The following is a 115,343-nucleotide window of genomic DNA, read 5'->3' as shown; positions in this document are numbered from 1 at the left end:
TCCTCGCTGCGCGAAGGCGGGAAAAAAGTCTTCTCCGGCGTGCCGCCAATTAAAGAGTTGCTCAAACGTACCGAAGAACACATTAAAGGCATGGTTGTGCCGGGTACGCTGTTTGAAGAACTGGGCTTTAACTATATCGGTCCGGTGGACGGTCACGACGTGCTGGGGCTTATTACCACACTGAAGAACATGCGCGATCTGAAAGGCCCGCAGTTCCTGCACATCATGACCAAAAAAGGTCGTGGTTACGAGCCGGCAGAAAAAGATCCAATCACCTTCCACGCGGTACCAAAATTCGATCCATCCAGCGGATGCCTGCCGAAAAGCAGCGGCGGCCTGCCGAGCTATTCAAAAATCTTCGGTGACTGGCTGTGCGAAACCGCAGCGAAAGACAATAAGCTGATGGCAATCACCCCGGCGATGCGCGAAGGTTCCGGTATGGTGGAGTTTTCACGTAAGTTCCCGGACCGCTACTTCGATGTGGCGATCGCCGAACAGCACGCGGTGACGTTTGCTGCCGGTCTGGCGATTGGCGGCTATAAGCCGGTCGTGGCTATTTACTCGACCTTCCTGCAGCGCGCCTACGATCAGGTGCTGCATGATGTCGCCATCCAGAAACTGCCAGTTCTGTTCGCCGTTGACCGGGCAGGAATTGTTGGCGCAGATGGACAAACCCATCAAGGGGCGTTCGATCTTTCCTTCCTGCGCTGCATCCCGGAAATGGTCATTATGACCCCGAGTGATGAAAACGAATGCCGCCAGATGCTGTTCACCGGCTATCACTACAACGACGGTCCAACGGTCGTGCGTTATCCGCGAGGTAACGCGGTGGGCGTAGAGTTGACCCCGCTGGAACAACTGCCTATCGGGAAAGGTATAGTGAGACGTCACGGGGAGAAAGTGGCAATTCTCAACTTCGGTACCCTGATGCCGGAAGCCGCTCAGGTCGCAGAGTCGATGAACGCCACGCTGGTCGATATGCGTTTTGTGAAACCACTGGATGAAACGTTGATCCTTGAAATGGCTGCCCAACACGAGGTGCTGGTTACCATTGAAGAGAACGCCATTATGGGTGGTGCTGGCAGCGGTGTAAACGAAGTGCTGATGGCCCATCGTAAGCCCGTCCCGGTGCTGAACATTGGCCTACCAGACTTCTTCATCCCGCAGGGAACTCAGGATGAAGCTCGCGCCGATCTGGGTCTGAATGCCGTCGGAATTGAGGCCAAAATCAAGGCCTGGCTGGCATAATCCCCTCCCCGCTCCTGCTATGCTTAATTCATCACGAGCTAAGCAGGAGTGGATTGATGAAATACAACATCTTAGGAAAAACCGACCTACGGGTCTCCCGCCTTTGCCTGGGCTGCATGACGTTTGGCGAGCCTAATCGCGGCAATCACGCCTGGACGCTACCTGAAGAAAGCAGCCGCCCGATAATCAAACACGCCCTTGAGGGCGGCATTAACTTTTTCGATACCGCCAACAGCTACTCCGCTGGCAGTAGCGAAGAGATTGTCGGTCGCGCGCTGCGTGATTTCGCCCGCCGCGAAGATGTCGTGGTCGCTACCAAGGTTTTTCACCAGGTTGATGATTTAGCAGAAGGATTATCCCGCGCACAAATCCTGCGTTCAATCGACGACAGCCTCAGACGTCTGGGTATGGACTATGTCGACATCCTGCAAATTCACCGCTGGGATTACAACACACCTATTGAAGAAACCCTTGAGGCTCTAAACGACGTCGTGAAAGCCGGTAAAGCGCGCTATATCGGCGCCTCCTCCATGCACGCTTCGCAATTTGCTCAGGCGCTGGCCTTACAGAAGCAACACGGCTGGGCGCAGTTCGTTAGCATGCAGGATCACTACAATCTGATCTACCGCGAAGAAGAACGCGAAATGCTGCCACTGTGCTACGAGGAAGGCGTGGCAGTGATCCCCTGGAGTCCACTGGCACGTGGACGCCTGACGCGCCCATGGGGAGAAACGACAGCACGTCTGGTTTCCGATGAAGTCGGTAAAAATTTGTACAACGAGAGCGATGAAAACGACGCGCAAATTGCCGCACGGCTGACCGGCGTCAGTGAGGAACTGGGCGTAACGCGCGCGCAGGTTGCGCTGGCCTGGCTGCTGAGCAAACCGGGTGTGGCAGCGCCGATTATCGGTACATCGCGCGAGGAACAGCTGGATGAGTTGCTCAATGCGGTGGATTTAACGCTGAAGCCGGAGCAGATTGCCGAGCTGGAAACACCGTACAAACAGCATCCGGTGGTGGGATTTAAATAAGTATTGGCGATGGCTAATTGTAGGCCGGATAATCATAGCGCATCCGGCCTACAACAGCCCCCAAAAGGGTTAAATGATACCTACCGGCCAGTGATGACCGATAAAATACAAAATTCCGGCAGAGAGTATTCCGGCCACAATATCGTCGATCATGATCCCCGTCCCGCCATGCACGTTGCGATCGAACCAACGAATCGGCCACGGCTTCCACATATCCAGAATACGGAAAATCACAAATCCGGCGGCAACCCACTGCCAGTCATTGGTCGGCAGCGCCATCAGGGTAATCCACATCCCGACAAACTCGTCCCAGACAATGCTACCGTGATCGTGCACACCCATATCTTTCGCCGTTTGATGGCACAGATAAACGCCGATACAGATAGATAACATCACCACCAGTGAATACAGCTGCCACGGTAGAAAGGTCATTAAATACCAAAAAGGGATAGCCGCCAGCGATCCCATCGTGCCAGGAACAATTGGGCTCAACCCGCTGCCAAAACCGGTGGCTAGCAGGTGCCACGGATTGCGCATACTCAGGCGGCTTTTGGCGACATCTTTTTTAAGGCGCGGCAAAATGGTCATATCCTTTCCAGTCAAACGTGACGGATTTTCCATCGCGCGTAAAGTGAATGCCTTCCACGTCTGCGCTCATCTGCCCAATGCAGGTAAACGCTGCGCCGAGATTTCCCAGCGCCACATCCAGCGCACCACGGTTAATTTCCGGTACGGTAAAGCATAACTCATAATCTTCACCGCCCGAGAGCGCCCAGCGTAGGGCCTGTTCCGGCTCAACGTGCCGGGCGAATGCCGTGGAGTAAGGCAGCGCATCGACGTTAACCCGCGCGCCACAGCCGCTGGCATTAACGATATGCCCCAGATCGGAAATCAGGCCATCGGAGATATCGATAGCCGCACTGGCCAGATCGCGCAGGGCTTGTCCCTGTAAAATACGCGGCGTGGGACGCAGATGGCGTTTAAGCAGATAGTCTGCGTCTTTTGCATCTCCAACCTGCAACCGATTCTGTAAAATCGCCAGCCCCGCCGCGCTGTCTCCCGGCGTACCGGTAACATAAATCCAGTCCCCCGGCTTCGCACCAGAGCGTTTTAAGGCCCGCCCAATGGGGACGTAGCCATGGATACCCAACGTCATCGACAGTGGCCCACGCGTGGTGTCACCGCCAATCAGCTGCATATCATAGTAATTAAGGAGTTCAAACAGGCCATCGCTGAAGGCTTCAAGCCAGGCTTCATTAACGTCAGGTAACGTGAGTGCCAGCGTCAACCACGCAGGATCGGCCCCCATCGCCGCCAGATCGCTCAAATTCACCGCCAGTGCTTTCCAGGCGAGATCGGCGGGATCAATGTCGGGGAGGAAGTGATTGCCTGCCACCAGCGTATCGGTACTGATCGCCAGCGTCTGTTTTTCAGGGATATTCAGGAGTGCGCAGTCGTCACCAATACCGGTTTCGACATCAAGACGAGACGTTCTTACGCGGTCAAAATAACGGGCAATCAGGGAAAACTCGCCGCATGCCATACGTTATGCCTCAGCAGAAAAAAAAGAAAAAGCCGGGGACAGCGGAAACAGGTTCCACCATCCAGCCGGCCTCGGGATTACTTTTTGTTGGGGCGAATCACAGGTGCTGCTTTATCCAGTACGCCGTTCACGAATTTATGGCTATCTTCAGCGCCGAAGGTTTTCGCCAGTTCAATCGCTTCGTTGATGGCCACTTTGTACGGCACATCACTACGTTTAGACAGTTCAAACAGCGCAATACGCAGTACGGCTTTTTCTACCTGACCCAGCTCTTCTAACAGACGAGACAGGTAAGGCTTCATTAATCCATCCAGGTACGCGCTGTTAGTCGCCACCCCGGACAGCAGTTCGCGGAAATACAGAACGTCGACATCTTTAACGTCCTGTTCCGCCAGGAACTGGTATTCAACATCAGCGATGTCGTTCTGGGACAACTGCCAGGAGTAGAGCGCCTGGACGGCACACTCACGGGCGCGGCGACGAGCAGCAGGTTTCACGGATTTCCCCTTACAAAAATCAGGCCTTAATGGCTTTCAATACATTAATCATTTCAAGCGCAGTCAGTGCAGCTTCTGCGCCTTTGTTACCGGCTTTAGTGCCAGCACGTTCGATGGCTTGTTCAATACTTTCGGTGGTCAGAACACCGAAGGCTACCGGAATGCCACTGTCCTGAGCGACATGCGCCAGGCCATTGCTTGCACCGCCAGCCACATATTCGAAGTGCGCGGTACCGCCACGGATCACCGTACCGAGCGCAATCACCGCGTCGTATTTACCGGTTTTTGCCAGTGCGTCAGCGGCCAGCGGCAGCTCATATGCACCTGGAACCCAAACAACGGTAATGTTTTCATCTTTAACCTGGCCAATACGTTTCAGGGCGTCGATAGCACCTTCCAGCAGGCTGTCATTGATAAAGTTGTTGAAACGCGCAATGGTGATGGCGACGCGAGCGTCCGGGGTAGCAACGTTAGCTTCAATAATGTTCATATTCTTCCTTCGGGTTCGATTTATGGCCCCGTAAGGGGGGCGGATTTTATCATAATATTCTGTGCGCTGCTTCCTCTAAATCAGAAAGCCTCACGCAGTCGTTAAATGCAGGCAAACGTCCAGGCCCACCTGGCGTATCTCATTGAATTTGAAATGGGGTGCGTCAGCCAGTTTCTCAAGGCCTGGAAGCACACATAATCCTCGCGCATCGCTGCCTAACAGTTTAGGCGCAACATACACGATTAGCTCATCGACCAAACCGGCCTGTAATAATGCCCCCGCGAGCGTTGGGCCTGCTTCAACCCAAATGCTGTTAATTTGCTGTTTGCCCAGTTGCATCATCAGCACCACCAGATCCAGATGCCCGTTATGTTCCGGCACCTTCAGGCTACGAACTGTCTCCGGCCAGCTACGAGGGTCGTCTTCAGTCCGGACAATCCAGGTTTCTCCAGGCTGTTGCACAATACGGTGCTCCGGCGTGACCTGATTCTGGCTATCCAGAACAATGCGGATTGGTTGGCGCAGCTCTTCCTGCGGGTAACTCGCCTGAGTTGACTCCCCAAGCTCCGACCAACGCACGGTAAGCTGAGGGTCGTCTGCCAGCACCGTAGCACTGCTGGTTAAAATGGCATGGCTTTGCGCGCGCAAACGTTGCACATCGCGGCGCGCCTGCGGTGAGGTAATCCACTGGCTTTCACCGCTGGCCATCGCCGTACGGCCATCAAGCGACGCGCCAAGCTTAAGCTGCAGATACGGGAATCCCGTACGCATGCGCTTGAGAAAGCCTTTATTCAGTTGCTCAACTTCGCTCATCATCAGCCCGTGGCTGACGTCGATGCCCGCCTGCTGCAAACGGTAGAGCCCACGTCCTGCGACCTGCGGATTGGGATCCTGCATCGCCGCAACCACACGCGATACACCCGCCGCAATCAGCGCATCGCAACACGGCGGCGTGCGACCATGATGACTACAGGGTTCAAGCGTCACATAGGCCGTTGCCCCTTGCGCTTTTTCTCCAGCCATCCGCAGAGCATGAACTTCGGCATGCGGTTCGCCCGCACGGTGGTGATATCCTTCACCGACGATCTCCCCATCCTTCACAATCACGCAGCCCACGTTGGGGTTGGGGTGAGTGGTAAAACGTCCGCGCGCAGCAAGCTTCAGCGCACGCGCCATGTACAATTCATCCTGCATGGCTTAGTCCTGTAGGCGAGCAATCTCTTCGCCAAATTCTTTGATGTCTTCGAAACTCCGGTAGACAGAGGCAAAGCGGATGTAGGCGACTTTATCGAGCTTTTTCAACTGCTCCATCACCAGGTTGCCAATCATCTTGCTCGGCACCTCACGCTCACCAGTCGCACGCAGCTGTGATTTGATATGGTTTAACGCCATTTCGACGTCATCCGCGCTAACAGGCCGTTTCTCAAGCGCTCTGAGCATGCCGCTACGCAGCTTTTCTTCATTAAAGGGTTCACGCACGTCGTTGCTTTTCACAACGCGCGGCATGACAAGTTCAGCCACTTCAAAAGTGGTGAAACGTTCGTTACAGACCAGACACTGCCGACGGCGGCGTACCGAGGAGCCCTCGCCTACAAGACGAGAGTCAATTACCTTAGTGTCTACGGCGAAACAGAATGGGCAATGCATACGGCGTCCTGTACCTCAGTGGTTAACAGAATCTATTTTACCCTGAACTGCCGTGACAACAAAGGCACTGCGCTTTTGAGACAAAGGATCGATGCCTTCGTGCTCAGTCCACACTACCATTATGCTATCGCGACAATGAAGGAAGTAATCACAATGACAAGACGTTACCTAAGAATTCTCCTGGTGGGAAGTCTCTTTAGTCTTAGTGCCTGCGCACAGCAAAGCGAAGTACGCCAGATGCATCAAAGCGTTAGCACATTGAATAAAGAAATGACGCAGCTTAATCAGGAAACAGTAAAAATTACGCAACAAAATATGTTGAATGCAAAATCAACCAGCGGCGTCTATCTGCTACCGGGTTCCAAAACCCCGGCACGACTAGAGAGCCAGATTGGCACTTTACGCATGTCGCTGGTAAACATTGCGCCTAACGCTGATGGAACGCGCCTGACGCTACGGATTCAGGGTGAATCCAACACGCCTTTACCCGCCTTTAGCGCCACCGTCGAGTACGGGCAAATTCAGGGCACCACGGACAATTATCAGGAAGTGAACGTTCACAACCAGTTGGTCAACGCTCCGGCGAGTATTCTTGCTCCCAGCGACGTAGACATTCCGTTGCAGATAAATGGCCTCACTCCAGAGAGGTTAGGATTTGTTCGCATCCACGACATCCAGCCTGTTAGCCAATAAACTTTTTTGCGGAACGTTTTGTGCGTTCCGCAACATCACTCCGCTCCATTTTGTTACTCCCCTGACATAACCGATATTTCTGGTAAAACTTGGCAACATTCATGAGAGCCAGTACAATTCGCCGCCTAAAGTACGCAAACGTGAACGCAATCGATTACGCAAATGATAGAACTGTGAAACAAGACATATTTTTGTGAACAATGATTTTTATAATAGGCTCCGAAGAATTACGAAATATTTAGAAACGCAAATTGCGCATTTTTCACTCCCGAAAGGGATTTCAAACAGTGGCATACATATGAAAAAAACATTACTTGCAGCCGGTGCAGTGCTGGCGCTCTCCTCGTCTTTTACTGCCAACGCAGCAGAAAATGACAAACCGCAATATCTGTCCGACTGGTGGCACCAGAGCGTTAACGTGGTGGGTAGCTATCACACCCGTTTCTCTCCGAAACTGAACAACGACGTGTATCTGGAATACGAAGCATTTGCCAAAAAAGACTGGTTTGATTTCTATGGCTACATCGATATTCCGAAAACCTTCGACTGGGGTAACGGCAACGATAAAGGTATCTGGTCTGACGGTTCCCCGTTGTTTATGGAAATCGAACCGCGTTTCTCCATCGATAAACTGACCGGTGCTGACCTGAGCTTTGGTCCGTTCAAAGAATGGTATTTCGCCAACAACTACATCTACGACATGGGTGATAACAAAGCCAGCCGCCAGAGCACCTGGTATATGGGTCTGGGTACCGATATCGATACCGGTCTGCCGATGGGTTTGTCCCTGAACGTCTATGCTAAATACCAGTGGCAGAACTATGGCGCATCCAACGAAAACGAGTGGGATGGCTACCGTTTCAAAGTGAAATACTTTGTGCCGATCACCCAGGTTTGGGGCGGCCAGCTGACCTACATCGGCTTCACCAACTTCGACTGGGGCTCAGATTTGGGTGATGACCCGAACCGCACCAGCAACTCTATCGCTTCCAGCCACGTCCTGGCGCTGAACTACGATCACTGGCACTACTCTGTCGTAGCGCGTTACTTCCATAACGGCGGTCAGTGGAAAGGTGGGGATACTCTGAACTGGGGCGAAGGCGACTTCAGCGCGAAATCTACCGGTTGGGGTGGTTACCTGGTCGTAGGTTACAACTTCTAATCCAGACAATTTATCGCAAACAAGCCAGCTTAACCGCTGGCTTTTTTATGGCTGGTCTTCACAGCGTACTTTACGTAAAAAGTCACTTAGCGAACGATCCGCAGATTCGCGAAAGTGCCTGTCGAGTGGCGTGATCTTCAGACATCGATCAACGCGAAAACAACGATAATCATCACGCTTCTCGCACCAGCCAACCAGCAGCCAGTGCTCGCCCCAGAAAAATAATCCCAGCGGCTGAACGTCGCGCCACGAGAGGTTCCCGGACTCATCGCGATAATGCAGCGCCAGCGCCTGCTGAGCTGAAACCGCGCGATGTATGAGATCGAACGCACTGCGTGAATGCGGCTGATTACCAAAATCTGGCGCGAAAATCCGCGTTTGCTCGGCTCTGCGCCGACTCTCTGGCGGCAATATCGCCAACACTTTTTCCTGTGCTGATTCCAGCGCCTGTGAGAGTGAATCCCCACCCCATGTTTTCAACAACCGAATCGCTACCATCAACGCTTCTGATTCGTGCTGGGTTAACATCAACGGCGGCAAATCAAACCCCGCCATTAAGCGGTATCCACTGCCCACTTCGCCTTCAATGGGCACGCCGGATAAAGAGAGATCGCGGATATCGCGATAAATCGTCCGTTCAGAAACTTCAAGACGTTCTGCCAGCAGCGCCGCCGTTGTCACTCGCCTGCCACGCAGGATTTGTACAATCTGAAACAAGCGGTCGGCGCGTCTGCTCATTTTAATCCTCAGTGCTGAAAATATTACGCGGGTTGATGTAAACCAACACGATTGCCTTCGCTGTCAGTAAATAGCGCAATCGTACCAATGTCCTGCCCCAGTTCGAGTGGGCCAAACACACACTGACCGCCAGCAGTGGCGACGCGTTCAAGCGTTGCCGCCAAATCGTCCGTATGCAGATAAATAATAGCGCCCTGCGCTGAAGGAGTAATACCGTCAAATTTAGCCAGCGCCCCGCCGGGAGCGGGATCCTGATGCGGAAATACGGCCAGCTCAGCGCAGTCCATATTTTCCCGACGCAAAGAAACCTGCATCACTGGTTCATAAAAAGCGATGGCGCGATCCATTTGTGCTACAGGGATTTCAAACCAATTAATTACGTTGCTCATACTTCCTCCTGCCTATATGGGTAATCTCAGAAGGACTATAAGACAGGGTTACTGACAGCATACTGTCAGTAGTGTGGCGACAGGAAAAGATAATTGCCTGTCGCTAATTCACAGGCAAAAAAAAATCCCGACCTTACGATCGGGATTCCAGTATCTTCACTCTTAATGGTTAAGGAAGAATCGACGGTTGATCCGCCCCTTCTTTCTCGACCTTCTGCTGCAGCATGTGCTCACGCTTCATACCCAGCTTCAGCGCCAGCGCCGATGCCACGTAGATAGAAGATGCGGTACCGATGGAAACACCGATCAGCATCGTCAGCGAGAAGCCTTCCAGTACCGGACCACCGAACAGGAACAGCATCAGAATAACCATCAACGTTGTACCGGACGTAATCAACGTACGGTGCAGCGTTTGGGTCAGTGACACGTTAAAGATTTCGTAAGGCGTACCGCGACGAATTTTGCGGAAGTTTTCACGAATACGGTCAGATACAACGATACTATCGTTCAGCGAGTAACCGATTACCGACATCAGTGATGCGACGATAGTCAGGTCAATCTCGATATGGAACAACGACAGGATCCCAAGTGTGATAATCACGTCGTGCGCCAGAGCGATAACCACCCCCGCCGCCAGTCGCCACTCAAAGCGGAAACCGACGTACACCAGGATGGAGATCAGCGCCGCCATCAGCGCCATCGCACCGGTTTGCGCCAGATCAGCCCCCACGCTCGGACCCACGAATTCAATTCGCTTCACCGCGGCGTTTTGGTTGGTGGATTCGTTAATCACACTCAACACTTTGCTGCCCAGCACCTGACCGCCGTCTGCACCTTCAGTTGGCGGCATACGTACCATAATGTCGTGGCTGCTGCCGAAGTTCTGCAGAAGCGGATCAACGAAGCCCGCTTTCTCCAGTGCATCGCGCATCACGTCCATATCGGCCGGTTTTTCCAGCGTGATTTCAATAACCGTACCACCGGTGAAATCGAGACCCCAGTTAAACCCGCGTACGCCCATCACCACGATGGCCGCAATCAGCAGGAAACCTGAAATGCCGAAAGCCCAGTAGTCCCAGCGCATAAAGTCCCAGACTTTACGGCCGTGGTTTAATTGTTCAACAGTATATTCCTGTGCCACTTCGCACTCCTCAGATTGACAGCTTTTTGACGCGCTTGCCGCCATACAACAGGTTTACGATGGCACGTGTACCGACAATCGCGGTAAACATCGACGTCGCCACACCAATACCGGTAGTAATCGCGAACCCTTTAATTGCCCCGGTGCCAACTGCGTACAGGATGATGACCTTGATCAGCGTCGTAATGTTCGCATCAAAGATGGAGCTAAATGCGCCCGCATAACCTTCGTTGATGGCCTGCTGCACCGAACGCCCGTTACTCAACTCTTCTTTGATACGTTCGTTGATCAGTACGTTCGCATCGACCGCGACGGCAAGGGTTAAGACAATCCCCGCAATCCCCGGCATACTTAGCGTAGCGCCCGGCAGCAACGACATAATACCGACAATCAATACCAGGTTAGCAATCAGCGCACTGGTCGCAATCAGACCGAACTTCTTATAGAAGAAGATCATGAACAAGATAGACACCACCAGACCGGCCAGACACGCTTCCAGACCCTGTTTAATGTTCTGCATACCCAGGGTTGGGCCGATGGTACGTTCTTCCACAATCTGAATCGGCGCAATCAACGCACCGGCACGTAACAGCAGAGAAAGCTGACGCGCTTCGTTCGGGTTGTTGATACCGGTGATACGGAAGCTGTTACCCAGGCGAGACTGGATATTGGCAATGTTAATCACCTCTTCCTGTTTCACCAGTACTGCACGACCGTTAGCATCTTTCTTACCGCTGTCTTTGTACTCCACGAACAGGGTCGCCATCGGCTTACCGATGTTGTCTTTGGTGAAGTTGGACATGATGTTACCACCCGCGCTATCCAGCGAGATGTTAACCTGCGGCTGATTATATTCGTCCTGGCTGGAAGTGGAATCGGTGATATGGTCACCGGTCAGGATCACGCGCTTGTACAGCACAACAGGCTGACCTTCACGAGACTGTTTCACTTCCGAATCACCCGGAACACGACCCGATGCTGCAGCGGACTGGTCAACGTTGGTGTTTACCAGACGGAACTCCAGCGTCGCGGTTGCGCCCAGAATTTCTTTCGCACGCGCGGTATCCTGAATACCCGGCAGTTCGACCACGATGCGGTCAGCACCTTGACGTTGTACCACCGGCTCAGCAACACCCAGTTGGTTAACACGATTACGCAGAATGTTGATGTTCTGCTGTACCGCGTACTCACGGGCTTCGCTCAGGCGCGCATCGGTCATTACAGCACGCAGTGCATTGCTGCCCTGGCTGGAAATAACCAGATCCTGGTGACGTTTGCTCAAGTAAGAGATAGCTTCATCACGGGCGCTGCTATCACGGAAAGTGATGCTCAGACCGTAGTTATCTTCTTTGCGAACGGTAGTATAAGGAATGCCTTTTTCACGCAGATCGCTGCGCAGGCTATCAATATTTTGTTCCTGCAACTTACTCAGCGCGGTATCCATATCCACTTCCATCAGGAAGTGAACACCGCCACGCAGGTCAAGGCCGAGTTTCATCGGTTCTGCATGAATGGCAGCCAGCCAGCGCGGGGTTGCCGGAGCAAGGTTAAGCGCCACGACGTACTGATCGCCCAGTACGCCCATTAATACTTCACGTGCGCGCAGTTGGGTATCAGTGGAGTCGAAGCGCGCGAGAATAGCACCCTCTTCCAGAGCCACAGACTTAGGTGTGATTTTATCTTCTTGTAACGTTTTCTGGACCTGGATCAGCGTTTGCTCACTGGCGGCGGCACCGCGCACGCCAGTGATTTGAACAGCCGGATCCTCACCATACAGGTTGGGAAGCGCATAGAGCAGACCGACGACAATCACGACGATCAGCATGACATACTTCCACAAAGGATAACGGTTTAACACGGCAGTTCCCTTTGGGAAAACAATAAATTACAGCGCCTTCATGGTGCCTTTCGGCAGAACGGCAGCTACGAAATCACGTTTAATAACCACTTCGGTGGTGTCGTTCAGCGCGATAGCGATGTAGCCAGATTCTGCTACTTTGGTCACGCGACCCACCAGACCACCGTTAGTCAGCACTTCATCGCCTTTAGCAATGGAGTTCATCAGATTTTTGTGTTCTTTGGTACGCTTTTGCTGCGGGCGCAGGATCATGAAGTAGAAAATCAGACCAAACACCACCAGCATCAGAATCAGAGACATCGGGCTGCCCTGCGCCGGAGCACCTGTTGCCGCTACCGCATCAGAAATAAAAAAGCTCATTCAAATTCCCTCATTATTAAAATTAATCAACGTTCACAGGTGGAACTGGTCTACCCTGACGTTGGTAAAAATCGGTCACGAAGCTCTCTAATTTACCCTCTTCAATAGCCTTGCGTAAACCCGCCATCAAACGCTGGTAGTAGCGAAGGTTATGAATCGTGTTGAGACGCGCGCCCAATATTTCGTTGCAACGGTCGAGATGATGCAAGTAAGCGCGCGAATAATTGCGACAGGTGTAGCAATCACACTCAGCATCGAGCGGACTGGTGTCGCTTTTATGTTTCGCGTTACGAATTTTTACCACGCCGTCAGTCACAAACAAATGACCATTACGGGCATTTCGCGTTGGCATCACACAGTCAAACATATCGATACCGCGACGCACGCCTTCAACCAGATCTTCTGGTTTACCGACGCCCATCAGGTAACGCGGTTTATCTGCCGGAATCTGCGGGCAAACATGTTCCAGAATGCGGTGCATATCTTCCTTCGGCTCACCGACAGCCAAACCGCCGACAGCGTAGCCATCAAAGCCGATATCTACCAGACCTTTGACGGAGATATCACGTAAATCTTCGTAAACACTGCCCTGAATGATGCCAAAAAGCGCATTTTTGTTGCCGAGGCTATCAAAACGGTCACGGCTGCGCTTCGCCCAACGCAGAGACATCTCCATCGAGCGTTTAGCATAGTCCCAGTCGGCCGGATACGGTGTACATTCGTCGAAGATCATCACGATATCGGAACCGAGATCGTATTGAATCTCCATCGACTTCTCGGGATCGAGGAAAATCGGATCGCCGTTGATCGGGTTACGGAAATGCACGCCTTGTTCGGTTATCTTCCGGATATCGCCCAGGCTGAACACCTGGAAGCCGCCGGAATCGGTGAGGATCGGCCCTTTCCACTGCATAAAATCGTGCAGATCGCCGTGCAGTTTCATGATTTCCTGCCCCGGGCGCAGCCACAGGTGGAAAGTGTTGCCGAGGATGATCTGTGCGCCGGTCGCTTCAACTTCTTCCGGCGTCATGCCTTTTACTGTGCCGTAAGTACCGACCGGCATAAAAGCAGGCGTTTCTACTACGCCACGATCAAAAACCAGGCGGCCGCGGCGAGCGCGACCGTCTGTGGTATCCAGTTCAAATTTCATCTTCACTCCTGCGTCAGAAAAACAGTCCGACGTTTTAAACACTCATGCCGGAAACTTATTCCCCGACACGCTCAGAAATAGCCTGCGGATTGTACGTGATAAACATCGCATCCCCGTAACTAAAAAAGCGATATTCCGCTTTTACCGCTTCATGATAGGCGTGCATGGTGTTTTTATAACCAGCAAATGCGGAAACCAGCATAATCAATGTCGATTCCGGCAGGTGGAAGTTGGTGACCAGAGCATCAATCACATGATATTTATAGCCTGGATAAATAAAGATTTGTGTATCGCCGAAGAACGGCTCGATTAGATCGTTTTTGGCCGCCTGCGCCGCACTTTCCAGTGAACGTACGGAGGTGGTGCCCACCGCAATCACGCGGTTACCGCGCGCTTTCGCCGCCAGCACCGCATCCACCACATCCTGCGGCACTTCCGCATATTCGGAGTGCATAATGTGGTCTTCAATAGTGTCTACGCGCACCGGCTGGAAAGTGCCCGCTCCAACGTGCAGGGTGACGAACGCCATTTCAATGCCTTTATCGCGCAGTTTAGCCAGCAGCGGATCGTCAAAATGCAGACCCGCGGTCGGCGCAGCGACGGCACCCGGTTTTTCGCTGTACACGGTCTGGTACAGCTCGCGGTCGGCGTCTTCATCCGGACGGTCGATATACGGCGGCAACGGCATATGGCCAATCGCGTTGAGGATATCCAGCACGCTGCGTTCGTCGTTAAACTCAACTTCAAACAGCGCGTCATGGCGCGCCACCATCGTTGCTTTAATGCTTTCGTCATCGCCCAGCAGCAGCTCGGCGCCCGGTTTCGGCGCTTTCGAGGCACGAATATGCGCCAGAATACGTTTGTCATCCAGCATACGCTCGACCAGCACTTCAATTTTACCGCCGCTGGCTTTACGACCAAACAGACGCGCAGGAATGACGCGGGTGTTGTTAAAGACCAGCAAATCGCCAGGGTTGAGCTTATCGAGCAAATCGGTGAAAGTACCGTGCGTCAGCGCGCCCGTCGGCCCGTCCAAAGACAGCAAGCGACAGCTACTGCGCTCAGCTTGCGGATAGTGGGCAATCAGGGATTCGGGTAGTTCAAAGGTGAAATCGGTAACGCGCATGACACTGACTCAGACTAAAATAAGAGGCGGGTAGTCTAGTGCCGGGGCGTTCTCCCTGCAACCTTTACCCCTCTGGATAAACATTTAACTATGAATTTTCTTGCACATTTGCATCTGGCTCACCTTGCCGACAGTTCGCTTTCCGGCAATCTGCTGGCCGATTTTGTCCGGGGTAATCCGGAAACGCACTACTCGCCTGATGTGGTAGAAGGCATCTTCATGCATCGTCGTATCGACGTGATGACAGATAACCTGCCGCAGGTGCGTGAAGCCAAAGAATGGTTTCGTAGCGAAACGCGCCGCGTCGCGCCGATTACGCTGGATGTCATGTGGGATCATTTTCTGTCGCGCCACTGGTCGGAGATCTCCCCTGAGTTCCCGCTGACGGACTTTGTGCGCTATGCCCGTACCCAGGTAACCACTATTTTGCCGGAATCGCCGCCACGCTTTATCAATCTGAATAACTATATATGGTCAGAGAAATGGCTTGAGCGCTACCGGGACATGGATTTTATCCAGAACGTCCTGAACGGCATGGCCAGCCGCCGTCCACGGCTCGATGCCCTACGCGACTCATGGTATGACCTCAATACGCATTACGATGCGTTAGAAGAGCGATTCTGGCAGTTTTATCCGCAAATGATGGACCAGGCGCGGCGTAAAACCCTTTGATTGCAACCCGCATTCCCCGCCGGATAAGCCGTAGCCGTCATCCGGCAAAAGATTGATAGACAAAACCTGTCTCATTGATTGCCAGCGCCTCTTTGTCTTATTCACGAACACTCTCTATACTGGCCCGCGTTGCGTTCCAAAAACCCCTTAACATTGCAGGAGAATTATATGGTACTGGTAACTCGTCAGGCTCCGGATTTCACAGCAGCTGCGGTACTGGGTAGCGGTGAGATCGTTGAAAACTTCAACTTCAAACAGCATACCAACGGTAAAACTACCGTTCTGTTCTTCTGGCCGATGGACTTCACCTTCGTTTGCCCGTCTGAACTGATCGCATTCGACAAACGTTACGAAGAATTCCAGAAGCGCGGCGTTGAAGTTGTTGGCGTTTCCTTCGACTCTGAATTTGTCCACAACGCATGGCGTAACACCCCTGTCGACAAAGGCGGCATCGGTGCAGTGAAATACGCAATGGTTGCTGACATCAAACGCGAAATCCAGAAAGCCTACGGCATCGAGCACCCGGAAGCTGGCGTTGCTCTGCGCGGTTCTTTCCTGATCGACGCTAACGGCGTTGTTCGCCACCAGGTGGTTAACGATCTGCCGCTGGGCCGCAACATCGACGAAATGCTGCGCATGGTTGACGCGCTGCAGTTCCACGAAGAGCACGGCGACGTATGCCCGGCACAGTGGGAAAAAGGTAAAGAAGGTATGAACGCATCTCCGGACGGCGTAGCAAAATACCTGACCGAGAACGTTTCCAGCCTGTAATTGGCATGAATCGACAAAAGGCCCGCTAGTGCGGGCCTTTTTTATTGTTCGTAGGTCAGGTAGGCAATTGCGTCACTCTCTGTAAGTATCACCCGCGACAATACACTTATCCAAACCACAATTAAAACGCGAAGCAGGAACAGCCAAGCGCGCCCCAGAAAGCCCGGTCATCTGACACCGGAATGCCTGATTGACGCGCAATATCATGCTGATGACCGTGTACGCCACAGCTACCACAGCACTGATGCATCTGCACCATTGCGCCAATTTTTGCCGCAGCAGGCGGCGCTGAGCGATAGTGCCCCGGCACCTTCACCACCGGCGACCAGTCCGGCACAACCGGGATGGCTGGTGGTGCCAGCGGGGTGAAATGCCCTGCCGCATACACGACTTTGCCATCGACAATGGTCATCACTGACTCAATGCCTTTGATCTCTTCTTCCGCCACGTTGAAGTAATCTTTAGACAGCACCACCAGGTCGGCCAGTTGATCTTTCTCGATTCGCCCTTTCTTACCCTGCTCGCTGGAGAACCAGGCGCTGCCAGCGGTCCACAGTTCCAGCGCCACGTCACGCGGCAAGCGGTTGTTATCATCGTACATCGCCATACCGCCAACAGTGCGGCCCGAAACCAGCCAGTAGAGCGCTGTCCACGGATTGTAGCTGGCCACACGGGTGGCGTCAGTCCCCAGCCCTACCGGAACTTCAGCCGCCAGCATTTTCGCCACCGGCGGCGTGTGTTTGACCGCATCTTTGCCATAACGCTCGACAAAATATTCGCCCTGGAACGCCATTCGGTGCTGAACAGCAATCCCGCCGCCCAGCGCTTTAACGCGCTCGATATTCCGTTCAGTAATGGTTTCGGCATGATCGAAGAACCAGTGCAGGCCATTGAACGGGATATCACGATTCACCTTCTCAAACACGTCCAACATGCGGCTGATAGATTCATCGTAGGTGGCGTGCAGGCGGAACGGCCAGCGGTGCTCCACCAGGTGTCGCACCACGCGCTCCAGCTCATCTTCCATACCCTCCGGCAAGTCCGGGCGCGGCTGGAGAAAATCTTCAAAATCCGCTGCCGAAAAAACCAGCATTTCCCCGGCCCCATTGGCGCGGTAGAAGTCGGTCCCCTGCCCCGGTTTGAGCATATCGGTCCAACGTTCAAAGTCTTCCAGTTCCTGTTTTGGACGCTGGGTAAACAGGTTATAGGCAATACGCACCGTCATCTGCTTGTTGGCGTGTAACTGCTCAATGATCTCGTAATCTTCCGGATAGTTCTGGAAGCCGCCGCCCGCATCGATGGCGCTGGTCAGCCCCAGGCGGTTCAGTTCACGCATAAACTGGCGGGTCGAGTTAACCTGCATTTCCAGCGGCAGTTTTGGTCCTTTTGCCAGCGTCGAATAAAGGATCATGGCGTTTGGTTTAGCGATCAACATCCCGGTCGGGTTGCCGTTGCTATCACGCACAATCTCACCGCCCGCCGGATCCGGTGTCGCTTTGGTGTAGCCGACGGCTTTCAGCGCAGCGCGGTTCAGCAAAGCCCGGTCGTAGAGATGCAGAACAAAAACCGGGGTATCCGGAGCAGCTTCATTCAGTTCTTCCAGGGTTGGCATGCGACGTTCGGCAAACTGGAATTCGCTCCAGCCGCCCACCACGCGTACCCATTGCGGCGACGGCGTTCTGTCCGCCTGGTCTTTGAGCATACGTAGGGCGTCCGCCAGCGACGGCACGCCTTCCCAACGTAATTCCAGGTTGTAATTCAGTCCACCACGAATAAGGTGCAAGTGAGAATCGTTCAGACCCGGGATCACCGTATGTCCTTGCAGATCGACAACCTGCGTCCCTTCGGCAGCAAAGCTCATTACCCGCTCGTGGCTACCGGTCGCCAGGATCTTTCCGTTGGCAATCGCCACCGCCTCGACCTGCGGGCGTTGCCTATCGAGAGTATGAATTTTTCCGTGAGTCAGAATCAGTGTGGCAGTTTGAGACATAACAATCTCCTGAGATACCGGTCAGGCTTTTTTCAGCCATCCGGCAAACAGACGGGTTACGATGGGCATCCAGAACCAGACCACCAGCGCAACCACACAGGCATCATTGATGAGATGCAGGATTAACGAGCCCTTCATTGCAGGCAGCACAATGCCGGTCAACCACGGCACCAGATTGGTGCTAGGAAATATCACCAGCAGGGTTATCAGAAACTGTTTCCAGCGTTTGGGCTGGCGTACATGGGGCGCTGGCGGCGTAAACCAGAATGCCGCTTCGGTACGAATTTCGGTTTTATCACCTTCCGCCAGCAGTGGGACGATCTCTTCTACCAGCACACGGCGCGTATCGGACTGGGTCCAGTTATACAGATGCTCAAGCGTGTCGAAGCGAATAATGATATTCCACAGGTTGTCGCCATCCGCAGGGCGAATCACGTTCGCCCCGAGATGACCGGGAAACTCGGCCGCCACCGGCATAATTTTCCCCAGCCATTGCTCATACCGCTGCGCCTGCTCAGGCAGCAGGGTGTGGGTAATCACCAACGTCACATGTTTGTTCTGCGCCATGAAGGGTTCCTTGTTGAGAGGAAACAGGCCGCTTAGGCCAGGAAAGCAATACACAAAACCATTCATGGTGCATCGAGGTTGTGGTTCCCCGGGAGCTTACATAAGTAAGTGACCGGGGTACGCAAGCGAAGCCAACAAAGATGCAGCATGAAGGATGGCGTGTATTTAGGCTTTACGTTCTGGCGCGCCATGCACCATGGTATAGGCATAATCCACGCCCATACCGTAGGCACCGCTGTGCTCACGTACCAGATCCATGACGGCGTCGTAGGTTTCTTTGCGAGACCAGTCGCGCTGGTACTCGAGAAGAACCTGTTGCCAGGTTACAGGTACGGCACCTGCCTGTACCATGCGGTCGATAGAACGCTCATGGGCATCCACGGACGTGCCGCCGGAAGTGTCGGTCACCACATATACTTCGTAACCCGCTTCCAGCGCCATCAGTGCCGGGAAAGTCAGGCATACTTCGGTCCACAGCGCGGAGATAATCAGTTTTTTACGCCCAGTCGCTTCCACGGCCTTCACAAACGCCGCATCTTCCCAGGAGTTCATCGAGGTGCGTTCAATGGGTTTTACATCAGGATGAACCGCTAACAATTCTGGCCAGATATATCCGCTAAAACTTTTCGTTTCAACAGAAGTATAAATCACCGGAACATTGAATATTTTCCCGGCTTTCGCTAATGCCACGGTATTATTTTTTAAAGTCTGGCGATCGATATTCGCTACACCAAATGACATTTGCGGCTGATGATCAATAAAAATAAGCGTAGAGTTTTGAGGGTCAATCAGTTCCCGAATAGACATATCACACCTTCTTAATCAATAAGTTAAAAGGCAACGGTCTGTATCTGCCGTCAGCAGCAGGATCCTGAATCAGAAAGCTTGTTGAGTATAGCGGGAAATTTCTAACGAGTTATTAAAGAAAACTTACCATCCTGTGAAACTATTAATTCTGTGTTGAGATATATCCTAAACAACATCAAAAAAATGCGCATGATTCATCTAATTTATTCACTGGCATTGTTTTTCTTCATTCGGTACAACAGAAGGGTTTAATTTTCAGGATCTTTTCTGCTTATGCGCATTAATCTGGATGTTTTGCTTATTCTCGACGCACTCGACAAACAGGGTTCATTTGCCGCGGCGGCCGAATCGCTGTTTAAAACGCCTGCAGCACTCAGCTATATGATTCAAAAGCTGGAAAGCGACCTGAATATCGAGTTGCTTGACCGTTCCGGACACCGGGCTAAATTTACGGACACCGGACAGATGATGCTGGAAAAGGGACGTTTATTGCTAAGTGCGGCAAAAGATCTCGAAAAACAGGCGGTACAGCTGAGTTCAGGCTGGGAAAAAGAGCTGGCGATTGCGCTGGACGACTCCTTTCCTTTCGCCTCGCTGTTACCCATTATCGATGAATTTAACGCGCTGAATAAGCAAACCCGCCTCAGTTTTACCCATCATACGCTGGCGGGTTCCTGGGAGGAGCTGACCCATAATGGAGCAGATATTATTCTGGGGGCGATTAATGAACCACCAACGTCAGCGGCCTGGTCCTACAAAATGCTCGGTACATTGGACAATGTATTTGTCGTGGCACCAGAGCATCCGCTGGCCGCAGCACCTGATGGCCTGACCAACGAGCAGTTGTGCCTGCATCGGGCGATTGTTATCAGCGACAGCGCCCGCTTCTGCCATCCGTTACAAACCAATCTGATGGAGGAGCAGGCGCAGATCCGTGTCGATGACTTCCACAGTAAAGTGATGCTACTGCGAGCCGGCATGGGCTGCGGATTTCTCCCCCGTCATATTGCCAGCCCGTGGCTTGCTACGGGCGAGCTGGTGGAAAAAACGGTTATCTCATTTCGCCAAAAAGACGTGGCCTATATGGCATGGCGCAATAACCGTGATGGGCTGGCGCAGCGCTGGTGGCGAGACGCGCTGCTGGCAAGCCCGGCGATTGCGCACTTATATCAATGACCTGACCATACAGAGGCGGAAATCGCCGGCAACGTCAGGATATCGTCGGCAAGCACACCTTTGCCCTCTTTGTGCTGCCAATGACTCACGCTCAGTAATGGCGAGGCTGGCAGGACCACTTCACAAGCCTGGCCACGGTTAATCGCCACTAACACGCGCTGGCGGTTTAGCACCCGTACAAACACCACCACGTTATCCTCGGCGTAAATCACCTGACAACCACCGTGGCGTAGCGCCTGGCTCTGGTGGCGTAATTTTGCCAGCCGCTGGTACAACGCCAGCAGGTTAGCGTCCTGTTTTTCAGGCTGCCATGGGAAAGGTTTGCGGCAAAACGGATCGTTGTTGCCATCCAGCCCCACTTCGTCGCCGTAGTAAATACAGGGCACGCCAGGCCAGGTAAATAGCCACACCACCGCCAGCGGTAAACGTGCGACGTCTTTACCGAGCAGAGACTTAAAGCGAGCGGTATCGTGGCTGTCGAGCTGGTTAAACATGCGCAATTGCTGTTGATGCGACAACCCCGCGCGGTAGTTATCCATCCACGCCATACAGGTCTGGGCGTCAATGGATTGTGGGTCGTATGAAATATCGGTATTGGCGAGGAATCCCCAGAGAGGGAAAGTAAAGCCGCGATAGTTCATGGCGGCATCTTCCGCGTCGGCCTGCAACCACTGGCGCGCATCGCCAAAATGTTCACCCACCACATACGCCTCTGGCTGGGTTTCTTTAGCCGCCTGCGTAATGCCGGCCACGTGTTGTAGGTTGTTACGTGCGCCTCCTGCCTCTCCCAGCATGTGCACCACATCAAGACGCCAGCCGTCCATACTCCACGGCGCTTTCAGCCAGTGACGGACGATACTGTCTTCGCCGCGATAAATTTCATTTACAAGGCTTTCCGAAGAAAAGTCCAGCTTGGGCAGGCTGGAATACCCCAGCCAGTCGAGCGCAACGCCGTCGGCTGAGAAATGATACCAGTCGCGCCAGGGGGATTCTGGGTTATGGCACGCCCCATCCGTTCCCCTACTATGCCGGTCAAACCAGGCGTGCGAATCGCCGCTATGGTTAAAAACACCGTCCAGAATCAAGCGCATGCCCTGCTGTTGGGTGTTGTGCCGCAGGCGCAGCAGCGCCGTGTCGCCGCCAAATTGCGGATCAACATGACGGTAATCTTCGGTATCGTATTTATGCACGCTCGGCGCGGTAAACACAGGATTCAGGTACAGCGCCGTGACCCCTAACGTTTTCAGGTACGGTAGCTTTTCGCTGATGCCGTCCAAATCACCGCCATAGAACGTGGAGCCACCGGCCTGAGCCGTAAGCGGTTCGTCCCATTCGCGCCGCACGATGTCGTGCCCGGCCGCGTGATGGTAATAGACGTTATCCTGGCCCGCTTCACGCGACTGGCTGCGGGCAAAACGGTCCGGGAAAATTTGGTAAAAGACCTGGTCAGCGACCCACTGCGGACCGTTATCCGGCACATCGACGGCAAACTGCTCCAGACGCGCAGGCGGAAAACGGCTGAATCCCTGTGGGGTGAACCACAACTGACGATCGAGCCAAAGTAATTTAAAGCTATAGCGTCGACGAGGCTGCCCGCTGGAGAGATCAATCGCCGCTCGCCACGCGGTCACACCCGGCTGCGGCTGGCTGCGCTGCTTGTGCATAGCCAGCGAAATCTCTTCGTTATCGTTTTCTGCGCGTAGCATCACCCGCTGGGGTGGATTTTCCCCCGCCAGCCATAATGTAATCGTCAGTTGATCTTTGTTTTGCTTAACAAATGGGGCAACCGGAAGGTGCCAGGCGTTCAACATCACGTATCCCCTTTGATGATAATGACGTCACCTTGCCATAGCGAAGTGCAGGATCACTCATCATCTTAACGTTTATTGGGGGAGGAGTTCGGGGGAGGAGAAAATTGCCGGGTAACGCAAAGCTACCCGGCAAAAATATTACTGTGCTTCAGCCAGTTGGCGCTCGCGACGGCGCTTGAATCCCCAGCCGACCAGCAGCAGGACAATCCACGCAAAGCCAACGTACAGCGAAATGCGGGTATCCGGATGATAGCCGATAAGCGCGATGATAAAGACCAGGAAAATCAGGCCAACAATGGTCGTCGTTACCCCACCCGGTACTTTAAATTTCAGCGCTTTGACCTCTTCTGGCGGCAGACGACGACGGAAAGCAATCTGCGACAGCAGGATCATAATCCACACCCAAACCGTGGCGAACGTTGCCAAAGAGGCGATCACCAGGAAGACGTTTTCCGGCATGATGTAGTTAAGATAAACCGCAAACAGCAGCGCGATGGTCATCACCATCACCGTAACCCACGGCACGCCACGACGCGACGTCTTGGCAAACATTTTTGGGGCACTGCCCTGTTCCGCCATGCCGTGTAGCATACGTCCCACACCGAAGACGTCAGAGTTAATTGCCGACAGCGACGCAGTCAGAACCACAAAGTTGAGGATCCCGGCAGCAAAGGTAATGCCCATATGCTGGAACGTCATAACGAACGGGCTACCGTCGGTACCCACCTGGTTCCACGGGTAGATAGACATAATGACGAACAACGTCCCCACATAAAACACCAGGATACGCATTGGTACGGAATTGATAGCGCGCGGAATAGATTTTTCCGGGTCTTTGGCTTCGCCTGCGGTAATCCCGATAATCTCAATCCCGCCGTAAGCGAACATCACCATTTGCAGCGACATCACCATGCCGAGCCAGCCGTTGCTGAAGAAGCCACCGTTGCTCCATAAGTTATGGATACCGGTCGGTTGCCCGCCGTTGCCAATCCCCCAAATGATGATACCGAAACCAGCGACAATCATGATGATAATGGTGGCGACTTTGAAGAACGAGAACCAGAACTCCAGCTCGCCAAACACCTTCACGCTCATCAGGTTGATGGCGCAGATAATCAGCACTACGCTGAGTACCCAAATCCAGTGCGGTACGGCCGGGAACCAGACGCCCATGTAAATACCAAAGGCAGTCACATCGGCAATGGCGACAATCAGGATTTCAAAACAATAGGTCCAGCCGGTGATATAGCCTGCCAGCGGTCCGAGGTTTTCCTGCGCATAGCGCGAGAAGGAGCTGGCTGCAGGGTTATGAACAGACATTTCGCCCAGCGCGCGCATAATAATATACGCCGCTACACCGCCGATAATATAGGCCAGCAACACGCTTGGCCCCGCCATTTTGATGGCATCGGCCGAGCCATAGAACAGCCCGGTACCAATTGCTGAACCTAATGCCATAAAGCGGATGTGCCGGGTGCTCAGCCCACGCTTTAGCTTGTTATTACTTTCCATCGATTCCTAACCTGTTAACACAATAAAAAAACCACGGGGCCATGTTAATAGCCCCGTGGTTAAAACTTATTGTCAGTGATATTAGTGTGCGCTGGAGGTCACTTGTCGACCCGCGGCGCGATCCCAGATAACTGCCAGGACCACCATCACGACTGTTGGCATCAACCACGCCAGCCCCTGCTCCGCCAGCGGTAAACGCTGGGTCCAGGCCGGTAACACGTCGCCAATTGCAGAAGCTTTAATGCCATCAAGGATACCAAAAATCAGGCTGATAAACATCGCAGGTGCAATGACGCGGGAAGAATTATGCCACCATGAGCGGGTAAAGCTTAATACAACCAGTGCGATACATGGCGGATAGATAGCCGTCAGCACCGGAATAGAGATCTGAATCAGATGGCTCAGACCCAGGTTAGAAACCACCATCGAGAAGCCGCCGAGGATAAATACCAGCGTACGATAAGACAGTGGAACGTACTGGGCAAAGAACTCTGCGCACGCACAGGTCAAGCCAACCGCGGTGACCAGACAGGCGATGAAAATCAGCGCCGCCAGCAGGAAGCTTCCTGCACCGCCAAAGGTGTGCTGAACATACGCATGCAGAATCGCCGCGCCGTTAGCAGACTGATCGACCAGAATCGCGCTATCTGAACCCAGACGGAACAGCGCGAGATACAGCAGCGTTAAGCCCACACCCGCCATTAAACCCGCCCAAACGGTGTAACGGGTCAGCAGACGTGCTTCAGTAACACCACGCGAGCGAGCGGCGTTAACGATAACAATACCAAACACCATCGCGCCCAGCGTATCCATGGTCAGATACCCGTTCACGAAGCCATTAGAAAATGCCGCAGTTTGGTAGGCTTCCATCGCATTACTGATCGGGCCTGCTGGCCAGACGATTGCGGCGACAGACAGAACAACCAGCGCCAGGATTTTCAGCGGCGCCAGGAAATTACCCACCGTATCCAGCAGTTTGCCCGGATACAGCGAAACCAGAATCACAATCGCGAAATAGATAACGCTATAGATAAACAGCGGCAGCGCAGAGTCACCGGTCAGCGGTGCAATCCCGACTTCGAAAGAGACCGTCGCGGTACGCGGGGTAGCAAATAACGGCCCAACGGCCAGATAGCAAACAGTCGCCAGTAGCAGACCAGCAACTTTACCGATAGGTGTGCTCAGTCGGTCCACACCACCACCGACTTTCGCCAGCGCGACAACGGTAAGTACCGGCAGGCCAACGGCGGTAATCAAAAAGCCAAAAGCCGCAGTCCAGACGTGTTCACCTGCCTGCAAACCAACCATTGGGGGGAAGATGATGTTTCCTGCACCAACGAACAGTGCAAATGTCATAAATCCCAAAGCGATAATATCGCGCGATTTTAACTGATGGGTCATAAAGTCTTACTGCCTGTGGATGTGGTGTTGAAAATAGTAAATTTTTGCCTTTCCCTGGGGGACAATACAGCGGCATTTTTGCTCAATTCCAGCGGGAAACACTCCCGACCTGGCGCGGCGAAGAATAGTTTTTCGATTTACCGCGTAAATGCAGTCGGTATGACAGCACCTGGAGCGCAATTTAAACGCTTATAACGTTTTAAAGCAAGGTGGGATCCAAAAACCAGAACAATATAACGATATGAAAAATGGGGTTAGCACAAAACACCATTTCATGGAAAAAGGTATGGGTAATAGTTCGAACAAAAAACAATCAAACGTCGTAAAATTCAGGAGTCATATATTGACCGCATAGAAAAAGCCAGCTTGTGCTGGCTTTTGGAAAGATAATCTTACGAATGTGCTTTAACCGTTACTTTTGGCAATCAAACGTTCCGGGATCACGAAACTAAATCGCGTCCCTTTGCCTGGTTCGCTTTCGATATTCAAACGGCTGTCGTGATGATGCAGCGCATGTTTCACGATGGCAAGGCCCAACCCGCTACCGCCCGTTTGCCGCGATCGCGCCTTATCTACCCGATAAAAACGCTCGGTCAAACGTGGAATATGCTCGGCGGCAATGCCTGGACCGTTGTCTTCCACACAAAATTCCGCCCCCGAGACCACATGCTGCCAGCGTACGGTAATGTGCGTTCCCGCTGGTGTGTGGTTCACCGCGTTGTACACGAGATTCGAGATAGCGCTACGCAACTGTTCCTCGTTGCCCCGCACGTTCAGGCTGTTATCGACATCAAAGGTAAAAGTATGTTTATGCTGGCTCAGGGTTTGCGCTTCGTGCTCGATCACGCGCAGCATCATGGGCACATCGACTTTCTCATTCAGTTGCAACGTCGGAGCAGCTTCAATTTTTGACAGCGTCAGCAGCTGCTTCACCAGGCCTTCCATACGGTACGTTTGTTCGCGCATGGTATGCAGCGCTTTTTCGCGCGTTGTCCCTTCCAGCGGATGCTCCTGCATCATTTCCAGATAACCTTGCAGCACCGTCAGCGGTGTGCGCAGCTCATGGCTGGCGTTGGCGAAAAAGTTTCGCCGTGAACCTTCCAGTTGGTGCATCTGGGTAACGTCGCGCGCCACCATCAGCAGTTGCTTATCCGTGTAGGGCATCACGCGAATTTCCAGATGCCGTCCGGTATTGAGCACCAGATTGATAGGCCGGCTAAAGTCGCGCGTTTTCAGATATTGTGTGAATTCCGGGTATCGCAGCAGGTTAAGAATATTTTGCCCGCTATCATCCGGCCAGCGCAGTCCCAGAACCTGCTGAGCCAGTCCGTTACACCAGAAGATACCGCCTTCTTCGGTGGTCAACACCACCGCGTCGGGTAGTGATTCCGCCCCGCTGCGAAAACGTTTGATCAGGTTACCCAGTTCTCGACGGCGCTTTTTGTTGCGCAGCTGCATTTGATGCAGCCCATATAACAACGGTTCCCAACTGCCTCGCCCCGGCGGCGGCGTCATGCTTCTGTCGACCCATAGCCACCAGGACAAACGTAATAGATTCCAGAAATGCCAGATAAGCAGGCCCGTTACCGACGCCAGTAAAAACCAGGGCAGGTAACCGAAAAAAGCGCTAAGGATAAATGCCGGTATGCAGCACAGGATCAGCTCCAGTACCAACCTTTTCCATGACAATCGTTCTAGCAAACGTCTTACTCCATAAACGGCCTAATCCATCAGGCCCTGATTCTTGTCAGTCAGAAGCGGGTCGAAAAACGATATCCCGTCCCGCGAACTGTCTGCACCATTCGATCGTGTCCGCTGTGCTCCAGCGCTTTACGTAAGCGGCGGATATGCACATCCACTGTCCGGTCTTCCACGTAGACATTGGTTCCCCAGACATGATTGAGGAGTTGTTCCCGGCTGTAGACGCGCTCAGGGTGGGTCATAAAGAAGTGCAACAGTTTGAATTCAGTCGGCCCCATATCCAGCGGATCCTCGCCGGTCATCACGCGATGCGAGGTCGGATCAAGGCTTAGCCCCTGCATCTCAATAACCTCTTCCACCGCCATCGGTGAAATACGACGCAGAACCGCTTTAATACGCGCCACCAGCTCCTTGGGAGAAAACGGCTTGGTAATATAATCATCCGCACCGGTTTCCAGACCCCGGACGCGGTCTTCCTCTTCACCTCTCGCCGTCAGCATCATCACGGGGATATCCCGCGTCATGGCTTCGCGCTTGAGATGTTTAATAAATTGCAGACCCGAGCCGCCGGGAAGCATCCAGTCAAGCAGGACGAGATCCGGCCAGGGTTCATTGAGTTGGTTCACAGCACTGTCATAGTCTTCGGCTTCTACGGGTTGAAAACCGTTTTGCTCGAGCACGAAGCAGACCATTTCACGAATTGGAGCTTCATCTTCTACGACCAGAATACGTCTCGCCATGATTTGCCCTGTTTATAATTAAATCGTTTGCCATCAATACGGTGCCATTATGCGTCAGTTTTATGACAGATTTATGAAAAGATAGCCCAGGTTTAACGCAGCCCGGCGAATTATGACAGCCCGGAGACAAGATATTACCGTCCTTGAAAGGTTATAATCCCCACCACTGTTTTATCGTCATGGAACTCTTATGCGCATCCTTCACACGTCTGACTGGCATCTGGGCCAAAATTTCTACAGCAAGAGCCGCGCCGCTGAACATCAGGCCTTTCTCGACTGGCTGCTGGAAACGGCACAATCCCATCAGGTGGATGCCATTATTGTGGCGGGTGATATTTTCGATACCGGCTCACCGCCAAGCTACGCCCGTGAGCTGTATAACCGTTTTGTCGTTAATTTACAGCAAACCGGCTGTCATCTGGTGGTGCTGGCAGGCAACCACGACTCCGTCGCCACACTCAATGAATCCCGCGATATTCTGGCATTTCTCAACACCACGGTCGTTGCCAGCGCCGGTCATGCGCCGCAGATTCTGCCGCAACGTGACGGCACGCCGGGGGCGATTCTGTGCCCGGTTCCTTTTTTACGTCCACGCGACATCATTACCAGCCAGGCCGGGCTAACCGGGCAAGAAAAACAGCAACATTTGCTGTCAGCCATCACCGACTATTACCAGCAGCAGTATCAGGATGCCTGCACGCTGCGTGGTGATCAGAATCTGCCCATCATAGCGACCGGGCATTTGACCACCGTCGGCGCCAGTAAAAGTGACGCCGTCCGTGACATTTATATCGGTACGCTGGACGCCTTCCCTGCACAAAACTTCCCTCCGGCGGACTACATCGCGCTGGGCCATATTCACCGGGCGCAGGTTATCGGTGGCACGGAGCATATTCGCTACTGCGGCTCGCCGATCGCTCTCAGTTTTGACGAGTGCGGCAAAAACAAATGCGTACATCTGGTGAGCTTTGAAGCAGGGAAACTCAACGCCGTCGAGAATCTCACCGTACCGGTAACCCAGCAGCTTGCGGTACTGAAAGGCGATCTAGCCGCCATTACCGCCCAGCTTGAGCAGTGGCGCAACGTACAGCAAGAGCCGCCGGTGTGGCTGGATATTGAAATTACCACCGATAACTATCTGCATGATATGCAGCGTAAAATCAAGGCCTTGACCGAAGATTTACCGGTAGAGGTGTTATTGGTGCGCCGCAGTCGCGAACAGCGCGAACGCATTATGGCCAATGAACGTCGTGAAACATTAAGCGAGCTGAGCGTGGCGGAGGTTTTTGACCGCCGCCTGGCACTGGAAGAACTCGAAGAACCGCAACGCGAGCGGCTTAATCAGCTGTTTAGCGCAACCGTACAGACGCTTGCCGGGGAGGCTGAAGCATGAAAATTCTCAGCCTGCGCCTGAAAAACCTCAACTCCCTGAAGGGAGAATGGAAAGTCGATTTCACGGCAGAACCTTTTGCCAGCAACGGGCTGTTCGCCATCACCGGGCCCACAGGCGCGGGGAAAACCACCCTGCTGGACGCAATTTGCCTTGCGCTGTACCACGAAACGCCGCGCCTGAATACTGTGTCACAGTCGCAAAACGACCTGATGACCCGCGACACAGCGGAGTGTCTGGCCGAGGTGGAATTTGAGGTGCGGGGCGAAGCCTACCGCGCATTCTGGAGCCAGAACCGGGCACGCAACCAGCCTGAGGGCAACCTGCAAGTCCCGCGCGTAGAGCTGGCCCGCTGCGCCGACGGTAAAATCCTCGCCGATAAAGTCAAAGACAAGCTGGAGATGACCGCCGAGCTTACCGGGCTGGATTACGGTCGTTTTACCCGTTCCATGCTGCTCTCTCAGGGCCAGTTTGCCGCATTTCTCAATGCCAAACCAAAAGAGCGCGCCGAGCTGCTCGAAGAGTTAACCGGTACTGAGATCTACGGTCAAATCTCCGCCATGGTGTTTGAAAAGCACAAATCAGCGCGTACGGAGCTGGAAAAACTGCAGGCCCAGGCCAGCGGCGTGGCGCTGTTAGCGCCAGAGCAGGTGCAATCTCTGACAGAAAGTTTGCAGGTACTTACTGACGAAGAAAAACAATACCTTACCAGCCAACAAACCCAGCAACAGCACCTCAACTGGCTCATTCGGCAAAATGAGCTACAAACGGATATAAACCGCCACCAGCAGGCATTACAGGCAGCGCTTCAGGCGCAAGAAGACGCGCAGCCGCAGTTGGCGGCACTGAGTCTGGCACTGCCGGCCAGGGCGTTACGCCCGCACTGGGAGCGAATTCAGGAACAAACGGCTACCATCGAGCGTACGCGCCAGAAGATTCAGGAAGTGAATGCTCGCTTACAAAGCAGCTTAACGCTGCGCGGGCGTATTCGTCAGCAGGCGCAAATGCAGTCGACCTTGATGCTAGCCGAACAACAGACGTTAACCGACTGGCTTAATGAGCATGATCGCTTCCGCTTATGGAGTAGCGAACTGGCAGGATGGAAAGCGCTGCTGGCTCAACAGTCCGACGCCAGCACCCAGCTACGCCAATGGCAGCAGCTGCGAGAGAACGACACGCGTAAGCTCAATGCACTAACGCTTCCCGCGCTGACCCTTTCGCCGCAGGAGGTAACGGATGCGCTGGCGCAACATGTGCAGCTTCGTCCGTTACGCCAGCGGCTGAGCAATTTACACGGGCAAATCACCCCGAAGCAAAAACAACTGGCACAGTTACGCGCCACGCTTGTACAGCGTCAACAAGAGTTGACCCAGCGCAACGCGGTGCTTGCCGAAAAACGTCAGCGCTATAAAGATAAAAATCAGCAACTTACTGATGTGAGAGTCATTTGCGAGCAAGAAGCCCGCATCAAAGATCTGGAAAGCCAACGGGCATTGTTGCAATCCGGCATGCCTTGCCCGCTATGCGGCTCCACCGCACATCCGGCGATTGAACGCTATCAAACGCTCGAACTGAGCGTGAATCAGACGCGGCGTGAGGCACTGGAAAAAGAGGTCAAAACGCTGGCCGATGAGGGTTCAACGTTACGCGGCCAGCTTGAGGCGATAACCCAGCAACTTCAGCGGGATGAACGCGAAGCACAGACGCTTTCTCAGGAGGAGCAAGCACTTACTCAAGAATGGCTGACCGTCACCGCCAGCCTCAACGTCACGCTGCAACCGCAGGATGACATTGCCCCGTGGCTGGCCGCTCAGGAAGAGCACGAACAACAGCTTCACCAGTTGAGCCTGCGTCATACCTTGCAGGCGCAAATCACCGCGCATACCGAGCAGATTACCCAGCTCCAGTTGCATATTGACCAGCGCCAGGCGACGCTAACCGCCGAGCTTTCCCGTTATGGTCTGGCCCTTCCGCCTGAGGATGACGTCGCCTCATGGCTAAGCGAACGGGCGAACGAAGCACGAATGTGGCAACAGCGTCAGAATGAACTGACCGAGTTACAGGCCCGGATTGCCCAGCTTGCGCCGCTGCTGGAAACGCTGCCTGAAACCGAGGCGCTTTCTGAAAACATTGAGGATTTGTCGCTGGAAAACTGGCGTCAGGTGCACGACGATTGCCTCTCTTTACAGGGACAGTGGCAAACCTTGCAACAGCAGGAGGCGCAGGACGTTCAGCGCGCCGCGGAAATCCAGGCGCAGTTTGATGCCGCATTAAAGGCCAGCATCTTTGCCGATCGCGACGCCTTTATTGCCGCCCTGCTGGACGAAGAGACCTTTAATCGCCTGGAGCAGTTGAAGCAATCACTGGAAGGCCAGCGACAGCAGGCGCAAACGCTGGTTAATCAGGCCCAGCAGGCACTGGCGGCTCATCAACAGCAGCAACCAACAGAAGTGGATCTCACGCTGACGGCGCAGCATCTGCACGACGCGCTGGCGCAGCTCACCCAACTGCTACGCGATAACACTACTCGTCAGGGCGAAATTCGCCAGCAGCTCAAACAAGATGCTGAAAACCGCCAGCAGCAGCAGGCGCTGATGCAGGAGATTGAAAAAGTCGCGCAGCAGGTCGAAGACTGGGGGTATTTGAATGCGCTGATCGGCTCGAAAGAGGGAGATAAGTTCCGCAAATTTGCCCAGGGGCTGACGCTGGATAACCTCGTCTGGCTTGCCAACAACCAGTTAACCCGTCTGCACGGTCGCTATTTGTTGCAGCGCAAGGCCAGCGAAGCGTTAGAGCTGGAAGTGGTTGATACCTGGCAGGCCGATGCCGTACGTGATACGCGTACGCTTTCCGGCGGCGAGAGCTTCCTCGTGAGTCTGGCGCTGGCGCTGGCATTATCCGATCTGGTCAGCCACAAAACGCGAATTGACTCCCTGTTCCTCGACGAAGGTTTCGGCACGCTGGACAGTGAAACGCTGGATACCGCCCTGGACGCTCTTGATGCGCTCAACGCCACCGGTAAAACCATTGGCGTCATCAGCCACGTTGAAGCGATGAAAGAGCGCATTCCGGTGCAGATCAAGGTGAAAAAAATCAACGGTCTGGGCTACAGCAAACTCGACAAAATGTTTGCGGTGGAGTAATCGGCCAGCGGATGTGGTGTCACAGGCCGGATAAGCACTAACGCTATCCGGCACGCCAGGTAGCACAATATTGCATACTCAGGGACGGATATGAAATGGCATTCCACTTCACTTATCCGCAAGCTATCGCTATTGGCGGCGAACATTCGTCGCTATGACGCATATCCTGCGTCTTTCTTGTTGGCAGGTGGTATGAAAAAAGTCATTTTCTCTTTAGCGCTCGGAACATTTGGGCTGGGCATGGCCGAGTTTGGCATCATGGGTGTCCTCACTGAGCTGGCGCGGGACGTGGGAATTTCCATTCCTGCCGCTGGCCATATGATTTCGTTTTACGCCTTTGGCGTAGTGCTTGGCGCGCCCATTATTGCGCTCTTTTCCAATCGCTTTTCGCTCAAACATATTTTGCTGTTTCTGGTCACCCTGTGCGTGATTGGCAACGCCATCTTCACCCTCTCTTCCTCGTATTTTATGCTGGCGGTGGGCAGGCTGGTTTCCGGCTTCCCTCATGGCGCATTTTTCGGCGTGGGCGCGATTATCCTGTCGAAGCTGGCCCGTCCGGGAAAAGTCACTGCCGCCGTCGCGGGCATGATTTCGGGGATGACCGTTGCCAATCTGGTTGGCATTCCCGTCGGCACCTGGCTAAGCCAGGAATTTAGCTGGCGCTACACGTTTCTGCTGATAGCCGTCTTTAATATCGCCGTAATAGTCTCGGTCGCTTTTTGGGTCCCCAACATTAGCGATGAGGCAAAAGGGAAACTGCGCGAACAATTTCACTTTTTGAAAAGCCCCGCCCCGTGGTTCATTTTTTCCGCCACCATGTTTGGGAACGCCGGGGTTTTCGCCTGGTTCAGCTACGTCAAACCGTACATGATGTATATCTCCGGCTTCTCCGAGGCGCTAATGACCTTCATCATGATGCTGGTGGGATTGGGAATGGTGTTGGGAAATCTGCTAAGCGGTAGGCTGTCAGGCCGTTATACGCCGCTGCGAATTGCGGTAATAACCGACTTCGTCATTGTGCTGGCTCTGCTGCTGCTCTTTGCCTTTGGCGGCATCAAAGCCGCGTCGCTGACCTTCGCTTTCATTTGCTGCGCGGGTCTGTTTGCTCTGTCGGCGCCGTTGCAAATTTTGCTGCTGCAAAATGCTAAAGGGGGAGAACTACTGGGCGCGGCTGGCGGGCAAATTGCCTTCAATCTCGGCAGCGCGATTGGCGCGTACTGCGGTGGCATGATGCTGACGCTGGGATTTACCTACAACTACGTGACGCTGCCGGCTGCACTGCTGTCGTTTTCTGCGATGTCCTCGCTGCTGCTCTATGGTCGCCTGAAGCGCGGCGTGCAACAACAGGTTGCACCCGCGACATAACAACCGTTTATACGTGCGGCCACAGCCAGGCCGCGCCGCGCACGCCGCTGGAGTCACCGTGCAACGCCTGGCGTAGAGGCGTTTCACACTCGCCACCAAAAACAAATTGCTGCATCAACGTCGGAACGTTTTGATACAGTCGATCGACATTGCTCATTCCGCCACCCAGCACAATGACGTCCGGATCGAGAATATTCACCACATGTGCCAGTGATTTCGCCAGACGAAGCTCATAGCGGCTCAACGCTTGCTCCGCAAGAGTATCCTGCGCATTAACAAGGCTGATAATTTCACTGCCTTTGAGCGGCTTACCGCTCAGGCGCTGGTAGTCGGTGGCAAAACCGGTCCCGGAAATGAAGGTTTCAATGCAGCCTTGTTTGCCGCAATAACAAGGTACTTCCTGCCGATAACGCAGCTCATCTTCGTCCATCCACGGCAGCGGATTATGCCCCCACTCCCCTGCGGTACCGTTACCGCCCGTGTGTGCCCGACCATTCAGCGCCACTCCTGCGCCACATCCGGTGCCGATAATCACCGCAAACACGGTTTGCGCCCCCGCCGCCGCACCATCCACCGCTTCAGAAACCGCCAGACAGTTGGCATCATTTGCCAACCGCACTTCGCGATTCAGACGCGCACTCAGGTCTTTGTCAAAAGGTTGCCCGTTAAGCCAGGTCGAGTTGGCATTCTTTACCACCCCGGTGTAGGGCGAGATTGAACCGGGAATGCCCATTCCAACGGTTCCCGTCTGCCCGGTGGCGTTTTCCGCCATCTCCACCAGCGTGGCGATGGTTTCTATCGTTTGCCGATAATCATCACGCGGCGTGGGCAGGCGATGGCGAAAAAGCTGTTCGCCCGCATCGCCAAGCGCAATAACTTCCGTTTTCGTACCGCCCAAATCGATACCTATACGCACTGTTTGCTCCTCTTCCCGATTAACAATGCAAGCATAGCGACAATTCGCTATCATGCCCGCTGGATTTAACGACAAGGCCGTGGAAATTATCATGCTGTGGTTCAAAAATTTAATGGTTTACCGTCTTAGCCGCGATGTTTCTTTGCGTGCCGAAGAGATGGAAAAACAGCTGGCATCAATGACGTTCACCCCTTGCGGTAGCCAGGATATGGCAAAAATGGGCTGGGTTCCGCCGATGGGATCGCACAGCGATGCATTAACGCATACCGCCAATGGCCAAATTATTATCTGCGCCCGCAAAGAAGAAAAAATTCTGCCGTCGCCGGTTATCAAACAGGCGCTGGAAGCCAAAATATTCAAACTGGAAGCTGAGCAAGGTCGCAAACTCAAGAAGACCGAAAAAGACTCACTGAAAGATGAAGTTCTGCACTCATTGCTGCCGCGCGCCTTTAGCCGCTTCAGCCAGACAATGATGTGGATCGACACCGTCAACGATCTGATCATGGTCGACTGTGCAAGCGCGAAGAAAGCGGAAGATACGCTGGCGCTGCTGCGTAAAAGCCTCGGTTCGCTGCCGGTCGTTCCGCTGACGATGGAAAACCCTATTGAGCTGACGCTGACCGAATGGGTTCGCTCCGGCACAACAGCACAAGGATTCCAGTTACTGGATGAAGCTGAACTGAAAGCGATCCTTGAAGACGGCGGTGTGATCCGCGCGAAAAAGCAGGATCTGGTCTGCGACGAAATCGCCGTGCATATCGAGGCGGGCAAACTGGTCACCAAGTTGGCCCTCGACTGGCAGCAGCGTATTCAGTTCGTTATGTGTGACGACGGCTCCATTAAGCGTCTGAAGTTCAGCGACGAGCTGCGCGATCAGAACGAAGATATCGACCGTGAAGATTATGCTCAGCGTTTTGATGCCGATTTCATTCTGATGACAGGTGAACTGGCGGCGCTGATTAAAAGTCTGGTGGAAGGATTAGGCGGCGAAGCGCAACGTTAGCCCTGTTTAGCGAATGGCGACACAATATCGCCATTCGTCATTTTTACGCTTACAAATAGCGGCAAAGATAGGATGTTGGCTCTGCTACCTGCAGATGAAACTCACTGTTGCCCGGTACGTTAAACACGTCTCCTGCGGCATATACTTTCCACTCGGTTTCCCCCGGCAGCAGCACGTTCAGTGCGCCACTAACCACCGTCATCTCTTCAGGCGCCGCAGTACCAAAGGTATATTCACCTTCAGCCATCACGCCTACACTGGCGCGGCCAGTACTGCTGCTGGTAAAACCGATCGATTTTACTTTGCCGGAAAAGTATTCATTACTTTGAAGCATACAACTGACCCTATCTCGTGATTAAGTTAGGAACCAATATAGGGGGCTGACGTTCCACCTGTCACGCAAAATTACGCCAGCAATTCCGAAGCTAGCCGGGCAATCAACACATTGGACAGCAGAACCGGGACATCCAGCGACTTTTGCAGTAAATCACGATGGCGTTGATGAAAACCCAGGCAGTCCAGCATGAGAACATCAGCGCCTTGCTCAAGGAGATATTTCCCGGCATCAATCAGCTGTTGTTCAGAACCTTCTACTGGATTCGCTACGGCATACACTGGTGGCGTTTGTAACACCTGCCACTTTTGTGTCTGGGCTTTGAGCAATTCAGCAACAGGTACTATGACCCCAACCTGATGCCCTTCGACAATCGAAGCCACTAACGGGGGAATAATGCGTATGGGTTCCAACAAGATGCTATTGCGGGCGGTCAGACGGGTGATTGAAGCGGTACTCATCAGCAGGATCACGTCAAAGCCCTGATTATCCAGTACCTCCACGATACTTTGTAGCGAGCGTTCTACCTTCAGGCGCGAGACATGTGCAAGCTGATGGTCGCTAAGCAGCGTTAATAACAGCTCATCACCGGGTGAAGCTCCGTACTCAGCCATCACATCTTCTCGCTGCATCTGCCCCAGCAGACTGTGGTGAGTAATGTGCTGTTCATCAATATATTCCGTCAGGAGCGGTAACACCTCACACATTGGCACAACGCCAATCGTGAGGATAGCCAACGACGTACTCATTTGTTGCTCCACCGTTTTCTTACTTTGCTGTGAAATCCCGGACACGTGCCGGACGCTAACCTGTGCTACAAATGCTCAAAAGCGTAGCAGTAGATCGGCGGTGTATTGTGTAAAGATTCCAGATCATTCCAGTACTGGATTGTTATTGTTTAATTTTCAATTTTTACTGTATACAGCGAAATTTAAAAAAATGTGATGCACGCCCGGACTGGCACTTTTAAGACTCGTGCCAGGGCGGTCTTCATATCAGGTTTTATCGGGGTCTTCGTAGCGTTTTTTAGCATCCATCGCTTCCTGAGCCGAAGGATGCTCACTGATCAACGAATTCGGTTTAGGGTGATCGGCACGAAGTTGATACCAGGTTACCGTCTGGCCTGGCGTCCCTTTTTCAACCGTAACAATGGTCGCTTGACGTGGGTAAGGTGGTTGTGTCGGCATAGTTCTTCCTTTTCACTGGATGAACATTAAGTATAGACACCGCCCTGCAACCGTGGCGCTGCCTGCGCCAGTATCCCAAGAATGTCTTCCACCACTTGCGCAGGCGCATTGGTGGCATCAACGATATAGTGCGCGGCTTCGCGATACAAAACATCTCGCTGGGCGAGCACTTCCTGCACTTCTTCAGTCAACGGCTTTCCGGTTAAGGTCGGTCGTAATCCTTCTTCAGGCGTGGCCTCCAGACGCTCAACCAGTACCGATACCGGTGCGCTTAAATAGATAACCACGCCGTGGCTGCGCATGTAGTGGCGGTTAAATTCGGTAAGAATGATACCGCCGCCAGTCGCAACAACCGTTGCTGGTGCTGTGACAGCCTGCAGAGCGGTCGTTTCCTGGGCACGAAACCCTTCCCATCCTTCTCTTTCGACGATTTCCGCCACGGTCATTTGCACGTGCGATTGCAACCAGCGATCGGTATCAACGAACTGGAAATCAATAGCCTTTGCCAGCGCCATACCGGTTGTCGTCTTACCACACCCCCGGGGGCCAACAAGAAAAAGAGGTTGCGTCATCACAGAATTTCCCCAGAGAGCCGCCAACAAGCGGGATCTGATGCGGTTAAAAATATAATCATATCATCAAACTAGTACGCCGCCAAAATCGTAAAGAAAAAATTACATAAAGAATGGCGAGATGAGTTAATCCCTACTATAACAAGAATTCACAACGAATAAAGTGTAAATAATAAATTACACATACTATTTTCTACGCTGAACTTCCAGCCACCATTTATCAAGTTCAGCCGCAAAATGCTGTCTGTCACGGGACGAAAGGCTGTCCGGCCCCCCGGTCTGAATACCGCTAGCGCGTAGCGTATCCATAAAATCACGCATCATCAGACGCTCGCGGATCGTGGCTTCGGTATAACGTTCGCCACGCGGGTTAAGCGCCGCCGCACCTTTTTCAATCACTTCAGCCGCCAGCGGAATATCGGCCGTTATCACTAAATCACCAGCGCTGCACTGACGCACAATCTCGTTATCAGCCACGTCAAAGCCCGCAGGCACACGTAATGTGCTGATGAAACGCGAAGGCGGGACGCGCAGGCTTTGGTTGGCCACCAAAACAAGCGGCATTTGCATGCGCTCAGAAGCGCGGTACAAAATGTCTTTAATCACATTCGGACACGCATCGGCATCCACCCATATTGTCATAACTTCTCCCCACTGTTGTGCTGCCGCACATTGTCGCGTGCTTTTACTTTCAGGCAAAGTGCTGTTTCTCCTTCTGAACATATTCATTCCGCGCTAAGCTTAGCTTTCCCAGATTTACCCCAAATAATTCAAGTTGCTTGAAGTAATTAGGGTATAAAACAATGAATATCATCCATAGGGAGTGACAAGATGGACAAGAAAATTGGTTTTATCGGCTGCGGTAATATGGGCAAAGCCATTCTTGGCGGCATGATCGCCAGCGGTCAGGTTCTCCCCGGACAAATCTGGGTCTATACCCCTTCCCCCGATAAGGTCGCCGCGCTACACGACCAGTACGGCATTAATGCGGCGCAGTCTGCACAAGAAGTCGCGCAGATCGCTGATATTGTTTTTGGGGCCGTAAAGCCAGGCATTATGATTAAGGTGCTGAGCGAAATTACCTCCAGCCTGAACAAAGACTCCCTGGTCGTCTCAATTGCCGCAGGCGTCACCCTCGATCAGCTTGCCCGCGCGCTGGGTCACGACCGTAAAATCATTCGCGCGATGCCAAACACGCCGTCGCTGGTGAACGCCGGAATGACTTCCGTCACGCCAAACGCCTTAGTCACGCCGGAAGATACGGCTGACGTACTGAATATCTTCCGCTGCTTTGGCGAAGCTGAAGTCATTGCGGAGGCAATGATTCATCCGGTCGTTGGTGTCAGCGGTTCAGCACCGGCCTATGTATTTATGTTTATCGAAGCAATGGCAGATGCCGCCGTTCAGGGGGGGATGCCCCGCGCGCAGGCTTATAAATTTGCGGCACAAGCGGTAATGGGTTCGGCGAAGATGGTGCTGGAAACGGGTAAACATCCTGGCGAATTAAAGGATATGGTGTGCTCACCAGGTGGAACCACCATTGAGGCGGTACGCGTCCTGGAAGACCGCGGTTTCCGTTCATCAGTAATTGAAGCGATGATTAAGTGCATGGAGCAATCGGAAAAACTCAGCCGCTCCTGAGTTAACACCGCCGGACGTCATGCCGCCGCTTCAGTGCGGTTACGTCCGGAATTCTTTGCTTTATAGAGCGCCATATCTGCTGATTTTAACCATTCTCTATAGTGTTCAGTTTCAGATGTCAGCGGCGCAACGCCCACGCTAATGCGCAGGTCAACCTGCGGCGCGCAAGATAAACGCAGTTGGGTAAGCCGTTCGTGAACACGAGACATCGCTGCAATCGCGCTGCTCGCCGACGTGCCACACATGATTACCGCAAACTCATCACCGCCAAAACGCCCAATCACATCGCTACCGCGTAAGGTCATCTGTAACTGGCGGGTCAGTGCAACAATGGCCTGATCCCCTACATCATGGCCCCAGGTATCATTGATACTCTTAAAATGGTCGATATCGATGATAAGGAGCGTGGCATCACGCTGATGGCGGCGGCAATTATCAAACTCATTACGCAGCAACAGCTCCCAATGACGTCGGTTATACACACCGGTCATCCCATCTCGCGTACTCATAACCTGTAAGCGACGTTTATGTTCTGCCAGCCGGATGAGCGTCTTATAACTCACCCAGGCAAACAGCAACGGGTAAACCACTAACACTGGCAGTGACAGCAGCACGCTCAGCTGCGTACTGCTAAAAGCCACGGGGATATCCGTTAACTGTAACGTCACCAGGCAGGAAACCACCATCAACACGGCGCCTGCGATGAAGACTCGCATACCTCCTGCGCCCATCAGGTTGATACAGATAATCATCAACAGCGCCGTGGATGGCAGCAAGTTTATCCCCATAATCCCCATCCACATCCCGGCGAGGATGGCATCGGCTTTTAAGTTGGTATATTCGCTATGCAGTGGATCGACAGCTTTACTTGCCAGTTGCCATGCCAGATGTGGCCAGACAAATGCCCATCCCACCAGCAAAAGCCACCAGCCTCCGGTTATTGGCTGAGAAACTAATACCGACGCGATAGGGAAAAACATACCCCCCAGTCCCACCGCTCGCGGCAGCCTGATTCGTCGGGCAAATCGCAGACCGGAACGTTGGTGGTCATTTTGATGAAGCAATATAAATGCTTCATTTGAGACGACCTTCTTTTGATAAAAATTTTCATCATTCATCGTATTTGGGAATATTCTGAAACAAATTTCCCAAATTATAGGAAGGGGTCTGGCGGCGGAAGTATGATATTTCGGGTGAGCGATTTTATCTGCTCACCCGGAAGTGCTAAGCAGATTTTTTCAGGCAAGCACTCATAAACTTATTACGATCATCGCCTTTCAGAGACTGCTCCGTCGCCTTGACGTTGCATTCACGCATTTTCTGCTGCTGCGGCGTCAGACTCTTTTCCTCAGGCCCAGATTTACTGTTTTTCAGGCAATCACTCATATACGTCTTACGCGCATCCCCTTTTAAGGTCTGCGCCGTTGCCTGCTGATTGCAGGTGGTCATACGTTGTTGTTGCGGGGTTAATGTCTTCTCGGCAGCACCGACGGTAGTTAAAAAAATAAGACCAAAAAGCAACGTCATTAATAATGTAATTTTCATAGCTCCATCCTTTTCTGAACGACGACACACAGGTAAGTTTGGCTGCTAACGATAAAAATACCACCCGACGGCAAAAGTATTGCCGCCGGGCGTCGGGTTATTTCAGTCCTAACGCCGCTTTCATGGTGTAGAACAGGTCGGTTTGATCGGTCAGGCCAACCACATTCGCCGCATGAGGGCCATAGGCTGCAATACGCAGTTGGCTGCCGGTGTGCTCCTGGGACTCTTCTTCAGAGTTGCCATAGCTAATGACCATCACCGCGCCATCTTTGGTGTTCAGCGCTTGCGTTAAACCGGGTGCTTTAGTATCCGGTGCGACTATCTGGCTGGCATGCGCGTGGTCAGCGGTTACCACGACCAGGGTGTTGCCATCTTTCTTCGCAAAAGCAAGCGCACGCTGCACCGCTTCATCCAGATCGACAGTTTCACCAATTTGTCCACACGGGTTAGCGGCGTGATCTTGTTTGTCGATTGACGCGCCTTCCACTTGCAGGAAGAAGCCTTTCTCATTTTTGCTTAACAGATCAATCGCTTTATCCGTCATCTGTGCCAGAGTCGGCACGCTGTCGTTACGTTTTGGATTTGGCGTGCAGGTCACTACCGGCTTATCCAGATTTCCGTGATAAGACGCTTTCGGGCCTTCCCAACGCACTGGCATATTACCGTCAGAGAACAGACCCAACAGCGGTTTATCCTGATTCGCTTCGGTAATCGCCGCCAGCGTCGCGGTATCACTCACCATCTGGTAACCACGGGCCTGTGCTTGTTCACGCAGCGTTTTACCCTGCCACTCACCTGCCGTAGCGGTTTCAGTAAAAGTCTTTGCCCCGCCACCTAACGTAACATCCGCACGGGCATTCAATAATTGTTCGGTAATCGACCCTTTACCGCCTTTTTCCAGCGCGTTCGTCGGGCATTTTTCAGCCGTCACGCTCGGGCCATAGCATTTACGCGAAGTGACATGGGCAACCAGCGCGGCCGGCGTGGCATCCTGCAATTCAGCCGTGGAAACGTTGCCTGTCGCCAGACCCGCCGCTTTGGCCATTTCCAGAATAGTAGCGTGATCTTTCTCATGAATATCAACGCCCAGAGCACCATTGTAAGTTTTAACACCGGTCGCCCACGCCGTCGCCGATGCTGCAGAATCTGTCACATAATCGGGCTTGCCGGTTTTCTTATCCAACGCATAATGTGTGTATTGTCCGGTCAACGGTAAAGCATCAATACCTTTAAAAAAGCCGCCCGCGCCTTCAGCATAATTTCGCGCTGCCGTTATTTCGGAATCACCCATCCCATCGCCAATCAGTAAAATAATATTTTTGGCCGGTTTGTCGTTCAGGGATTCGCGCAGAGCCGCGGTTTGGTCGGCAGACAATCGGCGAGCGCCACCCGGCGTGGAGATATCACCTTGAGCGGCACGATTATCCAAAACCGCTACAGTAGATGTTTCTGCATTAATAACCGGGGTAAACAGCAAAGGTAACAGGGCAATAGCGAGTGCGCTTTGTTTCACTTTATATTCTCCATGTATAAATACGGTAAAATTAAAACAAAGCGACTATAAGTATTTGATGTGACACTTTTATGATAATTTGTGGGTGCCCCGCCACAGATGGTTCAAAACGCTTTTGGTACGATCTCGCAAGCGTTATGTATGTTCGTCAGAAACGCGGGCATGCGGTTTACATCAGCCAGCGCCCCCTCAATTTGACGAATAAATATTTGCCGATCGTTCCACGCCATATTGCGCAGCATTTCGATGATTACCCGCTCTAACGTTTCGACCTGTACCGCCAGATCTTGCGACTCTTCTTCTTTTTGCGCGAGTTTAAGTAACAACTCAGTGACGAGGTTTTTCATTTGCCTATTCCCTTAACAAAATATGGGTCACGTTATCATTAAGGCTCACGACTGCCTAGAGGATGAAAGTTGTATTTTTATAAGTAATATAACGATTTGCGAAAACAATCACAACACAAAATAAGGCTAAATGCGTCTTGACGCAGAATGATTCAATATAAAAAGGTAAGAAAATTAATAATCACACAAATATATAATACACAATTATGGATTAACAACGCTGACAGGCAGCGTTGTTAATCAGGAACTCAACGCCCCCCGCGCCGACGTCGCAACGCAATAGCCAATTGCCAGATATTGATAAGCACAATGCTTGCTGTAGCAATGAACACCCAACGGAACCCCGCCATTGCCGAAACCGTCGCCCCCATTAATGGCCCGGCGACGTTGCCGAGATACATAAATGACTGGTTATAACCAAAGATGCGCCCGGTTATCTGGTCGCTGGAGTATTTCACTAACAGCGTCTGCACCGCCGGCAACATCGCACCGTCGGCAAAGCCAAGCAGAAAACGGAGAACTCCCAACTGCAACGGCGTGGTGACCCACGACATAGCGAAAAACAGCACCACCGCGAAGATTAACGTCGCCATTAAAATCCGCTCAGTACCAATACGGTCGCCTAATTTACCAAGTCGAGGCGCGGAAATCAGAGCAGAAATACCCGGTACTGAGGCTATCAGCCCGCTGAGAAAGGCAATATTCGAACTATCTGGGACCATTGATTTAATAAACAGCGCCAGAATTGGCCCAATTGAACCGTTACACAGTTGAATCACCATGGTGGTAAAAAACAGGCTGATCACCAGCGCCGGATGTGAAAGCGAGGCAAATACGGCCTTCCCACTCAGACGTTCGCTTTTTTTAATCGTAGGACGAACGCCCTCTTTGATCAAAAACAGTGTGACCAGAAAACTCACCACCAGCAAAGCGGCGGTAATACAGAATACCGCCCGTAAGCCAACGTGATCGGCAATAAAGCCCCCCATTAACGGTCCACCAATGACACCGCTAATTTGCGCCGTCGACAGCGTACTCAGCGCCCAGCCGCTGCGTTCACGCGGAACCTGTGACGCGACCAGCGCCATCGCATTAGGAATATAACCGGAGGTTAACCCCATCACCCCGCGCAGCAGAAAAAGCTGCCAGACGTTAGTAGCAAATGCCTGTAGCAAAATCGCAATGGCCATACCCAGTGAGGCCCGCAGCAGCATTAGCTTGCGTCCTTTGCGGTCGGCTAAACTGCCCCACATTGGAGAGACAATAGCTGAAATCAGGAAGGTGACGCTGAATGTTAATCCGGACCACATTGAGAGCGCTTCATGCGAGGTCACGCCCAGTTGGGAGATATAGAGTGGTAAAAAAGGCAAGATTTGGCTAATCGCCAGTCCGGTAAAAAAGCACCCGAACCAAACGGAAATAAGGTTAACTCTCCAGGATTCCATAAGGACTCATAACGATAAGTAGCTGAAAACTGCGAGCAGCTTAACAAATTACTTAGCTGAATAAGGGTCCACAGGTGCGATAAATCACAGTTTAGTATTTTATCTTCCCGCTCATCATATTTGTGATACAGCTCACATCAAACCCATAATATAAGCAGGGGATTATGCTTCGCGTGCGGACCGCTTGTTTGTTGTGTTCTATTCCCCTGTCGTCAGCCAAAACAATCTGCCAGAAGCCGAGGAAACCTGCGTTTTGTCGTGGTAATGTATGTGCTTTGCATTCATGGAATGGGTTTTTAAGATGGCAAAGTTGCGGGTAGGAATCGTATTTGGTGGTAAATCAGCGGAACATGAAGTGTCATTGCAATCGGCAAAAAATATTGTCGATGCCATCGACAAGACTCGCTTTGACGTTGTGCTGTTAGGTATTGATAAACAAGGGCAATGGCACGTCAGCGATGCCAGTAATTATCTGCTCAATTCAGACGACCCGGCGCATATTGCATTGCGACCTTCTGAGACCAGCCTGGCGCAGGTACCGGGTAAACAAGCGCACCAGTTGATCGATGCACAAAACGGTCAACCGCTGCCGACGGTCGATGTTATTTTCCCGATCGTACATGGCACTCTGGGTGAAGATGGCTCTCTGCAGGGCATGCTGCGCGTGGCAAACCTACCGTTCGTAGGTTCTGATGTGCTGGGTTCTGCGGCCTGTATGGATAAAGACGTGACCAAACGTCTGCTGCGTGATGCCGGATTAAACATCGCGCCATTTATTACGCTCACTCGCGCCAATCGCAACAACATCAGCTTTAGCGAAGTGGAATCCCGCCTGGGTCTGCCGTTGTTTGTAAAACCGGCCAACCAGGGATCGTCCGTTGGCGTCAGCAAAGTAACCAGCGAAGCCCAATACGATCAGGCCGTCGCGCTGGCATTTGAATTCGATCATAAAGTCGTGGTGGAGCAAGGGATCAAAGGCCGCGAGATCGAATGTGCTGTACTGGGCAACGATCATCCGCAGGCCAGTACTTGTGGAGAGATTGTGCTGAACAGCGATTTTTACGCTTACGACACTAAATACATTGACGATAACGGTGCCACAGTTGTCGTTCCGGCAGCAATTGCACCAGAGATTAACGACAAGATCCGCGAAATCGCCATTCAGGCCTACCAGACACTGGGCTGTGCCGGCATGGCGCGCGTGGACGTTTTCTTAACTGCTGAAAACGACGTTGTGATCAATGAGATCAACACGCTGCCAGGCTTTACCAACATCAGTATGTATCCGAAGCTGTGGCAGGCGAGCGGTTTAGGCTATACCGATTTGATCACTCGCCTGATCGAACTGGCGCTGGAACGCCATGCTGCGGATAGCGCGCTGAAAACCAGTATGTAAACCCGCCAGGATGCCTGATATAGCTATTGGGCATCCTTTACTTCATCATCTTCAACGCGGCGACGGATGATTAATCCGGCCAGCCAAAAGCTAATCACCCAGGTCACCAGCCCTACCGCATAGGTTTGCCACCCCTGCGCTTCAAAACCGAGTAAGCCCACCACGCCGTTGAGAATAAAGATAAGCCCAATAGCGAAGGCATAATAGTGCCAGTCTCGGCGGATTTTAACAGGCAGGTTCATAACGGCTCCGGTGGATATACAACATGAAAACGCATCCTCGCACATTTCCTCATACACGTCTGTGGCGTGTGCGGAATTTCTGAAATGTAAATTAATTTCACTTAAGGTTGCGTAATTGTGATGCTAAGCAAAAAACCGAAATCCAGGAATAATCTCTACCTGAAATTACCATCATTCTGATATTGACATTGCCGATCACCTGTCAGACTCACTTTCAGTTACAGGCATTACGTCAAAAAAAGCAGGTTATTTCCGGAGGTCTTTATGGCTGATTTTACGCTCTCAAAATCCCTTTTTAAGGGCAAGCATCGAGATCCCTCCTCCCTGCCCGGCAACATTGCGTATGCCGTATTTGTGCTGTTTTGCTTCTGGGCAGGCGCGCAGATTTTAAATCTGTTGGCCCACGCTCCCGGCATCTATGAGCAGTTGATGCAGTTGCAAATGCAAGAGACAGGGCGCCCGCGAGTTGAAATCGGCCTGGGCGTCGGAACCCTTTTTGGACTGGTCCCTTTTCTCGCCGGAAGCCTGATTCTTGGCGCCATCGCGGCATTCGCGCGCTGGCGCCGCCGTCGTCATAACGATGACTGACCCATACATTTCGCCCGACGATCGTCCACGCGTTTAGCAAACCACGCGGTAGTCAGATTACGTGTGATCTTCGGGCTTTCCAGTTGAATGCCAGGCAGCATTTCACGGGGAAGCGTTTTCCCGGCCTTCGCTTCCGCCAGTTTATAAACCTTCTCGTACAGCGCGGTCTCTTCAAAGGCCAGGCTGTCGCCTTTTTGCAGCTGACGGCGGATCTCACTCTCGCTCATGTCCAGCTTCCCGGCCAGTTTACGTACCGCCAGCTCCGTTTTGCCCGGCTCGCTGCTGCCATAGAGAATTAAATCACCGTCCATCGCCAGCTTCACGCCGCTGGCTTTACTGACCGCATTCTGGAAAGCTGCATTGCGGCTGGCATACCACCCGGCATTGAAATCGGCGAAGCGGAAAATTGGCGCACTGTAATTCGCCGGGTAGTTAAGCAGATGATACGTACCGAACCACAGCCCACCGCGGCGGCTAAATACTTCCTGGCGCACGGTTCCCGCCATTTTCCACGGGTAGCCGCTGGCATGCTGCTCAGCAAAGGCGATGCTAACCTGCATCGGCCCACCGGTATGCACCGGATTAAGCGAACCAAATAACGTCTGCCCCATCGGTACCATGTTGATAAAATCATCAAAGATCGCGCTAAGCTGTTTTTCGGTTTTCACCGTATCCAGGCGCTCGCTGTAGCTTTTCCCCGTTGGCGAGTTAATCTTCAGCGCGGTATGCACCACAAATAGCGGGATGTGCATACGCTCGGCACGACGATCGATCTCTTTCCAGGCGATTTTACTTAAGTTCGGCACGGCTGGATCCGCCTGGTAATTTGACTCCTGTTGCGCGACCGCCAGCACCGAACAGATATTTTCAACCGTCGGCGCCAGCTTCTGGCTTTCAAAAGTCTTTGCCAAATCCTGCGCCCATGCGTCCCGGTCTTTCACGCTGGCGGGCATTTTCTGGCGCACCACGCTCGCCACATCGACGGCTTTCTCCCCCTTTTTTAGCGGCTGCGCGGGTTGGCTACTACATCCCACCAGCACCAGTGCTGCCAGACCAGACAAGGGGTAAAGACGGGAAACCGTCGACATAACATCTCCTTATTATTAACTCAGCGTATGGGTAACTTCCTGAATGTCCTGACCATCAAGCTCTCGTTCAAAGCTGCGCAGACGCTTATAAATAGACATCAGTTCCACTAACGTTGTCCAGGAGTTAATCAGATACTGGAACGAGCCGCGCACCTGGCCAAACACGTTGGTGATTTGCGTCATCAGGCCGAGCGTAATCGTACCGGCAACAATCGACGGAAACAGCAGGAACAAGCCGAAAACGTTATCAACCTGCAGGTAAAGAATACGGGCGATATTGAAGTACATATAGTGAAAATAGAGACGGAAATAGTTTTGGCGTACCGCATGAAACAGTTCACGCACCGTCGGTGGCGTCGCACGGTTGCCATCATCTTCGCCATAGACCAGTTCTTTACGATAGGCTGCTTCCACGCGCTGGTTTTTAAACTCCAGCCCAGGAAGTTTTATCCCGACCACGGCCAGCAAACCGGTTCCCATCAGCGACCAGACAATCGCGGCAATCACCAGGCCATAAGGCACATGTCCAACAATCGGCAGGTCAGGAACATGGGCAGAGAGCGTAACCAGTACAGGCAGGAAGGCAATCAGCGTCATAATCGCGTTGATAAAACTGACGCCCATATCTTCCAGCGTAGAAGCAAAACGCATGGTGTCTTCCTGCACACGCTGCGCTGCGCCTTCGATGTGACGCAAATGCTGCCAGTGCGCCATATAGTGTTCGTTCATCGCGGTACGCCAGCGGAACACGTAGTGGCTGACGAAGAAGTTGTTCATCACGCCAATGACCACGGCTATCAGAGCAATGCCGAGAAAAATGCCAACTTCATGATAGAACTGCTCAATCTTCACCTTGTGTGGTGCGCTGAGCGCAGTTTGAATTAGGTCATAAAATGGCGCGTACCAGGCGTTGACAGCGACGCCGACTTCAACCAGAAACCAGGTCACAAAAATAATCAGCGATGTGCCCAGAATAGACCAGTACTGCCAGCGGTGTGGGCTGTAGAGAAACCAGAACAGCGCGAACACCCCGACACAAAGAATGTAGTACGCATAAAAAATCAGATAATCCAACGACCAGAAACGCGCTGCGCTAATAGGTACGTCTCCCGACGCGCCGGTAATATGTGCAACCCAGGCTCCCCCACCTGCTTGCCAGAATACAACGGCGACTAGTGCCCAAATAAATGCCGAAATAAAGAACGGCCCCGGCTTTGGGAAAAAAGACTTAAACATAGTGCTCTCCTGCTAACTTCTTATCGTTATGACGACTGCTGTGCATTTGCCACCGTGGAGTGCGGAGGCCAGACGGCTTACGCCCAAAAACACAAGCTGAAACCGACAATTGTGACCAAAACCGAGGCACTTAGTTCGCACCTCGGTTATGAAGAATTGTTTCTGTGGTTTTCACACTCGACAACGTTCCAGTATGTGCAGATTATCACAGCGTGAGATCACAAAAGCGAACATCCGCAATCCAGGAAACTCCTACGTTTACTCATCGTTACGTTTTTCCCACTATCATTGGTTGATAAGCGCTTTGCAATACGCCGATGAGTAGTATAAATACGCATACGCACGACATCCTTTTTCACTTTCTCTAACTCATGGACACCACCGTTGAAACGTAGTCTGCTTTTTTCTGCCGCGCTGTGTGCGGCGTCATTGACATCAGTCCAGGCGGCACAGCCTATAACCGATCCGGTTTTCGCCTCCGATATCGTCGATCGTTATGCCGACCATATATTTTACGGCAGTGGTGCTACGGGGATGGCGCTCGTGGTGATTGATGGTAATCAGCGCGTATTTCGCAGCTTTGGCGAAACGCGTCCCGGTAACAACGTCCATCCACAGCTTGATTCCGTGATTCGAATTGCCTCAATCACTAAATTAATGACCAGCGAAATGCTGGTGAAATTGCTCGATCAGGGCACGGTCAAACTCAACGATCCATTGAGTAAATATGCACCTCCAGGTGCACGCGTGCCGACTTATCAGGGCACGCCGATTACGCTGGTGAATTTGGCGACGCATACCAGCGCGCTGCCGCGCGAGCAGCCTGGCGGCGCGGCAAAGCGCCCGGTGTTTGTCTGGCCAACCCGCGAGCAGCGCTGGAGCTATCTCTCTACTGCCACGTTGAAAGCCGCACCGGGTTCACAGGCATCTTATTCCAACCTGGCGTTTGACCTGCTGGCCGATGCGCTGGGAGCGGCCTCTGGTAAGCCTTATCCGCAGCTGTTTGAAGAAAAAATCACCCGTCCGCTGGGGATGAAAGACACCACCTTTACCCCGTCCCCCGATCAATGCCGACGCCTGATGGTCGCGGAAAAAGGTGCCAGCCCGTGCAATAATACGCTGGCGGCAATGGGCAGCGGCGGTGTCTATTCTACGCCCGGCGATATGATGCGCTGGATGCAGCAGTATCTCTCTTCTGACTTTTATCATCGTAGCCAGCAGGCCGACAGGATGCAGACGCTGATTTATCAGCGTACGCAGTTAACTAAAGTGGTGGGAATGGATGTTCCAGGCAGAGCCGATGCGCTTGGTCTGGGCTGGGTCTACATGGCGCCGAAGAATGGCCGACCGGGAATTATTCAAAAAACCGGCGGCGGTGGAGGTTTCATCACCTATATGGCGATGATCCCACAACAAAACGTCGGGGCGTTTATCGTGGTGACCCGTTCTCCGCTAACCCGTTTTACCAATATGAGTGACGGTATCAACGATCTGGTTGCAGAGTTGAGCGGGAACAAACCGCAGGTTATTCCCGCATCCTGAGTTAATACTCAAAAGGCAAACGGTTAATGCTCACCAGTTTGCCTTTATTCATTTCAATGTAACCACCTTTACGCAAAGCCGCGAGAACCTCAGCGACAACCGAGCGGGAAATTCGCGTGCGTTGGTGAATATAGTTCATGACGCCGATACGCGAACGCAGTACGTCGTCCCATTTCATCATGGATATCAGCGTCGCGCGAATCTGATCGTAGGAGTTATTGCCGATCAACTGCAGATCGCGCAATTCAAGCATGGAATTTTGCCATGCCAACCAAAAAAAAGCTTCACGCCAAAGCTGGCACTCTTCAATTATATTAATTGTTTGTGAGGCAGGTAGATGGTATCCCGTACAATCGCTTTCCGTGATTAATCTGTATTGTATATCTGTTTTCATCACGCCATCTGAAAGCCCCATAATAAACGGTGCCTGTGCAATACCAACCAGCACATTCTCCCCTCGCCTCAGGGAAATTACACCATTTAAAATGATAAAGGTATCGTCACTGTTTATATCACTGGAATAAATTATTTCTTTATCGTTATCACACTCAAAGTGTTTGCCATATTTCGACAAACATTTATCAAGCTTACCAAATTCCACAAGCGGTTTATTTGCAGACAACATCTGGGCATTCCTTGCAATAAATGCCCGTCAAATCCGTGACGGGCATTTTTCTGAGTTAGATTATCTTTTCTTTAACGACGAGAGATGTCTTACCAGGTATATTTAACGCCAACATTTGCAGACCAGTCTTGATCTACATCACCACCACCGAGGTAGTTAGCATCGGTGTAGGCGCTGAAGTTTTTGGTAAAGCTGAACTGAGTACCCAGTCCAACACGTACCGCAGAACCTTCTACACCGTTGTCGATAGAATCGCCATTTACGTCAGAATCGTTGTTAGAGTCGTCGTAAACGTAGGCCAGTTTGAAGTACGGAGTCAGCGCCTGATCTTCGCTATAGGCGAAGGTATAACCTGCATCTACACCGAGTTCATAGCGCATGCTGTCATAAGACTGACCGTCAACTTTCATGTCATTGCTCAGCTTATAATCATCACCAGACTGGAACAGACCGGATACGCTGCCGTATGGCGTTACGTAGCCTGCGTCACCCAGCTTCAGGTCATAACCCAGTTTCAAGCCAAAGCCCCAGGCATCAGAAGAGGTGCTGCCATCAACATACTGACCGTTGCTCATGTTGGCAGACAGATCGTTGTTAAAGTGGGAGTAGCTTAAGTTACCGTCAACAAAGATGTTGTTGTCAAAGCGAGCAGAAGAGTAGATGTAGGCAGTCTGGCTATCCTGATCCACCTGACCGGTACGGTCGCTCATATCACCTTTCGCGAAGCCTGCTGCAGCACCGACAATCCACTTAGCGTTGTTACCATCAATTTTGGAATCAACACCAACCATGATGCCGTTAACATCCTGATCGTAGTTAATGGTGCCGTTATCTGCATCGAAGCTACCACCGAAGTAGCTTACCCATGCACCACCGTTATCAACCAGACCATGACGTGCGTTAGTCAGACGAGTACCAACGGTATCTTGTTCCAGGTTCCAGATATTGGTGTTAGCAGACGGGATGCTCAGCGCCATGTTCGCGTAGTCTGTCAGTTCCATCTGCTGCAGAACAACGGTGTTACCCTGCTGCTGAGCCTGATAGGTGTAAGCACCGAGGTCAGCTTTGTTGGCTGCAGAGAAGGTCGCGTTGCTGTTCGTGTCGTTAACGTAGATCAGCTCGTTACCTTTGTAATCCGCAACAGAACCAGCGCCAGTCGCGTTATCGATGCGAACTTTATAGTTACCGGTTGCTGCCGCGACATGGTCACCGTAGTTATCAACTTCAGACTGATCGCCTGAGGTGTCGGAATCGCCGTTACCGTTGATAGTCAGATGACCATCAGAGTTCATCGCGATCACGCCATAACCGTAGTTAGCCTGGGTGGTATCGTTGGTACGATCGTTGGTCAGGTCAGCATTCAGTACATAGTTAGTGCTGTTGATGTCGAAAACACCCGCATTAACATGGTTGTAAGCGTCGGTGTAGCTGGTCAGATTCAGCGTATCAACCTGCAGTGCATCGCCTGTGCTGTTGCCCACATCCAGAACACCGTTGTTGGTAACGTTGATGGTGTTGGCATACAGCGCAGCACTACCTACACCCCAGCCAGCAGCAACATCATCAGCAATTGTGACGGTACTGTTATCAATAGACAGGGTATCGGTCGCAACATGACCATCTTCGTTGATGTTCAGTGCAGAACCACCGGTCAGGCCAATAGTGTCGGAGATCAGGGTAGAATCACCCACGTTGACGACGGAACCACTGTTGATGCTCAGGGTGTCGATCAGAGACGTTTTGGTGGTATCCCACTGTGAAGCGCCGTTCAGCGTGACGTTGAACAGACCGCTCTGGTAAACAGAGTTGCCAACCACATGACCATTTTCGTCATAAGAGGTTGTGTCGCTATCGATACCGTAGGTTGAAGAAGGCCACAGGCTGTTGGCAGCGATGTCGATCAGCGTTGCAGTGGCTTCAGTACCTGCAGCATAGTTATCGTAAACGCCGTCACCATCAACATCAACCTGATGTACGGACATGGCCGCACCAACCCACTTACTGCCGTTGTTCAGAGTCAGATCCAGACGGTCAGTACCATCCCATCCGTTGGTATCCAGATCGGCATCAGTATCACGGTAAGTATCTGCGCCGTTCGGGAAGAAGTTCTCATCGAAGTTGCTGGAGAACAGCACGTCACCCATCAGCGCGGAATTATTAAACGTGGCGCTGGTCTGCATCGCGTTATCAGCATCCGGATTGGCAATAACCGCTAATGCGATATCATTAGCGTTCCAGCCGTTACCGTTGTAGTCGCTCGCATTGCTGGTGTTACCAAACCAACCGCTGGTGCCTTCGTCAGTCCATGAACCAGAAGTCAGGGTAGAATCGCTGACAGCGATGGTGTTGTTAAACACTTCACTGCTGTTTACGCCGGTACTAACGGTGTTATCGTCAATGTCCTGCCACTCGTAACCCTGAGTCAGGGTAATGCCAGCGACGTGAGAGTTGGCGGAGATAGACAGATCAACTTCTTGATCCAGCGTGATAGCCGTCCCCAGGTTATAAACGTCGACAACGTGCGTGTCAGCCGCGTCATTATACGTACCGTTGTAGGTATAATGTTCGTAGTTGTCATCAATCGTTGAGTTGATAACGTTCATCGCCAGGCGGTCGTAGTAGTAGTCGGTACCTGTACGGTTAGAACAATCCGTGGTCATACATTCGGATGTCACCATACCATGAATGGTACTGTTTTTAATCGTCAGGCTGTTGTTATTGGTGTTAGTAGACAGCCCATCATCCAGATAATAAGTAGAAATAACGCCGTTGACAGTAGCGTTATTGATTACCGGATAAATATCACCGTTATAAATACTATCGGTGTCGTAATTGTTCCACCCGACATATCCATCGTAATAGACGCCATCAGCATAAGATGCATCATTATAATGGGTAAACGTTGTGTAGGCGGTCCCAGAGATATCAGTAGAAGCATTCGCCTGAGAAGTGATTGCCAAAGTGCAGGCTAATGCTAATTGTGATACTACAAGTTTCTTTTTCCAAATGTGCATTTGTCATCCCTCCTCAGGGACGTAATATAGTTGATCCATCAATTATCAATGCAAAGAAAACATTTTATGTTTCGCAGGGACGATTATGCGGTTTCATTAAGGAAAGGTTCAATTATTCTTTGCCCGTTGTCCGAAACCGGACAACGTAATAAATTCAAGTCACGCCATTTAAGAAATATAAAAACCAATAGTTTCAATCAATTAAAAGAGAACCAACATTCAAAGCATACAATTCACTAATGAATCAGAACGCAAACAAATAAATAGACAATAAATAAACACAATCTATACGCCACGCTATAAAAGCAAACGCATAGATATTTAAAATAATAAAAAAACAATAAACAAAATAATGAATATGAATAAATTGCTATGCTTGTGAATAAATTGCGCTAATGATTCATCCCTTCGTTACAGGAAATCCAGATATAACGCCAACTTTCGTAAACCACACGCCCTCAGGTTCGGGTATACTACGGCCTTCGATTCCACAAACATCAGGCATACCATGACAGACCTAATCCAACGCCCTCGCCGCCTGCGCAAATCTCCCGCGCTGCGCGCTATGTTTGAAGAGACAACACTCAGCTTAAATGACCTGGTGTTGCCGATCTTTGTTGAAGAAGAACTCGACGATTACAAAGCTATCGACGCCATGCCAGGCGTGATGCGTATTCCAGAGAAGCACCTGGCGCGCGAAATTGAACGCATTGCTAATGCTGGCATCCGCTCGGTGATGACTTTCGGCATTTCCCACCATACGGATGACACCGGTAGCGATGCCTGGAAAGAAGACGGCCTGGTGGCGCGCATGTCGCGTATCTGCAAACAGACCGTGCCGGAAATGATCGTCATGTCCGACACCTGCTTCTGCGAATACACCTCACACGGCCACTGCGGCGTGTTATGCGATCACGGCGTGGATAACGATTTAACCCTTACCAACCTCGGCAAGCAAGCGGTGGTTGCCGCCGCAGCGGGTGCGGACTTCATCGCGCCTTCCGCCGCAATGGATGGTCAGGTACAGGCGATTCGCCAGGCGCTGGACGCCGCGGGCTTCACCGATACCGCTATCATGTCCTACTCCACTAAGTTTGCCTCATCTTTTTACGGCCCATTCCGTGAAGCCGCGGGCACCGCGCTGAAAGGCGATCGTAAAACCTATCAGATGAACCCGATGAACCGTCGGGAAGCGATTCGCGAATCGCTGCTGGATGAAGCCCAGGGCGCAGACTGCCTGATGGTCAAACCGGCTGGCGCGTACCTCGATATTCTGCGCGATATCCGCGAACGCACCGAGCTGCCGATTGGCGCTTACCAGGTCAGCGGTGAATACGCGATGATCAAATTCGCGGCGCTGGCGGGGGCTATAGATGAAGAGAAAGTGGTGCTGGAAAGCTTAGGGTCGATCAAACGCGCTGGCGCGGATCTGATCTTCAGCTACTTCGCACTGGATCTGGCTGAGAAAAAAATTCTGCGTTAATAACGCCTAACCGGGCCTACAGGTCGTAGGCCCGGCAAGTGAAGCGTCTCCGGTAATCATCACGCCCGATAAAATGGCTTATCTCCCAGAATCGTTGCCCGATGCATAATGCGCCGCTGCGGCAGATAATCCGCATTCGCATAATGCTGCGTCACGCGATTATCCCAAATCGCCACATCGTTGGGCTGCCAGCGCCAGCGCACCTGAAACTCCGGTTTGGTGATATGCGCGAACAAAAAGCTCAGTAACGCCTCGCTCTCTTTTTCCGTGACATCGACAATTCGTGTGGTAAATCCTTCATTCACGAACAGCGCCTGCTTCCCGCTCACCGGATGCGTGCGTACTACTGGATGCAGCAACGGTGGATGTTTAGCGACGGCCTCCAGCCAGCGCAGGTGCTCCTCTGGGGTCTTGCGATATTTATATTCCTGAAATGATTTACGGAAATCATGCTCTGCCCGCAGGCCACTCAGCAACTGACGGAACGGCTCAGACAATGCTTCATAAGCGGCAATCCCACTAGTCCACAAGGTGTCGCCCCCGGTTGATGGCAGCTCTTTCGCCGCTAAAATCGCCCCGGCAGGCGGCGTGTCGATAAAGGTGACATCGGTGTGCCAGTTGTCGTTATCCGGCGGATTATCGTTATGGGTATCCAGCACGATAATTTCTTCTACTCCTTCGGCATGCGGATAGACCGGGTGAATATGCAGATCGCCAAAACGCAGCGCCAGCGCCCGCTGTTGTTGCGGCGTAATCACCTGCTCGCGCAGAAACACCACCTGGTGGCGCAATACCGCGTGATAAAGCTGTTCAAACTGATTATCGCTCAGCGGACGCGCCAAATCCGCACCGGAAATTTGTGCGCCAATATACGGCCCCAGCGGGGTTATGCTCAGACGTTCACTCATTGTACTTCTCCATGCCAGGGCGTCAGGCGGCGCTGAAGCGCGCGCAGACCCAGTTCTAAAATAAACGCGATAACGGCAATCACCGCGATCCCCGCCAGCACCACATCCGTTGCCAGAAACTCACCGGCAGACTGGACCATAAATCCTAAGCCTCGCGTGGCGGCAATCAGCTCTGCCGCCACCAGCGTCGACCAGCCCACCCCAAGTCCGATCCGTAATCCGGTGAGGATCTCAGGTAATGCCCCCGGCAAAATAACAAACCACAGCACCTGCGCACGGCTGGCTCCCAGCGATTGCGCGGCGCGCACTCTCACCTGCTGCGCACTTTTCACTCCCGCCAGCGCCGACATCGCTACAGGGGCAAAAATCGCCAGATAGATAAGCAAGATCTTGGAGGTTTCACCGATGCCAAACCAAATGACCATCAGCGGTAGATAGGCCAGGGGCGGAACCGGACGATACAGCTCAATGATCGGATCGAGAATGCCGCGCATCGTCGGACTCAGCCCCATAGCGATTCCAACCGGAACACCCAGCAGCACCGCCGCCAGCAGCGCGATAACAATACGTGTCAGACTCGCCGCCAGATGCTGCCACAGCGTGGCATCCATAAATCCCTGCGGACCGGCAATAACGATCAGCTTTTGTAAAACCTGTCCCGGTGGCGGTAAAAACAGCGGACTGACTAACTGCAGCGCCGCCACAGTCCACCACAACGCCAAAATGACGGCCAACGTACCAAGGCTTAAGGTAATCTGCCGCGAGAACGGCCAGCGCCAGTTGAGCGCGCGCTGGCGACGGGGTTTATCATTAATCACCACGCTCATGAAAATGCCTCCCGTTGTTCAAAGACTCGACCTAACACGTACTCGCGCATGGCGATAAACTGCGGATCGGACTTAATGCTGCGACTCGACTCTCCAGCCACAAAGCGACGGGCGAAATTCAGCGGCAGACGCTCCAGTACCCGGCCTGGGCCTGGCGACAGCAATACCAGCTCTGTCGCCATAAACACTGCTTCTTCAATATCGTGCGTAATCAACAGCACCTGTTTGCCAGTCTCATGCCACAGCTTCAGCAGCAGGGTTTGCATCTGCTCACGAGTAAAGGCGTCGAGCGCGCCAAAAGGTTCATCCAGCAACAACAACTGAGGATTGGCCGCCAGCGCCCGCGCAATGCCGACGCGCTGCCGCTGTCCGCCGGAAAGCTGCCAGATAAAGCGTTTGCCCGCGTCCTCCAGCCCGACTTTCTGCAACATCTCCAGGGCAATACGCTGACGCTGTAGTTTATCCACCCCCGCCAGCTGCAGACCAAAAGCCACGTTGTCCTGCACATTACGCCAGGGCAGCAGACCTTCATTCTGGAATACGACCCCGCGATCTGCCCCCGGACCGTCAACCCTGTTTCCCGCCAGCGTGATGCTGCCATGCTGATACGGCACAAATCCGGCAATCAGATTTAACAATGTGGTTTTCCCGCAACCAGAAGGTCCGAGTACCACCAGCAGCTCACCGCTATCGAGCGTCAGGTTGATATCCTCCAGCGCCGGTTTTCCACCGTAGCTGGCGGCAAGATGAGAGATTTGCAGCATCAGCGCCTCCTTATTTATTGCACGAAGCGATCGGTCACGTACTGGCTGTAATCCGTCGCGACAGCGGGGACTTTGCCCTGCTCTTTGAGGAACTGCGCGGTGTCGATAATGGCTTTGTTCACCGGTCCGGTCAGTTCGGCAGTCTGCTGTTGCGGCGTCAGGTAAGTGTTACCTTTCACCAGTCCCGGCACATCCGCTTCCGGCACGCCGCTTAAACGCGACAATTTGCTGATATTCTCCGGCTGCTTCAGCCACTCATCGGGATTAGCGATATAAGGTTGCTGCGCATCGATAGCGCTTTTGGCAAAGGCTTTCACCACCTCAGGATGCTTCTCGGCAAAATCTTTGCGTACCACCCACACGTCTAGCGTCGGTGCGCCCCACTCACCAACCTGCGATGAGTCGGTTAACACCTTGCCGTCTTTTTCCAGCGCATTGACCGCAGGAGCCCAGACGTACGCGCCGTCAATATCCCCGCGCTGCCATGCGGCAATAATCGCAGGTGGTTGCAGGTTCACAATCTCCACCTGACCGGGTTTAATCCCCCAGTGTTTCAACGCCGCCAGCAGGCTGTAATGGGTGGTGGAGATAAACGGCACCGCAATACGTTTGCCAATCAAATCTTCCGGTTTACTGATGTTTTTCTTCACCACTAGTGCCTCGGAGTTACCAAGCTTTGACGCCAGCAGAAAAACTTCAATGGGTACTTGCTGACTGGCGGCGACCGCCAGCGGGCTGGAGCCAAGATTACCGATCTGCACGTCGCCGGAGGCTAGCGCCCGGACGATGCTCGCGCCGCTGTCGAATTTGCGCCAGTCAACGGTAGCGCCGCTCTCTTTGGCAAAAGTATTATCCGCCTGCGCCACTTTGGCGGGTTCGGCGGAGGTCTGATAAGCGACGGTGACGTTCACCGCCTGCGCCTGAAATGCGATGAATGCCAGTGCACCGAGAAGTGCGTTACGCGATGAAATAGCCATGATTGTCTGCTCCCCTGTCTTGTTATGGAGGCAGTATTTCGTTGCGGCACAATTTGATAAAGGAATTAAAAATTCTGGCTAAGAACAAAGCGTTTTTAGAAAAAAAGCGGCAATAGTTAGCGATTTCGCTCATTACAGATGGAATTCGTAGGCCTGATAAGCGCAGCGCCATCAGGCACTGTTGCCGGATGGCGGCGCAAGCGCCTTATCCGGCCTACAACACCCGGCAAATTATTGCGATTTTGTTACATTCGTTACATAACTACACCTGGATGATTGCCAGCGCGGCGCTGACCGGCATCATAGACGCCATTATCAGGCAAGAGAGTAAAATCATGATTCATGTTGTGCTGGTGGATGACCATGTGGTGGTGCGTTCCGGCTTTGCGCAATTACTCAGTCTCGAAGACGATCTCAACGTTACCGGTCAGTACAGCAGCGCAGCGGAGGCCTGGCCTGCACTTCTGCATGATGACGTCAACGTTGCGGTGATGGATATCGCCATGCCGGATGAAAATGGTCTGAGCCTGTTAAAACGACTGCGGGCACAGAAGCCCGGTTTTCGCGCCATCATTCTCAGCATCTATGACTCACCCACGTTTGTGCAAAGTGCGCTGGATGCCGGCGCCAGTGGCTACCTGACCAAACGCTGCGGACCAGAGGAGCTGGTGCAGGCGGTACGATCGGTCGGTATGGGCGGGCATTACCTGTGCGCCGATGCGCTGCGGGCGCTACGCGGCGGCGAACAGCCCGCGCAGGTACTGGAAGTACTGACCCCACGCGAGCGCGAAGTGTTTGAGCTGTTGGTCAAAGGCGACAGCGTAAAAGAGATCGCCTTCAAGCTCGACCTCAGCCACAAGACGGTACACGTTCATCGGGCGAACGTGCTGGGCAAACTGCAATGCCACAGCACCATCGATCTGGTGCATTTTGCCCTCGACCACCAGCTATTAACGGGGCATTAATGTCGCGTAGCCTTCGGCATTGGGTTATTTCTCTGTTTATTCTGCTGGCCTGGGGATCGGGCTGGTTGATGCTGTGGACGCTGGGGTTTTACCTGACCCACAACGGCCAGCAGGCGGCGCTGTTCCTGCCGCACGGCGTCTATCTCGCGCTGCTCATCCTGCTTTCTCGCCGTTACTGGCCCGCGCTGGTACTGCCGCCGGTGCTGATGTTGTTCTGGCTGCACAGTGAGCAATTATTGAATGGCTATATCCTGCTGGCCGCGCCGTTTATTAGCCTGATTCCGGCAAGCATCGGTCAGTCATACTGGCACCGTTTCCCCCTTTACTGGCAGCGCTTAACGCTGCTGCTGGCCGCGGTGACGATCACCTCATTGCTCAATACTGCCCTGCTTTCACCGTTTATCCAAAGTCCGGCAACGTTAATTGGCCTGGCGTCGTTTACCGGCGGCGTGCTGCTGACGCCGTTTGTCTATCTGATCTATGAATTTTTGCGCCAGCAGCACCGCTATCATTTGCTCGGGCTGGATACCACCAATCCCCCGCTGCGCACCTCGCTTATCATCTGGTGCAGCCTGTTTTTTATTATTGGCATCGGCACCCAGATGGTGTTGTCGCCGGAGATCGAGCGCCTGTTGCTGATCGTGGTGTTCTTACCGAACGTGGTGATGGCGTGGAAATTTGGCTGGCAGGGCGGCGTGTTGTCCGGATTGCTCGGCAGTATGATGATCACCATCGCCCGGCAAATCGGCGTCGGGTTCAGTAATTTACTGGAGCTGGAGATTTTCCTCGCCACCCAGGCGCTGCTCGGCATAGGGCTGGGGATCGCCATCAGCCGCCAGCAGCATCTGGCGCAAAACCTGCACCATTATCGCCAGCGTCTGGAAACTGAACTGGCGGCGCGTCGCGCGCTGACCGAACAGCTGATCCGCACCGAAGAAAACACGCGCAAAAGCCTGGCGCGGGAACTGCACGACGAAATTGGTCAGAACATCACCGCCATTCAAATTCAATCACAACTGGTCAAACGCGCACCGGGTCGCGAGCAAACGCTTGAAGCGGCAAATCAGATCAACGACCTGGCCCGGCGTATTCACCACTCCACCCGCCAGCTGCTGCGCCAGCTGCGTCCACCCGCGCTCGATGAACTGTCTTTTAAAGATGCACTACATCATCTGGTGAATGAATTTGCTTTTGCTGAACGGGGCATTCGCTGTCGCTTTGATTATCAGCTAGAGAATACGCCAGAAAACGAAACGGTGCGCTTCACGCTGTATCGCCTGTTGCAGGAGTTACTCAATAACGTCTGTAAACATGCCGATGCCAGCGATGTGTCGATTACGCTGCGCCAGCAGGAACATAGCTTGTTTCTGGACGTCGCTGACAATGGCGTGGGTATTCTGCCAGAAAAAATTCCCGGTTTCGGTATCCAGGGAATGCGTGAGCGGGTCAGCGCCCTTGGCGGTGAACTGACGCTCGAATCAAGCAACGGCACACGGGTAATTGTTAACCTGCCCACAAATTTGCAACAAATCAGCCGCTAACCAGGAAAAAGTCTTAGCCACTCTGGACTTTCTCTCATCCTCTTTTGCTTTCACTTTCCTATAGTCAGCACAAACGGAGACTGCCATGCATACACGCTCAGCCAGCGAAACAGATCAACAATACCGGGCGCTACGCCCTCGGCTGCTGATGTGTATGGTCATTGGCTATGCCGCGTTTTATCTGACGCGTAAAAGTGTCAACTACGTCCTCCCGGCGCTACAAACGGACCTCGGTCTGGATAAAGGCGATATCGGCCTGCTGGGGTCGCTGTTTTACCTGACCTATGGCCTGTCGAAATTTACCGCCGGGCTATGGCACGACAGCCACGGACAACGCGCATTTATGGGCATTGGCCTTTTCGCCACCGGTGTTTTGAATGTGCTGTTCGCCTTTGGTGAATCGCTCACGCTGCTGCTGGTGGTCTGGACGCTGAACGGGTTTTTCCAGGGTTGGGGCTGGCCGCCCTGCGCCCGACTACTGACCCACTGGTACTCGCGCAACGAACGCGGATTCTGGTGGGGCTGCTGGAATATGTCGATCAACATTGGTGGGGCAGTTATCCCGCTGATTAGCGCCTTTGCCGCCCACTGGTGGGGCTGGCAGGCAGCGATGCTGGCACCGGGGATTATCAGCATGGCGTTAGGCATTTGGCTCACTCTGCAACTGAAAGGCACGCCCCGGGAAGAGGGATTACCGACGGTTGGTGAATGGCGGCATGACCCGCTGGAGCTGCGTCAGGAGCAGCAAAGTCCGCCGATGGGGCTGTGGCAAATGTTACGTACCACCATGCTGAAAAACCCGATGATCTGGCTGCTCGGCGTGTCGTATGTATTGGTCTATTTGATCCGCATTGCGCTCAACGACTGGGGCAACATCTGGCTGACGGAAAGCCACGGCGTGAATCTGCTCAGCGCCAATGCCACGGTGATGCTGTTTGAAGTTGGCGGTTTGCTGGGGGCGCTGTTTGCCGGATGGGGATCGGATCTGCTGTTCAGCGGTCAGCGTGCGCCGATGATTTTGCTGTTCACGCTGGGGCTGATGGTCTCCGTCGCCGCGCTGTGGCTGGCGCCGGTGCACCACTACGCGCTACTGGCAATGTGTTTCTTTACGGTGGGCTTTTTTGTGTTTGGCCCACAGATGCTGATTGGCCTCGCGGCAGTGGAGTGCGGACACAAAGCGGCAGCAGGTTCAATTACCGGTTTTCTCGGGCTGTTCGCCTATCTGGGGGCCGCGCTGGCGGGTTGGCCGCTGTCGCTGGTCATAGAACACTACGGCTGGTCGGGAATGTTCAGTTTGCTCTCGGTCGCCGCTGTCTTTATGGGTTTATTGCTGATGCCACTGCTCATTGCAGGCATTACCCCTTCTCTCAGTCAAAGGATAAAACAATGAAACTGACGCTTACCTCTACACTAATTGCCTCTGCTCTGACGCTGGCAGCCTTCAGCAACGCAGCTCAGGCGCAGGGCCGTCTGGTGGTGTATTGCAGCGCCACTAACGAGATGTGCGAAACCGAAACCAAAGCCTTCGGTGAAAAATATGATGTGAAAACCTCATTCATTCGCAACGGCTCGGGCAGTACGCTGGCGAAAGTGGATGCCGAGAAGAAAAATCCGCAGGCGGATGTCTGGTACGGCGGTACGCTGGATCCGCAGTCCCAGGCCGGGGAAATGGGCCTGCTGCAGCCGTATAAATCACCCAATCTCGAACAGATCATGGAGAAATTCCGCGATCCCGCGAAGGTGAAAGGCAATCTCTCCTCGGCGGTTTACGTCGGTATTCTGGGCTTTGGCGTCAATACCCAGCGCCTGAAAGAGAAAAACCTGCCGGTGCCAAAATGCTGGAAGGATCTGACCAAACCGGAATACAAAGGTGAAATCCAGATTGCTGACCCGCAAAGCTCCGGTACCGCCTATACCGCGCTGGCGACTTTTGCCCAGCTGTGGGGTGAAGATCAGGCCTTTGACTACCTGAAACAGCTCAACGCCAACGTCTCTCAATACACTAAATCAGGCATTGCCCCAGCGCGTAACGCCGCTCGTGGCGAAACGGCGATTGGCATTGGCTTCCTGCACGACTACTCGCTGGAAAAAGAACAGGGCGCACCGCTGGAGCTAATTTCACCGTGCGAAGGTACTGGCTATGAGATCGGCGGCGTTAGCATTCTGAAAGGCGCGCGCAACCTCGATAACGCCAAACTGTTCGTTGACTGGGTACTGTCAAAAGATGCCCAGGAACTGGCGTGGAAGAAAGGTAAGTCCTATCAGATCCTGACCAACACCACCGCCGAGACGTCTCCTAACTCGCTGAAGCTCGACGACCTGAAACTTATCAATTACGACATGGATAAGTACGGCTCGACCGACGTGCGTAAAGCGTTGATCAATAAGTGGGTCAGCGAAGTGAAGATGGGTAAATAAGCCTACATCGGCGATCATTTGCCGGGTGCGGCGTTAATACCGCATCCGGCCTGGAATACCGGAACCGCTATGTCACACACACTTGCACTCCATCCCGTGAAAAAACGGGATGCGATATTTCTTTGGGTTTTGCTTGGCTGGCTGGCGTTTGCCCTGTTGCCAAGCTGGAGCCTGGACTACGGTCTGCTGGAATCGACAGGCGAGGAAATACTCGCCGCCTACGGCTGGTCACAGTTCAATATCAGTTGGTTATGGTATCTGCTGCCGAGCCTGCTACTGGTGCGTCCGTTCCATGAGGCCAGGCGCGAACAGCGCGGCCGCCATTATCTTGATGCGGGCTGGGCTTTTTTCTGTATGGCGTTTATCGTCGCCAGCGCGACTCTTGAGGGGCGTGGCTTAGGCTATGCCACCATTGTGTTGTTTGTAGCACTTGGCGCGATCATGACCCTGGCGCTCACCCGTCTGGAATGGCTGGGCGGCGACCGTTTCGTCATCGGTTCGCTCACCGCGATTGTCGCGCTAATCGGTATTTTTATCGTCTGGCCGAGTATCGCTATTTTTATTCCGATGTTCACCAACGACGCCGGGGAATTTGCCCCGCTGGCGTTTATGAATGTGCTGTCGCAGGCACATATCATTCAGGTGATCCTCAACTCGATTATGCTGTCGATTGCCGTCGGCATCGGCTGTACCTTCTTTGGTCTGGTACTGGCTATCTATACCACCCGTATCGCCAGACGCAGCGCCATAATCGGACGTATCTTCTCGATTTTGCCGATCGTCACCCCGCCGTTTGTCGTGGGTTTAGGCGTCACGCTGATGATGGGACGCTCCGGCTACATCACCGAATTTATGGTCGAATGGTTTGGCTTAACCAACACCAACTGGCTGTACGGTTTTACCGGCATCTGGCTGGCGCAGGTGCTGGCCTTCACTCCGATGGCGTTTATGATCCTCGACGGAGCAATCAAAACCATTCATCCGTCGCTGGAAGAAGCGTCATACACCCTGCGTGCCAGCCGCTGGCAGACCTTTAACGGCGTGTTTGTCCCGCTGCTGAAACCAGCGCTGGCGAACGCCTTTTTGATTGTGGTTGTGCAGTCGCTGGCTGACTTTAGTAACCCGCTGGTGCTCGGCGGTAACTTCGACGTGCTGGCAACGCAAATCTACTTCTACATCACCGGTTCGCAGCTCGACTACCAGGCCGCCAGTACGCTGGGTGCCTTCCTGCTGCTGTTCTCACTGCTGGTGTTCTGCGTGCAATATATGTGGATTGGTAAACGCTCATACGTCACCGTTTCCGGTAAATCCTACCGGGGCGACGTGCAACCGTTACCTGTGACGTTGGTATGGAGCGTGGTCGCGCTGCTGGCGGTGTGGATTGCCTTTAACGCCCTGTTGTACGGCAGCATTTTCTACGGCAGTTTCACCGTTAACTGGGGCGTGGACTACACCCTGACGTTAGCGAACTTTACCAAACTGTTCGGTCAGGGGATGAGCGACGGCGCATGGCCTTCACTGCTCGACACCCTGCTCTACGCCGGTATTGCCGCGCCGATCACCGCCATCTTCGGTCTGCTGATCGCCTGGGTAGTCGTGCGCCAACAGTTTAAGGGCAAGAAGACCATCGAGTTCACCACCATGCTGTGCTTTGCCGTTCCAGGCACCGTCGCGGGCGTATCGTACATTCTGGCCTTTAACAGCGCCCCGGTTTACCTCACTGGTACGGCGGCGATTGTCATTATCTCGATGGTAATGCGTAACGTCCCGGTCGGTATTCGGGCGGGTATCGCGGGCTTAGGCCAGATCGATAAATCACTGGATGAAGCCTCGCTCAGCCTGCGCGCCGGTTCGCTGCGTACCATTACGCATATCCTGCTGCCGCTGCTACGCCCGGCGATCCTTTCGGCGCTGATTTACAGCTTTGTGCGCGCCATTACCACCGTCAGCGCCATTGTATTCCTCGTCACGCCGGATACCCGTGTAGCGACGGCCTACATCCTGAACCGCGTGGAAGATGGCGAATACGGTGTGGCGATTGCCTACGGTTCCATTCTGATCGTGGTGATGCTGGCGATTATTTTCATCTTTGACTGGCTGATCGGTGAATCACGTACCTCCCGTTCAAAAGCCAAAAACCAGGCGTAATGGAGCGCACTATGACTCAGAAAAATTTCGTTGAACTGCGCAACGTCACCAAACGATTTGGCAGTAATACGGTAATCGACAATATCAACCTCACCATCCCACAGGGGCAAATGGTGACGCTGCTCGGCCCGTCCGGTTGTGGCAAAACCACCATTTTGCGCCTGGTCGCCGGGCTGGAAAAACCGAGCGAAGGGCAGATTTTCATTGATGGCGAAGACGTCACCCATCGCTCAATTCAGCAGCGTGATATCTGTATGGTGTTTCAGTCCTATGCCCTGTTCCCGCATATGTCGCTGGGAGAGAACGTTGGTTACGGCCTGAAGATGCTCGGCGTATCCCGCGCTGAGGTGAAAGCCCGTGTCAAAAAGGCACTGGCGATGGTCGATCTGGAAGGATTCGAAGAGCGCTATGTTGATCAGATCTCCGGCGGTCAGCAGCAGCGCGTAGCGCTGGCCCGCGCGTTGATCCTCAAGCCGAAAGTACTGCTGTTTGATGAGCCGTTGAGTAACCTCGACGCCAACCTGCGTCGCAGCATGCGCGACAAGATCCGCGAACTGCAAAAGCAGTTTGATATCACCTCGCTGTACGTCACCCACGATCAGAGCGAAGCCTTTGCGGTTTCCGATACCGTGCTGGTGATGAACAAGGGGCACATCATGCAGATCGGTTCACCGCAGGATCTTTACCGCCAGCCCGCCTCGCGCTTTATGGCAAGTTTTATGGGTGACGCCAACCTGTTCCCGGCCACCTTCGGTGACCAATACGTTGATATCTACGGCTACCACCTGCCGCGCCCGCTGCACTTTGATACGCAAGGCGAAGGCATGGTCGGCGTGCGCCCGGAAGCGATCACGCTTAGCGATCGCGGCGAAGAGAGTCAGCGCTGCGTGATCCGCCACGTGGCCTATATGGGCCCCCAGTATGAAGTCACGGTGGAATGGCACGGGCAGGAGATCTTATTGCAGGTCAACGCTACGCGTTTACAGCCGGACGTCGGCGAGCAGTATTATCTCGAAATCCATCCATACGGCATGTTTGTTCTGGCGGACGCGGCATAACGTTTTGTGGCTTTGTAGGCCGGATAAGGCGCTTGTGCCACCATCCGGCAATGCCTGATGCGCTGCGCTTATCAGGCCTACATTGAACGATGTAGGCCCGATAAACTCTCAGCTTCGCGCTTTTAGCGCGGCAATATCCGCAGGCGTGGTGCGACAGCACCCGCCAATCAACCGTGCGCCAGTGGCCTGCCACTGCGGCAGATAATCCGCCAGATGCGCACAATGCTCGCCGTGATGATGCCAGGTTTTGCTCACGGCATCATACTGCTCGCCCGAGTTCGGATACACTACCAGCGGCAGCGCCGTTAAACTGTGTAAATGCTGCAACGCAGCGGTGGTGTTTTCCAGCGCAATGCAGTTAATACCTAGCGCCACCACCTGCGGATAATCCGCCAGCAACGCAACCACGTCACGCAGCGGCGTACCGTCGCTCAGGTGCTCGCTGTCACGCAGGGTAAATGAAAACCACGCCCGCGCACGCGGATATGCAGTCAATAACTCAGCCAGCGCGCTAATTTCGGCAAAATTTGGCAGGGTTTCACAGGCCAGAAGATCGGCCCCGGCATCCAGCAAGGCTTCCACGCGCGGGCGGTGAAACGCCTGAAACTCTTCAGCGCTACGTTGGTAATCACCACGGTATTCAGAACCATCCGCCAGATACGCGCCGTAAGGCCCGACCGATCCTGCTACCAGCAGCGTGCCCGCCTGCGGGTTCTCTGCCAGATACGCTTCACGGGCTTTACGCGCCAGCTCCACGCTTTTGCCAATCAGCGCTTTCGACTGCGCTTCATCCAGATCTCGCGCGGCAAAGCCCGCCGGCGTCGCCTGATAGCTAGCGGTGATCGCGCATTGCGCCCCCGCCCGGTAGTAATCGAGATGGACTTCGCGGATAAGCTCCGGATTTTCGACCAGCACTTTGGCTGACCACAGGCTATCGGCTAAATTACAGCCACGCGCTTCCAGCTCCGTCGCCATCGCACCATCGAGCAACAGGAAATCCTGTTTATCGAGGATGGCGCTTAACGGATTATTCTGCGACATGTTCGGGCTCCTGTTTGGCTTTACGCGGTTGAGTAAGGAAATAAGCACCATAACACACTGCCACAAACGGTAACCCGCACCACAGCGCAATTCTCTGCGCTGGATCGAATGCCAGCCCGACACAAGCCACCAGACACAGCACAAATCCCAGTACCGGCACCAGCGGATACCACGGCGCGCGATAATGCAATTCACTCAATGCCTTACCCTGCTGCAGATGACGGCGGCGAAAGACGAAGTGTGAAGCGCAAATGCTCAGCCACACCGCCACCACCGCAAACCCGGAGATTGCCGACAGCGCGACAAATACCGTATCCGGGGCCACCACGCTGGAAAACAGCGCCAGCACACCACCGAGCATACTGACCGACAGCGCCGTCAGCGGCACGCCATTTTTCGTTACTCGCGCAAAACAGGCCGGTAGCGTACGTTCATTTGACAGCGACCACAGCATGCGCCCGGAGGCATACAGCCCGGAGTTCGCCGCGGATAGAATAGCCGTCAGGATCACGAAGTTAAAAATATCGGCGGCGTAAGGAATCCCCACCTTCTCAAACACCAGCACAAACGGGCTTTTCTCCACGCCCGCCTGCTGCATCGGGATCAGCGCCGCCAGCACAAACACGGTGCCGATAAAGAAAATAATCAGTCGCGCGATAGTGGTACGAATCGCTACCGGAATGACCTTGCGCGGGTTTTCTGTTTCTCCGGCGGCAATACCGATAAGCTCGGTTCCCGAAAAAGCAAAATTCACCGCCACCATCGTCATCAGGATCGGTAAGCCACCGTGTGGGAACCAGCCTTCCGCCGTGATATTACTCAGTCCAGGCGCGGGCGAGCCATCCTGCATCGGGATAAAACCAAAAATCGCCGCCCCGCCGAGGATGATAAAGGCGATGATAGTGACCACTTTTACCAGCGAGAACCAGAACTCCCCTTCGGCAAAAAAGCGCGTGGAGATGACGTTCAGGCCAAAAATAATCGCGCAGAACACCACACACCAGACCCAAACCGGCACCTGTGGAAACCAGTACTGCATACAGAATCCGGCGGCGGTAAAACTCGAACCCAGCGCTACAGTCCAGGTCAGCCAGTAGAGCCAGGCCACGGTATATCCCGTTGCGGGGCCGAGATAACGCGCAGCATAGACGTGAAACGCCCCGGTCTCCGGCATCGCGACCGACAGCTCGCCCAAACACTGCATAACCAACCAGACCACCAGCGCGCCAATCAGATAAGCCAGCAGCGTTCCCGCCGCCCCGGTGGTGGAGATGATGTACCCGGTATTGAAGAATAACCCTGTGCCAATCACGCCGCCTAAGGAGAGCATTATCAGGTGACGCGTTTTCATTGTGCGCTTCAGTGGCGCATTTTGTTGTGTTGTTTGCATATAACCTTCTAAACGTATGGACATCTAAACATCCAAAGAAGGTTTGTTATACCGCGTTTGTTAACAGAATGCAAAGTCAACCCTGCACCAGGCGCAGATGCCCGCGCCGGGCGCTTAATATCGGGTGGGGATTAATAATCAAATACAAAAAGGGCCGCCAGCTCATAACGCCTCCGTTGCCAGGCTTTATGTAAACTCTGGCAACGTCCTCACCGGCTGGCGTTCACCCGGAAGTGGGAACCGTATCTCCCTGCTCATACTACCGAATGAGCGCTTAAGCACCGCTGGCAGGGATCGGCATCTGCGATTTGCGGCTCATCAGAATAAATACCGCCAGCCCTGCCAGCAATATCCCCGGCGCAGAAGCCGCCATCACCCCTACCGTTCCGGTGCCGAGCGCTAACATTTTCCCCGCCAGCAGCGGACCGCTCATCGCGCCCAGACGACCGACGGCGACAGCGGTACCCACGCCGGTGGCGCGGATCTGCGTGCTGTAAAACAACGGTGCCAGCGCATACAACACGCTTTGCCCACCGGTGGCAAACATCCCCGCCACAAATCCCGCCATCAGCATGCCGCTCAATGACGATACCGTGCCCAGCGCCAGCAGTGATGCCAGCATCCCGGTGTAGATCAGCAGCGACATGATCACCGGACGCAGTTTGTCCATCAACGCCCCGAGAATTAACGTCCCGCTGGCCGCGCCGATTTGCAGAGCAAACATCACGCCTGCTGCCTGCGAGGGCTGAAAGCCCTGCTCTACCAGCAGCATCGGCAGCCAGTTGATCAGCATATACACCACCAGCAGGGTGAAGAAATAGCACAGCCACAGCAGCAGCGTGGCTGTCGCGGTGGTTGGCGCAAACAGAGCGCGCAGCGGCGCGGCAGCCACCTGCGTTTGTTGGGTATAAACCTGTGATTCCGGCAACCAGCGCATTAACAGCGGAACCAGCAGCAGCGGGATCACCCCGCCGACCCAGAACACGGTTTGCCAGGCAGAGGCCAGACCGCTAAACCCGAGCGCTGCCGCCAGCGCCGCGCCAATCGGTACACCGCAGTACATCAGGCTCACCGCCGTCCCACGAAAACGCGGACCCGCCGCCTCAGAAGTCAGCGCGATCAGATTCGGCAACGCCGCACCCAACCCAACACCGGTCATCAGGCGAGCAAACACCAGCGATGAGAAATCCCAGGATATCGCCGTCGCCAGTGAGAACAGGCCGAACAGCGCCACGGAGGCAATAAGAATGCGTTTGCGGCCATAGCGATCGGCCAGCATGCCGCCCACCAGCGCGCCGGGCAGCAGCCCAAGAATGCCCGCGCTGAAGATCCAGCCCATCTGCATTTTATCCAATGCAAACGCATGGGCGATACCGACGGCAGCGATCCCGGCGGCCTGTAAATCCAGCCCTTCCATCAGGGCGACTAAAAAACACAGCCCGACGGTCAACGTCAGGCGGGATGAGGATGCGGGGGTACGGGTAGTCATAAGATGTACCTCTGAGGTCACGATGCAGGTGAATCGCGGCTGATACGTTGCCAGCCGCGTAATCATTTTTATTTTCTGTTGCGCAGATCCAACGCCACGTCGACGATCATATCTTCCTGGCCGCCCACCATCCGGCGTTTGCCCAGTTCAACCAGAATATCTACCGCGCTCAGGCCATAACGCGCCGCCGCCACTTCGCAGTGGCGCAGGAAGCTGGAGTACACCCCAGCATAGCCCAGCGCCAGCGTTTCGCGGTCCACCCGCACCGGGCGGTCCTGCAGCGGACGCACCAGATCGTCGGCGGCGTCCATCAGCGCATACAGATCGGTGCCGTGCTGCCAGCCAAGCTTATCCGCCGCGGCGATAAATACCTCCAGCGGCGCGTTGCCTGCGCCTGCGCCCATACCTGCCAGGCTGGCATCGATACGGTCACAACCCTCTTCTACCGCAGCAATCGAGTTCGCCACGCCAAGGCTCAGGTTGTGGTGGGCGTGCATCCCGGTTTCTGTTTCCGGCTTCAGCACCGCTTTCAGGGCGCGGAAGCGGTCACGGATATCAGACATGTTCATCGCCCCGCCTGAATCGACCACATAGATACAGGTCGCACCGTAGTTTTCCATCAGTTTCGCTTGCTGTGCGAGGTTTTCCGGCGTGGTCATATGACTCATCATCAGAAAACCGACGGTGTCCATGCCCAGTTCACGCGCATACTGAATATGCTGGGCCGACACGTCCGCTTCGGTGCAGTGGGTCGCCACACGCACAACGCGCGCCCCAGCCTGATACGCATTTTTCAGGTCATGAATCGTGCCAATGCCCGGCAACAGCAGCGTGGCGATCTTGGCGTGCTTGACCACGTCCGCCGCCGCTTCAATCCACTCCAGGTCGCTGTGCGCGCCAAAGCCATAGTTAAAACTGGAACCCTGCAGACCGTCGCCGTGCGCCACCTCAATGGAATCCACCCTCGCGTCGTCCAGCGCTTTGGCAATCTGGCGCACGTTTTCCAGCGAATATTGATGACGAATGGCGTGCATGCCGTCGCGCAGGGTCACGTCAGAGATATAGAGTTTTTTACCGTTCATGCTGCTTCTCCTGCCTGACGAGTGAGTGACTGCGCCATTTTCTCAGCGGTCGCCAGCGCGCTGGAGGTCATAATGTCGAGGTTGCCCGCATAGGCAGGTAAATAGTGCGCCGCGCCTTCCACTTCCAGATACACCGCGGTTTTCAGCCCGGAGAACTGACCGATGCCCGGCAGATTGACCGGTTTATCCTGCGGGATGACTTCAAACTGGACACGCTGTTTCAGACGATAGCCCGGCACGTAAGCCTGCACCGCCGCCGCCATCTCATTAATCGATGCTTCAACTTCAACCTCAGAGGCCGCTTCGCTCAGCACATACACCGTGTCGCGCATCATCAGCGGCGGCTCGGCCGGGTTAAGGACGATAATCGCTTTACCTTTTGCCGCCCCGCCAACCACTTCAATCGCCTTCGAGGTGGTTTCGGTAAACTCATCGATATTAGCGCGCGTGCCAGGACCCGCAGATTTACTGGCGATCGAGGCGATAATTTCGGCGTAATGGACTTTTGCCACGCGAGAAACTGCCGCCACCATCGGGATAGTCGCCTGCCCGCCGCAGGTCACCATATTAACGTTCTGCTGATCAACGTTGGCCTCCAGATTCACCACAGGCACGCAGTACGGGCCGATTGCCGCGGGGGTCAGGTCGATCAGGCGGATCGCTGGTTTAACGGCGCGCAGCGCGGCGTCGTTCTTCACATGCGCGCCTGCGCTGGTGGCATCAAAAACAATGTCGATGTCGGCGAATTCCGGCATGGCGATAAGCCCTGTCACCCCTTCATGGGTGGTGGCAACGCCCATGCGTCGGGCACGCGCCAGACCATCAGAATCAGGATCGATACCGACCATCACCGCCATTTCCAGATGTACGCCGTGACGCAGAATTTTTATCATCAAATCGGTACCGATGTTGCCGGAGCCGATAATGGCGACTTTACGCTTACTCATGACTGACTTCCTTTTGTAACCGCCGCTGAAAAGGTGGCGGCAACTGAACCAATACCGTCGATATGGGCCTCGAAACGATCGCCCGCATTCACCGCCACCATAGGGCCTAACGCGCCGGTGAGAATGATATCTCCGGCACGTAGCGGCTCGCCGAGGCTGGCCATTTTGCGCGCCAGCCAGACGGCGGCGTTGATCGGATGTCCCAGGCATTCGCTGCCGCGTCCGCTGGAAACCTCTTCGTTGTTGCGCGTCATTTTCATCGCGCAGTTTTTCAGATCTAATCCTGCCGGACGCTGTGCCGGGCCGCCGACCACATACACCCCGCAGGAGGCGTTATCCGCCACGGTATCAACAAACTTGATTGACCAGTCACGGATACGGCTGCCGACCACTTCCAGCGCGGGCAGCACCCACTCGATGGCGTTATACAGCTCGTCAAAAGTAGTGTCGGCATTGGGCAGATCGCGGTTCAGCACCAGCGCGATTTCCGCTTCAATACGCGGTTGCAGCACGCGCTCAAACGCAATGGTGTCGTTATCGCCGTAGCACATGTCGGCAAACAGCGTACCGAAGTCCGGCTGATCGACGCCAAGCTGCTGTTGCACTTTCGGGTGTGTCAGCCCTACTTTGCGCCCGACCACGCGACGCCCGCGCGCCACTTCATACTGCACGTTGATGCGTTGAATGGCGTAGGCCGCTTCGGCGTTATCCACACCAATCAATTCACGCAGTGGGGCGATAGCTTCCCCTTTTTCTTCAGCCTGACGTAAATCGGCGGCCAACTGCTCAAGATTATGATTCGTCATGTCCGTTCCTTAAGGGCGTGCGAGGAAGTTCAGCACCAGCTGGTTAAAGGCATCCGCATGCTCCCACTGCGCCCAGTGCCCGCAGTCGCGGTAGATATGCAGCTCAGAACCGGCAATTCCGGAGAGCAGGCGCAGACCGGCATCCATCGGCACAAAGCGGTCATTGCGTCCCCAGACAATCAGGGTCTGGGCTTTGATTTCACCCAGACGCGGGCTGAAATCCGGGAACTGTTTCGGGTTGGCCTCCAGACTCTGGACAAAGTTTTCCAGGTGATCGCGACGCGACAGCATGTTATTCAGGCGTGCCTCAAACAATGCCTCGGTCAGGTCGCTGGTGTCGAAGACAAAGATCTCCATCATCAGCTTCAGGTTCTCGATGGTCGGCTCGCGGTACAGCTGATTCAGGCGTTTGATACCTTCGGTCGGCATCGGGGTAAACAGACTCATGCCGCCCGTTCCGCCGCCCATTAACACCAGTTTGCCCACGCGCTCCGGCCAGCTCAGGGTAAACGCCACAGCACTGTGACCGCCCATCGAGTTACCCAGCAGGTGGACTGTTTGAATATCCAATTGATCGACCACGCTTTTCAGAATGCGAGCGTTGAGATCAGATCGCGAACCGCGGTTAACGATCCCATCGCTTTTGCCCCAGCCTGGACAATCCAGCAGGATCACCCGGTATCCGGCCTGTACCAGCGGATCAATATTGCGGCTGAAGTTTGCCCAGCCCGTCGCGCCAGGACCGGAGCCGTGCAGCAGCACGACGGTCTCTTCGCCCTGTCCACAGTCATTGAAATGCACGCGTAGTGTTTCGCCTGCTTCCTGCACCTCCAGAAAACGACTGGTAGCGGCTTCGGTTTGCGGTTGGTAAGTCATGATGTTCTCCTGCATATTCAGTTCTGTTTCAGTTCTGTGTGGTAGCGCTCAGGGAGCCGAATCCGGCGATCCACTCCGGGATCGGGCGGTAATAACGGCCTTCACTACGCCAGCTACCAAAGGCAGAAATGGCGGCAAAGGCGGCAACCCAGGTTTTCACTTCGTGCGTTGATTTGCCCGCCATCGCGGACAGCTCTTCGTTACTGACCGCGTCCAGCTCCTGCAAACGCCCCTGCTCAAGCAGGCTCATAAAGCGGTTATCCCAGACAGGGTTCAGCGGATGCAGCGTGTTTTGATCGGCCACGAACTTCTCGGCGGCGCTGATCACCCGCTGCTGGCGCAGCTCGCGCTCGTTTTCAGGTAACTGTTTGCCGCTGCCGAGCAGGCGGTCACGCATATGGGCATCAGCCTTCGCCAGCTCCGGGACCGGCGGTTGATGCGATAGACCACCGGAGCCTAAAAACAGCACGCGCTTATTCAGCGAGCTGGCGAAACGGCCAATCGCTTCACCGAGCATGCGGGTACGCTGAAAGCCCGGCAGCGGCGTGGCGACGCCGTTAATAAACACCGGCAGCACCGGCACCTTATCCAGACCGCCGAGCAAAAACTCCAGCGGCTGCGCGAAGCCGTGATCGACCTGCATGTTGTAGGACACGGCAAGATCGATGCCGCTTTTCATCACCGCGTGGGCGCAGGCTTCAGCGAGATCTGTCGGCACTGGCAGTTCTCCCGCTGCGCTGCCGAAATCGCCGATCGCCGTAGCTCCCACGCCTAAGCAGAACGGCGGCATCACGTCGTAGAAAAAACCGTTGTAGTGATCGGGGGCAAACAGCACTACCAGTTCCGGGTCGAACGCCGCAATACGCGCCCGGGCGCTGGCGATCACGCCGTTAACCTCGTCGAGCACGGTCTGCGCCGGGTCGACGTACCCCACCAGCGGCGAGTGGGAAAGACAGTGAAGATAAGCGTGCATATCAGGCCACCTTTTCAACAGGAATATCGGCAGTAGCGCGGGTAAGTGTCATCACCGACGCCAGTTTATTCAGGGTGCTGCCCAGGGTTTGCGGAATGGCGATGGCGGCCACGAAGCGGTCCGGGCGCATTACCACCAGCGCGGCGTTGTGCTGGGCAAACCACGCGCGCAGGCGGTTTTGCGTATCACCAATGCGGGTAACGCCGTCGTGGTTATCCTGATCGGTATGAATCTGCGTGTCCGGCACGACCTGGATAAAACGCGTCCCCAGCGCCTGCCACTGTTGGATCTGCGCCTCGCTCATGCCCCACAGCGGGTTACAGCCCCAGCCAATCACCGCGAAATTCGGTCCAATAACGTTGTCGAGCAGCGTCACTTCACCCGATTCCAGCGTCACCTTCGGCTGGATAAACATCTTGCCGACCGGTGACGTTTTCGCGTCGCCTTCACGTACCAGTGCCCCGACGTGGTACTGCGGCATCGGCTTAAAGCGCATTTCCAGGAAGTAACGTTTGACCGGCGGAATATAATTCAGCAACCAGGAAACCCCGTCGCGCACCGCACCGTGCCAGCGTTTTGGCGGCGCCAGCACGTTGCCAGCGGTCACGGAGAGATCGATCATCGCTTTGGCGTGGTCGCGGCGTTCCTGCTGGTAGGTATCCAGCAGCTCATCACCGGCTTTGCCCTTAATGACCAGCGCCAGTTTCCACGCCAGATTGAAAGCATCGCGCATGCCGCTGTTGTACCCCTGCCCCTGCCAGACCGGCATAATGTGCGCCGCATCGCCCGCCAGCAGCACGCGGTCAATGCGAAAACGTTCGGCCAGACGGGCGTTATGGGTATAAACGCGCTGGCGGATCAGTTCGACGTTGTCCGGGTTCGGCAGCACTTTGCTCAAAAGCTGACGCATATTCTGCGGTTCACTGAGCTGCGCTTCGGTTTCCCCCGGCATCACCATAAATTCAAAGCGACGCACCGCGTGCGGCAGCGCAGCGGAGACATACGGGCGCACCGGATCGCAGCACAGATACACATGCGGTGTGCTGAGCGGATCGTTGGCGATATCCACCACAATCCACTGATTCGGCGCGGTTTTGCCTTCAAACGGCACATTCAGCGAGCGTCTGACGTTGCTGCCGCCGCCGTCGCAGGCCACCAGCCACTGGGCCTTCACCGTTTCACGTTGACCGTCCGGCGTTTTCAGATTCAGCGTCACTTCGCCGTTTTGCTGGCTGAAGGCCTCCAGTTCGCGGGAGAACAGGCAGCGCACGTTGGGAAAACGCGACAGCCCTTCCAACATCACCGCATCCACCTGTGGTTGAATAAACGCATTGCGGCGCGACCAGCCAAATTCGTCGGTCATCGGCTGGATATCAGCAAAGCAGCGGCCTTTCGGCGTGAGAAAGCGCATCGCGTGCCACGGCGTGGTGTGCGGCAAAACGCGCTCGACCAGCCCCACAGACTGCATGGTGCGCAACGCTTCATCGTCAATGCCGATGGCTCGGGGATAGTCGATCAGCGTGTCGAGCTTCTCCACCACCAGCACGTCAATGCCCATCTGGCCAAGATAGTTGGCCATCATTAGCCCCACCGGGCCGGCACCAGCAATCGCGACCTGAACGGTGTGCTGCACAGCGGGTTGGATATCCGGGTTTTTTGTTGTCATTTCAGAACCTCACGACTCGGACAAAACGCAATTGCGGACCCTGGTGAGGCGCAATTTGCTTTGTTAAAAATATGTGAATAATTTTTTGTTGTGCGGTCAGTATAGGAGTGAGTTTTTGCGCTACAATCAAAACATGCCTGGATGTGCACTAAGTGCACAACGTTGTTTTACCTGTAGATTTGTCAATGAATATGAAAAATGACGAGAGCACTGAGTACAAAACCGTACGCGGATTAACGCGCGGATTAATGTTATTAAATATGTTAAACCGGCTCGATGGTGGGGCCAGTGTTGGCTTACTTGCTGAGTTAAGCGGCCTGCATCGCACCACGGTCAGACGGCTGCTGGAAACCCTGCAAGATGAGGGTTACGTTCGGCGCAGCCTGTCCGATGACAGCTTTCGCTTAACCATTAAAGTCCGCCAGCTCAGCGAGGGATTTCGTGACGAGCAGTGGATTTCCGCACTCGCCGCCCCGCTGCTGGGGGATTTGCTGCGCGAGGTCATCTGGCCGACCGACGTTTCCACGCTGGATGTGGACGAGATGGTGGTACGTGAAACAACCCACCGCTTCAGCCGCCTGTCGTTTCACCGGGCGATGGTCGGGCGTCGTTTGCCATTGCTGAAAACCGCATCCGGCCTGACCTGGCTGGCATTCTGTCCGGAGAATGAACGTCAGGAACTGATTGAAATGCTGGCCTCCCGACCAGGAGAAGAGTTCCAGCTTGCGCGCGAACCGCTGAAGCTCAATGCCATTTTAACCCGCGCGCGAAAAGACGGTTTTGGCCAGAACTTTCGCGGCTGGGATCAGGAGGAGAAAATCGCTTCTATCGCCGTCCCCATCCGCAGCGAACAACGTGTCATCGGCTGCCTGAATCTGGTGTATATGGCCAGCGCCATGACCATCGAACAGGCCGCGGAAAAGCATCTTCCGGCCTTACAAAAGGTGGCGAAACAGATAGAGGACGGCGTCGAGTCGCAGGAGATTTTGGTGGCCGGGAGGTGAAGTGGATCACAGTTAAGCGGATCATCTGATTGATAGCTGGCATAATTCACTAACCGGCCGATATAACTTTGTGACGTCTTGCCCAAAAAAATCTTCATTACATAGTGTGCATTCGTTTTCTGCCAGGAGGGTCGCTGAGGGCTTAAAGCCTCTTCGAAAGAGGCTTTAAGCTTTGCAACAATGCAACCACACGGATTACAAAGCGGAATCATCACTGTTCAAGCTGTATTGTTATTTAGAGTTTATACTCCATTAATACTATTTCAGATATTAAGCACATTTTTATGAGGCCATTTTCATCGCGGCACCAATAACTGCCATACACATACTGCTCGCAAGTAAAACAATAAACCAATATATACAATTATTAAACCTTGTAAATATCCAGATAAATCTAAGCAATGACAATGCAGCAATAGAAATAGAAGACACAAACATTGTAAATATATAAATACCAGAAATTGCCCACCCTGCCTCTTCGTAAATACTCTTCATTGTAAAAATAAGGATGGATAAGTAAAATGCTGATAAAGCAAGCCCGCTCAGAAAATCATAACAATCAATGTATGTGATGTTTTTATTTTTCTGCGGAAGAGCTATAAATTTTTCAATTTTCTCATTGTCTACTCGTGATAAATATCGATTAATTAGCGGAGTAAACATCACTAAAACCATCACCAAGTGAATGAATAGTAAAGAAAGTTTAATTCTATCATCAACCGATTCACTCTGTGGCCAGATAGATATTATTTCATAATCCATTTTTGCAAGGAGAAAAAAGCAAATGGCTGATGGTACATATTCAGAAGATATAGCCTTCCATATTTTTTTAATAATCACTTATATTACTCCATTAGTTATATCGGTAAATCATTGTTAGTTAGCCGTGCTACTAATCTGCAAATAGTTGGCGATCATATTTGTTTAATACGGATAATATATACCTGTTCAGAAACAGATTACTACCTACTAATTTTATTACTACATACCTGAATAACGTAAATTACGCATATCAAAAAAAACCGAAACCCCGCTCCTGAAAAGAGCAGCGTTCCGGTTTTTATTCAGTCTGAAGGGCTTCAGACCTTAAGCAGTTTCACCGTCTCGTCGATGTCGATTTCATCTTCCGAGAAAATCAGCGTCGTGCCCTGGAAGGTGGTGATAGCCAGCTTTTTCAGCGTGCGCATTTCACCAGGCTTCACGTCTGATTTTGGTCGGATGCTGTTCATCAGCACGCCGACAGACAGCACTGCATTTTCTTTGTCGATACGGGTCTCTACAGGGACTTCTTCACTGTAGACCAGGAATGACTTGATCGAGGTGAGCTTCAGACGCTCGCCTGCGATATAGATGTACTTGCTGTCTGGTATGACTTTTACCGCGTAGGCAGACAAGCCTTTGTTATTGGTGGTGGGCTCAAAAGTCACCGCCGCGTCTTTCTTGATCAGCTCAGGATTAGCAACCTTAATCACATGAAAATAGCGATTGTCGCCGTTTTCATCTTTGATAAATCCAAAGCCTTTATCTTTAAACCACGTTGTGATTGTTCCGTTCATTGCTGTTTCCGCCTGATTAAACCTATTACTCGTAGAGTATACCTACTCAATTTGCGCGCAGTGTAAAACACAGGCCATACCTTTGGCTACTCGTTACCCCAACGATTGAGGAACTCCGCGATATCATCGATACGCTGAGCGTCGACACCGGCCACGGTTGCCATCTCCTGCTGCGCTTCTTCGCTGATCTCTTCGTTGTTCATCAAACGGGTAATCAACTGCTGGAAGTAGTGCGCCAGCGCGTCACGTTCTGTGTCGCTCACCGGCTTTGCGGCCTCGGTCGCGTACTCGTCGGCGATATCATAATATTTAAGCGGAATGTCGTTGTTCATCAGTTGCTCCGGGGGGATATGCGTGTGCCAGCAGTTGCCTGCCGCGTCTGATGTGAATGATAGCATTCTTATTTCATGATTCGCGATCTGTTTCCTGGCTGTAATGTGTTGCATATATCGATACTATTTTCTGGCACCACTTCGTATTTAATAAATTTTTCCGTATTTAAGTAACAGCACTCTTATTCATTCCGATATAATGGCTGCGAATTAAATAACGAGCTACAAAGGGAAATATTAAATTACTTTAATTACATAATTGATATCTGTAATCTGCTATTGGCCCAATCCCATCGCTAGTCGCCCATTTGCCCACATTCATCTTCTGGACAACACTCTACGATGACACCACTGATCCAACCCGTGGAGCAAACATCATGAACATCACGCAAATCCGTAACGCCACGCAGCACATCACCTTTGGCGGTAAAATTTTTCTGATTGATCCGATGCTGGCGGATAAAGGTACTTATCCGGGCTTTGCCGGAACGGCTCGCGCCGAGATCCGCAACCCGACCGTTGAACTGCCTGTCGATATCGACACGCTGCTCAACGTTGATGCGCTAATCGTGACCCATCTGCATGAAGACCACTGGGATGAAGCAGCGGCTCGTGTCGTGCCGAAAGACAAACCGATTTATGTGCAAAACGATCGCGATGCGCAGGTACTGCGGGAACAAGGTTTCACGCAACTGACCGTACTGACGCAAAACACCGTGCTTGGTGATATCACCCTGCGTAAAACCGGCGGCCAGCACGGTTCGGATCGCGCTTACGCCATCCCGCAAATGGCTGAGCGTCTGGGTGATGCCTGCGGGGTTATCTTCCAGCATCCGGCGGAAAAAACGCTGTATCTGGTCGGGGACACCATCTGGCGCGACGAGGTGGAAACCAACATGCGGACTTTTCAACCAGGCGTGGTCATTCTGAACGCAGGCTTTGCCCACGTTATCGGGTTTGGCCCAATTATCATGGGGGCGGAAGATGTGCTAAAAACCCACTTCGTACTACCTGAGGCACAAATTGTGGCGACCCACATGGAGGCGGTTAACCACTGTCTGCTGACCCGCGCGGCCTTGAAAGAGTACGCCCGCGACAACCAGATTGCGCAATTCGTTAACGTGCCGGAAGATGGCGAAACCCTGACGTTTTAAACTCCACAGAGGAATCGTATGCAACCGCTTAACGTCGCCATTGTCGCCGTGGAAGATTTCAGCCCGTTTCACTTCTCAGTGCCGTGCATTATTTTCAGTGACAAAGTGGCGTCGAAAAAGCGCTTTGAGGTACAACTGTGCGCCGAACAGCCAGGCATCGTTTCCTCGCAGGATGGCTTCGCCCTTACCGCAGCCTACGGCTATGAAGCGGTGGAGGCTGCCGACATCGTAGTGATCCCCTGGTGGGGTACCACGGCACATCGACCACCACAAAGCCTGCTTGATGCGCTCAACCGCGCACGACAATACGGCGCGCAAATTGTTGGGTTATGTCTGGGCGCGTTTGTTCTCGGCTATGCTGGTCTGCTGGATGGCAAACGGGCGGCTACGCACTGGGAATTCGAACAAGATTTTCAGGCGCGCTTTCCGGCAGCCCATCTGGATATCAACGCGCTGTACGTGGATGACGACGGTATTATTACCTCGGCAGGGACCGCCGCCGCGCTGGATTGCTGCCTGTACGTCATCCGCCAGCGTTTTGGCAGCACGGTGGCGAATCAGATTGCCCGACGGATGATTGTGCCGCCACATCGCGAGGGCGGCCAGGCACAGTTTATCGAACAACCGGTAGCGAAAAATACCCAGGATCAGCGCATCAACGCCCTGCTCGACTATTTGCGCCAGCATCTCCACGAACCGCATAATCTCGACGAGCTGGCGCAGCGAGTGATGATGAGCCGTCGTACCCTCACTCGTCATTTTATGAAGGCCACCGGGTCAAGCGTAGCCGAATGGTTGATTGCCGAGCGCCTGCGCCGTAGCCAGACGTTGCTGGAGTCCAGCCAGTTACCCGTTGAACGCATTGCAGAACAGGTTGGTTTTCAGTCGCCCGTCACCTGGCGTCAGCATTTTAAATCCCACTTTGGTGTTAGCCCGGCTGAATGGCGTAAAACCTTTCGCGGCGATTAGCCTCTTTTTTGCGCCAGCCAGACGGTGTGCCCGGCGCAGTGCGGGTCTTCCATCACCATCTCGACTACCGCAAAACCATGCGCTGACAGCAATGCGCGGTATTCGTCCGGCGCGAGGCTGGCGTGAAACAGCGGCTCACCCTCAAATTGCCCCATCGCGATGCCATTGTCCGTACCGCTGGTAAACATCAGCGCGCTGCCGGGATGGCTGAGGCGGTCAAAAATCGGGAACATCTTTTGCTGGTCCTGCTGAGTTAAATGGAAAAAACTGTCCCAGGCGATCAGACCATCGAAAGTCTCATTGAGTGCCAGTTCGCGCATATCCTGCTCCAGCCAGCGCTGTGCGGGAAAAGTGTTTCGGGCCCGCGCCAGCATCGCCGGGGAACCATCAACGCCGGTAAGCTGAAAACCTTGCCGGATAAAATAACCGGCAATCGGCTGACCGTTGCCGCAGCCAATATCCACAATGCTGCCCTGCCCGCCCATCACGGAAATGAATTTATCGAGCCAGCTTTTCTCGAACAAGGTGCGCGAGCGCTGGCTGGCAAAGGCATCCGCATGACGTCGGTAGATGGACAGAATATTATTTGCCGCAGAGTCGCTCACAATGTCCTCACTTTTTTCTTCTGTTAAGAAGAACGACGATAAATCCTCCTGCACACGATCCGCAACCCTGGAATGCGCCTCGCAGAACCTATGCGTAAATCCCCCAAAACCATCCCGCTGTGGCATCATAGCGCGCAGATAACGTCATGACAGGGGTGATAAACGTGAAACCGGTAACGCTATACGATGTGGCAGACCATGCAGGTGTCTCTTACCAGACCGTCTCGCGCGTCGTTAATCAGGCCAGCCACGTTTCCGCAAAAACCCGACAAAAAGTTGAGGCCGCGATGGCGGAACTCAATTACATCCCTAACCGCGTCGCACAGCAGCTGGCGGGCAAACAAACGCCGCTGATTGGCGTCGTGACGGCGAACCTTGCCCTGCATGCCCCGTCACAAATCGTTGCCGCCATAAAATCCCGCGCCGACCAGTCCGGTGCCAGCGTGGTGATCGCCATGGTCGAGCGCAGCGGCGTTGAGGCATGTAAAGCCGCGGTCCACAACCTGCTTTCTCAGCGTGTAACCGGGCTTATCATCAACTATCCACTGGATGAAGAAGACGCCATTGCCGTGGCCGCCGCCTGCGGTACGGTGCCGGTGCTGTTTCTCGATGTCTCTGACCTGACGCCAATTAACAGCGTGATTTTCTCGCATGACGACGGCGCGCGCCTCGGCGTTGAACATCTGGTGCAGTACGGACATCAGCGTATCGCCCTGCTGAGCGGGCCGCACACTTCCGTTTCGGCAAGGCTTCGCCGTGCGGGCTGGCACAAGTATCTGGCACATTACCAGCTACAACCCGTTGTGGAGCTGGAAGGCGACTGGAGTGCGATGTCTGGTTTTCAGCAAACGATGCATATGCTGAATAACGGTAACCTCCCTACCGCCATGCTGGTCGCTAACGATCAAATGGCGCTGGGCGCGATGCGCGCAATCAGCGAGTTCGGTCTGCGGGTGGCGGTAGATATCTCGGTGATTGGCTACGATGATACCGAAGACAGCGCCTGCTACATTCCACCGCTGACCACCATCAGGCAGGATTTTCCGTTATTGGGTGAAACCAGCGTCGACAGGCTGCTGCAACTTCCCCGTGGCGAATCAACCGTGGGCAACCAACTGCTGCCCGTCACCCTGGTTAAGCGCAAAACGGTTCTGCCACCCAACACCCAAACCACCTCACCCCAGGCGCTGGCCGATTCATTGATCCAGCTCGCACGGCAAGTTTCTCAGCTCGCACCCAAATTGTGAACGCACAACAATTGTGTGAGTCAGTTCACTCATTGAACGCCCCAGCCTTTACAGTTGGGATCGCTTATCCGTATTTTGATTGAAATTGTGAGCGCATAACAAATTCAAACAGGATACCGTTATGAACCTGAACACAGATTCACTCTCCGCTGTTCTGGCCCGCCGTGACTGGGAAAATCCCGGCGTCACGCAGCTCAACCGCCTGGAGGCGCATCCACCGTTCTGTAGCTGGCGTTCAGCAGATGACGCACGTACGAATCAGCGTTCGAGTCAGTTACGCTCGCTGAATGGCCAGTGGCAATTTGCCTGGTTTGCCGCGCCGGAGGCTGTGCCGGAAAGCTGGCTGACAAGCGATCTGCCACAAGCTGATACTGTCAACGTCCCCTCGAACTGGCAGATGGACGGTTACGATGCGCCAATTTATACCAACGTCACCTACCCAATCCCGGTTAACCCTCCGTACGTTCCGGCACAGAACCCGACAGGATGTTACTCGCTCACATTTTATATTGACGATGCCTGGTTAGATGAGGGTCAGACGCGCATTATTTTTGACGGCGTGAACTCCGCATTTCATTTGTGGTGCAACGGCCGCTGGGTCGGCTACGGACAGGACAGCCGCCTGCCATCTGAATTCGATCTTAGCGATTATCTGCAGCACGGCGAAAACCGTCTGGCGGTGATGGTGCTGCGCTGGAGCGATGGTAGCTATCTGGAAGACCAGGATATGTGGCGCATGAGCGGTATTTTTCGCGACGTATCTTTGCTGCATAAGCCCACAACGCAAATTCGCGACCTGCGCATTAATACCCGGTTTAACGACGACTTCAGCCGCGCCACGCTGGCAGCGGAAGTCAGAGTAGCGGGCAACGCGAGCGAAGATTTACGCGTAGCCCTGCAATTGTGGGAGGGAGAAACGCTCACAGCCGAAACGAATTCCCCACTCGGCAGTGAGATTATTGATGAACGCGGTGCTTATCATGACCGGGTGACTCTGTGTCTGAACGTCGAAAAACCGGCTCTGTGGAGTGCCGAAACGCCCAATCTGTACCGCGCCGTTGTGCAGTTACGCACCGCGGACGGAGCGCTGATAGAAGCGGAGGCCTGTGACGTCGGCTTTCGTCAGGTTTGCATTGAAAACGGACTGCTGTTACTCAATGGTAAGCCGCTGTTGATTCGCGGTACCAACCGCCATGAGCACCATCCGATTAACGGCCAGGTGATGGATGAGGCGACGATGGTGCAAGACATCATCCTGATGAAGCAGAATAACTTCAACGCCGTGCGCTGCTCCCATTACCCAAATCACCCGCTGTGGTACACCCTGTGCGATCGTTACGGCCTGTATGTCGTCGACGAAGCCAATATTGAAACCCACGGCATGGTGCCGATGAATCGCCTCACCGACGATCCCGCATGGTTGCCTGCCATGAGCCAGCGCGTCACGCGCATGGTGCAGCGCGATCGCAACCATCCGAGCATTATCATCTGGTCTCTGGGCAATGAATCCGGCCATGGCGTCAATCACGACGCGCTCTACCGCTGGATAAAATCAGAAGACCCGTCACGCCCGGTACAATATGAAGGCGGCGGCGCAAATACCGCAGCGACCGATATTATTTGCCCGATGTACGCCCGCGTCGATCAGGATCAACCCTTCCCCGCCGTCCCCAAATGGTCGATTAAAAAGTGGCTGTCGATGCCCGGCGAGCAGCGTCCGCTGATCCTTTGTGAATATGCCCACGCCATGGGCAACAGTTTCGGTGGCTTTGCCAAATACTGGCAAGCATTCCGTCAGTATCCGCGCCTGCAGGGCGGATTTGTCTGGGACTGGGTGGATCAGTCGCTGACCAAATATGATGAGAACGGCAAAGCATGGTCAGCCTACGGTGGCGATTTTGGCGACACACCTAACGATCGTCAGTTTTGCATGAACGGGCTGGTGTTCGCCGATCGCTCCCCACACCCGGCGTTATACGAGGCCAAACATGAACAGCAGTTTTTCCAGTTCACGTTACTGCCGGGCGCTGAACGCCAGATTGAAGTGACCAGCGAATATCTGTTCCGCCGCAGCGATAACGAAGTTCTGCACTGGTCTATTGCCCAGGACGGCAACCCGCTGGCCGCCGGAGAAATCATGCTGGATATCGCCCCACAAGGCCGCCAGGTGATAACCCTGCCAGATGTCCCGATGCCGGAAACCGCAGGTCAGCTGTGGCTGACGGTACGCGTAGAACAACCTCAGGCAACCGCGTGGTCAGACGCCGGGCACATCAGCGCCTGGCAGCAATGGAAGCTTCAAGAGAAGCTCAGCCTGACGCAACTGCCGTCTGCCCGCACCGCGCCACAGCTCAATGTGAGCGAAAACGTCTTTACCGTTGAGAACGACAACAAGCGCTGGCAATTCGACCGTCAGTCTGGCCTGCTGACACAGTACTGGATTGGCGATTCAGCCCAACTGTTGACTCCGCTTACTGACCAGTTCACCCGCGCCCCGCTGGACAACGACATCGGCGTGAGCGAGTCAACCCGCATCGACCCGAACGCCTGGGTCGAACGCTGGAAGGCCGCCGATCACTATCAGGCTGAAGTAACGTTACTGCACTGTGCTGGCGATACGCTGAGCGATGCGGTACTGATCACCACTGAACATGCGTGGCAGTATCAGGGCGAAACGCTGTTCATCAGCCGAAAAAGCTACCGCATTGACGGCAAGGGTGAAATGCAGATAACGATGGATGTCGACGTTGCCAGCGGTACGCCGCATCCGGCCCGCATCGGCCTGAGCTGCCAGTTAGTGCAGGTCGCAGAGCGAGTGAACTGGTTAGGTCTCGGTCCACATGAGAACTACCCGGACCGTCTGGGCGCCGCCTGTTTTGATCGCTGGGATCTGTCGCTTGATGAGATGTACACCCCGTATGTTTTCCCAAGTGAAAACGGTCTGCGCTGCGGCACGCGCGAACTGCACTACGGCGCGCACCAGTGGCGTGGGGACTTCCTGTTCAACATCAGCCGCTTTAGCCAGCAGCAACTGATGGCAACCAGCCACCGCCATTTGCTGCAGCCTGAGGCGGGCACCTGGCTCAATATTGATGGCTTCCATATGGGCGTTGGCGGCGATGATTCGTGGAGCCCTTCCGTGTCGCCGGAATTTCTGCTGAGCGCCGGACGCTACCACTTCCAGATCATCTGGGGCCAAAAATAATAATATAAGTTGGGCAGGCCCAAACCTGCCCGCATTTATAGGAAGTCTGTTATGTATTATTTAAAAAACACTAACTTTTGGATGTTCGGCTTTTTCTTCTTCTTTTACTTTTTTATTATGGGTGCGTATTTCCCCTTCTTCCCCATCTGGTTACACGAGGTAAACCATATCAGCAAAGGCGATACCGGCATCATCTTCGCCTGTATCTCACTGTTTTCTTTGTTATTCCAGCCAATTTTCGGACTACTCTCCGACAAGCTTGGCCTGCGTAAACATCTGCTGTGGGTAATTACCGGCATGCTGGTAATGTTTGCCCCGTTCTTTATTTACGTTTTTGGTCCGTTATTACAAGTTAATATTTTACTGGGTTCAATTGTCGGTGGGATTTACCTTGGCTTTATTTACAATGCCGGCGCTCCGGCGATTGAAGCCTATATTGAAAAAGCCAGCCGCCGAAGCAACTTTGAATTTGGTCGCGCGCGCATGTTTGGGTGCGTGGGCTGGGCGCTGTGCGCCTCGATTGCCGGCATTATGTTCACCATCAATAACCAATTTGTCTTTTGGTTAGGCTCCGGCTGCGCGGTCATTTTGGCATTGCTGCTGTTATTTTCAAAAACAGATGCCCCCTCTTCTGCAAAAGTCGCGGATGCGGTAGGCGCCAATAACTCGGCATTCAGCCTGAAGCTGGCGCTGGAGTTATTTAAACAACCAAAACTTTGGTTCCTTTCCCTGTACGTAGTTGGCGTTTCCTGTACTTACGATGTGTTTGACCAGCAGTTCGCCAACTTCTTTACCTCGTTCTTTGCCACCGGCGAACAGGGCACCCGCGTGTTTGGCTACGTCACGACGATGGGAGAATTACTCAACGCCTCAATCATGTTCTTTGCGCCGCTGATTGTGAATCGCATCGGCGGCAAGAACGCCCTGCTGCTGGCAGGTACGATCATGTCGGTAAGGATTATTGGCTCCTCATTCGCCACCACTGCGCTGGAAGTCGTTATTCTCAAAACGTTGCATATGTTTGAGATACCGTTCCTGATCGTCGGTTGTTTCAAATACATCACCAGTCAGTTTGAAGTGCGTTTCTCGGCGACGATTTATCTGGTGTGTTTCTGCTTCTTCAAACAGTTAGCAATGATTTTCATGTCAGTTCTGGCCGGGAAAATGTATGAAAGTATTGGTTTCCAGGGAGCTTATCTGGTGCTGGGGATTATTGCGCTGAGCTTCACGTTGATTTCCGTATTTACCCTAAGTGGACCGGGGCCGTTTTCCCGCGTTTTCACCCCGGCAAGTAAACAAGTCTGAAGACAAATAACAAGAAGGAATATCTTCGATGAGCATGTCTATGAGAGACAGAATGAAAGCAGGCAAGCTGTTTACTGATATGTGCGAGGGGCTGCCGGAAGAGAGACTGCGCGGAAAGGAGTTAATGTATGAATTTAACCACACGCGTCCATCGGAGATTAAAAAGAGGGAAAAACTGATTCGTGAAATGTTTGCCACCGTGGGAGAGAATGCGTGGATCGAGCCTCCCATTTATTTCTCTTACGGCAGCAATATTCACATTGGCAAAAACTTCTACGCCAATTTTAACTTTACCATTGTGGATGATTACACGGTCACCATTGGCGATAACGTATTAATTGCGCCAAACGTCACTATCTCGGTAACAGGTCACCCTGTTCATCATGAATTAAGGAAATCCGGAGAGATGTTTTCCTTTCCGGTCACCATCGGCAATAACGTATGGATTGGCAGTAATGTGGTCATCAATCCAGGCGTAACGATTGGCGATAATTCCGTGATTGGCGCAGGGAGTGTCGTCACAAAAGACATTCCGGCAAATGTCGTGGCCGTGGGGGTTCCCTGTCAGGTTATCCGCGAGATAAATGACAGAGATAAGCAATATTATTATAAAAACTATAAATTAGAAGATGCTCTTTGATACTGGGCATAACGCCGGATGGTGCCGCATTGCGGCTTATCCGGCGACCAGGTCCGGTAAGCATCGCGTCACCGGGCCTGGTTATAACCGCTATTCCTCGATCGCCTGACGGATTTGCTGTAACGACGCGGGATCGTCAATGGTCGTCAGATCGCCGGGATCGCGGCCTTCGCAGATCGCCTGGATCGTCCGCCTGAGCATTTTACCGGAACGTGTTTTCGGCAACTGCGACACAAACCAGACGTGTGCCGGACGGCCAAAGTTGCCAATCTGGCTGTCCACCAGCGCCATAATCGCCTTCTCTTCCGAATGTGCGATGTCGCGATCTTCAAGGCTGTCGCTCTGTTTCGGAATAACAAACGCGACCGCTACCTGCCCCTTCAGCGCGTCCTTCACGCCGACTACCGCCACTTCGGCAACGTTCGGATAGCTGGAAATACTCTCCTCGATCTCGCGCGTCCCCAACCGGTGTCCTGCCACGTTTATCACGTCATCCGTACGGCCAAGGATGAAGTAATAGCCGTCAGCGTCACGAATGCCCCAGTCAAAGGTGGCGTACACCTGGCGAGAAAACAGCGACCAGTAGGTATTCACAAACCGCGCGTCATCGCCCCAGATGGTCTGGATACAGCCCGGCGGCAGCGGGCCTTCAATCACCAACATGCCCTTTTCGTTCGCCGCACAGGGTTCACCAGTGACTTCATTGAGCAGTTGTACGTTGTAGCCGTACATCGGCACCCCGGGACTGCCCAGACGCGACGGCCTGTCGTCTAGGCCGCGGGCAATCGCCATAATTGGCCAGCCGGATTCGGTCTGCCAGTAGTTATCGATAACCGGGACGCCCAGCGTTTCTGTTACCCAACTGGCGGTTGGTTCGTCCAGCGGTTCCCCCGCCAGATACAACACCTCCAGCGAGGAGAGATCGTGATTACGGATTTGCGCGGTCGGGAATTTCTTCAGCACGCGGATGGCGGTCGGGGCGGAGAACATCCGGCAGACCTGATACTTCTCAACAATTTTCCACCATACACCACAGTCCGGATACGTTGGCAGACCTTCGTAAACCACCGTCGCCATCCCCGCCAGCAGCGGGGCATACACGATATACGAATGCCCAACTACCCAGCCGATATCCGACGCGCAGAAGAACACGCCGCCCGCTTTACCGCCGAAAATGGTGTCCATCGAGGTCGCCAGCGCGACCGCATAGCCGCCAACGTCGCGCTGGACGCCTTTCGGTTTACCGGTTGTCCCGGAGGTGTAGAGAATGCAGGACGTTTCGTTTGATTCCAGCCAGACAACTGGTACCCTCGTGCCGAGATGCTGTTGGCGCAGGGCGGCAAAGTCGAGGTCACGTCCCTCGACCCGCGCCATTTTCGCCAGACCGCGATCGACCAGCACCACATGACGCGGTCGGTGCTGCGCCTGTTCGATCGCATCATCGAGCAGCTTTTTATACGGCAGGATCTTGCCCCCGCGCGCCCCGGCATCCGCCGAGACGATAACCACCGGTCTGGCGTCGTCGATGCGCGCCGCCACGCTGTGCGAGGCGAAACCACCGAACACCACCGAATGGATCGCCCCAATGCGTGCGCAGGCCAGCAGCGTAATGTGCGCCTCGGCGATCATCGGCATATACACCAGCACCCGATCGCCACGCTGTACGCCCAGCGACAATAGCATCGCCGCCGCGACGTTCACTTCGTCATACAGCTGACGAAAGGTAAACGTGCGTTCTTCTTCAGTTTCTGATGACACAGCAATCAGCGCCAGCGCGTCAGGTTGTTTCTCCAGCCAGCGGTCGATGGCGTTATGGCACAGATTGGTCGTGCCGCCGCAAAACCAGCGAGCAAACGGCGGGTTGCTGTGGTCCAGTGCCTGCGTATACGGCTGCTGCCAGTCAATACGCTGGGCCTGCTCGGCCCAGAACGACTCCGGTTGCGTTATGGAACGTTGATAAAACTCGCTATAAGACATAATGCTCTCCTGTTGAACTTACGCCTTGCTGCACGCTGGTTTAAATAATGAAGAGATCCATATACTCATTGACCGGCATCTGCTCCAGGCGAGCTCTGTCCAGGGAGACATCCAGGATGCGCTGCTGCTGACGGGTCGGGAACTGACGCGCCAGGTTGATTTTGAACTTCTCGACCAGCTTCGGCATGCCGTCAGTACGACGACGCGCATGGCCGATTGGGTATTCCACTACCACTTCTTCAAAGCGTGAGCCGTCGGTGAATTCCAGAGTGATGGCGTTGGCGATGGCGCGTTTTTCAGGGTCGTGGTAATCGGCGGTAAAGGCCGGATCTTCGAAGCAGTTGATCTTCTCGCGCAGTGCATCAATGCGTTTGTCCTGCGCCACACCGTCTTCGTAATCTGCCGCCGTTAAGCGCCCGAACAGCAGCGGAATGGCCACCATATACTGGATACAGTGATCCCTGTCCGCCGGGTTATTCAGCGGGCCTTTTTTATCGATGATGCGGATACAGGCTTCGTGCGTACGAATGGTCACTTTTTCGATATCGGCAGCGGTCTTACCTGCGGCCTGTAACCGCTCGTACAGCGTCATGGCCGCTTCTACCGCGGTCTGCGAGTGGAACTCGGCCGGGAAGGAGATTTTAAACAGCACGTTTTCCATCACATAAGAGCCGTACGGGCGCTGGAAGCGGAAAGATTCGCCTTTGAAAGAGACGTCGTAAAAGCCCCAGGTTTTCGCCGTCAGCGCAGACGGATATCCCATCTCACCGGTTTTCGCCATCAATGCCAGACGTACCGCGCGCGAGGTCGCATCGCCTGCGGCCCAGGATTTACGCGTGCCGGTATTTGGTGCATGGCGATAAGTACGCAGCGACTGGCCGTCGACCCACGCCAGCGACACGGCGTTGAGAATTTCATCCCGGTTCAGGCCAAGCATCTCAGCGACCACCGCCGTGGAGGCCACTTTTACCAGCAGGACGTGATCGAGACCAACACGGTTAAACGAGTTTTCCAGCGCGATACAGCCCTGAATCTCATGAGCTTTGATCATCCCGGTCAGCACCGTTTTCATGGTCAACGGCGCTTTCCCCACCGCCACCGCATTACGCGACAGCCAGTCAGCCGTGGCCAGAATACCGCCGAGGTTATCAGAAGGATGCCCCCACTCAGCGGCAAGCCAGGTATCGTTGAAGTCCAGCCAGCGGATCATCGCACCGATGTTAAACGCCGCCTGCACCGGGTCGAGCTGGAACTGGGTGCCAGGTACGCGCACGCCGTTCGGTACCACTGTACCTGGGACGACCGGCCCCAGCAGTTTTTTACAGGCCGGATATTCCAGCGCTTCCAGGCCGCAGCCTAAGGTATCAAGCAGGCAATAATGCGCAGTGTCATACGCCACCTTCGAGGTGATCTCGTAGTTCATGACGTAATCAACGATATCAACGATTTCACGGTCAAATTCGGGGCGGACGTTCGAAATATGTGCGGACATAGGGTACATTTCCTGTTTTTTATCTTTAGAGGTTTTTGAATTAGCAACGTTTTTCAATCGGGACAAATTCGCGATCTTCCGGGCCGGTATAGTTGGCGGAAGGACGGATAATTTTATTGTCCTGGCGCTGTTCGATGATGTGCGCCGCCCAGCCGGTGACGCGGGCGATAACAAACAGCGGGGTGAACATTTCGGTGGGAACGCCCATCATGTTGTAAGAGACCGCCGAGAACCAGTCGAGGTTGGGGAACATCTTTTTCGTTTCCCACATTACGTCTTCCAGACGGTCAGCGATGTTGTACATTTTCAGCGAACCACCTTCCTGAGAAAGCTGTTTCGCCACGCGCTTGATCACCTGATGGCGCGGGTCGGCGATGGTGTAAACCGGATGACCAAAGCCAATCACCACTTCTTTGTTTTCCACGCGTTTACGGATATCCGCTTCGGCTTCGTCCGGCGTTTCGTAGCGCTGTTGGATCTCCAGCGACACTTCATTCGCTCCGCCGTGTTTCGGTCCACGCAGTGCGCCAATCGCGCCGATAATCGCGGAATACATATCGGAGCCGGTCCCGGCAATCACGCGGCTGGTAAAGGTGGAGGCGTTAAATTCGTGCTCGGCGTACAGCACCAGCGAAATATGCATCGCTTTTTCCCAGCTTCGCGAAGGCTTTTCGCCATGCAGCAGGTGCAGGAAGTGACCGCCAATGGAATCATCGTCAGTTTCCGGCTGAATACGCTCGCCGTTATGGCTGTAGTGATACCAGTACAAAAGGATTGAACTGAGCGACGCCAGTAGCTTGTCGGCAATATCGCGCGCGCCGGAGACGGTATGACCTTCTTTTTCCGGCAGCGTACAGCCCAGCGCGGAGACGCCGGTGCGCATCACATCCATCGGATGCGATGCGGCAGGCAGCGCTTCCAGCACGGTGCGTACGTTAGCAGGCAGTCCGCGCAGCGCTTTGAGTTTGCTTTTATAGGCGGTGAGTTCATCGCGGGTGGGTAATTTCCCGTGGATCAGCAGATGCGCGACTTCTTCAAATTCGCACTGCTGCGCCAGGTCGAGAATATCGTAGCCACGATAGTGCAGGTCGTTACCGCTTTTGCCTACGGTACACAGCGCGGTATTTCCGGCGGCAACGCCTGACAGCGCAACCGATTTTTTAGGTTTAATGACATGGGTACTATTTTGCAGGATCGTTGTGTCGCTCATGTTGTCCTCGTCATTTTTATAATATGTAGGGTACAAATCTATTGCCGGATGGCGGCTGTGCCTTATCCGGCCTACGACGGTTACTTTTTGCTATACAGCGCGTCGAGTTTCTCTTCGAACTGGTAGTAATTGATGCTTTCGTACAGCTCGTTACGTGTCTGCATAATGTCGATCACGCTCTTTTGCGTTCCTTCCTGACGCAGCACGTTGTAAACCTTTTCCGCAGCGCGGTTCATAGCGCGGAAAGCCGACAGCGGATACAGCGCCATCGCGACGTTAGCGCTGCGCAGTTCATCGGTGGTGAACAGCGGCGTAGCGCCAAATTCGGTAATGTTGGCGAGGATCGGCACCTGCACCGCGTCGGCAAACTGGCGGTACATCGCAAGCTCGGTGATGGCTTCCGGAAACAGCATGTCCGCGCCTGCTTCGACGTACGCCTGGGCACGATCGATGGCTGCCTCTAACCCTTCCACCGCCAGCGCATCGGTCCGCGCCATGATGACAAAGTTGGGATCGGTACGTGCATCCACCGCGGCGCGGATCCTGTCGACCATCTCTTCTTTAGAGACGATCGCTTTGTTCGGGCGATGGCCGCAGCGCTTAGCGCCGATCTGATCTTCAATATGCAGCGCTGCAGCACCCGCTTTGGAAATCGACTTCACGGTACGCGCCACGTTGAACGCTGATGATCCAAACCCGATATCCGCATCCACCAGCAATGGCAGCGGGCAAACATCCGTAATGCGACGAATATCAGTCAGCACATCATCAAGGGTTGAAATACCGAGATCCGGCAGCCCCAGCGACCCCGCAGCGACGCCGCCGCCGGAGAGATAAATCGCCTGATACCCGGCACGTTGGGCCAGCAGAGCGTGATTGGCGTTGATGGTGCCCACGATTTGTAATGGATTTTCTTTGCTGAGCGCGGCGCGAAACGCCAGCCCTGGGGAGTGTAGAGACATATCCCGTCCTCTTGTTATCAACTTGTTAGCATTCGTTGATTTACTTAAAGCAAGGGGTATGCCAAAAAATTTTTATGAGCAATTTTTTTCAATAAAACCATTAACAACAATGTATTATAAATAACAATGTAATAAAAACTTCAAATAACACATTATGTTAATGTTTCAACGGAACGGTATTAAACGTTTCGTTGAAACATTTTTGAAACAGAGTTAAAATTGAATTACTTGATTTTAACCACACAAGGCATCTCACAGCTTTCCAAAAGTGTGGTTCATACTTTTGAAATTAAAATTTATTTAAAATCCTCAATAATACTTGAACAAAAAATAACATTGTTGAGATCACCAAAATAAATTTTGAGAATACCTCTGGAGCTGGATACCAGGTCTCTGTAAATGCCACTCCAGCTCCACTCAGTACAGAAGAAGCGACTAACACAGCAACAAAGACCCCAGCTAATCTTATTATTTTTTTCATCATATTTATCAACCATTATCAATAATGGAGGTATCCCTCCATTATTTTCAATTTTTATCTGCAAACTCCCCCCATGCCTCCAGAATTACAATTACTGTTAGTACCAGTTCCTCCACCATTACTATTATTGCCACCATTAGAAAAACAACCGCCCGCCAATCCCCCGCCCATGATACCTAAAGCCATTCCAGCAGGACCTCCCATCATGCCTGCAATAGCCCCACCAATAATTCCATTATTACAGTTAGTCACATCCTGCCATAAACTGCCGTAAAAACCAGAACGATTACCACTGCTACTATTTTTGTTATTGTTTCTGGAAGAAGAGCTACCTGCGTTCCTGCCCGACTCATAATTTGAGTTCGCATTTCCACCTGATACGCAACTTATTTCCATTAATGATAATTCCCTTATACTCATACTTAATTACTCCTTTCAATAAAAACCAAAACCGATAATTATCTCACTAACACTTTTAACATAAAATTTAATACCAGCAAATAAGCAATTAAAGTTAAGTATGTTTTTGAGACATTCAGCGCAAAATCAAAAACCCTTTAATAACAAACCTCAAATACATCTTTTGCACGAATACAAGTCAAAAAAGCATTCAAAGCAACAACACTTCTATTTAACAGGGCTTGACACAAACACGTTGTTAAATCTATTAATAATATGCACACCCAGTTATTCACAAAGTATATGAATGACCTAATATCAATATGTTTTATAAATTATATATTTAAATGATGGAATTATTCAGAAAAGAAGTTCTCGATAATCACTATAGAGTAACAACCGGAGATATTCTCATACAGTCTTCACTGTGTATGACTATTAGCACTATTGCAACCATCCTACTAATAATTGTGTTAGCTATATTTATTACCTTTGGAGAGTATACGAGAAAATCTCGTCTCACTGGAATAGTAATGCCTTCATCAGGTTTGATAAAAATAACTCCAAAATTTAATGGTCATGTAACAAAGTTAACAGTCAAAGAGGGTGATCATGTTGAAAAGGGACAATTACTTTATCAAATCAGTGGCGAACATTATGATCGTCAGGGGACTGGAACATTCGCAATAATAAATCAATCATTGCAAGCTCAATATGCAATGCTTACAACACAGCAAAATCTTGAAAAACTTGACAACGATCAACAACAGCAAGCAGCAAGCAGCAAGCAGCAAGCAGCAAGCAGCAAAACAGCAAAACAGCGAATCCCATTAATTTTATTACAAATAAAAAGTGCAGAACAAAGGTTGTCACTAGCAAAAAACCAAGTAGAGCTTTCATCCGCGACCGTAAAACGTTATCAGAAACTTATTAAACAAAAATATGTATCTGACATTGACTATCAACAGAAACAGATAGAAGAAACAGCAGCAAAAGAAAATGTGGAAAACCAACGCCAATTACTTCTACAACTTCACACTTTACTAGACACTACCAAAGATAATCTTTCACATCTTACTCTTCAAGGGCAAAGTAGGAATACAGAATTAGAAAGACAGTTACAAGAGATACGAAAACAACAAGTCGAAATTTCCAGCCAAGAAAATTTTGCATTGACAGCACCTGTCTCAGGTACAGTGGCGGCCATTCTTGTAAAACAAGGACAATCAGTCAAAGCATATGAACCTGCATTAACATTAATACCTGAGAATACAAAACTTCAAATCGAGCTTTATGCAACCAGCCAGAATGCAGGCTTTATACGTGCGAATCAGAAAGTATCATTAAGATTTCAGGCTTTCCCATATCAGAAATTTGGTGTTCAATACGGTGTTATTCGTGAAATAAGTCGAACAACGTTATCACCATCAGATTTGCTCTCAATTACACCTCTAACCTGGACGGTTAACGAAGGGCACTATCGTGTAATTGTTGAACCTAAATTATCCTATATTTTGGCCTATGGGAAAAAAGAAACACTCCGACCAGGAATGCTACTTGAAGGGGATGTCAGCCTGGACACCAGATATTTATGGGAATGGCTAACAGAACCAATCTGGTCTCTCAAAGGAAAAATATGATGATAAAAACAAAATTGATCGATAGAAAATCCCCCCCCCATGATTAGACAAACAGAATCTGCGGAATGTGGTTTGGCTTGCCTGGCGATGATATCCAGTTGGCATGGGCTATTAATTGATCTACCCACACTTCGTAACCGTTTTAATATAAGCACGCAAGGGATGACTCTACAGCGTTTAATTGATTGTGCATCAGATATCAATTTTTCATCTCGACCAGTTAGATTGGAGCCAAACGATCTTAAATCACTCAATCTTCCCTGCATACTTCACTAGAATATGAATCATTTTGTTGTACTATGTAAGGTTCGTAATAATAAATTGACAATCCATGACCCCGACAAAGGAAAGTTATCTATTTCTGTCTCAGAAGCGGGGAAACATTTTACAGGAATAGCACTCGAACTAACTCCAAATAGTAATTTTACACCTCGTAATGAAAAAACAAAAATACGATTAAGGCAGTTAACAGGAAAAACTCAAGGGTTATTTTCTTCTATGCTTCGCATAATAACTTTTGCTCTGGCACTAGAAATAATCACTCTTGCTGGACCATTAATTAATCAAATTGTTATTGATGAAGTTTTAGTTGCTGCAGATGAAAATCTATTAACTGTTATTGTTATTTCTTTAGCTTTACTATCTGTAACACAGTTGTTACTTTCCCTTGCCAGACAATTAACCAGTATAAACATGTCTGTAAATTTTAATATGCAATGGACCGCTAACGTTTTTCATCATCTATTGAGGCTTCCTCTCACATGGTTCAATGCCAGAAGCCAAGGAAGTATTGAAGCTCGTTTCAATGCCATAAATAACATTCAGCAAGCCCTAACCTTACAAGTACTTGGCGGCATTCTCGACTTTCTTTTGCTTATAACATCGTTAAGTATGATGTTGCTATACAGCCCAACAATGACCCTAATTGCATTATTATCAGCTTTGGTTTACGGGATATTGAGAATTCTTTGGCATCCAGCTATACGGCAGGCAACAGAGGATGCCTGGGATGCTGAAGCTCGGGAGTCAAGTTATTTCCTGGAAACTTTAAATGGGATTTTAAGCCTCAGAGTAAATGGCGTTACAGCACACAGAGAAGCTGCCTGGCTGAATCTCAACGTATCGAGAAGAAATACACAGTTGCAACAAAGCCGACTCATCATGGGATTTGATATTGCCAATACTCTCACAAAAAGTATTGCTTCCGTGATTATTCTATGGAAAGGCGCAGGAGAAGTTTTAGATGGCAATTTCACCGTAGGTATGCTTGTAGCCTATCTCTCTTTTCATACCCGATTTTCATCCAGTATTAGTAGCCTAACTGACTCTATTTTTTCCTGGTGCTTACTTGACATTTACAATGAGCGTCTTGCAGATATTGTCATGACTCAAAGAGAGGATAATGCAGCTCAAACTAGTATTGAGTTAAAACACGAACAGTCTCCAATTTTTAACGCAAGTATCGCCCAGACTCCAAAAATAAAAGCAGAGTACCCAGTGGTAGTCGAAAATATCTCGTTTCACCACAAAGGAGAAAAATCATTATTATTCAACAAATTATCCTTAACCCTTCACCAAAATGAAATTTTAGCCATCACAGGAAAATCCGGATGTGGGAAGTCAACTTTATTAAATATTATCTTAGGAATTGACCATCCAACTGAAGGCTCAATACTAACTTTAGGTATAAAAAACAACCATCCGGCTTATTTACACATACGTAAAAATATTGGAACCGTTCTTCAAAATGATATTTTGTTTCGAGGTTCAATAGCTGACAACATAATCTTCTTTCATGAAGAAAAAAACCACGAAAGAATGATTCACTGTGCGCAACTGGCCTTAATCAATGACGACATAGTAGCAATGCCCATGGGATATCAGACATTAATTGGTGAAAATGGGGGTGGACTATCAGGGGGACAAAAACAACGAATACTCCTTGCCAGAGCATTATATAAAAAACCGTTTTTTTTATTACTAGATGAAGCAACAAGCCACCTGGATGTAGAAAGTGAAATAATTATCAGTCAAACACTACGCCAAATCGGGCTTCCAATATTATTGATAGCTCACAGGCCTGAAACACTTGCATCAGCAGATCGAGTCTTACTTATGGAGCAAGGAACACTTACAGCAGTCAATTACGGGCCTTCTGTAGCAGGAAATTTATCAAAACAAAATTTATAGCAAGAGATTGGATACGTACTGAATAAATTGAAGCTTAAAGCGTGTCAGCTATCGTTTCATGAAACTGACCTGAATGTTTCATTGCAACATTTATGAAACACAGCTAAACCCTAATACTCGGTTCCTTACTTTTTGGGTTAGTTATGGCTGATACGCATCTTCCACCGCGGGTGAACGACGACAAACCGGTTATCTGGACGGTTTCTGTCACGCGCCTGTTCGAACTGTTTCGCGACATCAGCCTGGAGTTCGACCACCTGGCAACCATCACCCCCATTCAGCTTGGTTTCGAAAAAGCGGTGGCGTATATCCGCAAAAAACTGGCTACCGAGCGTTGTGATGCCATTATTGCGGCTGGCTCCAACGGAGCGTATCTGAAAAGCCGTTTATCGATCCCGGTGATCCTGATTAAACCCAGCGGATTTGACGTGCTACAGGCGCTGGCAAAAGCAGGAAAGCTCACCTCGTCGATTGGCGTCATTACCTATCAGGAAACCATTCCTGCGCTTCTCGCCTTTCAAAAAACCTTTAATTTGCAGCTTGAACAGCGCAGCTATATCACCGAGGAAGATGCCCGCGGGCAAATCAACGAACTGAAGGCCGGCGGCACGCAGGCGGTAGTTGGTGCGGGATTGATTACCGATCTGGCAGAAGAAGCAGGTATGACCGGCATCTTTATCTATTCGGCGGCCACCGTGCGCCAGGCCTTTGTCGATGCGCTTGATATGACCCGCCTGACGCTGCGTAGAAACGGTCAGTACGCTTCTGGCGATACGTTACGCACCCGCTACGCGCTCGGTGATATGCGCGGTCATTCTGCGCAGATGGAACAGGTGCGGCACACCATTATGCTCTACGCCCGCTCGCGCGCGCCGGTGCTAATTCAGGGTGAAACCGGCACGGGCAAAGAGCTGGCGGCACAGGCCATTCACCGTGAGTTTTTCACTCGTCAGGAGAATCGGCGCGGTAAACCCTCGCCGCCGTTTGTTGCCGTCAACTGCGGAGCAATCACCGAATCATTGCTGGAAGCGGAGCTGTTCGGCTATGAAGATGGCGCCTTTACCGGCTCTCGTCGGGGAGGACGCGCGGGCCTGTTTGAAATTGCTCATGGCGGAACCCTTTTTCTTGATGAGATAGGCGAGATGCCGCTGCCGTTACAAACCCGGCTGCTGCGCGTACTGGAAGAAAAAGAGGTCACCCGAGTCGGTGGGCATCAGCCTATTCCGGTCGATGTCCGGGTGATTAGCGCCACACACTGTAATCTGGAGCAGGAGATGAAACAGGGGGAGTTTCGTACCGATCTGTTTTATCGCCTGAGCATTTTACGCCTCAAGCTGCCGCCGCTACGCGAGCGGTTGCCCGATATCCTGCCGCTGGCGGAAGGTTTTTTAAAACAGTCGCTGGCGGAACTGGATGTGCCGTTTTCTGAGCCAGTACGCAAGGGGCTGGGTTTAAGTCAGCCGACGTTACTGAATTATGGCTGGCCGGGAAATATCCGCGAACTGCGTAATATGATGGAGCGCCTGGCGCTATTTTTAAGCGTCGAGCCGCAGCCGGAGCTGAATGTGGATTTTTTACAACAGCTATTACCAGAACTGGCCATTGTTGCAGACTCACCACAATCATCGTCATTGCTGACGCCGCAGCAGGTGTTGGCACAATTCAATGGTGATAAAACCGCGGCTGCACGCTATCTCGGAATTAGCAGAACCACGTTCTGGCGCCGATTAAAAGAAAACCCGCCGGTACAATGACCGGCGGGAATCGTGATTTTTACAGCAGCGTATTATTTTTTCTTGTAGATATTGGCTGTGCCATGGATTTTATTATCCGTTTGACCGGAAGTTAATACCACAACATCGGCACCTTTCTCTTCGGCTTTCTTCAGCAGTTCTTCTTTGGCATCTGCGACAGAAACTTCATTACTCGTTGAGATATCACCGATTTTTGTGTACTGCGACTCAACCTTTTCAAACTCAAGCTTTGTCATAAACTCCGCGGCATATGCGTTGGTCACGACAAAAGCTAACGCACCAATAAGTACTTTAATTCCAGTTTTCATATAAAAACTCCAGATTTTGTTATATATGCCATCATCGCCCCCTGAACATTCGACATGCGAGTCAAGGATGATTAATAAGTAGTTCAGGCTGACAAAAAGATCCAGAGTAGGCGGAAATATAAAGAGATTTTGCGAATCGTTAATTACGCAAAACGCAGTGGCGCTGCGTTTTCAACGCGCAGTGTGAGTGAATACGCAGAATGATAGACACACTAAAATTATAGTGTTAACTGTCACTCAAGCGCCTACTAATGGAAATGTTGTCTATGGAACCTTTGCACGCCGTTGCACTCACCGTCAGCCTGTTTGTTTTAACCTTTTTTAACCCCGGCGCAAATCTGTTCGTAGTGGTACAAACTAGCCTGGCATCCGGACGACGCGCAGGTGTGATGACCGGTCTGGGGGTCGCCTTAGGTGATGCGTTTTACTCCGGCCTTGGGCTTTTTGGTATGGCAACGCTAATCACCCAGTGTGAAGAGATATTTTCATTGATTAAGATTGTCGGCGGCGCCTATCTGCTGTGGTTTGCCTGGAACAGCATCCGCCATCAGGCCACGCCGCAAATGCCCACGCTACAGCAGCCGATTTCCGCCCCCTGGTATGTATTTTTCCGCCGAGGATTACTAACGGATTTATCGAACCCGCAAACCGTACTGTTTTTTATTAGTATCTTCTCCGTCACCTTAAGCGCAGACACACCTACGTGGGCCAGACTGATGGCCTGGGCAGGTATTGTGTTGTCTTCCGTTATCTGGCGTATTTTTCTCAGCCAGGCATTTTCTTTGCCTGCTGTGCGACGGGCGTATGGTCGCATCCAATGCGTTGCCAGCCGAGTCATTGGCGCAATAATAGGTGTCTTCGCGCTCAGGCTTATTTATGAGGGTATTAGCCATCGATAAGAGAGTTTAACTTGACCATCGCGAGGTAATTGTCCGTAATACTGCCTGAATTTTTAATCGCATGTTGAGTGGCAGCGAGATGGAACAGATTGAACCGGTAAACGACACATTACTCCTTACAGAATGGCAGGCGCTGATACGACAAACATCGCCTGACGTTCACACGCTCCTCACATCGTTAAGCGATGAAGAGATCCGCCATTTAGTGACCGTTTTTTATGACTATATGCTCTCCCATGCCCAGAGTGCATTGTTCCTCAATACAGAACAGGTCAGTACCCGCCTCAGCGGCAGTATGTTTGACTGGTTACGCAGCGTGCTCGGCAGCGCGCACGAAGATCTCTCACAGCTGCTGGCCAAACAACGCAAAATTGGCGTAGTGCATGCCCGTATCGGTCTGCCCATCGATCTGGTGAACCGCGGCGCGCGTAAGCTCAAAGATGAACTGTATCGGGTGTTGAAAACCAAAGCTGACGACTCGTCTTCCCTGCTGAGCAATGCTATCTGTTTCAGCAGTCTGGCAATGGATACTGCGCTGGAGGCCATGACCGTCTCCTATTCCCCAAGCCACCAAAACTCCCTGCATACACAGGAGCAGTATCGTCTGCAGACTATTTACGATGACGTTAACGTCGAGCGCGAACGGCAAATCCGTTCGTTTACCGACTGGGAAAACCAGTTTATCTATAACATTGCCACCGGAATGCCTTTCGGTGAAATGGTGTTTCTGGCGAACTCTGATTTTGGTATGTGGTTCTCACATAAGGGAAAACATATTCTTGGCAACAGCAATTTGCTCAAAGAAATGGAATCACTGATTGCAGAGATCGACATCCGTCTGGCAACAACCCTGTCGCCTCAGCATCAGCCGACAGAACCCGAGCGGATGAGCTTATTACAGGATGTTCGCCAGCAGTCGGCAAAAATCCATTTCCTGCTCGCTTCAATGTTTGAGGCACTGGTTAAGCAGGAAAATGGTAAAGATTCGCTGACCCAGTTGCTTAATCGCCGCTTTATTCCGACCATCATGCGACGTGAAATCTCGCTGGCGTTACATGCGCGTAAGCCTTTTAGCCTGGCGATGCTGGATATCGACTACTTCAAGCAAATTAACGATAACTTCGGGCATAATCTCGGCGATCTGACGCTCAAAAATGTCGCAGCGGTCATTTATGATCATATCCGTAGCAGCGATTACGTGTTCCGCTACGGCGGTGAAGAATTTATGATTCTGCTCGTCGAGTCAGATGAATCGCAGGCCAGTATTATTCTGGAAACGCTGCGCATGAAAATTGCTGAGATGCGCATGGCAGCCTCTGCGACAGAAACGTTTTCTATTACCGTCAGCATCGGTATTGCCGAATATGATTATCATCCCGACTACAAACAGGTGGTTGATAAAGCCGATCGCGCACTTTATCTGGCAAAAAGTAATGGTCGCGACCGCGTTGAGGTTTATCAGGAATAACCATTGCCCTGCAGAGAAATAAATACCTCATTCAGGGTATTTATCTGGCTTGCGATAAATATCGAGCTGTTATTTTTATTCAGGCATATTTGCATGATGAAAATAACAGCCACGTAATAAGATGTAAATCAAATACACCAAATCTAAATGGCGCTAGCATATCCCGGTGATAACGCCTTCTGAATGCAGAGGGGGAAATATGAGGGATAGTATAAAATCATGAATAGGAAGAAGAGAACGCGCTGGCAGCGCCGCCCTGGCACGATCGGAGGCAAACTGCCGTGGAATGACTGGCGCAATGCCAGCAGCTGGCGAAAAGCCACCCAGTTTCTCCTGCTGGCTATTAATATTTATATTGGCGTAACGTTCTATTACTGGGTCCGCTATTTCGAAACCGCCGGAACCAGCGTCTATATTCCAAGGCCTGGTGGTATTGAGGGATGGCTACCGATCGCAGGCTTGATGAATATCCGCTATACGCTGGAGACTGGTTTTCTTCCTCCCATCCATGCCGCCTCCATGCTGCTGTTAGTTGCGTTTATCCTGATTAGTCTGTTGTTAAAAAAAGCCTTCTGTTCGTGGTTATGTCCAGTGGGCACACTGTCCGAACTGCTCGGCAATCTGGGGAAAAAAGTCTTTGGTCGCAACTTCACGCTGCCGCGCTGGCTGGATATCCCGCTGCTCAGTCTGAAGTATCTGTTGCTGAGTTTCTTTTTGTATATCGCCCTGTCGATGCCTGCACTGGGGATTCAGTATTTTCTAATGTCGGCCTATGGCATGATTATCGACGTGAAGATGCTCGATTTCTTTCGCCATATTGGCCCCGCTACGCTCATCTTTGTTGTCGTTATCTGCGTCCTGAGCCTGTTTATTCGCAATGCCTGGTGCCGCTATTTGTGCCCTTATGGCGCGCTGCTCGGCCTGTTCTCGCTATTCTCGCCGTTTAAAATCCGCCGTAACGCAGACAGTTGCATCGACTGCGGAAAATGCGCGAAAAACTGCCCGTCGAATATCCCGGTCGACAGACTGATTCAGGTGCGTACCGTGGAATGCACTGGCTGCATGACCTGCGTTGAATCCTGCCCGGTAGCCTCAACGCTGAGCTTTTCACTGCAGACTCCACCTGGAGCACAAGGCAACGGTGGTAAATCGTTATGGCGTCAGAGGACGCTGTCAGGTGTTGCCATGACGCTACTGGTGCTTGGCATTCTGTTTGCCACCATTGGTTATGCGGTTTATGCCAATGTCTGGGATACGCCAGTACCCGATCATATGTATTTCCAGCTGATCCCGAAGGCAAAGATGATCGGCCATTAATTTTTGTATCAGTATGTTCAAAACCCTGCCAATTCTGGCAGGGTTTCCCGTCTGTCCTGCCATTTTAAGACAATTGAACTTGTGCCATCGTGCTCTCGTTTATACAACCTTAAATATCATCCGTAATAATTTTTCTATTTTGTTATGGGCGACTGGGATCAAAATAATGAACGGGATAACATCATGACTAAAATAAAACTGGCACTGCTATTACCTCTGTTTCTGGCTGGTTGTACGATGAGTGACGGGGAATTAAGAAACGCTTACGCTCAGCATTATCAGCAACCTACCGCCTATGTAGATGCTTATAAACAGAAAATAGCCAGTATGGATATTCATGCGCTGGCCCAATACGCCGCCGCAGAAGATAAGAAAAAAATGCGTGGGCAGCCAAGGCTGAAAATCGACGAATTTATTACCATTGAGAACGTGCAGGCGAAAGGAAATAGGGTGGTCTACGATTACTCACTGTCCGAAAACTGGCTGGCGCTTTCCGCAGATAAACAGCGCGAGAAGCAGACCAATATGAATAAAGACCTGATCTACCGTACCTGCTCGCTGGAAACGGTACGTCTGGCGCAGGCAAAAGGGCTGGAAGAAGAGCATAACTATTACAGTCAGTACCCAGACAAAGTCTCCTTTACTCTGAGAACCAGCGCGCAGATTTGTATGCAAAACGGTTTTACACAATAACCGCAATCCACTATGCCTGATGCGCTACGCTCATCAGGCATACAATTTGCACGCTGCACCAGGCCGGATAAGGCGCCAGCGCTGCATCCGGCTAAAACATCAGAATTTCCAGGACACACTGCCGACAATGCTGCGCTCGGCGCCGAAGTAGCAGTATGAGAGCGAGTTACAGGCCGCAACGTAGCGCTTGTCGGTCAGGTTGTTAACGTTCAGCTGCGCACTCAACCCTTTAATACCGATATTCGTTAAGTCGTAACCAATCACCATATCCACCAGAGTGTATGACGGCAGGGTGTGAGTATTCAGGCGATCGCTGGTAATACCGTTAACGTAGCGCACGCCTGAACCCAACGTCAGACCGTCCAGCGGACCACTTTTTACATCGTAGCTCAGCCAGGCACTGGCCTGGTTACGCGGGGCGTACACTGCGCGCTTGCCCTGCTCTTCCGGGCTGCTTTTCTTATAGCGAATGTCGGTATAGGTATACGCCGCCTGCAAACGGAAGCTATCCGTCAGTTGGCTAATTGCCTCCAGCTCCACCCCTTCAGATTCAATTTCCCCAATCGAGCGGTATGGATCGGTCGGCTCTTCTTTAGTGGCTATATTCGTCTGATTGATACGGAACACCGACGCGCTGAACTGACTGTTAAGTCCTTCCGGCTCATATTTCAGCCCGGCTTCCCACTGCTTGCCTTTCATCGGGTCCAGCAGATTACCGTTCTCATCGGCAAAACTGGTGGGCGTAAAGGCAGTGGAGTAACTCACGTACGGCGCAAAGCCGTTATCGAACAAATAGAGCAACGCGGCGCGGGTGCTGAAGTTGTTTTTATCCAGATCGCTGCGAGTATCCTTGATCTTATCAATGTTAGAAACGCTGACCTGATCGTAGCGACCACCGAGCGTAATACGCCAGCGATCCCATGACATCTGATCCTGCAAATAGTAACCCGTCTGGCGCAGCTTGTGTTTCTCACGCGCATACATGTCGATGTAATCAGGCTTCGCGCCGTACACCGGATTAAAGGCGTCAATCGGCGGGAAAGCGCCGTAGTAACCGGTAGTATTGTTGCTGCGATCCTGATAGTCGATCCCCACCAGCAAACGGTGGTTTACCTGCCAGGTATCAAAGCTGCCGTCGAGCTGGTTATCCAGCGTAATCGCCGACATTTTTTCATCGGAGCCGGAGTAGCCGCGATTAAGCTCGGTTTCATTCAACCAGCCCGCCGCATACACCTGGTTCAGCTCAACGTCGGTATGCAGATAGCGCAGCTTTTGCCGCACCGACCAACCGCTATCAAACATATGCTCAATGTTGTAGCCCACCATGTTTTCACGGCGATCGTATTTGTCATAATCATCCTCGCCTTCGTAAAAGGTATTGGAGATCTTTTGCCCGTAATGCGGAACCACGGTGCCGTCATACGGCAGACCGGAGTGGCTTCCGCCTTCCGGGTCACGGTGCAGATAGGCCATCAGATCCAGACGCGTCTGGTCGGTGATACGCCAGGTCAGGCTGGGCATCAGCGCGTAACGTTCTTCCTTCAATGGACCAAACTGCGAGTCCGCGTAACGCGTCATCCCGCTCAATCGCGCCGCCACTCGATCGTTATCATCCAGCGCCCCGGTGACGTCAAACGCCGCGCCGCGCTGGTTATTGTTGCCGGCAAACAGCTTCACTTCACCGCCCGCATCAAACGACGGCTTACGTGAGGTCAGCGCCACAATACCGCCCGGGGAGGAACGGCCATACAGTACGGAAGCCGGGCCACGTACGACTTCGATATCTTCGAGGAACCACGGATCAACCACCAGCGAGCTATGTGAGTTGGTGTCGCCCATCATCTTCAGACCATCGAGATAGACGTTGTCCAGGCTGCCATCCGAGAAGCCACGCAGTACAATGTAGTCAAAGCGGTTGGAGGCACCAATCTGATTGCTGTAAACCCCCGGCGTATAGCTGACGGCCTGGCGTACGCTGGTTGCGCCTTGCTCTTCAAACTGTTCACGGGTAACGATCGATACCGACTGCGGCGTTTCAATATCCGGCGTGGCAAGCTTCGTGGCCCCGCTCTGCATCTGCGAGGTGACAACCACCGTATCGTTTTTTGTTGTTTCCTGCGCCAGCAGAGGAAAAGCCACGCTGCCGGTCACCCATCCCACCAGCAGCGCCAAGCGAGTCTTCGCGAACATGAATATCTCCAAAGGCATGTCTAATTGTAAGTGAGAATTATTACCTTTTTGCTGACGGAGATAGCTATGCCGGATGCCAGGTTGCCTATGCGCAGTGCCAAATTGTCAGGAAATCACGTGCGTAAAACGCAAATATGGATTAGCAAGGTTTGAGTAAATCGCCGGGCGAAAAGCCGTAACGGCGACGAAAAGCGGTAGAAAAGTTGGTGGCGTGCTGATAACCCGACATCCAGGCCGCCTGCTGTACGCTATATCCTTCCAGTAGATAGCCGCGCGCATGTTCCAGACGGCAATCGCGCAGGTAGTCGAATACCGAACAGCCATAGGCTGCACGGAACTTACTGCGCAGGCTGCTGGGGCTCATCGCCGCGCGTTGGGCCAGTTCATTAAGGGTGTAGTCATTTTCGGGACTCTCCTCCAGCAGTCGGCGAACGACCTCCAGCCGCTGCTGCTCACCGCTCGCCGCAAGACGTTTACCGCTCTCGACCTGACACATGCTGAGGCCATGACCGAACAGTTGTAATATCAGCCCTTCCAGCATCAGCTGACGAGAAACATGGCTAATGGTACTCTGCTGCGCGAACTGCAGCCCGCTGAGTAAAAACCCCGGCACCTGCCAGATAAGCGTCGGCGTCTGGCATCTTTCCCACTCGCGCATCAACGATTCAAGCAACCCCGTGCGATACGCGCCGTCAGGATATAAACCGAGCGATAATGTACGGAGTTTACAATCAGCATGATGACGGGCACGCATCGTCTGGTGCTCACTCAGGCGTGAGCTAAACGCCATGCCGGAGCGCACCACATGCTCCTGTCCGTTAAGCGTCAGGATCACGCAGCCTTCCAGTACCACCAGCATATACAGAGGACTGTCGTGGCGAGAGGTGGTTTCGTAGGGTTGCAATACCTGTACGTCGGAGTGTGTCACGCACATCCCGCAGGGGAGAGTCATCTCCTCAATTTCACCTTGCAGAACAGGGCTGCCAGACGGCAAATCCGGTCTTTGTGCCAACAGGGGAAAGCGGTAATCGATCCCGTAGCGCTCACCAAAATCCATAAACTCGCTGACGGAGAAAGTGCGAGCGACGCGTCCGGAGGCATTCAGGGCGGTGGTGTTGTTCATGCTGTCTTCTGCACAGGAAATGGGATTAACGGTTTATAACTGAAGCAACATTACCATTACCTGCACAATACGACAATAATAATGAGAACCATTATCAGCAAAATAAACAGCTTAATCCAGCCAGTTTAGATCTGCCGAGGAGGCACACGGCGCAGCCTCTTTTAACCAGCGATACAGCAGCTCAATATTTCTGAGCCGTGTTGAAGCCTTTGGCCAGACAAGGTAATACCCCTCGCCAGTCGCCACAGCATCTTTAAACGGTAACGCCAACATCCCTGCCTGAATGGCCGCCAGGCTTAGCAGCAGGTCGGCAACAGACACGCCATGACCACTCATCGCGGCAAGACTACCCTGCTCCAGGGTGTCGAACACTTTGCCTCGCGCAAGATTCAACGCCGGAAACTTCCCAGTGCGTTGCAGCCACCGACGCCAGTCTCGGCGATCCGCTGAGGGATGAATCAGTTCACAGGCAGAAAGATCGCGCTGCGCCTGCACCAGCAGTGCGGGTGAACACACTGGGATAAGCCACTCCTGAAACAGCAACCGGCTGTCGGTATCGTCACCAAAATGGCCATTCCCTAACAGGATCGCACAGTCATACGGTTCACGACTGAAGGATACCGAATCGGTATCCATCCAGACGCTGGAAATTCCGATCACCGGAGTCGGATGCGCTTCACGGAAAAGACGCAGCACATCCAGAAGCCAGCGCATTGTCAACGTAGACGGCGCTTTCAGCCGTAGCTCATAACTGCTGCTGCGAAAGGCATGACACGCGTGTTCCAGACTCTGAAACCCAGCCGTCAACTGCTGCGCTAACCCTTGGCCAGAAGGTGTTATCTCGATACGCGGGCCGCTGCGGATAAATAGCTCACAGCCAAACCATGCCTCCAGAGTGCGAATATGACGGCTTACCGCGCCCGGCGTCACGTTAAGTTGAATAGCGGCTTTGCTGAACGTTCCCAGACGGGCTGCGGCTTCAAAAGCCCTCAGGGCATACAACGGAGGTAGCGTCATCGTGAGTTTCTATGTTGAGTTTTACTCACAGTAGAGCGCAGTTTTATTCGTTTTTCAATGCGCTACGTAAACGGAATACTGGTGGAAAATATCATCAGGATAATCAGGTATGAATTTCACTTTACTGGCTGCCTATAGCCTCAGCGTAGTAACCCTGCTGTTAACACCGGGTCCTGTCGTGGCGCTGATTACCACCACCGCGGCGCAGCACGGCTATCGCCGGGCTTTTCTCACGCTGATTGGCACTAACGGCGCTTCTTTAGTACTGATTGCTCTGGCTGCACTGATGCTAGCTGGCGTGGTTTCAATCTCTGCGATATGGCTTGGCGTACTGGGTCTTGTGGGATCGTTGTACATCGGAGTGATGGCGATTAATGGCCTGCGGGCCAGGGCCTCAAACCCCGGGCTGGGTGCGCGAAAACGCGATAACAGCGGGCTTATCCACGGATTTCTGACCGGGGTCGCCAACCCAAAGGACATTTTGTTTTTCGTAGCGTTTTTCCCCCAATTCATTGCCATTACGCAAGATTTCACCACCAGCATTCTGACGCTAACGCTGGTGTGGGTTATTTTTGATGTGACGGTGCTGTCTTTTTACATCGTGGTTTTCAAACGCTGGATACCAGCGCGCTTTGCCAGATGCAGCGGTTTTATCTCCTCTCTTTTTCTGCTCGCGGTGGCGGTGTTTGGCATTATTTATAATGTACACGCACTACAAATGCTCTCACCCGTGATGTGATCCTCAACAAATTGTTCAGCCAGACATCTCATCTTGCACCGGGAAGGATAAAATAAGAACAAATCGACATTAATATTATTAATGGATTAATAAGCCCGGATTCAGAAAATATAGACGATAACATTTTCATGGCGTTCAACTGGCACCCTCACCCATGATAACGCATCAACGACGATAGGTGCCATGTCATTTTCTAAACGAAGTAGAGGTGTATTGTCATCTGGCACAACTGTGCTTTCACCGATCTCAAGAACGCCCCGAAAAGAAATGGACATATTGTCTGACGTATCCGACAACCTTATCCATTCGGTTGTAATCACTAACTTTCGAGTAAACATTCGCTATCCTTTGCGCGTGGTATATATCCGATACTTTCACAAGTAGATCACTACTCTTTGAACAAAAAGAAATTTTTCCTCTATATCAATTAAGCATTACTTAACAGAAAGAAAATTGAAATAATGAAACTCATTCGAAATGTGTTTCACAAATTCAACCGGCAGGTTATGTTTGATGAACGTTAACTTTGCAAACTCAACATCGCCGTACACTCGAATACAGAAAGGTTTGACAATCTCGCCCTGCACGCCAAAGCACTCCTGAAGCCGGGCATCATCCATAAAGATAAAGTCACCTTTTCTGACCTTAATACTTTCATGAAGTCCTTGCCACTTCTCTGGAGTGAGCAGAAAGCTCTCCCATCCATTATTTCTCAATATTTCAATCGTATGAGTAAATTTAAAATAGTCGTTTTGCATTGTCACGTCACCACTCGACGTGGCGTACAAATATTCTATTTTAAATTTAAGTTGTGCATTGATGCTTTTTTTCTTCCCCTCATCAATTAGCCACTGAAGCTCACTGACAATGCTCTTCGAAAATATTTTTCTTTTTTTGGCAATAGCCAGCCAATGCATAATGAATAGATGCTCTGACATTTTGGAGTAGATCTTATGATCCTTTATTGCGATACCAATTGCAACTAACGCACTCCAGGTAAATGTTTCCAGATCATCCTGATAATGATGTCGTAACGTACTAACTCTTCCAGAATCCCTTACCACTTAAACCTGCCCAAATAAATCGTCATTGTTATTCCACGTTATTCTTGTATTACTCTATTAAAAAATTACTACAACTAAAATCGCCAAAATATGATCCAGATTAACTTATCCCTATGTAATAAACGTGCAAATACAATACATCATACTTATTAATCATTAATCCAGAATAGCTCAACAATGTCCAATAAGAATAATGCGATAAAGATAAAAGTTAATAATAATCACCAGTAATCAATATCATCTGCGGTGATGAGAGCTGTAATCAGAAAAAGCAAACTACCGGGCATTTAGCAAGCCGGAAGTTTGCTTGTTACAAACGAAGTTAATAGAAAATACCGATGATCAGGGTATGAGTTACAAAGCCCACAATCAGCGGTACGGCGGTACGTTTAACCACATCAAATGGCGTTATTTTCGCCCCACTGGAAACGGCAATCACCACGCCGGAAACCGGTGAAATTGCCCGCCCCATATGTGATGCCTGCTGCATCGGCAGGATCATGGCAACAGCGTTAGCGCCCATACTTGCCGCGATTTGCGGGATCAGCTCAACGAAAGCAAGGAATGGCGCATTACCCGATCCCATAATAATTGCTGCCGCCAGCGTCACCAGCGCAAACACCACCGCCATAGCAAATGGGGGTAATCCCACGTGCTCCGCCATCAGGATTAATTGATCAATGGCACCAATAACTTTAATCCCGTGAGCAAAAACACCTGCCGCAACCAGCAGCCCAACTACCCCGGTAAAGGCAGTGCCCATGCCTTTAAGGAAATGGCTGAATCCTTCGCATACTGACTTTAAATCACGCACCCGCAGCCATTCAATCAACATACAGACAGCCATCGAAATGAGCACAATGGTGATAATATTCAGGTTAATACCACTGACAAACATTTCCGATGATCCCACCGCCATCAGTATCGGAAGCATCGGGAGCAGCGCATAAAAAGCCGGGGCTTTTCCTGAGTCAGTTACCTCAGCGCTACCGATTTCTCGTGGAAGTGTCCCCGCTTTACGGTCGCAATGCCGCTGCCAGAAGAAATGGCAGACGCCGACGACCAGCACGGTTGCCAGCGCTGCGGGTCCCTGGTGGTAAACAACGTATTCCACCACATCCATATTGACCGCTTTAGATCCCCTGATAGCATCGATGGCTGTCGGGGTATATGCCACACCAAGCGATGTGGCAATAACCCCAGCGGCTGAGGCCGCAGAAAGCCCTAACCCCAGCATAATGGGGAACATCGTCCCCATCAGCAACACGGCTAGCCCGGTGGCGGATGGAATGGCCAACTGCAGGAGGCTGGCGAGCAGATAGGAGAAAAATAGAAGCACATAGGGCGAACGCAGCGCGCGCAAAGGTTTCGTCACAACCCGCACAACCGCTTCATTTGCCCCGATATGATCCATGTAATGCGCAAATCCCATGAGCGCCATGATCATCAGGCCGAGATCGGCGGAACGCGTACTAAAGAGATCGCGCATCACCTCGAAAGGATCGAGAAATGAAATCCCCGTACTGGCAACCCCCTTCGGTAATACAGAACCCCATCCGGTTAACGCCGTACAAATCATCAACACCAGGCCAGCAATGAACAACACGGGTTCAGCGCGATAACCTTTCAGGATCAGACGCGCGACCACCACGATCACCAGTAGGGCAATTAACACCTGAATCATGACTGAGCTCTCCCCTGCGCGAACTCAGCAAAGGTTTCCTCAATGACCGCTACCACAACATCGCTGGCGGCCCGCAGTGAACGCACCGGCAGGTATTCATAAATCGAATGAAAGTTATGGGCACCGGTAAAAATATTCGGGCAAGGTAGTCCTTTCTGCGATAACACTGCGCCATCATATCCACCACGCATGGCGACAGGTTGCGGGGTAATGCCACACTTCTGATACGCGCGTAACGCAATATCAATCGGGTAGTGAGCATCGCCCTGCAAGCTATTGAACACATTGGCATAGCGATCGGTTAAATGGCAGACCACGCTGTTTTCTCCCCACAGCGCGCAGGTGCTGACGGCCAGCTGGCGGATATATGCCATACGCGCCTTATACCCCTCTTCGGTAAAATCCCGGATATCCAGCTTAAGTACCGTACGGGCACTGTTACCCTGAAGTTGTTTTACCCAGTAATACCCTTCGCGTCCTTCCGTATACTCAGGCGCCTCTCCTCCGGGCAGCATCGCAATAAACTTATGCGCCATCAGCAGAGAGTTCTTCAGCTTACCTTTGGCCGACATAGGGTGTGCGGACTGACCGGTAAAGATGATTTCCGCATCACCCGCGTTCCAGTTCTCATAGACAAATTCTCCAATGCCGCAGCAGTCCAGGGTATAGCCAAAATCAGCCCCAAACGCCGCAACATCAAATGCTTTTGCACCTCGTAATCCCTGCTCTTCATCAGGAACAAAACCGACCTTCACCGGCCCATGCTTAATCTCCGGATGTGCGACAAGGTACTCCAGAGCATTCATAATCGCGGCGATGGCGGCTTTATCATCTGCCCCCAACAGACTGGTACCATCCGTCACCAGCAAGTCATCACCGATATAATTTTTCAGTTCTGGAAATTCACTTTCGCGCAGATAAATTTTTAGCTCCTGGTTCAGACACAAATCCCCACCGCTGTAGTGAAGACGTTGTGCTTTTGTGTCCGCAGTCTGTTCCGCACTGGT

105 protein-coding genes and 1 pseudogene (2 of these 106 cut by a window edge) are annotated in these 115,343 nt (G+C 52.5%); 38 read left to right on the top strand and 68 right to left on the bottom strand.

Annotation, left to right across the window (positions count from 1 at the left end; translation table 11 throughout):
- Positions 1–1,248: the 3' portion of a 1-deoxy-D-xylulose-5-phosphate synthase gene (gene dxs / locus OGX67_RS21245; protein ID WP_286527174.1), read on the top strand. Its footprint begins 615 nt before the window's first position; only the last 1,248 of its 1,863 coding nucleotides appear in the window; its start codon lies off the left edge, out of view; the stop codon is at positions 1,246–1,248.
- Positions 1,249–1,304: 56 nt separating this feature from the next.
- On the top strand, positions 1,305–2,279 hold the full coding sequence (gene yajO, locus OGX67_RS21240; protein WP_003835964.1) for a 1-deoxyxylulose-5-phosphate synthase YajO: 975 nt from the start codon (positions 1,305–1,307) through the stop codon (positions 2,277–2,279).
- A gap of 69 nt (positions 2,280–2,348) precedes the next feature.
- Here yajO and pgpA read toward each other — a convergent pair whose 3' ends face one another.
- The 6 genes from pgpA to nrdR all read right to left on the bottom strand — a co-directional run bounded on the left by pgpA (position 2,349) and on the right by nrdR (position 6,456).
- Positions 2,349–2,867, bottom strand: a complete 519-nt coding sequence (gene pgpA, locus OGX67_RS21235; RefSeq protein WP_003021578.1) for a phosphatidylglycerophosphatase A — start codon at positions 2,865–2,867, stop codon at positions 2,349–2,351.
- Positions 2,845–3,822, bottom strand: a complete 978-nt coding sequence (thiL, locus tag OGX67_RS21230; RefSeq protein WP_257651694.1) for a thiamine-phosphate kinase — start codon at positions 3,820–3,822, stop codon at positions 2,845–2,847. The genes pgpA and thiL overlap by 23 nt, the downstream gene beginning before the upstream one ends.
- Before the next feature lie 77 nt (positions 3,823–3,899).
- Positions 3,900–4,319 (bottom strand): transcription antitermination factor NusB, encoded by a 420-nt coding sequence (nusB, locus tag OGX67_RS21225; RefSeq protein WP_000801129.1) that lies wholly within the window; start codon positions 4,317–4,319, stop codon positions 3,900–3,902.
- A 19-nt stretch (positions 4,320–4,338) separates the two neighbouring features.
- A complete protein-coding gene (gene ribH, locus OGX67_RS21220; protein ID WP_003021575.1) occupies positions 4,339–4,809 on the bottom strand; it encodes a 6,7-dimethyl-8-ribityllumazine synthase in 471 nt (156 codons plus the stop codon).
- A gap of 90 nt (positions 4,810–4,899) precedes the next feature.
- Entirely contained in the window at positions 4,900–6,003 is a 1,104-nt protein-coding gene (ribD, locus tag OGX67_RS21215; RefSeq protein ID WP_257651695.1) for a bifunctional diaminohydroxyphosphoribosylaminopyrimidine deaminase/5-amino-6-(5-phosphoribosylamino)uracil reductase RibD, read from the bottom strand.
- A gap of 3 nt (positions 6,004–6,006) precedes the next feature.
- Complete coding sequence (nrdR, locus tag OGX67_RS21210) at positions 6,007–6,456, bottom strand: transcriptional regulator NrdR (protein ID WP_003021571.1); 450 nt, start codon at positions 6,454–6,456, stop codon at positions 6,007–6,009.
- A gap of 153 nt (positions 6,457–6,609) precedes the next feature.
- Here nrdR and OGX67_RS21205 point away from each other — a divergent pair, with 153 nt between their 5' ends.
- Positions 6,610–7,149 (top strand): SadB/YajI family lipoprotein, encoded by a 540-nt coding sequence (locus OGX67_RS21205; protein WP_071667392.1) that lies wholly within the window; start codon positions 6,610–6,612, stop codon positions 7,147–7,149.
- A 298-nt stretch (positions 7,150–7,447) separates the two neighbouring features.
- Positions 7,448–8,311, top strand: a complete 864-nt coding sequence (locus tag OGX67_RS21200; protein WP_003021561.1) for a nucleoside-specific channel-forming protein Tsx — start codon at positions 7,448–7,450, stop codon at positions 8,309–8,311.
- A 45-nt stretch (positions 8,312–8,356) separates the two neighbouring features.
- On the opposite strand, the gene OGX67_RS21195 is transcribed toward OGX67_RS21200, so the two are convergent.
- From OGX67_RS21195 to queA, 7 genes are all read right to left on the bottom strand, one after another.
- Positions 8,357–9,049, bottom strand: a complete 693-nt coding sequence (locus OGX67_RS21195) for a helix-turn-helix transcriptional regulator (protein WP_257651696.1) — start codon at positions 9,047–9,049, stop codon at positions 8,357–8,359.
- 23 nt (positions 9,050–9,072) lie between these two features.
- On the bottom strand, positions 9,073–9,438 hold the full coding sequence (locus OGX67_RS21190) for a VOC family protein (protein WP_003021554.1): 366 nt from the start codon (positions 9,436–9,438) through the stop codon (positions 9,073–9,075).
- Positions 9,439–9,607: 169 nt separating this feature from the next.
- The gene (secF, locus tag OGX67_RS21185; RefSeq protein WP_003021550.1) at positions 9,608–10,579 is read right to left on the bottom strand and encodes a protein translocase subunit SecF; all 972 of its coding nucleotides are present in this window, start codon (positions 10,577–10,579) and stop codon (positions 9,608–9,610) included.
- A 10-nt stretch (positions 10,580–10,589) separates the two neighbouring features.
- Positions 10,590–12,437, bottom strand: a complete 1,848-nt coding sequence (secD, locus tag OGX67_RS21180) for a protein translocase subunit SecD (protein WP_003021547.1) — start codon at positions 12,435–12,437, stop codon at positions 10,590–10,592.
- A 27-nt stretch (positions 12,438–12,464) separates the two neighbouring features.
- The gene (gene yajC / locus OGX67_RS21175; RefSeq protein WP_003021544.1) at positions 12,465–12,797 is read right to left on the bottom strand and encodes a preprotein translocase subunit YajC; all 333 of its coding nucleotides are present in this window, start codon (positions 12,795–12,797) and stop codon (positions 12,465–12,467) included.
- A 22-nt stretch (positions 12,798–12,819) separates the two neighbouring features.
- On the bottom strand, positions 12,820–13,947 hold the full coding sequence (tgt, locus tag OGX67_RS21170; RefSeq protein ID WP_003021535.1) for a tRNA guanosine(34) transglycosylase Tgt: 1,128 nt from the start codon (positions 13,945–13,947) through the stop codon (positions 12,820–12,822).
- 55 nt (positions 13,948–14,002) lie between these two features.
- The gene (gene queA, locus OGX67_RS21165; protein WP_257651697.1) at positions 14,003–15,073 is read right to left on the bottom strand and encodes a tRNA preQ1(34) S-adenosylmethionine ribosyltransferase-isomerase QueA; all 1,071 of its coding nucleotides are present in this window, start codon (positions 15,071–15,073) and stop codon (positions 14,003–14,005) included.
- Between the two features lie 90 nt (positions 15,074–15,163).
- On the opposite strand from queA, the gene acpH reads away from it, so the two are divergent.
- The gene (gene acpH / locus OGX67_RS21160) at positions 15,164–15,745 is read left to right on the top strand and encodes an ACP phosphodiesterase (protein WP_003835988.1); all 582 of its coding nucleotides are present in this window, start codon (positions 15,164–15,166) and stop codon (positions 15,743–15,745) included.
- A gap of 168 nt (positions 15,746–15,913) precedes the next feature.
- Positions 15,914–16,516 carry a peroxiredoxin gene (locus OGX67_RS21155; protein WP_003021524.1) on the top strand — a complete coding sequence of 201 codons (603 nt, stop codon included), beginning with the start codon at positions 15,914–15,916 and terminating at the stop codon, positions 16,514–16,516.
- 121 nt (positions 16,517–16,637) lie between these two features.
- On the opposite strand, the gene OGX67_RS21150 is transcribed toward OGX67_RS21155, so the two are convergent.
- The 3 genes from OGX67_RS21150 to OGX67_RS21140 form a co-directional block, all read right to left on the bottom strand.
- Entirely contained in the window at positions 16,638–18,506 is a 1,869-nt protein-coding gene (locus OGX67_RS21150; protein WP_071684866.1) for an amidohydrolase, read from the bottom strand.
- A gap of 21 nt (positions 18,507–18,527) precedes the next feature.
- A complete protein-coding gene (locus OGX67_RS21145; protein ID WP_071696887.1) occupies positions 18,528–19,073 on the bottom strand; it encodes an antibiotic biosynthesis monooxygenase in 546 nt (181 codons plus the stop codon).
- Between the two features lie 165 nt (positions 19,074–19,238).
- On the bottom strand, positions 19,239–19,880 hold the full coding sequence (locus OGX67_RS21140) for a hydrolase (protein WP_003021513.1): 642 nt from the start codon (positions 19,878–19,880) through the stop codon (positions 19,239–19,241).
- 273 nt (positions 19,881–20,153) lie between these two features.
- On the opposite strand from OGX67_RS21140, the gene OGX67_RS21135 reads away from it, so the two are divergent.
- On the top strand, positions 20,154–21,056 hold the full coding sequence (locus tag OGX67_RS21135) for a LysR family transcriptional regulator (RefSeq protein ID WP_268043401.1): 903 nt from the start codon (positions 20,154–20,156) through the stop codon (positions 21,054–21,056).
- Here the strand turns inward: OGX67_RS21135 and malZ are convergent.
- The 5 genes from malZ to phoB all read right to left on the bottom strand — a co-directional run bounded on the left by malZ (position 21,050) and on the right by phoB (position 28,221).
- Positions 21,050–22,867, bottom strand: a complete 1,818-nt coding sequence (malZ, locus tag OGX67_RS21130; RefSeq protein WP_210943513.1) for a maltodextrin glucosidase — start codon at positions 22,865–22,867, stop codon at positions 21,050–21,052. The two genes, OGX67_RS21135 and malZ, sit on opposite strands and share 7 nt — an antisense overlap.
- 138 nt (positions 22,868–23,005) lie before the next feature.
- On the bottom strand, positions 23,006–24,379 hold the full coding sequence (gene proY / locus OGX67_RS21125) for a proline-specific permease ProY (protein WP_032948680.1): 1,374 nt from the start codon (positions 24,377–24,379) through the stop codon (positions 23,006–23,008).
- Between the two features lie 81 nt (positions 24,380–24,460).
- Entirely contained in the window at positions 24,461–25,780 is a 1,320-nt protein-coding gene (gene brnQ, locus OGX67_RS21120; protein ID WP_003021501.1) for a branched-chain amino acid transporter carrier protein BrnQ, read from the bottom strand.
- A 405-nt stretch (positions 25,781–26,185) separates the two neighbouring features.
- Positions 26,186–27,481 carry a phosphate regulon sensor histidine kinase PhoR gene (gene phoR / locus OGX67_RS21115; protein WP_003021498.1) on the bottom strand — a complete coding sequence of 432 codons (1,296 nt, stop codon included), beginning with the start codon at positions 27,479–27,481 and terminating at the stop codon, positions 26,186–26,188.
- A 50-nt stretch (positions 27,482–27,531) separates the two neighbouring features.
- Positions 27,532–28,221, bottom strand: coding sequence for a phosphate response regulator transcription factor PhoB (phoB, locus tag OGX67_RS21110; RefSeq protein WP_003021496.1), 690 nt, complete (start codon positions 28,219–28,221; stop codon positions 27,532–27,534).
- A gap of 190 nt (positions 28,222–28,411) precedes the next feature.
- Between phoB and sbcD the strand changes: the two genes are divergently transcribed.
- The 3 genes from sbcD (at position 28,412) to araJ (ending at position 34,119) form a co-directional block, all read left to right on the top strand.
- Positions 28,412–29,614 (top strand): exonuclease subunit SbcD, encoded by a 1,203-nt coding sequence (gene sbcD / locus OGX67_RS21105; RefSeq protein ID WP_257651700.1) that lies wholly within the window; start codon positions 28,412–28,414, stop codon positions 29,612–29,614.
- Positions 29,611–32,754, top strand: coding sequence for an exonuclease subunit SbcC (gene sbcC / locus OGX67_RS21100; RefSeq protein ID WP_257651701.1), 3,144 nt, complete (start codon positions 29,611–29,613; stop codon positions 32,752–32,754). The genes sbcD and sbcC overlap by 4 nt, the downstream gene beginning before the upstream one ends.
- Positions 32,755–32,946: 192 nt before the next feature.
- On the top strand, positions 32,947–34,119 hold the full coding sequence (araJ, locus tag OGX67_RS21095) for an MFS transporter AraJ (protein ID WP_032950792.1): 1,173 nt from the start codon (positions 32,947–32,949) through the stop codon (positions 34,117–34,119).
- Positions 34,120–34,126: 7 nt separating this feature from the next.
- Here araJ and mak read toward each other — a convergent pair whose 3' ends face one another.
- Complete coding sequence (gene mak, locus OGX67_RS21090; protein WP_071696890.1) at positions 34,127–35,035, bottom strand: fructokinase; 909 nt, start codon at positions 35,033–35,035, stop codon at positions 34,127–34,129.
- A 91-nt stretch (positions 35,036–35,126) separates the two neighbouring features.
- Between mak and rdgC the strand changes: the two genes are divergently transcribed.
- Positions 35,127–36,038: a recombination-associated protein RdgC gene (gene rdgC, locus OGX67_RS21085; protein WP_003021479.1), complete on the top strand. Its 912-nt coding sequence runs from the start codon at positions 35,127–35,129 to the stop codon at positions 36,036–36,038.
- Positions 36,039–36,087: 49 nt separating this feature from the next.
- On the opposite strand, the gene ppnP is transcribed toward rdgC, so the two are convergent.
- The 5 genes from ppnP to OGX67_RS21060 form a co-directional block, all read right to left on the bottom strand.
- Positions 36,088–36,372, bottom strand: a complete 285-nt coding sequence (ppnP, locus tag OGX67_RS21080; RefSeq protein WP_003021477.1) for a pyrimidine/purine nucleoside phosphorylase — start codon at positions 36,370–36,372, stop codon at positions 36,088–36,090.
- A 71-nt stretch (positions 36,373–36,443) separates the two neighbouring features.
- Positions 36,444–37,121 carry an AroM family protein gene (locus OGX67_RS21075; RefSeq protein ID WP_003021474.1) on the bottom strand — a complete coding sequence of 226 codons (678 nt, stop codon included), beginning with the start codon at positions 37,119–37,121 and terminating at the stop codon, positions 36,444–36,446.
- 246 nt (positions 37,122–37,367) lie between these two features.
- On the bottom strand, positions 37,368–37,559 hold the full coding sequence (gene yaiA, locus OGX67_RS21070; RefSeq protein WP_003021472.1) for a protein YaiA: 192 nt from the start codon (positions 37,557–37,559) through the stop codon (positions 37,368–37,370).
- Between the two features lie 26 nt (positions 37,560–37,585).
- Positions 37,586–38,131 carry a shikimate kinase AroL gene (gene aroL / locus OGX67_RS21065; RefSeq protein WP_204583989.1) on the bottom strand — a complete coding sequence of 182 codons (546 nt, stop codon included), beginning with the start codon at positions 38,129–38,131 and terminating at the stop codon, positions 37,586–37,588.
- Positions 38,132–38,317: 186 nt separating this feature from the next.
- Positions 38,318–38,773 carry a YaiI/YqxD family protein gene (locus tag OGX67_RS21060; protein WP_003021467.1) on the bottom strand — a complete coding sequence of 152 codons (456 nt, stop codon included), beginning with the start codon at positions 38,771–38,773 and terminating at the stop codon, positions 38,318–38,320.
- Between the two features lie 189 nt (positions 38,774–38,962).
- On the opposite strand from OGX67_RS21060, the gene proC reads away from it, so the two are divergent.
- Entirely contained in the window at positions 38,963–39,772 is an 810-nt protein-coding gene (gene proC / locus OGX67_RS21055) for a pyrroline-5-carboxylate reductase (RefSeq protein ID WP_032948672.1), read from the top strand.
- 17 nt (positions 39,773–39,789) lie between these two features.
- Here proC and adrA read toward each other — a convergent pair whose 3' ends face one another.
- From adrA to OGX67_RS21030, 5 genes are all read right to left on the bottom strand, one after another.
- On the bottom strand, positions 39,790–40,905 hold the full coding sequence (gene adrA, locus OGX67_RS21050) for a diguanylate cyclase AdrA (RefSeq protein WP_086538773.1): 1,116 nt from the start codon (positions 40,903–40,905) through the stop codon (positions 39,790–39,792).
- A 91-nt stretch (positions 40,906–40,996) separates the two neighbouring features.
- Positions 40,997–41,317: a phosphate starvation-inducible protein PsiF gene (gene psiF, locus OGX67_RS21045; protein WP_003021454.1), complete on the bottom strand. Its 321-nt coding sequence runs from the start codon at positions 41,315–41,317 to the stop codon at positions 40,997–40,999.
- A 97-nt stretch (positions 41,318–41,414) separates the two neighbouring features.
- Positions 41,415–42,830 carry an alkaline phosphatase gene (gene phoA / locus OGX67_RS21040; RefSeq protein WP_257651702.1) on the bottom strand — a complete coding sequence of 472 codons (1,416 nt, stop codon included), beginning with the start codon at positions 42,828–42,830 and terminating at the stop codon, positions 41,415–41,417.
- Between the two features lie 104 nt (positions 42,831–42,934).
- Entirely contained in the window at positions 42,935–43,177 is a 243-nt protein-coding gene (locus OGX67_RS21035; protein WP_003021448.1) for a sigma-S stabilization anti-adapter protein IraP, read from the bottom strand.
- A gap of 248 nt (positions 43,178–43,425) precedes the next feature.
- Positions 43,426–44,622: a multidrug efflux MFS transporter gene (locus OGX67_RS21030; protein ID WP_003021445.1), complete on the bottom strand. Its 1,197-nt coding sequence runs from the start codon at positions 44,620–44,622 to the stop codon at positions 43,426–43,428.
- A gap of 301 nt (positions 44,623–44,923) precedes the next feature.
- Here OGX67_RS21030 and ddlA point away from each other — a divergent pair, with 301 nt between their 5' ends.
- Positions 44,924–46,018 (top strand): D-alanine--D-alanine ligase, encoded by a 1,095-nt coding sequence (gene ddlA, locus OGX67_RS21025; protein WP_087879102.1) that lies wholly within the window; start codon positions 44,924–44,926, stop codon positions 46,016–46,018.
- 23 nt (positions 46,019–46,041) lie between these two features.
- Here ddlA and OGX67_RS21020 read toward each other — a convergent pair whose 3' ends face one another.
- Positions 46,042–46,260, bottom strand: a complete 219-nt coding sequence (locus OGX67_RS21020; protein ID WP_003021440.1) for a DUF2754 domain-containing protein — start codon at positions 46,258–46,260, stop codon at positions 46,042–46,044.
- Positions 46,261–46,524: 264 nt separating this feature from the next.
- Here OGX67_RS21020 and OGX67_RS21015 point away from each other — a divergent pair, with 264 nt between their 5' ends.
- The gene (locus tag OGX67_RS21015; protein WP_286527155.1) at positions 46,525–46,848 is read left to right on the top strand and encodes a DUF2755 family protein; all 324 of its coding nucleotides are present in this window, start codon (positions 46,525–46,527) and stop codon (positions 46,846–46,848) included.
- Here the strand turns inward: OGX67_RS21015 and OGX67_RS21010 are convergent.
- The gene (locus OGX67_RS21010; RefSeq protein ID WP_003847631.1) at positions 46,833–47,936 is read right to left on the bottom strand and encodes a DUF1615 domain-containing protein; all 1,104 of its coding nucleotides are present in this window, start codon (positions 47,934–47,936) and stop codon (positions 46,833–46,835) included. The two genes, OGX67_RS21015 and OGX67_RS21010, sit on opposite strands and share 16 nt — an antisense overlap.
- Positions 47,937–47,951: 15 nt before the next feature.
- Complete coding sequence (gene sbmA, locus OGX67_RS21005) at positions 47,952–49,172, bottom strand: peptide antibiotic transporter SbmA (protein ID WP_003021430.1); 1,221 nt, start codon at positions 49,170–49,172, stop codon at positions 47,952–47,954.
- A gap of 384 nt (positions 49,173–49,556) precedes the next feature.
- Here sbmA and ampH point away from each other — a divergent pair, with 384 nt between their 5' ends.
- Positions 49,557–50,714, top strand: coding sequence for a D-alanyl-D-alanine-carboxypeptidase/endopeptidase AmpH (ampH, locus tag OGX67_RS21000; RefSeq protein WP_003021428.1), 1,158 nt, complete (start codon positions 49,557–49,559; stop codon positions 50,712–50,714).
- 1 nt (position 50,715) lies between these two features.
- Here the strand turns inward: ampH and iprA are convergent, their stop codons facing one another.
- The gene (gene iprA / locus OGX67_RS20995) at positions 50,716–51,339 is read right to left on the bottom strand and encodes a hydrogen peroxide resistance inhibitor IprA (protein ID WP_071696892.1); all 624 of its coding nucleotides are present in this window, start codon (positions 51,337–51,339) and stop codon (positions 50,716–50,718) included.
- 89 nt (positions 51,340–51,428) lie between these two features.
- Positions 51,429–54,353, bottom strand: a complete 2,925-nt coding sequence (ehaB, locus tag OGX67_RS20990) for an autotransporter adhesin EhaB (RefSeq protein ID WP_286527152.1) — start codon at positions 54,351–54,353, stop codon at positions 51,429–51,431.
- A 508-nt stretch (positions 54,354–54,861) separates the two neighbouring features.
- Between ehaB and hemB the strand changes: the two genes are divergently transcribed.
- Positions 54,862–55,836 carry a porphobilinogen synthase gene (gene hemB / locus OGX67_RS20985; RefSeq protein ID WP_003021420.1) on the top strand — a complete coding sequence of 325 codons (975 nt, stop codon included), beginning with the start codon at positions 54,862–54,864 and terminating at the stop codon, positions 55,834–55,836.
- 59 nt (positions 55,837–55,895) lie between these two features.
- Here hemB and tauD read toward each other — a convergent pair whose 3' ends face one another.
- The 4 genes from tauD to tauA are packed head-to-tail and all read right to left on the bottom strand — an operon-like array spanning position 55,896 to position 59,312.
- The gene (gene tauD, locus OGX67_RS20980) at positions 55,896–56,744 is read right to left on the bottom strand and encodes a taurine dioxygenase (protein WP_003021417.1); all 849 of its coding nucleotides are present in this window, start codon (positions 56,742–56,744) and stop codon (positions 55,896–55,898) included.
- Positions 56,741–57,571 carry a taurine ABC transporter permease TauC gene (gene tauC, locus OGX67_RS20975; RefSeq protein WP_003021414.1) on the bottom strand — a complete coding sequence of 277 codons (831 nt, stop codon included), beginning with the start codon at positions 57,569–57,571 and terminating at the stop codon, positions 56,741–56,743. Before tauC ends, tauD begins: the two co-directional genes overlap by 4 nt.
- Entirely contained in the window at positions 57,568–58,335 is a 768-nt protein-coding gene (gene tauB, locus OGX67_RS20970; RefSeq protein WP_003021412.1) for a taurine ABC transporter ATP-binding subunit, read from the bottom strand. The genes tauC and tauB overlap by 4 nt, the downstream gene beginning before the upstream one ends.
- Positions 58,336–58,349: 14 nt before the next feature.
- On the bottom strand, positions 58,350–59,312 hold the full coding sequence (gene tauA, locus OGX67_RS20965; RefSeq protein WP_003021410.1) for a taurine ABC transporter substrate-binding protein: 963 nt from the start codon (positions 59,310–59,312) through the stop codon (positions 58,350–58,352).
- 335 nt (positions 59,313–59,647) lie between these two features.
- Between tauA and OGX67_RS20960 the strand changes: the two genes are divergently transcribed.
- The 6 genes from OGX67_RS20960 (at position 59,648) to fbpC (ending at position 67,442) form a co-directional block, all read left to right on the top strand.
- Positions 59,648–60,277, top strand: coding sequence for a response regulator transcription factor (locus OGX67_RS20960; RefSeq protein WP_003021406.1), 630 nt, complete (start codon positions 59,648–59,650; stop codon positions 60,275–60,277).
- Entirely contained in the window at positions 60,277–61,818 is a 1,542-nt protein-coding gene (locus OGX67_RS20955) for an MASE1 domain-containing sensor histidine kinase (RefSeq protein WP_071696895.1), read from the top strand. Before OGX67_RS20960 ends, OGX67_RS20955 begins: the two co-directional genes overlap by 1 nt.
- Before the next feature lie 85 nt (positions 61,819–61,903).
- On the top strand, positions 61,904–63,208 hold the full coding sequence (uhpC, locus tag OGX67_RS20950; RefSeq protein WP_003021400.1) for an MFS transporter family glucose-6-phosphate receptor UhpC: 1,305 nt from the start codon (positions 61,904–61,906) through the stop codon (positions 63,206–63,208).
- Positions 63,205–64,236, top strand: a complete 1,032-nt coding sequence (locus OGX67_RS20945) for an ABC transporter substrate-binding protein (RefSeq protein WP_003021397.1) — start codon at positions 63,205–63,207, stop codon at positions 64,234–64,236. Before uhpC ends, OGX67_RS20945 begins: the two co-directional genes overlap by 4 nt.
- A gap of 69 nt (positions 64,237–64,305) precedes the next feature.
- Positions 64,306–66,384 carry an ABC transporter permease gene (locus OGX67_RS20940; protein WP_003838617.1) on the top strand — a complete coding sequence of 693 codons (2,079 nt, stop codon included), beginning with the start codon at positions 64,306–64,308 and terminating at the stop codon, positions 66,382–66,384.
- An 11-nt stretch (positions 66,385–66,395) separates the two neighbouring features.
- On the top strand, positions 66,396–67,442 hold the full coding sequence (gene fbpC, locus OGX67_RS20935; RefSeq protein ID WP_257651704.1) for a ferric ABC transporter ATP-binding protein: 1,047 nt from the start codon (positions 66,396–66,398) through the stop codon (positions 67,440–67,442).
- Between the two features lie 108 nt (positions 67,443–67,550).
- On the opposite strand, the gene mmuM is transcribed toward fbpC, so the two are convergent.
- The 9 genes from mmuM to OGX67_RS20890 all read right to left on the bottom strand — a co-directional run bounded on the left by mmuM (position 67,551) and on the right by OGX67_RS20890 (position 77,712).
- Entirely contained in the window at positions 67,551–68,483 is a 933-nt protein-coding gene (mmuM, locus tag OGX67_RS20930) for a homocysteine S-methyltransferase (protein WP_061548193.1), read from the bottom strand.
- Positions 68,470–69,873 carry an S-methylmethionine permease gene (gene mmuP / locus OGX67_RS20925; RefSeq protein WP_044714461.1) on the bottom strand — a complete coding sequence of 468 codons (1,404 nt, stop codon included), beginning with the start codon at positions 69,871–69,873 and terminating at the stop codon, positions 68,470–68,472. Before mmuP ends, mmuM begins: the two co-directional genes overlap by 14 nt.
- A 274-nt stretch (positions 69,874–70,147) precedes the next feature.
- Entirely contained in the window at positions 70,148–71,362 is a 1,215-nt protein-coding gene (gene mhpT, locus OGX67_RS20920) for a 3-(3-hydroxy-phenyl)propionate transporter MhpT (RefSeq protein WP_016149678.1), read from the bottom strand.
- A 68-nt stretch (positions 71,363–71,430) separates the two neighbouring features.
- Complete coding sequence (gene mhpE / locus OGX67_RS20915) at positions 71,431–72,444, bottom strand: 4-hydroxy-2-oxovalerate aldolase (RefSeq protein WP_003021379.1); 1,014 nt, start codon at positions 72,442–72,444, stop codon at positions 71,431–71,433.
- On the bottom strand, positions 72,441–73,391 hold the full coding sequence (gene mhpF / locus OGX67_RS20910) for an acetaldehyde dehydrogenase (protein WP_071667383.1): 951 nt from the start codon (positions 73,389–73,391) through the stop codon (positions 72,441–72,443). The genes mhpE and mhpF overlap by 4 nt, the downstream gene beginning before the upstream one ends.
- The gene (gene mhpD / locus OGX67_RS20905) at positions 73,388–74,197 is read right to left on the bottom strand and encodes a 2-keto-4-pentenoate hydratase (RefSeq protein WP_040232796.1); all 810 of its coding nucleotides are present in this window, start codon (positions 74,195–74,197) and stop codon (positions 73,388–73,390) included. The genes mhpF and mhpD overlap by 4 nt, the downstream gene beginning before the upstream one ends.
- 9 nt (positions 74,198–74,206) lie before the next feature.
- On the bottom strand, positions 74,207–75,073 hold the full coding sequence (gene mhpC / locus OGX67_RS20900) for a 2-hydroxy-6-oxonona-2,4-dienedioate hydrolase (protein WP_016149676.1): 867 nt from the start codon (positions 75,071–75,073) through the stop codon (positions 74,207–74,209).
- Between the two features lie 28 nt (positions 75,074–75,101).
- Entirely contained in the window at positions 75,102–76,046 is a 945-nt protein-coding gene (mhpB, locus tag OGX67_RS20895; protein ID WP_149691320.1) for a 2,3-dihydroxyphenylpropionate/2,3-dihydroxicinnamic acid 1,2-dioxygenase, read from the bottom strand.
- 1 nt (position 76,047) lies between these two features.
- Entirely contained in the window at positions 76,048–77,712 is a 1,665-nt protein-coding gene (locus OGX67_RS20890; protein ID WP_257651705.1) for a bifunctional 3-(3-hydroxy-phenyl)propionate/3-hydroxycinnamic acid hydroxylase, read from the bottom strand.
- 191 nt (positions 77,713–77,903) lie between these two features.
- Here OGX67_RS20890 and OGX67_RS20885 point away from each other — a divergent pair, with 191 nt between their 5' ends.
- A complete protein-coding gene (locus tag OGX67_RS20885; protein WP_044699510.1) occupies positions 77,904–78,716 on the top strand; it encodes a DNA-binding transcriptional regulator in 813 nt (270 codons plus the stop codon).
- 282 nt (positions 78,717–78,998) lie between these two features.
- Here the strand turns inward: OGX67_RS20885 and OGX67_RS20880 are convergent, their stop codons facing one another.
- The 3 genes from OGX67_RS20880 to OGX67_RS20870 form a co-directional block, all read right to left on the bottom strand.
- A complete protein-coding gene (locus OGX67_RS20880; protein ID WP_286527142.1) occupies positions 78,999–79,556 on the bottom strand; it encodes a hypothetical protein in 558 nt (185 codons plus the stop codon).
- Between the two features lie 239 nt (positions 79,557–79,795).
- Positions 79,796–80,272 (bottom strand): cold-shock protein, encoded by a 477-nt coding sequence (locus OGX67_RS20875; RefSeq protein WP_003021353.1) that lies wholly within the window; start codon positions 80,270–80,272, stop codon positions 79,796–79,798.
- An 86-nt stretch (positions 80,273–80,358) separates the two neighbouring features.
- A complete protein-coding gene (locus OGX67_RS20870) occupies positions 80,359–80,604 on the bottom strand; it encodes a YmjA family protein (protein WP_003021350.1) in 246 nt (81 codons plus the stop codon).
- A 377-nt stretch (positions 80,605–80,981) separates the two neighbouring features.
- Between OGX67_RS20870 and OGX67_RS20865 the strand changes: the two genes are divergently transcribed.
- A complete protein-coding gene (locus OGX67_RS20865; RefSeq protein WP_204584009.1) occupies positions 80,982–81,758 on the top strand; it encodes an MBL fold metallo-hydrolase in 777 nt (258 codons plus the stop codon).
- An 18-nt stretch (positions 81,759–81,776) separates the two neighbouring features.
- Positions 81,777–82,727 (top strand): GlxA family transcriptional regulator, encoded by a 951-nt coding sequence (locus OGX67_RS20860; RefSeq protein WP_071696902.1) that lies wholly within the window; start codon positions 81,777–81,779, stop codon positions 82,725–82,727.
- Here OGX67_RS20860 and OGX67_RS20855 read toward each other — a convergent pair.
- A complete protein-coding gene (locus tag OGX67_RS20855) occupies positions 82,724–83,386 on the bottom strand; it encodes a class I SAM-dependent DNA methyltransferase (RefSeq protein ID WP_257652031.1) in 663 nt (220 codons plus the stop codon). The genes OGX67_RS20860 and OGX67_RS20855 overlap by 4 nt on opposite strands.
- A gap of 110 nt (positions 83,387–83,496) precedes the next feature.
- On the opposite strand from OGX67_RS20855, the gene OGX67_RS20850 reads away from it, so the two are divergent.
- From OGX67_RS20850 to lacA, 4 genes are all read left to right on the top strand, one after another.
- On the top strand, positions 83,497–84,579 hold the full coding sequence (locus OGX67_RS20850) for a LacI family DNA-binding transcriptional regulator (RefSeq protein WP_044699311.1): 1,083 nt from the start codon (positions 83,497–83,499) through the stop codon (positions 84,577–84,579).
- 121 nt (positions 84,580–84,700) lie between these two features.
- The gene (locus tag OGX67_RS20845; protein ID WP_286527136.1) at positions 84,701–87,784 is read left to right on the top strand and encodes a beta-galactosidase; all 3,084 of its coding nucleotides are present in this window, start codon (positions 84,701–84,703) and stop codon (positions 87,782–87,784) included.
- Between the two features lie 51 nt (positions 87,785–87,835).
- Positions 87,836–89,089, top strand: a complete 1,254-nt coding sequence (locus OGX67_RS20840) for an MFS transporter (RefSeq protein WP_003021333.1) — start codon at positions 87,836–87,838, stop codon at positions 89,087–89,089.
- 28 nt (positions 89,090–89,117) lie between these two features.
- Positions 89,118–89,729, top strand: a complete 612-nt coding sequence (gene lacA / locus OGX67_RS20835; protein ID WP_071696906.1) for a galactoside O-acetyltransferase — start codon at positions 89,118–89,120, stop codon at positions 89,727–89,729.
- A 90-nt stretch (positions 89,730–89,819) separates the two neighbouring features.
- Here the strand turns inward: lacA and prpE are convergent, their stop codons facing one another.
- The 6 genes from prpE to OGX67_RS20805 all read right to left on the bottom strand — a co-directional run bounded on the left by prpE (position 89,820) and on the right by OGX67_RS20805 (position 96,271).
- Positions 89,820–91,706, bottom strand: coding sequence for a propionate--CoA ligase (gene prpE, locus OGX67_RS20830; RefSeq protein WP_108361477.1), 1,887 nt, complete (start codon positions 91,704–91,706; stop codon positions 89,820–89,822).
- Between the two features lie 40 nt (positions 91,707–91,746).
- Positions 91,747–93,198, bottom strand: coding sequence for a bifunctional 2-methylcitrate dehydratase/aconitate hydratase (locus tag OGX67_RS20825; protein ID WP_257652028.1), 1,452 nt, complete (start codon positions 93,196–93,198; stop codon positions 91,747–91,749).
- A gap of 40 nt (positions 93,199–93,238) precedes the next feature.
- Positions 93,239–94,408 (bottom strand): bifunctional 2-methylcitrate synthase/citrate synthase, encoded by a 1,170-nt coding sequence (gene prpC, locus OGX67_RS20820; protein ID WP_003838667.1) that lies wholly within the window; start codon positions 94,406–94,408, stop codon positions 93,239–93,241.
- 80 nt (positions 94,409–94,488) lie between these two features.
- Positions 94,489–95,370, bottom strand: a complete 882-nt coding sequence (prpB, locus tag OGX67_RS20815) for a methylisocitrate lyase (RefSeq protein WP_003021316.1) — start codon at positions 95,368–95,370, stop codon at positions 94,489–94,491.
- 289 nt (positions 95,371–95,659) lie between these two features.
- Positions 95,660–95,854, bottom strand: coding sequence for a hypothetical protein (locus tag OGX67_RS20810; protein WP_129622448.1), 195 nt, complete (start codon positions 95,852–95,854; stop codon positions 95,660–95,662).
- Between the two features lie 51 nt (positions 95,855–95,905).
- Complete coding sequence (locus OGX67_RS20805) at positions 95,906–96,271, bottom strand: hypothetical protein (RefSeq protein ID WP_257652032.1); 366 nt, start codon at positions 96,269–96,271, stop codon at positions 95,906–95,908.
- A gap of 512 nt (positions 96,272–96,783) precedes the next feature.
- Here OGX67_RS20805 and OGX67_RS20800 point away from each other — a divergent pair.
- The 4 genes and pseudogenes from OGX67_RS20800 (at position 96,784) to prpR (ending at position 101,834) form a co-directional block, all read left to right on the top strand.
- On the top strand, positions 96,784–97,890 hold the full coding sequence (locus OGX67_RS20800) for an HlyD family secretion protein (protein ID WP_493524528.1): 1,107 nt from the start codon (positions 96,784–96,786) through the stop codon (positions 97,888–97,890).
- 39 nt (positions 97,891–97,929) lie between these two features.
- Positions 97,930–98,250 (top strand): annotated as a pseudogene (locus OGX67_RS27015) (cysteine peptidase family C39 domain-containing protein); the annotation flags it as partial.
- Between the two features lie 138 nt (positions 98,251–98,388).
- A complete protein-coding gene (locus OGX67_RS20795) occupies positions 98,389–100,080 on the top strand; it encodes a peptidase domain-containing ABC transporter (RefSeq protein WP_373371760.1) in 1,692 nt (563 codons plus the stop codon).
- A gap of 143 nt (positions 100,081–100,223) precedes the next feature.
- Positions 100,224–101,834: a propionate catabolism operon regulatory protein PrpR gene (gene prpR / locus OGX67_RS20790; protein ID WP_016149666.1), complete on the top strand. Its 1,611-nt coding sequence runs from the start codon at positions 100,224–100,226 to the stop codon at positions 101,832–101,834.
- A 32-nt stretch (positions 101,835–101,866) separates the two neighbouring features.
- On the opposite strand, the gene yahO is transcribed toward prpR, so the two are convergent.
- Positions 101,867–102,142 (bottom strand): DUF1471 family periplasmic protein YahO, encoded by a 276-nt coding sequence (gene yahO, locus OGX67_RS20785; protein ID WP_003021310.1) that lies wholly within the window; start codon positions 102,140–102,142, stop codon positions 101,867–101,869.
- Between the two features lie 266 nt (positions 102,143–102,408).
- On the opposite strand from yahO, the gene OGX67_RS20780 reads away from it, so the two are divergent.
- The 4 genes from OGX67_RS20780 (at position 102,409) to OGX67_RS20765 (ending at position 106,519) form a co-directional block, all read left to right on the top strand.
- Positions 102,409–103,041, top strand: coding sequence for a LysE family transporter (locus OGX67_RS20780; RefSeq protein WP_071696909.1), 633 nt, complete (start codon positions 102,409–102,411; stop codon positions 103,039–103,041).
- Positions 103,042–103,120: 79 nt separating this feature from the next.
- The gene (locus OGX67_RS20775; RefSeq protein ID WP_257652025.1) at positions 103,121–104,509 is read left to right on the top strand and encodes a diguanylate cyclase; all 1,389 of its coding nucleotides are present in this window, start codon (positions 103,121–103,123) and stop codon (positions 104,507–104,509) included.
- Between the two features lie 219 nt (positions 104,510–104,728).
- Complete coding sequence (locus OGX67_RS20770) at positions 104,729–105,826, top strand: 4Fe-4S binding protein (protein WP_071696911.1); 1,098 nt, start codon at positions 104,729–104,731, stop codon at positions 105,824–105,826.
- Between the two features lie 183 nt (positions 105,827–106,009).
- Positions 106,010–106,519, top strand: coding sequence for a hypothetical protein (locus OGX67_RS20765; RefSeq protein ID WP_226999280.1), 510 nt, complete (start codon positions 106,010–106,012; stop codon positions 106,517–106,519).
- Positions 106,520–106,618: 99 nt separating this feature from the next.
- Here the strand turns inward: OGX67_RS20765 and foxA are convergent, their stop codons facing one another.
- The 3 genes from foxA to OGX67_RS20750 all read right to left on the bottom strand — a co-directional run bounded on the left by foxA (position 106,619) and on the right by OGX67_RS20750 (position 110,849).
- Positions 106,619–108,727 (bottom strand): ferrioxamine B receptor FoxA, encoded by a 2,109-nt coding sequence (gene foxA, locus OGX67_RS20760; RefSeq protein WP_085954044.1) that lies wholly within the window; start codon positions 108,725–108,727, stop codon positions 106,619–106,621.
- A gap of 121 nt (positions 108,728–108,848) precedes the next feature.
- On the bottom strand, positions 108,849–109,832 hold the full coding sequence (locus OGX67_RS20755; RefSeq protein ID WP_257652024.1) for a helix-turn-helix transcriptional regulator: 984 nt from the start codon (positions 109,830–109,832) through the stop codon (positions 108,849–108,851).
- A 111-nt stretch (positions 109,833–109,943) separates the two neighbouring features.
- On the bottom strand, positions 109,944–110,849 hold the full coding sequence (locus OGX67_RS20750; protein WP_286527129.1) for a LysR substrate-binding domain-containing protein: 906 nt from the start codon (positions 110,847–110,849) through the stop codon (positions 109,944–109,946).
- A 109-nt stretch (positions 110,850–110,958) separates the two neighbouring features.
- On the opposite strand from OGX67_RS20750, the gene OGX67_RS20745 reads away from it, so the two are divergent.
- Positions 110,959–111,588: a LysE family translocator gene (locus OGX67_RS20745; RefSeq protein WP_003021269.1), complete on the top strand. Its 630-nt coding sequence runs from the start codon at positions 110,959–110,961 to the stop codon at positions 111,586–111,588.
- A gap of 101 nt (positions 111,589–111,689) precedes the next feature.
- Here the strand turns inward: OGX67_RS20745 and OGX67_RS20740 are convergent, their stop codons facing one another.
- From OGX67_RS20740 to pepT, 4 genes are all read right to left on the bottom strand, one after another.
- Positions 111,690–111,926 carry a hypothetical protein gene (locus tag OGX67_RS20740; RefSeq protein WP_086503740.1) on the bottom strand — a complete coding sequence of 79 codons (237 nt, stop codon included), beginning with the start codon at positions 111,924–111,926 and terminating at the stop codon, positions 111,690–111,692.
- Positions 111,927–112,022: 96 nt separating this feature from the next.
- Positions 112,023–112,652, bottom strand: a complete 630-nt coding sequence (locus tag OGX67_RS20735) for a DUF2913 family protein (RefSeq protein ID WP_008320988.1) — start codon at positions 112,650–112,652, stop codon at positions 112,023–112,025.
- 322 nt (positions 112,653–112,974) lie between these two features.
- On the bottom strand, positions 112,975–114,336 hold the full coding sequence (dcuC, locus tag OGX67_RS20730) for a C4-dicarboxylate transporter DcuC (protein WP_286527127.1): 1,362 nt from the start codon (positions 114,334–114,336) through the stop codon (positions 112,975–112,977).
- On the bottom strand, positions 114,333–115,343 hold the 3' portion of the coding sequence (gene pepT, locus OGX67_RS20725) for a peptidase T (RefSeq protein ID WP_003021259.1). The gene runs 246 nt beyond the window's last position; the window shows 1,011 of its 1,257 coding nt (coding positions 247–1,257); its start codon lies off the right edge, out of view; the stop codon is at positions 114,333–114,335. Before pepT ends, dcuC begins: the two co-directional genes overlap by 4 nt.

Origin of the sequence: Citrobacter sp. Cf118 (assembly GCF_030334095.1) — a bacterium.
Lineage (GTDB): Bacteria > Pseudomonadota > Gammaproteobacteria > Enterobacterales > Enterobacteriaceae > Citrobacter > Citrobacter freundii.
Note: the sequence above shows the minus strand (reverse complement) of the source record. Positions and strands in the feature narration are given on the sequence as shown.

Bases quoted from the DNA above. Each gene is read 5' to 3' on its own strand.
- yajO (WP_003835964.1), top strand. From the start codon at position 1,305: ATGAAATACAACATCTTAGGAAAAACCGACCTACGGGTCTCCCGCCTT.
- pgpA (WP_003021578.1), bottom strand. From the start codon at position 2,867: ATGACCATTTTGCCGCGCCTTAAAAAAGATGTCGCCAAAAGCCGCCTG.
- thiL (WP_257651694.1), bottom strand. From the start codon at position 3,822: ATGGCATGCGGCGAGTTTTCCCTGATTGCCCGTTATTTTGACCGCGTA.
- ribH (WP_003021575.1), bottom strand. From the start codon at position 4,809: ATGAACATTATTGAAGCTAACGTTGCTACCCCGGACGCTCGCGTCGCC.
- ribD (WP_257651695.1), bottom strand. From the start codon at position 6,003: ATGCAGGATGAATTGTACATGGCGCGTGCGCTGAAGCTTGCTGCGCGC.
- nrdR (WP_003021571.1), bottom strand. From the start codon at position 6,456: ATGCATTGCCCATTCTGTTTCGCCGTAGACACTAAGGTAATTGACTCT.
- OGX67_RS21205 (WP_071667392.1), top strand. From the start codon at position 6,610: ATGACAAGACGTTACCTAAGAATTCTCCTGGTGGGAAGTCTCTTTAGT.
- OGX67_RS21200 (WP_003021561.1), top strand. From the start codon at position 7,448: ATGAAAAAAACATTACTTGCAGCCGGTGCAGTGCTGGCGCTCTCCTCG.
- OGX67_RS21195 (WP_257651696.1), bottom strand. From the start codon at position 9,049: ATGAGCAGACGCGCCGACCGCTTGTTTCAGATTGTACAAATCCTGCGT.
- OGX67_RS21190 (WP_003021554.1), bottom strand. From the start codon at position 9,438: ATGAGCAACGTAATTAATTGGTTTGAAATCCCTGTAGCACAAATGGAT.
- yajC (WP_003021544.1), bottom strand. From the start codon at position 12,797: ATGAGCTTTTTTATTTCTGATGCGGTAGCGGCAACAGGTGCTCCGGCG.
- tgt (WP_003021535.1), bottom strand. From the start codon at position 13,947: ATGAAATTTGAACTGGATACCACAGACGGTCGCGCTCGCCGCGGCCGC.
- queA (WP_257651697.1), bottom strand. From the start codon at position 15,073: ATGCGCGTTACCGATTTCACCTTTGAACTACCCGAATCCCTGATTGCC.
- acpH (WP_003835988.1), top strand. From the start codon at position 15,164: ATGAATTTTCTTGCACATTTGCATCTGGCTCACCTTGCCGACAGTTCG.
- OGX67_RS21155 (WP_003021524.1), top strand. From the start codon at position 15,914: ATGGTACTGGTAACTCGTCAGGCTCCGGATTTCACAGCAGCTGCGGTA.
- OGX67_RS21150 (WP_071684866.1), bottom strand. From the start codon at position 18,506: ATGTCTCAAACTGCCACACTGATTCTGACTCACGGAAAAATTCATACT.
- OGX67_RS21145 (WP_071696887.1), bottom strand. From the start codon at position 19,073: ATGGCGCAGAACAAACATGTGACGTTGGTGATTACCCACACCCTGCTG.
- OGX67_RS21140 (WP_003021513.1), bottom strand. From the start codon at position 19,880: ATGTCTATTCGGGAACTGATTGACCCTCAAAACTCTACGCTTATTTTT.
- OGX67_RS21135 (WP_268043401.1), top strand. From the start codon at position 20,154: ATGCGCATTAATCTGGATGTTTTGCTTATTCTCGACGCACTCGACAAA.
- malZ (WP_210943513.1), bottom strand. From the start codon at position 22,867: ATGTTGAACGCCTGGCACCTTCCGGTTGCCCCATTTGTTAAGCAAAAC.
- proY (WP_032948680.1), bottom strand. From the start codon at position 24,379: ATGGAAAGTAATAACAAGCTAAAGCGTGGGCTGAGCACCCGGCACATC.
- brnQ (WP_003021501.1), bottom strand. From the start codon at position 25,780: ATGACCCATCAGTTAAAATCGCGCGATATTATCGCTTTGGGATTTATG.
- phoB (WP_003021496.1), bottom strand. From the start codon at position 28,221: ATGGCGAGACGTATTCTGGTCGTAGAAGATGAAGCTCCAATTCGTGAA.
- sbcD (WP_257651700.1), top strand. From the start codon at position 28,412: ATGCGCATCCTTCACACGTCTGACTGGCATCTGGGCCAAAATTTCTAC.
- sbcC (WP_257651701.1), top strand. From the start codon at position 29,611: ATGAAAATTCTCAGCCTGCGCCTGAAAAACCTCAACTCCCTGAAGGGA.
- araJ (WP_032950792.1), top strand. From the start codon at position 32,947: ATGAAAAAAGTCATTTTCTCTTTAGCGCTCGGAACATTTGGGCTGGGC.
- rdgC (WP_003021479.1), top strand. From the start codon at position 35,127: ATGCTGTGGTTCAAAAATTTAATGGTTTACCGTCTTAGCCGCGATGTT.
- ppnP (WP_003021477.1), bottom strand. From the start codon at position 36,372: ATGCTTCAAAGTAATGAATACTTTTCCGGCAAAGTAAAATCGATCGGT.
- OGX67_RS21075 (WP_003021474.1), bottom strand. From the start codon at position 37,121: ATGAGTACGTCGTTGGCTATCCTCACGATTGGCGTTGTGCCAATGTGT.
- yaiA (WP_003021472.1), bottom strand. From the start codon at position 37,559: ATGCCGACACAACCACCTTACCCACGTCAAGCGACCATTGTTACGGTT.
- aroL (WP_204583989.1), bottom strand. From the start codon at position 38,131: ATGACGCAACCTCTTTTTCTTGTTGGCCCCCGGGGGTGTGGTAAGACG.
- OGX67_RS21060 (WP_003021467.1), bottom strand. From the start codon at position 38,773: ATGACAATATGGGTGGATGCCGATGCGTGTCCGAATGTGATTAAAGAC.
- proC (WP_032948672.1), top strand. From the start codon at position 38,963: ATGGACAAGAAAATTGGTTTTATCGGCTGCGGTAATATGGGCAAAGCC.
- psiF (WP_003021454.1), bottom strand. From the start codon at position 41,317: ATGAAAATTACATTATTAATGACGTTGCTTTTTGGTCTTATTTTTTTA.
- OGX67_RS21035 (WP_003021448.1), bottom strand. From the start codon at position 43,177: ATGAAAAACCTCGTCACTGAGTTGTTACTTAAACTCGCGCAAAAAGAA.
- OGX67_RS21030 (WP_003021445.1), bottom strand. From the start codon at position 44,622: ATGGAATCCTGGAGAGTTAACCTTATTTCCGTTTGGTTCGGGTGCTTT.
- ddlA (WP_087879102.1), top strand. From the start codon at position 44,924: ATGGCAAAGTTGCGGGTAGGAATCGTATTTGGTGGTAAATCAGCGGAA.
- OGX67_RS21020 (WP_003021440.1), bottom strand. From the start codon at position 46,260: ATGAACCTGCCTGTTAAAATCCGCCGAGACTGGCACTATTATGCCTTC.
- OGX67_RS21015 (WP_286527155.1), top strand. From the start codon at position 46,525: ATGGCTGATTTTACGCTCTCAAAATCCCTTTTTAAGGGCAAGCATCGA.
- OGX67_RS21010 (WP_003847631.1), bottom strand. From the start codon at position 47,936: ATGTCGACGGTTTCCCGTCTTTACCCCTTGTCTGGTCTGGCAGCACTG.
- sbmA (WP_003021430.1), bottom strand. From the start codon at position 49,172: ATGTTTAAGTCTTTTTTCCCAAAGCCGGGGCCGTTCTTTATTTCGGCA.
- iprA (WP_071696892.1), bottom strand. From the start codon at position 51,339: ATGTTGTCTGCAAATAAACCGCTTGTGGAATTTGGTAAGCTTGATAAA.
- ehaB (WP_286527152.1), bottom strand. From the start codon at position 54,353: ATGCACATTTGGAAAAAGAAACTTGTAGTATCACAATTAGCATTAGCC.
- hemB (WP_003021420.1), top strand. From the start codon at position 54,862: ATGACAGACCTAATCCAACGCCCTCGCCGCCTGCGCAAATCTCCCGCG.
- tauD (WP_003021417.1), bottom strand. From the start codon at position 56,744: ATGAGTGAACGTCTGAGCATAACCCCGCTGGGGCCGTATATTGGCGCA.
- tauC (WP_003021414.1), bottom strand. From the start codon at position 57,571: ATGAGCGTGGTGATTAATGATAAACCCCGTCGCCAGCGCGCGCTCAAC.
- tauB (WP_003021412.1), bottom strand. From the start codon at position 58,335: ATGCTGCAAATCTCTCATCTTGCCGCCAGCTACGGTGGAAAACCGGCG.
- tauA (WP_003021410.1), bottom strand. From the start codon at position 59,312: ATGGCTATTTCATCGCGTAACGCACTTCTCGGTGCACTGGCATTCATC.
- OGX67_RS20960 (WP_003021406.1), top strand. From the start codon at position 59,648: ATGATTCATGTTGTGCTGGTGGATGACCATGTGGTGGTGCGTTCCGGC.
- OGX67_RS20955 (WP_071696895.1), top strand. From the start codon at position 60,277: ATGTCGCGTAGCCTTCGGCATTGGGTTATTTCTCTGTTTATTCTGCTG.
- uhpC (WP_003021400.1), top strand. From the start codon at position 61,904: ATGCATACACGCTCAGCCAGCGAAACAGATCAACAATACCGGGCGCTA.
- OGX67_RS20945 (WP_003021397.1), top strand. From the start codon at position 63,205: ATGAAACTGACGCTTACCTCTACACTAATTGCCTCTGCTCTGACGCTG.
- OGX67_RS20940 (WP_003838617.1), top strand. From the start codon at position 64,306: ATGTCACACACACTTGCACTCCATCCCGTGAAAAAACGGGATGCGATA.
- fbpC (WP_257651704.1), top strand. From the start codon at position 66,396: ATGACTCAGAAAAATTTCGTTGAACTGCGCAACGTCACCAAACGATTT.
- mmuM (WP_061548193.1), bottom strand. From the start codon at position 68,483: ATGTCGCAGAATAATCCGTTAAGCGCCATCCTCGATAAACAGGATTTC.
- mmuP (WP_044714461.1), bottom strand. From the start codon at position 69,873: ATGCAAACAACACAACAAAATGCGCCACTGAAGCGCACAATGAAAACG.
- mhpT (WP_016149678.1), bottom strand. From the start codon at position 71,362: ATGACTACCCGTACCCCCGCATCCTCATCCCGCCTGACGTTGACCGTC.
- mhpE (WP_003021379.1), bottom strand. From the start codon at position 72,444: ATGAACGGTAAAAAACTCTATATCTCTGACGTGACCCTGCGCGACGGC.
- mhpF (WP_071667383.1), bottom strand. From the start codon at position 73,391: ATGAGTAAGCGTAAAGTCGCCATTATCGGCTCCGGCAACATCGGTACC.
- mhpD (WP_040232796.1), bottom strand. From the start codon at position 74,197: ATGACGAATCATAATCTTGAGCAGTTGGCCGCCGATTTACGTCAGGCT.
- mhpC (WP_016149676.1), bottom strand. From the start codon at position 75,073: ATGACTTACCAACCGCAAACCGAAGCCGCTACCAGTCGTTTTCTGGAG.
- mhpB (WP_149691320.1), bottom strand. From the start codon at position 76,046: ATGCACGCTTATCTTCACTGTCTTTCCCACTCGCCGCTGGTGGGGTAC.
- OGX67_RS20890 (WP_257651705.1), bottom strand. From the start codon at position 77,712: ATGACAACAAAAAACCCGGATATCCAACCCGCTGTGCAGCACACCGTT.
- OGX67_RS20885 (WP_044699510.1), top strand. From the start codon at position 77,904: ATGAAAAATGACGAGAGCACTGAGTACAAAACCGTACGCGGATTAACG.
- OGX67_RS20875 (WP_003021353.1), bottom strand. From the start codon at position 80,272: ATGAACGGAACAATCACAACGTGGTTTAAAGATAAAGGCTTTGGATTT.
- OGX67_RS20870 (WP_003021350.1), bottom strand. From the start codon at position 80,604: ATGAACAACGACATTCCGCTTAAATATTATGATATCGCCGACGAGTAC.
- OGX67_RS20865 (WP_204584009.1), top strand. From the start codon at position 80,982: ATGAACATCACGCAAATCCGTAACGCCACGCAGCACATCACCTTTGGC.
- OGX67_RS20860 (WP_071696902.1), top strand. From the start codon at position 81,777: ATGCAACCGCTTAACGTCGCCATTGTCGCCGTGGAAGATTTCAGCCCG.
- OGX67_RS20845 (WP_286527136.1), top strand. From the start codon at position 84,701: ATGAACCTGAACACAGATTCACTCTCCGCTGTTCTGGCCCGCCGTGAC.
- OGX67_RS20840 (WP_003021333.1), top strand. From the start codon at position 87,836: ATGTATTATTTAAAAAACACTAACTTTTGGATGTTCGGCTTTTTCTTC.
- lacA (WP_071696906.1), top strand. From the start codon at position 89,118: ATGAGCATGTCTATGAGAGACAGAATGAAAGCAGGCAAGCTGTTTACT.
- prpE (WP_108361477.1), bottom strand. From the start codon at position 91,706: ATGTCTTATAGCGAGTTTTATCAACGTTCCATAACGCAACCGGAGTCG.
- OGX67_RS20825 (WP_257652028.1), bottom strand. From the start codon at position 93,198: ATGTCCGCACATATTTCGAACGTCCGCCCCGAATTTGACCGTGAAATC.
- prpC (WP_003838667.1), bottom strand. From the start codon at position 94,408: ATGAGCGACACAACGATCCTGCAAAATAGTACCCATGTCATTAAACCT.
- prpB (WP_003021316.1), bottom strand. From the start codon at position 95,370: ATGTCTCTACACTCCCCAGGGCTGGCGTTTCGCGCCGCGCTCAGCAAA.
- OGX67_RS20810 (WP_129622448.1), bottom strand. From the start codon at position 95,854: ATGATGAAAAAAATAATAAGATTAGCTGGGGTCTTTGTTGCTGTGTTA.
- OGX67_RS20805 (WP_257652032.1), bottom strand. From the start codon at position 96,271: ATGAGTATAAGGGAATTATCATTAATGGAAATAAGTTGCGTATCAGGT.
- OGX67_RS20800 (WP_493524528.1), top strand. From the start codon at position 96,784: ATGCCTTCATCAGGTTTGATAAAAATAACTCCAAAATTTAATGGTCAT.
- OGX67_RS20795 (WP_373371760.1), top strand. From the start codon at position 98,389: ATGCTTCGCATAATAACTTTTGCTCTGGCACTAGAAATAATCACTCTT.
- prpR (WP_016149666.1), top strand. From the start codon at position 100,224: ATGGCTGATACGCATCTTCCACCGCGGGTGAACGACGACAAACCGGTT.
- yahO (WP_003021310.1), bottom strand. From the start codon at position 102,142: ATGAAAACTGGAATTAAAGTACTTATTGGTGCGTTAGCTTTTGTCGTG.
- OGX67_RS20780 (WP_071696909.1), top strand. From the start codon at position 102,409: ATGGAACCTTTGCACGCCGTTGCACTCACCGTCAGCCTGTTTGTTTTA.
- OGX67_RS20775 (WP_257652025.1), top strand. From the start codon at position 103,121: ATGGAACAGATTGAACCGGTAAACGACACATTACTCCTTACAGAATGG.
- OGX67_RS20770 (WP_071696911.1), top strand. From the start codon at position 104,729: ATGAATAGGAAGAAGAGAACGCGCTGGCAGCGCCGCCCTGGCACGATC.
- OGX67_RS20765 (WP_226999280.1), top strand. From the start codon at position 106,010: ATGACTAAAATAAAACTGGCACTGCTATTACCTCTGTTTCTGGCTGGT.
- foxA (WP_085954044.1), bottom strand. From the start codon at position 108,727: ATGCCTTTGGAGATATTCATGTTCGCGAAGACTCGCTTGGCGCTGCTG.
- OGX67_RS20755 (WP_257652024.1), bottom strand. From the start codon at position 109,832: ATGAACAACACCACCGCCCTGAATGCCTCCGGACGCGTCGCTCGCACT.
- OGX67_RS20750 (WP_286527129.1), bottom strand. From the start codon at position 110,849: ATGACGCTACCTCCGTTGTATGCCCTGAGGGCTTTTGAAGCCGCAGCC.
- OGX67_RS20745 (WP_003021269.1), top strand. From the start codon at position 110,959: ATGAATTTCACTTTACTGGCTGCCTATAGCCTCAGCGTAGTAACCCTG.
- OGX67_RS20740 (WP_086503740.1), bottom strand. From the start codon at position 111,926: ATGTTTACTCGAAAGTTAGTGATTACAACCGAATGGATAAGGTTGTCG.
- dcuC (WP_286527127.1), bottom strand. From the start codon at position 114,336: ATGATTCAGGTGTTAATTGCCCTACTGGTGATCGTGGTGGTCGCGCGT.